The organism is Pseudomonas chaetocerotis, from assembly GCF_015712105.2.
GTDB classification, from domain to species: Bacteria; Pseudomonadota; Gammaproteobacteria; order Pseudomonadales; family Pseudomonadaceae; genus Aquipseudomonas; species Aquipseudomonas chaetocerotis.
In genome coordinates, this window is record NZ_JACFYX020000001.1 from 515042 (window position 1) to 630384 (window position 115343).

The 115343-nt window shown below is 62.8% G+C and carries 94 protein-coding genes, 2 tRNA genes, 1 pseudogene and 1 riboswitch (2 of these 98 running past the window's edge); of the genes and pseudogenes, 44 read left to right on the plus strand and 53 right to left on the minus strand.

What is annotated here, in order from left to right; genetic code table 11:
* Nucleotides 1–1344, plus strand: the 3' portion of a protein-coding gene (locus tag H3221_RS02375; protein ID WP_196473915.1) for a diguanylate cyclase. Its footprint begins 564 nt before the window's first position; 1344 of the gene's 1908 nt are visible here — the last part of the coding sequence; its start codon lies beyond the left edge, outside the window; it ends in the stop codon at nt 1342–1344.
* Nucleotides 1345–1412: 68 nt separating this feature from the next.
* Here H3221_RS02375 and alr read toward each other — a convergent pair whose 3' ends face one another.
* From alr to rnr, 8 genes are all read right to left on the minus strand, one after another.
* The gene (alr, locus tag H3221_RS02380) at nt 1413–2489 is read right to left on the minus strand and encodes an alanine racemase (RefSeq protein WP_196473916.1); all 1077 of its coding nucleotides are present in this window, start codon (nt 2487–2489) and stop codon (nt 1413–1415) included.
* Nucleotides 2490–2670: 181 nt separating this feature from the next.
* Nucleotides 2671–4065: a replicative DNA helicase gene (gene dnaB / locus H3221_RS02385; RefSeq protein WP_160019221.1), complete on the minus strand. Its 1395-nt coding sequence runs from the start codon at nt 4063–4065 to the stop codon at nt 2671–2673.
* Between the two features lie 117 nt (nt 4066–4182).
* Nucleotides 4183–4629, minus strand: coding sequence for a 50S ribosomal protein L9 (gene rplI / locus H3221_RS02390; RefSeq protein WP_017678673.1), 447 nt, complete (start codon nt 4627–4629; stop codon nt 4183–4185).
* A gap of 21 nt (nt 4630–4650) precedes the next feature.
* Nucleotides 4651–5544 carry a YybS family protein gene (locus H3221_RS02395; protein WP_196473917.1) on the minus strand — a complete coding sequence of 298 codons (894 nt, stop codon included), beginning with the start codon at nt 5542–5544 and terminating at the stop codon, nt 4651–4653.
* Nucleotides 5545–5580: 36 nt separating this feature from the next.
* Entirely contained in the window at nt 5581–5811 is a 231-nt protein-coding gene (rpsR, locus tag H3221_RS02400) for a 30S ribosomal protein S18 (RefSeq protein WP_003246847.1), read from the minus strand.
* A 28-nt stretch (nt 5812–5839) separates the two neighbouring features.
* The gene (gene rpsF / locus H3221_RS02405) at nt 5840–6262 is read right to left on the minus strand and encodes a 30S ribosomal protein S6 (protein WP_003246846.1); all 423 of its coding nucleotides are present in this window, start codon (nt 6260–6262) and stop codon (nt 5840–5842) included.
* A gap of 174 nt (nt 6263–6436) precedes the next feature.
* On the minus strand, nt 6437–7189 hold the full coding sequence (gene rlmB / locus H3221_RS02410; RefSeq protein WP_196473918.1) for a 23S rRNA (guanosine(2251)-2'-O)-methyltransferase RlmB: 753 nt from the start codon (nt 7187–7189) through the stop codon (nt 6437–6439).
* Nucleotides 7186–9693 carry a ribonuclease R gene (gene rnr, locus H3221_RS02415; RefSeq protein WP_196473919.1) on the minus strand — a complete coding sequence of 836 codons (2508 nt, stop codon included), beginning with the start codon at nt 9691–9693 and terminating at the stop codon, nt 7186–7188. The genes rlmB and rnr overlap by 4 nt, the downstream gene beginning before the upstream one ends.
* A 207-nt stretch (nt 9694–9900) precedes the next feature.
* Here rnr and H3221_RS02420 point away from each other — a divergent pair.
* Nucleotides 9901–9987 (plus strand) — tRNA-Leu (locus tag H3221_RS02420).
* 84 nt (nt 9988–10071) lie between these two features.
* A tRNA-Leu gene (locus H3221_RS02425) sits at nt 10072–10158 on the plus strand.
* A gap of 125 nt (nt 10159–10283) precedes the next feature.
* Here H3221_RS02425 and H3221_RS25740 read toward each other — a convergent pair.
* The 14 genes and pseudogenes from H3221_RS25740 to H3221_RS02490 form a co-directional block, all read right to left on the minus strand.
* Nucleotides 10284–11168 (minus strand): methyl-accepting chemotaxis protein, encoded by an 885-nt coding sequence (locus H3221_RS25740; RefSeq protein ID WP_397427952.1) that lies wholly within the window; start codon nt 11166–11168, stop codon nt 10284–10286.
* Nucleotides 11142–12200 (minus strand): annotated as a pseudogene (locus tag H3221_RS25745) (HAMP domain-containing protein); the annotation flags it as partial. The pseudogene H3221_RS25745 and the gene H3221_RS25740, both read right to left, overlap by 27 nt.
* Before the next feature lie 179 nt (nt 12201–12379).
* A complete protein-coding gene (locus H3221_RS02435; RefSeq protein WP_196477134.1) occupies nt 12380–13675 on the minus strand; it encodes an adenylosuccinate synthase in 1296 nt (431 codons plus the stop codon).
* Nucleotides 13676–13731: 56 nt separating this feature from the next.
* Nucleotides 13732–14919 (minus strand): ATP phosphoribosyltransferase regulatory subunit, encoded by a 1188-nt coding sequence (locus H3221_RS02440; protein WP_196477135.1) that lies wholly within the window; start codon nt 14917–14919, stop codon nt 13732–13734.
* Between the two features lie 37 nt (nt 14920–14956).
* The gene (locus H3221_RS02445) at nt 14957–15142 is read right to left on the minus strand and encodes a DUF2065 domain-containing protein (RefSeq protein WP_003459207.1); all 186 of its coding nucleotides are present in this window, start codon (nt 15140–15142) and stop codon (nt 14957–14959) included.
* Nucleotides 15143–15247: 105 nt separating this feature from the next.
* Nucleotides 15248–16117: a protease modulator HflC gene (hflC, locus tag H3221_RS02450; RefSeq protein ID WP_017678667.1), complete on the minus strand. Its 870-nt coding sequence runs from the start codon at nt 16115–16117 to the stop codon at nt 15248–15250.
* Nucleotides 16117–17283, minus strand: coding sequence for an FtsH protease activity modulator HflK (gene hflK / locus H3221_RS02455; RefSeq protein ID WP_196477136.1), 1167 nt, complete (start codon nt 17281–17283; stop codon nt 16117–16119). The genes hflC and hflK overlap by 1 nt, the downstream gene beginning before the upstream one ends.
* A 97-nt stretch (nt 17284–17380) precedes the next feature.
* Nucleotides 17381–18682 (minus strand): ribosome rescue GTPase HflX, encoded by a 1302-nt coding sequence (hflX, locus tag H3221_RS02460; protein ID WP_196477137.1) that lies wholly within the window; start codon nt 18680–18682, stop codon nt 17381–17383.
* 12 nt (nt 18683–18694) lie between these two features.
* The gene (gene hfq / locus H3221_RS02465; RefSeq protein WP_003459200.1) at nt 18695–18955 is read right to left on the minus strand and encodes an RNA chaperone Hfq; all 261 of its coding nucleotides are present in this window, start codon (nt 18953–18955) and stop codon (nt 18695–18697) included.
* Between the two features lie 101 nt (nt 18956–19056).
* Nucleotides 19057–20028, minus strand: coding sequence for a tRNA (adenosine(37)-N6)-dimethylallyltransferase MiaA (miaA, locus tag H3221_RS02470; protein WP_196477138.1), 972 nt, complete (start codon nt 20026–20028; stop codon nt 19057–19059).
* Nucleotides 20029–20081: 53 nt separating this feature from the next.
* Nucleotides 20082–21962 carry a DNA mismatch repair endonuclease MutL gene (gene mutL / locus H3221_RS02475; protein ID WP_196477139.1) on the minus strand — a complete coding sequence of 627 codons (1881 nt, stop codon included), beginning with the start codon at nt 21960–21962 and terminating at the stop codon, nt 20082–20084.
* A complete protein-coding gene (locus tag H3221_RS02480) occupies nt 21962–23389 on the minus strand; it encodes an N-acetylmuramoyl-L-alanine amidase (protein ID WP_196477140.1) in 1428 nt (475 codons plus the stop codon). The genes mutL and H3221_RS02480 overlap by 1 nt, the downstream gene beginning before the upstream one ends.
* A 10-nt stretch (nt 23390–23399) precedes the next feature.
* Entirely contained in the window at nt 23400–23867 is a 468-nt protein-coding gene (gene tsaE / locus H3221_RS02485; protein ID WP_196477141.1) for a tRNA (adenosine(37)-N6)-threonylcarbamoyltransferase complex ATPase subunit type 1 TsaE, read from the minus strand.
* Nucleotides 23855–25354 carry an NAD(P)H-hydrate dehydratase gene (locus H3221_RS02490; protein ID WP_196477142.1) on the minus strand — a complete coding sequence of 500 codons (1500 nt, stop codon included), beginning with the start codon at nt 25352–25354 and terminating at the stop codon, nt 23855–23857. Before H3221_RS02490 ends, tsaE begins: the two co-directional genes overlap by 13 nt.
* Before the next feature lie 60 nt (nt 25355–25414).
* On the opposite strand from H3221_RS02490, the gene queG reads away from it, so the two are divergent.
* Nucleotides 25415–26479, plus strand: a complete 1065-nt coding sequence (gene queG, locus H3221_RS02495; RefSeq protein ID WP_196477143.1) for a tRNA epoxyqueuosine(34) reductase QueG — start codon at nt 25415–25417, stop codon at nt 26477–26479.
* Between the two features lie 85 nt (nt 26480–26564).
* Here the strand turns inward: queG and orn are convergent, their stop codons facing one another.
* Together orn and H3221_RS02505 are read right to left on the minus strand one after the other, a co-directional pair.
* Nucleotides 26565–27107, minus strand: coding sequence for an oligoribonuclease (orn, locus tag H3221_RS02500; RefSeq protein ID WP_160019207.1), 543 nt, complete (start codon nt 27105–27107; stop codon nt 26565–26567).
* A 29-nt stretch (nt 27108–27136) separates the two neighbouring features.
* The gene (locus tag H3221_RS02505; RefSeq protein ID WP_196477144.1) at nt 27137–27931 is read right to left on the minus strand and encodes a class I SAM-dependent methyltransferase; all 795 of its coding nucleotides are present in this window, start codon (nt 27929–27931) and stop codon (nt 27137–27139) included.
* A gap of 87 nt (nt 27932–28018) precedes the next feature.
* Here H3221_RS02505 and rsgA point away from each other — a divergent pair, with 87 nt between their 5' ends.
* Nucleotides 28019–29050 (plus strand): small ribosomal subunit biogenesis GTPase RsgA, encoded by a 1032-nt coding sequence (gene rsgA, locus H3221_RS02510; protein ID WP_196477145.1) that lies wholly within the window; start codon nt 28019–28021, stop codon nt 29048–29050.
* On the opposite strand, the gene motB is transcribed toward rsgA, so the two are convergent.
* Both motB and motA read right to left on the minus strand, forming a co-directional pair.
* Entirely contained in the window at nt 29044–30039 is a 996-nt protein-coding gene (motB, locus tag H3221_RS02515) for a flagellar motor protein MotB (RefSeq protein WP_196477146.1), read from the minus strand. The genes rsgA and motB overlap by 7 nt on opposite strands.
* A 3-nt stretch (nt 30040–30042) precedes the next feature.
* Nucleotides 30043–30894, minus strand: a complete 852-nt coding sequence (gene motA / locus H3221_RS02520; protein WP_196477147.1) for a flagellar motor stator protein MotA — start codon at nt 30892–30894, stop codon at nt 30043–30045.
* A gap of 119 nt (nt 30895–31013) precedes the next feature.
* Between motA and H3221_RS02525 the strand changes: the two genes are divergently transcribed.
* The 5 genes from H3221_RS02525 to H3221_RS02545 all read left to right on the plus strand — a co-directional run bounded on the left by H3221_RS02525 (nt 31014) and on the right by H3221_RS02545 (nt 38436).
* Complete coding sequence (locus tag H3221_RS02525) at nt 31014–32537, plus strand: HDOD domain-containing protein (RefSeq protein ID WP_224490456.1); 1524 nt, start codon at nt 31014–31016, stop codon at nt 32535–32537.
* A 50-nt stretch (nt 32538–32587) separates the two neighbouring features.
* Nucleotides 32588–33403, plus strand: coding sequence for a rhodanese-like domain-containing protein (locus tag H3221_RS02530; RefSeq protein WP_196476288.1), 816 nt, complete (start codon nt 32588–32590; stop codon nt 33401–33403).
* 70 nt (nt 33404–33473) lie between these two features.
* A complete protein-coding gene (gene asd / locus H3221_RS02535; protein WP_196476289.1) occupies nt 33474–34334 on the plus strand; it encodes an archaetidylserine decarboxylase in 861 nt (286 codons plus the stop codon).
* Between the two features lie 167 nt (nt 34335–34501).
* Entirely contained in the window at nt 34502–36304 is a 1803-nt protein-coding gene (locus H3221_RS02540; protein WP_196476290.1) for a molecular chaperone, read from the plus strand.
* A gap of 62 nt (nt 36305–36366) precedes the next feature.
* Complete coding sequence (locus H3221_RS02545) at nt 36367–38436, plus strand: EAL domain-containing response regulator (protein ID WP_196476291.1); 2070 nt, start codon at nt 36367–36369, stop codon at nt 38434–38436.
* 65 nt (nt 38437–38501) lie between these two features.
* On the opposite strand, the gene serB is transcribed toward H3221_RS02545, so the two are convergent.
* Nucleotides 38502–39716 (minus strand): phosphoserine phosphatase SerB, encoded by a 1215-nt coding sequence (gene serB / locus H3221_RS02550; RefSeq protein ID WP_196476292.1) that lies wholly within the window; start codon nt 39714–39716, stop codon nt 38502–38504.
* Nucleotides 39717–39890: 174 nt separating this feature from the next.
* On the opposite strand from serB, the gene H3221_RS02555 reads away from it, so the two are divergent.
* The gene (locus H3221_RS02555) at nt 39891–41423 is read left to right on the plus strand and encodes an AhpA/YtjB family protein (protein WP_196476293.1); all 1533 of its coding nucleotides are present in this window, start codon (nt 39891–39893) and stop codon (nt 41421–41423) included.
* Nucleotides 41424–41488: 65 nt separating this feature from the next.
* Here the strand turns inward: H3221_RS02555 and H3221_RS02560 are convergent, their stop codons facing one another.
* From H3221_RS02560 to H3221_RS02575, 4 genes are all read right to left on the minus strand, one after another.
* Complete coding sequence (locus tag H3221_RS02560) at nt 41489–42397, minus strand: metal ABC transporter ATPase (RefSeq protein WP_196476294.1); 909 nt, start codon at nt 42395–42397, stop codon at nt 41489–41491.
* A gap of 145 nt (nt 42398–42542) precedes the next feature.
* Nucleotides 42543–43352 (minus strand): aldo/keto reductase, encoded by an 810-nt coding sequence (locus H3221_RS02565; RefSeq protein ID WP_196476295.1) that lies wholly within the window; start codon nt 43350–43352, stop codon nt 42543–42545.
* Nucleotides 43349–44524 carry an NAD(P)/FAD-dependent oxidoreductase gene (locus H3221_RS02570; RefSeq protein WP_196476296.1) on the minus strand — a complete coding sequence of 392 codons (1176 nt, stop codon included), beginning with the start codon at nt 44522–44524 and terminating at the stop codon, nt 43349–43351. The genes H3221_RS02565 and H3221_RS02570 overlap by 4 nt, the downstream gene beginning before the upstream one ends.
* A gap of 98 nt (nt 44525–44622) precedes the next feature.
* Entirely contained in the window at nt 44623–44955 is a 333-nt protein-coding gene (locus H3221_RS02575; RefSeq protein ID WP_196476297.1) for a DMT family transporter, read from the minus strand.
* An 89-nt stretch (nt 44956–45044) separates the two neighbouring features.
* Here H3221_RS02575 and H3221_RS02580 point away from each other — a divergent pair, with 89 nt between their 5' ends.
* Together H3221_RS02580 and waaA are read left to right on the plus strand one after the other, a co-directional pair.
* Nucleotides 45045–45932 (plus strand): LysR family transcriptional regulator, encoded by an 888-nt coding sequence (locus tag H3221_RS02580; protein ID WP_196476298.1) that lies wholly within the window; start codon nt 45045–45047, stop codon nt 45930–45932.
* Nucleotides 45933–45975: 43 nt separating this feature from the next.
* Nucleotides 45976–47241: a lipid IV(A) 3-deoxy-D-manno-octulosonic acid transferase gene (waaA, locus tag H3221_RS02585; protein WP_196476299.1), complete on the plus strand. Its 1266-nt coding sequence runs from the start codon at nt 45976–45978 to the stop codon at nt 47239–47241.
* A 165-nt stretch (nt 47242–47406) separates the two neighbouring features.
* On the opposite strand, the gene H3221_RS02590 is transcribed toward waaA, so the two are convergent.
* Nucleotides 47407–48849, minus strand: a complete 1443-nt coding sequence (locus tag H3221_RS02590; RefSeq protein ID WP_196476300.1) for a TolC family outer membrane protein — start codon at nt 48847–48849, stop codon at nt 47407–47409.
* 223 nt (nt 48850–49072) lie between these two features.
* Nucleotides 49073–49179, plus strand: a riboswitch (TPP riboswitch).
* A gap of 99 nt (nt 49180–49278) precedes the next feature.
* Between H3221_RS02590 and thiC the strand changes: the two genes are divergently transcribed.
* The 10 genes from thiC (at nt 49279) to H3221_RS02640 (ending at nt 60562) form a co-directional block, all read left to right on the plus strand.
* Nucleotides 49279–51162 carry a phosphomethylpyrimidine synthase ThiC gene (gene thiC / locus H3221_RS02595; protein WP_072423303.1) on the plus strand — a complete coding sequence of 628 codons (1884 nt, stop codon included), beginning with the start codon at nt 49279–49281 and terminating at the stop codon, nt 51160–51162.
* 98 nt (nt 51163–51260) lie between these two features.
* A complete protein-coding gene (locus H3221_RS02600; RefSeq protein WP_196476301.1) occupies nt 51261–51860 on the plus strand; it encodes an NUDIX domain-containing protein in 600 nt (199 codons plus the stop codon).
* On the plus strand, nt 51851–52303 hold the full coding sequence (locus H3221_RS02605) for a DUF1249 domain-containing protein (RefSeq protein ID WP_196476302.1): 453 nt from the start codon (nt 51851–51853) through the stop codon (nt 52301–52303). Before H3221_RS02600 ends, H3221_RS02605 begins: the two co-directional genes overlap by 10 nt.
* Nucleotides 52304–52503: 200 nt before the next feature.
* Complete coding sequence (cpdA, locus tag H3221_RS02610) at nt 52504–53319, plus strand: 3',5'-cyclic-AMP phosphodiesterase (protein ID WP_196476303.1); 816 nt, start codon at nt 52504–52506, stop codon at nt 53317–53319.
* 61 nt (nt 53320–53380) lie between these two features.
* The gene (locus H3221_RS02615) at nt 53381–53992 is read left to right on the plus strand and encodes a YqiA/YcfP family alpha/beta fold hydrolase (protein ID WP_196476304.1); all 612 of its coding nucleotides are present in this window, start codon (nt 53381–53383) and stop codon (nt 53990–53992) included.
* A gap of 15 nt (nt 53993–54007) precedes the next feature.
* On the plus strand, nt 54008–55906 hold the full coding sequence (gene parE, locus H3221_RS02620) for a DNA topoisomerase IV subunit B (RefSeq protein ID WP_192980214.1): 1899 nt from the start codon (nt 54008–54010) through the stop codon (nt 55904–55906).
* Nucleotides 55906–56889: an esterase-like activity of phytase family protein gene (locus H3221_RS02625; protein WP_196476305.1), complete on the plus strand. Its 984-nt coding sequence runs from the start codon at nt 55906–55908 to the stop codon at nt 56887–56889. Before parE ends, H3221_RS02625 begins: the two co-directional genes overlap by 1 nt.
* Before the next feature lie 35 nt (nt 56890–56924).
* The gene (locus tag H3221_RS02630; protein ID WP_263482670.1) at nt 56925–57410 is read left to right on the plus strand and encodes a retropepsin-like aspartic protease family protein; all 486 of its coding nucleotides are present in this window, start codon (nt 56925–56927) and stop codon (nt 57408–57410) included.
* Nucleotides 57411–57417: 7 nt separating this feature from the next.
* On the plus strand, nt 57418–59667 hold the full coding sequence (parC, locus tag H3221_RS02635) for a DNA topoisomerase IV subunit A (RefSeq protein WP_196476307.1): 2250 nt from the start codon (nt 57418–57420) through the stop codon (nt 59665–59667).
* A gap of 175 nt (nt 59668–59842) precedes the next feature.
* Nucleotides 59843–60562, plus strand: coding sequence for a PqiC family protein (locus H3221_RS02640; RefSeq protein ID WP_196476308.1), 720 nt, complete (start codon nt 59843–59845; stop codon nt 60560–60562).
* A 76-nt stretch (nt 60563–60638) separates the two neighbouring features.
* Here the strand turns inward: H3221_RS02640 and H3221_RS02645 are convergent, their stop codons facing one another.
* From H3221_RS02645 to msbA, 4 genes are all read right to left on the minus strand, one after another.
* Nucleotides 60639–61850 carry an acyl-CoA dehydrogenase family protein gene (locus H3221_RS02645; protein WP_196476309.1) on the minus strand — a complete coding sequence of 404 codons (1212 nt, stop codon included), beginning with the start codon at nt 61848–61850 and terminating at the stop codon, nt 60639–60641.
* 15 nt (nt 61851–61865) lie between these two features.
* Complete coding sequence (locus H3221_RS02650) at nt 61866–63137, minus strand: acyl-CoA dehydrogenase family protein (RefSeq protein ID WP_196476310.1); 1272 nt, start codon at nt 63135–63137, stop codon at nt 61866–61868.
* Nucleotides 63138–63279: 142 nt separating this feature from the next.
* Nucleotides 63280–64701 (minus strand): bifunctional D-glycero-beta-D-manno-heptose-7-phosphate kinase/D-glycero-beta-D-manno-heptose 1-phosphate adenylyltransferase HldE, encoded by a 1422-nt coding sequence (gene hldE / locus H3221_RS02655; RefSeq protein WP_160019177.1) that lies wholly within the window; start codon nt 64699–64701, stop codon nt 63280–63282.
* Between the two features lie 40 nt (nt 64702–64741).
* Nucleotides 64742–66550, minus strand: coding sequence for a lipid A export permease/ATP-binding protein MsbA (gene msbA, locus H3221_RS02660; protein WP_196476311.1), 1809 nt, complete (start codon nt 66548–66550; stop codon nt 64742–64744).
* A 186-nt stretch (nt 66551–66736) separates the two neighbouring features.
* Here msbA and H3221_RS02665 point away from each other — a divergent pair, with 186 nt between their 5' ends.
* On the plus strand, nt 66737–67852 hold the full coding sequence (locus H3221_RS02665; protein WP_224490458.1) for an O-antigen ligase family protein: 1116 nt from the start codon (nt 66737–66739) through the stop codon (nt 67850–67852).
* Nucleotides 67849–68514, plus strand: coding sequence for a BUD32 family EKC/KEOPS complex subunit (locus H3221_RS02670; protein WP_196476313.1), 666 nt, complete (start codon nt 67849–67851; stop codon nt 68512–68514). The genes H3221_RS02665 and H3221_RS02670 overlap by 4 nt, the downstream gene beginning before the upstream one ends.
* An 11-nt stretch (nt 68515–68525) precedes the next feature.
* Here the strand turns inward: H3221_RS02670 and H3221_RS02675 are convergent, their stop codons facing one another.
* The 13 genes from H3221_RS02675 to glnE all read right to left on the minus strand — a co-directional run bounded on the left by H3221_RS02675 (nt 68526) and on the right by glnE (nt 84460).
* Complete coding sequence (locus tag H3221_RS02675) at nt 68526–69395, minus strand: glycosyltransferase family 2 protein (RefSeq protein ID WP_196476314.1); 870 nt, start codon at nt 69393–69395, stop codon at nt 68526–68528.
* Nucleotides 69392–70534, minus strand: a complete 1143-nt coding sequence (locus H3221_RS02680; RefSeq protein ID WP_196476315.1) for a glycosyltransferase — start codon at nt 70532–70534, stop codon at nt 69392–69394. Before H3221_RS02680 ends, H3221_RS02675 begins: the two co-directional genes overlap by 4 nt.
* Nucleotides 70531–71466: a glycosyltransferase family 2 protein gene (locus tag H3221_RS02685; protein ID WP_196476316.1), complete on the minus strand. Its 936-nt coding sequence runs from the start codon at nt 71464–71466 to the stop codon at nt 70531–70533. Before H3221_RS02685 ends, H3221_RS02680 begins: the two co-directional genes overlap by 4 nt.
* A gap of 138 nt (nt 71467–71604) precedes the next feature.
* Entirely contained in the window at nt 71605–73335 is a 1731-nt protein-coding gene (locus H3221_RS02690; RefSeq protein WP_196476317.1) for a carbamoyltransferase family protein, read from the minus strand.
* A gap of 99 nt (nt 73336–73434) precedes the next feature.
* Nucleotides 73435–74880, minus strand: a complete 1446-nt coding sequence (locus H3221_RS02695) for a lipopolysaccharide kinase InaA family protein (protein WP_196476318.1) — start codon at nt 74878–74880, stop codon at nt 73435–73437.
* Entirely contained in the window at nt 74877–75626 is a 750-nt protein-coding gene (locus H3221_RS02700; RefSeq protein ID WP_196476319.1) for a lipopolysaccharide kinase InaA family protein, read from the minus strand. The genes H3221_RS02695 and H3221_RS02700 overlap by 4 nt, the downstream gene beginning before the upstream one ends.
* The gene (locus H3221_RS02705) at nt 75623–76360 is read right to left on the minus strand and encodes a protein kinase family protein (protein ID WP_196476320.1); all 738 of its coding nucleotides are present in this window, start codon (nt 76358–76360) and stop codon (nt 75623–75625) included. Before H3221_RS02705 ends, H3221_RS02700 begins: the two co-directional genes overlap by 4 nt.
* Nucleotides 76353–77186 (minus strand): lipopolysaccharide core heptose(I) kinase RfaP, encoded by an 834-nt coding sequence (gene rfaP, locus H3221_RS02710; RefSeq protein WP_196476321.1) that lies wholly within the window; start codon nt 77184–77186, stop codon nt 76353–76355. The genes H3221_RS02705 and rfaP overlap by 8 nt, the downstream gene beginning before the upstream one ends.
* 100 nt (nt 77187–77286) lie before the next feature.
* A complete protein-coding gene (locus H3221_RS02715) occupies nt 77287–78411 on the minus strand; it encodes a glycosyltransferase family 4 protein (protein WP_196476322.1) in 1125 nt (374 codons plus the stop codon).
* A 9-nt stretch (nt 78412–78420) separates the two neighbouring features.
* Nucleotides 78421–79425 carry a lipopolysaccharide heptosyltransferase RfaC gene (gene rfaC, locus H3221_RS02720; RefSeq protein ID WP_196476323.1) on the minus strand — a complete coding sequence of 335 codons (1005 nt, stop codon included), beginning with the start codon at nt 79423–79425 and terminating at the stop codon, nt 78421–78423.
* A gap of 1 nt (nt 79426) precedes the next feature.
* A complete protein-coding gene (waaF, locus tag H3221_RS02725; RefSeq protein WP_196476324.1) occupies nt 79427–80470 on the minus strand; it encodes a lipopolysaccharide heptosyltransferase II in 1044 nt (347 codons plus the stop codon).
* A gap of 60 nt (nt 80471–80530) precedes the next feature.
* Nucleotides 80531–81454 (minus strand): branched-chain amino acid transaminase, encoded by a 924-nt coding sequence (locus tag H3221_RS02730; protein ID WP_196476325.1) that lies wholly within the window; start codon nt 81452–81454, stop codon nt 80531–80533.
* A gap of 63 nt (nt 81455–81517) precedes the next feature.
* Complete coding sequence (gene glnE / locus H3221_RS02735) at nt 81518–84460, minus strand: bifunctional [glutamate--ammonia ligase]-adenylyl-L-tyrosine phosphorylase/[glutamate--ammonia-ligase] adenylyltransferase (protein ID WP_196476326.1); 2943 nt, start codon at nt 84458–84460, stop codon at nt 81518–81520.
* 271 nt (nt 84461–84731) lie between these two features.
* Between glnE and aceE the strand changes: the two genes are divergently transcribed.
* Nucleotides 84732–87377 carry a pyruvate dehydrogenase (acetyl-transferring), homodimeric type gene (gene aceE / locus H3221_RS02740; RefSeq protein ID WP_196476327.1) on the plus strand — a complete coding sequence of 882 codons (2646 nt, stop codon included), beginning with the start codon at nt 84732–84734 and terminating at the stop codon, nt 87375–87377.
* Between the two features lie 11 nt (nt 87378–87388).
* Entirely contained in the window at nt 87389–89359 is a 1971-nt protein-coding gene (gene aceF / locus H3221_RS02745) for a dihydrolipoyllysine-residue acetyltransferase (RefSeq protein WP_196476328.1), read from the plus strand.
* Between the two features lie 88 nt (nt 89360–89447).
* Here the strand turns inward: aceF and H3221_RS02750 are convergent, their stop codons facing one another.
* On the minus strand, nt 89448–89954 hold the full coding sequence (locus H3221_RS02750; protein WP_196476329.1) for a hypothetical protein: 507 nt from the start codon (nt 89952–89954) through the stop codon (nt 89448–89450).
* Nucleotides 89955–90120: 166 nt separating this feature from the next.
* On the opposite strand from H3221_RS02750, the gene H3221_RS02755 reads away from it, so the two are divergent.
* From H3221_RS02755 to H3221_RS02770, 4 genes are all read left to right on the plus strand, one after another.
* Nucleotides 90121–92826: a putative bifunctional diguanylate cyclase/phosphodiesterase gene (locus H3221_RS02755; protein WP_196476330.1), complete on the plus strand. Its 2706-nt coding sequence runs from the start codon at nt 90121–90123 to the stop codon at nt 92824–92826.
* A 50-nt stretch (nt 92827–92876) separates the two neighbouring features.
* Nucleotides 92877–93530 (plus strand): peptide-methionine (S)-S-oxide reductase MsrA, encoded by a 654-nt coding sequence (gene msrA / locus H3221_RS02760; protein WP_196476331.1) that lies wholly within the window; start codon nt 92877–92879, stop codon nt 93528–93530.
* 16 nt (nt 93531–93546) lie between these two features.
* The gene (locus H3221_RS02765; protein WP_017678604.1) at nt 93547–93744 is read left to right on the plus strand and encodes a putative motility protein; all 198 of its coding nucleotides are present in this window, start codon (nt 93547–93549) and stop codon (nt 93742–93744) included.
* 70 nt (nt 93745–93814) lie between these two features.
* Nucleotides 93815–95068 carry an HD-GYP domain-containing protein gene (locus tag H3221_RS02770; RefSeq protein WP_196476332.1) on the plus strand — a complete coding sequence of 418 codons (1254 nt, stop codon included), beginning with the start codon at nt 93815–93817 and terminating at the stop codon, nt 95066–95068.
* 120 nt (nt 95069–95188) lie between these two features.
* On the opposite strand, the gene H3221_RS02775 is transcribed toward H3221_RS02770, so the two are convergent.
* The gene (locus H3221_RS02775; protein ID WP_196476333.1) at nt 95189–96037 is read right to left on the minus strand and encodes a 23S rRNA (adenine(2030)-N(6))-methyltransferase RlmJ; all 849 of its coding nucleotides are present in this window, start codon (nt 96035–96037) and stop codon (nt 95189–95191) included.
* Between the two features lie 44 nt (nt 96038–96081).
* Nucleotides 96082–96951 carry a LysR substrate-binding domain-containing protein gene (locus H3221_RS02780; RefSeq protein ID WP_196476334.1) on the minus strand — a complete coding sequence of 290 codons (870 nt, stop codon included), beginning with the start codon at nt 96949–96951 and terminating at the stop codon, nt 96082–96084.
* A 92-nt stretch (nt 96952–97043) separates the two neighbouring features.
* Between H3221_RS02780 and H3221_RS02785 the strand changes: the two genes are divergently transcribed.
* The 11 genes from H3221_RS02785 (at nt 97044) to H3221_RS02835 (ending at nt 113175) form a co-directional block, all read left to right on the plus strand.
* Nucleotides 97044–98210, plus strand: a complete 1167-nt coding sequence (locus tag H3221_RS02785; RefSeq protein ID WP_196476335.1) for a YbfB/YjiJ family MFS transporter — start codon at nt 97044–97046, stop codon at nt 98208–98210.
* 14 nt (nt 98211–98224) lie between these two features.
* Nucleotides 98225–99265 (plus strand): NAD(P)H-dependent flavin oxidoreductase, encoded by a 1041-nt coding sequence (locus H3221_RS02790; protein ID WP_196476336.1) that lies wholly within the window; start codon nt 98225–98227, stop codon nt 99263–99265.
* A 155-nt stretch (nt 99266–99420) separates the two neighbouring features.
* Nucleotides 99421–101226, plus strand: a complete 1806-nt coding sequence (locus tag H3221_RS02795; protein WP_196476337.1) for an acyl-CoA dehydrogenase — start codon at nt 99421–99423, stop codon at nt 101224–101226.
* A gap of 158 nt (nt 101227–101384) precedes the next feature.
* A complete protein-coding gene (locus H3221_RS02800) occupies nt 101385–103130 on the plus strand; it encodes a potassium/proton antiporter (protein WP_224490484.1) in 1746 nt (581 codons plus the stop codon).
* 127 nt (nt 103131–103257) lie between these two features.
* Entirely contained in the window at nt 103258–106608 is a 3351-nt protein-coding gene (gene mscK, locus H3221_RS02805; RefSeq protein ID WP_196476339.1) for a mechanosensitive channel MscK, read from the plus strand.
* A 17-nt stretch (nt 106609–106625) separates the two neighbouring features.
* Entirely contained in the window at nt 106626–108089 is a 1464-nt protein-coding gene (gene selO, locus H3221_RS02810; RefSeq protein WP_196476340.1) for a protein adenylyltransferase SelO, read from the plus strand.
* A 378-nt stretch (nt 108090–108467) separates the two neighbouring features.
* A complete protein-coding gene (locus H3221_RS02815) occupies nt 108468–110258 on the plus strand; it encodes an SLC13 family permease (protein WP_196476341.1) in 1791 nt (596 codons plus the stop codon).
* Between the two features lie 58 nt (nt 110259–110316).
* Nucleotides 110317–110751, plus strand: coding sequence for a thioredoxin TrxC (gene trxC, locus H3221_RS02820; RefSeq protein ID WP_196476342.1), 435 nt, complete (start codon nt 110317–110319; stop codon nt 110749–110751).
* A 177-nt stretch (nt 110752–110928) separates the two neighbouring features.
* Entirely contained in the window at nt 110929–111372 is a 444-nt protein-coding gene (locus tag H3221_RS02825; protein ID WP_196476343.1) for a YiiD C-terminal domain-containing protein, read from the plus strand.
* Nucleotides 111373–111494: 122 nt separating this feature from the next.
* Nucleotides 111495–112292, plus strand: coding sequence for a universal stress protein (locus H3221_RS02830; RefSeq protein ID WP_196476344.1), 798 nt, complete (start codon nt 111495–111497; stop codon nt 112290–112292).
* 241 nt (nt 112293–112533) lie between these two features.
* Nucleotides 112534–113175, plus strand: coding sequence for a flagellar biosynthesis protein (locus tag H3221_RS02835; RefSeq protein ID WP_160019147.1), 642 nt, complete (start codon nt 112534–112536; stop codon nt 113173–113175).
* Between the two features lie 82 nt (nt 113176–113257).
* On the opposite strand, the gene H3221_RS02840 is transcribed toward H3221_RS02835, so the two are convergent.
* Nucleotides 113258–114031, minus strand: a complete 774-nt coding sequence (locus H3221_RS02840; RefSeq protein WP_160019146.1) for a ParA family protein — start codon at nt 114029–114031, stop codon at nt 113258–113260.
* 249 nt (nt 114032–114280) lie between these two features.
* Here H3221_RS02840 and H3221_RS02845 point away from each other — a divergent pair, with 249 nt between their 5' ends.
* Nucleotides 114281–114997, plus strand: coding sequence for a beta-ketoacyl synthase chain length factor (locus H3221_RS02845; RefSeq protein WP_192980246.1), 717 nt, complete (start codon nt 114281–114283; stop codon nt 114995–114997).
* Nucleotides 114970–115343, plus strand: partial view of a lysophospholipid acyltransferase family protein gene (locus H3221_RS02850; protein ID WP_196476345.1) — the 5' portion only. 436 nt of this gene lie beyond the right edge of the window; 374 of the gene's 810 nt are visible here — the first part of the coding sequence; it begins with the start codon at nt 114970–114972; the stop codon falls past the right edge of the window. Before H3221_RS02845 ends, H3221_RS02850 begins: the two co-directional genes overlap by 28 nt.

Sequence of the window (115343 nt, forward strand, 5' to 3'; positions counted from 1 at the left end):
GGCGCCATCTATGGCGTGGTCTTCGCACTGCTGCTGTACAACCTGTTCATCCTCATCTCGCTGCGCGACAAGGCCTATTTCTGGTACGTGCTGACCACCGCCTTCGCCCTGCTGTTCATCATGAGCATGACTGGTCATGGCGCGCAGTATCTGTGGCCGAACCACCCGGTGCCGGCGTGGCTCGACCGCATCACCTTGCCGTCGTTGTGGGGCCTGTTCGCCAGCCGCTTCACCCAGACGCTGCTGCAGACGCGCGTTTATGTACGCTGGGCGCATCACCTGCTGAACATGGCCTGCGTGATCTACCTCATCGCTATCGCCCTGACCCTGTTCGATCAACGTTACCTCGCGGCCTGGGCCATCGCCCTGCTGTCGCTGACCAGCATCCCTGCAGCACTGGGCAGCGCCGTGATCCGCTGGCGCCAAGGGTTCTTCCCGGCGCAGCTGTATCTCTATGGCTATGGTCTGGTCCTGGGCAGCGTCGCCATCCTGCTGCTGCGCACCACCGGGGTGCTGCAACCGGCCGAATGGAATGCCTACGTATTCCCGCTGGCCGTGGCAGCCGAATCCATCCTGTTCTCCTTCGCCCTGGCTTATCGCATCCAGATACTCAAGCAGGAGCGCGCCGCTGCCCTGCAACAGGCTGATCGTGAGAAAACCGCACGCCTGGCGCAACTGCAGGCCAGCGCTGACGAACTGCAAGTTGCAGTGACCGCACGTACCGCCGAGCTGGCCGCGACCAACGAACAGCTCCGCGACCGCGAACGCGAACTGCAGCACGCCGCCTTCCATGACTCGCTGACCGAATTGCCCAACCGACGCTATCTGGTCGAGCGCTGCGAGTCGGCCCTGGCTCACGCCGAGCGGCACAAGGAGAGCGTGGCGTTGCTGCTGATCGACCTGGATCACTTCAAGCCGATCAATGACCGTTTTGGCCACGCCGCCGGTGACCTTATGCTGCAGGTGATCGCCAAGCGCCTGCGCGAGCACGTTCGCGCCGGTGATGCAGTTGCTCGACTGGGCGGCGATGAGTTCGCCGCGCTGATCTGCGGCAGCGATGCCGAAAGTCAGGCCAGGGAGATCGCCGAACGCCTGCTGGCAGAACTATCCACGCCGGTGCACTACGGTGCCGAGCGCCTGCGCGTGACCATCAGCATCGGCGTAGCGCTCTATCCGCGCCATGCGAAGAATTTCACCGGGCTGTACAAGGCGGCAGACATGGCCCTTTACCGGGTAAAGGAACTGGGTCGCTCCGGTTCACGCGTGCATGGCGACGATGGCGAGCTCAGCGAACAGGCCTGCCTGGAGCTGGATGTACTGAAAGTCCCCAGCGGCCTGGCCTAGTCCCGTAGGGCGGGCGCAACCCGCCAGGCTGCCGATAGCGGGTTGCACCGGCCCTACCCGAAGTCCTGTTAGCCGATATAGCGCCGTGGCACTCGAGCAGTGACTTTGCTCAGCAATTCGTAGCCAATGGTGCCGCAGGCTGACGCTACTTCATCCACCGGAAGATTGCTGCCCCATAGTTCCACCGGCGAATCGATGTCGACCTCAGGCAGATCCGTGATATCCACCGCCAGCATGTCCATCGACACCCTGCCCGCCAGCCCGACACGCTGTCCCTCGACCAGCACCGGCGTGCCGCTGGGCGCATGGCGCGGATAACCATCGGCATAACCGCAGCTGACCGTGGCAATACGCGAAGGTCGCTCGGCGACCCAGGTAGCGCCATAACCAACGCTTTCACCGACTGCCACCTCACGCACGGCGATCACCCGCGCGGCCAGAGTCATGACCGGTTTCAGCCCCAGCTCGCGTGCACTCAGCTCGGCGAACGGCGTAGCCCCGTAGAGCATGATGCCGGGGCGCAGCCAGTCCATATGCGCCGCAGGAATGGTCAGTACGGCAGCCGAGTTGGCCAGTGAGCGATGATTGAAATCCAGATCCAGCAGATCGAGAAAACGCTCGACCTGCTGTTCGGTCAGCGGATGGCCGCGCTCGTCGGCGCAGGCGAAGTGGCTGAGCAGGTTGAGTTCGGCGACCTGGGCGGCGCCCTCCAGCCGCGCATGCCAATGGCGCAGACTGGCGGCGTCGAAACCGAGGCGATGCATGCCGGAGTCGAGTTTGAGCCAGACGTTTAGCGGGTGCGCCAACTCAGCGGCAATCAGCGCCTCTGCCTGCGCCGCGCTCTGCACCACCACATCCAGTCCAAGCTGCGCGGCGATGGCGTATTCACCGGCTTCGAAGCAGCCCTCGAGCAGCAGGATTCGCGCCTTGTCATGCATGGCGCGCACTTCGGCCGCCTCCTCCAGGCAGGCCACGGCAAAGCCGTCGGCAACCTCGCGCAACGCCGTCACCACCTCACGCACGCCATGCCCGTAGGCATTGGCCTTGACCACGGCGAAGGCCTGGCGCCCGGGCGCGCAGCACTTGGCGACGGCGTAGTTATGAGCGATGGCGGAGAGGTCGACGATGGCGGCAAGCGGACGCATGGCAGAAGGCCTGAACGAAAAACGGGCGCCCATCTTAACCGCTGGGCACCCGTTTTCATTGATCTGGAGCGTAGCCCGGATGCAGTCCGGGGGTTTCTGCGCCGAGAGTCCCGGATTTCATCCGGGCTACAGAACTGCGTGATTCGCGAGCCGCGCTCGCTCCTACACTGCTCGCGCGCGGTTATTCATCCTCGAACTGGTAGCTGCCCGGCGCCAGGTTCTCGAAGCGCGAATACTTGCCGAGGAAGGCCAGGCGCGCGGTGCCCAGCGGGCCGTTACGCTGCTTGCCGATGATGATCTCGGCCACCCCCTTGTACTCGGTCTCGGGGTGATACACCTCATCGCGGTATACGAACATGATGATGTCGGCGTCCTGCTCGATTGCACCGGACTCACGCAGGTCGGAGTTGATCGGGCGCTTGTTGGGACGCTGCTCCAGGCCACGGTTGAGCTGTGAAAGGGCGATGACCGGGCAGTTGAACTCCTTGGCCAAGCCCTTGAGCGAGCGCGAGATTTCGGAAATCTCGTTGACCCGGCTGTCGCCGCTGGAGCCGGGAATCTGCATCAGTTGCAGGTAGTCGACCATGATCAGGCCGATTTCGCCGTGCTCGCGCGCCAAGCGGCGAGTACGCGCGCGCATCTCGCTCGGAGAAATACCGGCGGTATCGTCGATGAACAGCTTACGGTCATTGAGCAGGTTGACTGCACTGGTCAGCCGTGGCCAGTCATCGTCGTCGAGCTGACCGGCACGTACCTTGGTCTGGTCGATACGCCCCAGCGAGGCGAGCATACGAATCACGATGGATTCCGACGGCATCTCCAGCGAGTAGACGAGAATCGCCTTGTCGCTACGCATCAGGGCGTTTTCCACCAGGTTCATGGCGAAGGTGGTCTTACCCATCGACGGACGACCAGCGACGATGATCATGTCGGCAGGCTGCAGGCCACTGGTCAGGTTATCCAGGTCATCGAAACCGGTGGACAGACCGGTGATCGCGTCGCCGTTGTTGAACAACGTGTCGATGCGGTCGATGGCCTTGACCAGAATGTCGTTGATGCCCACCGGCCCGCCTGTCTTGGGGCGGTCCTCGGCAATCTGGAAGATCAGACGCTCTGCTTCGTCGAGAATTTCCTCGCCGGTGCGGCCTTCCGGGGCGTAGGCACTGTCGGCAATGTCGTTGCTGATGCTGATCAGTTTGCGCAGCGTGGCGCGCTCACGAATGATCTGCGCATAGGCCTTGATGTTGGCCACCGACGGCGTGTTCTTCGCCAGCTCGGCGAGATAGGCCAGGCCACCGACCTGCGACAGCTGCCCTTCCTTGTCCAACTGCTCGGACAGGGTCACCACATCGAAGGGTTCGTTACGCTCGGCCAACTTGAAGATGGCGCGGAAGATCAGGCGATGGTCATGGCGATAGAAATCGACATCCGACACACCATCGAGCACGCGCTCCCAGGCATTGTTGTCGAGCATCAGGCCGCCAAGCACCGCCTGTTCCGCCTCGATGGAGTGCGGCGGCACTTTCAGGGCGGCAGTCTGCAGGTCGTATTGCTCGGGAATGCTGATGTCGTTCATAGGCTCGGGGAGAAAATGCTGCGATAGAAAAACAAAGGGCACGGATCGCAGAGCGATACCGTGCCCGATTGTCAGCAGACCTACGCTACAGCGCAAGTCCGCTTGGCGGCTACTTGATTAAGCAGCGACCACGACCACCTTGACGGTGGCTTCGACGTCGGTGTGCAGGTGCACAGCTACGTCGTATTCGCCAACCTGGCGAATGGTACCGTTCGGCAGACGAACTTCAGCTTTGGCCACTTCAACGCCGGAGGCGGTCAGGGCGTCAGCGATGTCGTGGGTGCCGATGGAACCGAACAGCTTGCCTTCATCGCCAGCGGTGGCGGTGATGGTGACTTCCAGCTCAGCCAGCTGAGCAGCGCGAGATTCAGCGGAAGCTTTCTTCTCGGCAGCAGCTTTTTCCAGCTCGGCGCGACGTGCTTCGAAAGCAGCAACGTTGGCTTCGGTGGCAGCGGTAGCTTTGCCTTGCGGCAGCAGGAAGTTACGGCCGTAACCGGCTTTAACGTTCACTTTGTCGCCCAGGTTGCCCAGATTGGCGATTTTTTCCAGCAGGATGACTTCCATTTGGGTCTTACCTCTTAACTTTTAACCTTCACCGTTCGCAGAGCCCGGGCCGTTCTTGCGCGCCAGGCGACCGCGAAAATCAAACAGACTGTCGACGATGGCCAAGACCACCAGTAACGGATAGATCAGCTGCATGAACAGCAGGAGCGTGATGTACATGCCCACCAGCCAGAAGCGAGCGAGCCCACCCTTCTCCACCAGGCCGTGCACCAGGGCAATCCCGGCTAACAGCAGCGGCACACTGCACAGCGGCGTGAGCATGGCCAACTGCGGTCCCAGATTGGGACCTAGCATCATGCCCGCCAGCAGAAACAGCGCCTGTGGCAGCGGCAGTCTCAGGGCGCGGAACTCGCGACCAAAACCGCCAGGGTTGTACAACACCGCCTGCCAGTAACGCCCAAGGATCAGGCTCAGCAAGCTCAGAATCTGCAACAAGGCCGCCAGCAATCCAGTCAGCACCGGTGCGATCAAAGCCTCGAGACGCTCGCGTTCACTCACCGACAATTGCTGGTGAGCCCCATCGAACATGGTTGGCAGCAGCTTCTGCAGCTCACCAGCCATGGCCGCGATGGGTTCGCGGAACACTGCCCCAAGGACAAATCCATACACCAGGCCCAGTGCCACACTGCTCAGCAGTATGCGGTTCCAGGTCCAGTTGGCGCGCAACAACAACGCCAACCCCAGCGCGCCGACCAGCACCAGCAAGGTGCGCGGTTCGCCGAAATACCACCAGGCAATAGCCGGTAGCAGGGCCCAGGCCAGGATGCCGAAGGCATCACTGGCTCCACGCCGCAACAGCACCAGGCTGCCAGCGGCTGCACTCAACCAGAACAACAGCGGCATCGCTGCCGATCCCACCACCACAAGGGTGGCCTGCATACGGCCGCGCATGATGTATTCAGCCAGGGCGCGCATGCGATCTATTCCTTAACTCTTGTCGACTGTCCGGTCTCAGCGGCCGTGGCTGTCGGTGTAGGGCAGCAGGGCCAGGAAGCGGGCGCGCTTGATAGCGGTGGCCAGCTGACGCTGATAACGAGCCTTGGTACCGGTGATACGGCTAGGAACGATTTTGCCGGTTTCCGAGATGTAGGCTTTCAGGGTGTTGAGATCTTTGAAATCGATCTCTTTCACGTCTTCAGCGGTGAAGCGGCAGAATTTACGACGACGGAAGAAACGTGCCATGTGATTGGCTCCTCAATAGATCCGTGGATTACTCGTCAGCGTTGTCGCTGTCGTTGCTGTCGCTGTCATCGCCGTCGTTGGACTCGGCGTTTTCAGGACGTTCACGACGCTCGCGGCGCTCACTGCGGTTTTCTTCGGCCTTCAGCATCTCGGACTGGCCAGTGACGGCCTCGTCGCGACGGATGACCAGGTTACGGATCACGGCGTCGTTGTAGCGGAAGTTGTCTTCCAGCTCGGCCAGGGCCTTGCCGGTGCACTCTACGTTGAGCATCACGTAGTGGGCTTTGTGGACGTTGTTGATGGCGTAAGCCAGCTGACGACGGCCCCAATCTTCCAGGCGGTGAATCTTGCCACCGTCTTCTTCGATCAGCTTGGTGTAACGCTCGACCATGCCGCCGACTTGCTCGCTCTGGTCCGGGTGAACCAGAAAGATGATTTCGTAATGACGCATAAATGCTCCTTACGGGTTGTAGCCTGCCAACTAAGGTGGTCAGGCAAGGAGTGGGTTTTCTCGTGATGAGCTTGCCAGGCGGTAGGCGCGAAAAGGCCTGCCGTCACGGCAAGGGGCGCCATTCTAGAGAAGCCCCCTGCCGCACGCAAGACGAATTGGCGATTATTTGAGCAGTCAGCCCTTGCGCTGGACCTGACGCTGGCGCACTGCCTCGAACAGGCAGACACCGGTGGCAACCGAGACGTTGAGACTGCTGACACTGCCACCCATGGGCAGCCTGACCAGGTAATCGCAATGCTCGCGCGTCAAACGGCGCATGCCCTTGCCCTCGGCCCCCATGACCAGCACCGTCGGCCCGGTCATGTCCTGCTGATAGACTTCCAGCTCGGCCTCACCGGCCGTACCGACCACCCACAGGCCGCGCTGCTGCAACTTCTCCAGACTGCGCGCCAGGTTGGTCACCGCCACCAGCGGAATCACCTCGGCAGCACCACAGGCCACTTTGCGTACCGTGGCGTTGAGGGTTGCCGATTTGTCCTTGGGCACGATCACCGCCAGCGCACCGGCAGCATCCGCCGTACGCAGGCAGGCCCCCAGGTTGTGCGGGTCGGTCACGCCATCGAGCACCAGCAGCAACGGCGGGCCTTCGCAGCGATCGAGCAACTCCTCTAGCATCGCCTCGCCCCAGACCTGACTGGGGCTGACATCGGCAACCACACCCTGGTGCACACCCTCGACCCAGGCATCCATCTCACGGCGCTCGCACTGCCCCACTTTTACGCGAGACTGCGCAGCCAGCTCCAGCAAGGGCTGCACCCGAGGATCACTGCGACCATCGGCCAACCAGACCTGCTTCACCCGCTTGGGGTGATGACGCAGCATGGCTTCTACGGCATGTACGCCGTAGATCTTTTCCAGATCACTCATGACTTGGCCTTACGCTTGCGCGGCTTACCGACAGGCGGCGGGGCACTGTCGCCACGTCCGGAGCCTTTGCGCGCACCACCGGCCGGCTTGCTCGCCGATTTGCCGGCAGCACCTTTGCCACTGGCACCCTTGCCGGCCTTGGCGCCAGCCAACAGCGCTTTTTTCACATCCCGGCTTTTCTGCACGTCGGTATTGCCCATGCCGCTCGGTTTGCTGCCGCGATGCGCATCATCACCCTTGCCGGCCTTGTCCTGGCTCAGCTCGAAGTCGATCTTGCGCTCATCCAGATCGACGCGCATCACCTTGACCTCGACGCTGTCGCCGAGGCGGAAGCTGCGGCCGCTGCGCTCGCCGGACAGGCGATGGTGAACCGGATCGAAGTGGTAGTAGTCGGCCGGCAGCGCGGTCACGTGCACCAGGCCATCGACGTAGATGTCGCGCAGCTCGACGAAGATGCCGAAACCGGTTACCGCCGTGATCACACCGGCGAAGGTCTCACCGACACGATCCTGCATGAACTCGCACTTGAGCCAGTTGACCACGTCGCGGGTCGCTTCATCGGCACGGCGCTCGGTCATCGAGCACTGCTCGCCGAGTTTCTCCAGAGTCGCTTCGTCGTACGGATAGATGCGTGCCTTGGGCATGATTGCCGCGCCGGCACGCTCCACGTGCTTGGTGTCGCGCTTGGAACGGATCACGCTGCGAATGGCGCGGTGCACCAGCAGGTCGGGATAACGGCGGATCGGCGAGGTGAAGTGGGTGTAAGCCTCGTAATTGAGACCGAAGTGCCCTTCGTTCTGCGCGCTGTATACCGCCTGGCTCAGCGAGCGCAGCATCACGGTCTGGATCAGGTGATAGTCCGGGCGCTCACGGATGCTTTCCAGCAGGCGCTGATAGTCCTTGGGTGACGGACCATCCTTGGACTTGCCACGCTGCAGCGACAGCCCCAGCTCACCGAGGAAAGCCTTGAGCTTCTCCAGGCGCTCCGGCGGCGGGCCATCGTGCACGCGATACAGCGACGGGACCTCGTGATCCTGCATGAAGCGCGCGGTGGCCACGTTGGCGGCCAGCATGCACTCCTCGATCAGCTTGTGCGCATCGTTGCGCTGGGTCGGGCGGATTTCGTCGATCTTGCGGTCGGTACCGAAGACGATACGGGTTTCCTGCGTCTCGAAGTCGATGGCACCACGCTCGTGACGAGCGGCGATCAGCACCTGATACAGGGCATAGAGCTGATTGAGGTGCGGCAGGACTTCCTTGTATTCGCTGCGCAGGGACTTGCCCTCGCTGCTCTTGGGATCTTCCAGCATCAGGCTGACCTTGTTGTAGGTCAGGCGCGCATGGGAGTGGATCACCGCCTCGTAGAACTTGTAGTCGACCATCTGGCCGCTCTTGGACATGGTCATTTCGCAGACCATGGCCAGGCGATCGACATGCGGGTTGAGCGAGCACAGGCCGTTGGACAATTCCTCCGGGAGCATCGGCACGACGCGCTCGGGGAAGTACACCGAGTTGCCGCGCTCGACCGCCTCGGCGTCCAGCGCCGAGCCAACCCTGACGTAGTGCGAGACGTCGGCGATGGCCACATAGAGTTTCCAGCCACCGGAGAACAACTTCCAGCGGCTGCTGTTCTTCTCGCAGTACACGGCATCGTCGAAGTCGCGGGCGTCTTCGCCGTCGATGGTGACGAAAGGCAGATGGCGCAGGTCGACGCGCTTCTCCTTGTCCTTCTCATCCACTTCGGGCTTGAGCTTGCGCGCTTCCTTGACCACCGCCTCGGGCCAGACGTGCGGGATGTCATAGCTGCGCAGCGCGACGTCGATCTCCATGCCCGGCGCCATGTAGTTGCCGATCACTTCGACGATGTCGCCCTGCGGCTGGAAACGCTGCGTGGGCCAGTGAGTGATCTTGATCTCGACGAACTGACCGATGCGCGCACCGGCAGTGCGCCCCGGGGTGACCAGCACTTCCTGCTGAATCTTGGGATTGTCGGCGACGACGAAACCGATGCCGTTCTCTTCGTAGTACCGGCCAACGATGCTCTCATGAGCGCGTTCGATCACCTCGACGATGCCGCCCTCACGACGGCCGCGCCGATCGAAACCCGCCACCCGCACCAACGCGCGATCTCGGTCGAAAACCAGGCGCATCTGCGCCGGACTGAGGAACAGGTCGTCACTGCCATCGTCCGGCACGAGGAAGCCAAAACCGTCGCGGTGGCCGCTGATGCGACCGCAGATCAGGTCGAGCTTGTCCACCGGGGCGTATGTGCCACGACGGGTATAGATGAGCTGACCGTCACGCTCCATTGCGCGCAGTCGGCGTCGCAGAGCTTCAAGCTGATCGTCGGTATGCAAACCGAACTCTTCGACCAGTTGCTCACGACTGGCAGGCGCGCCGCGCTCGGCCAGATGCGAAAGGATCAGCTCACGGCTGGGGATGGGGTTGTCGTATTTTTCCGCCTCGCGGGCGGCCTCGGGATCGAGGGATTGCCAATCGGCCATGTAAGGAGGATTACCTGTGCTTATCTATAGAGGTGTATGCCATCTGCCTATTGAAGCGCGAAAACGTCATTCAAGGCAGCTTTTCCGGCGACAATAATTTTTTTGGGGTCAGGGGTTTACAAGGTAAATGCCCGCCCGTATAGTTCGCGCCCACAGCGTCGAGCAGACGTTGTAACACGAAGCAGATGATGATTCATCGGTTTCTGTGCCCAGGTGGCGGAATTGGTAGACGCGCTGGTTTCAGGTATCAGTGACTTAACGGTCGTGGAAGTTCGAGTCTTCTCCTGGGCACCAAATTTCGTGAAGTGGCTTGATAACCCACTTTGCAAATAAACGGATGCAACGCTCCGTGTCGGTAACGACGAACATTGCTGTAGTGCCCAGGTGGCGGAATTGGTAGACGCGCTGGTTTCAGGTATCAGTGACTTAACGGTCGTGGAAGTTCGAGTCTTCTCCTGGGCACCAAATTTCAAAAAACCGAGCCAATGGCTCGGTTTTTTATTGTCCACGAAAAAGCGTGCCACCTCGCAGGGTGCACCGCTGCGCGCACCCGCCAAGACCTTAGAGCAGCGAGGCGCGCACAGCGCACCCTACACTTTGAACTGCCCCAGACTGGCCTTGAGCTGCGCAGCCAGCTCGTCCAACGCTCTTGCGTTGCCGGCAATCGCCGCCACCGCCTCGGCCGCACGCTGCGCTTCGGCATGGATGGTCTCGACACGCCCGCGCACCGCTCCCGCCCCTTGCGCCTGATGTGCCGCCGCCTGGGTCGCGGCATTGATGGCGCCATGCACTTCATCCACCGACTGCTGCACCGAATGCTGCAGGCGTGAACTGTCACGCAGCACCTGCAGACCTTCACTGCCTTGCGCGCCGGCCTGGGCGATGGCGTCAACCGCCTCCTGCGCGCCACGCTGCAGGGCAGCGATATGGGTCTGGATATCGCCGGTGGACTGCTGAGTCTTGCTCGCCAACGCACGCACCTCGTCAGCCACCACGGCAAACCCTCGACCACTTTCGCCGGCGCGCGCCGCCTCGATGGCGGCATTGAGCGCGAGCAGGTTGGTCTGCTCGGCAATTGATTGAATCACCGTCAGCACCACCTCGATCTGTTCGCTCTGCTTGGCCAGCCGTTCAATCACCGCCGAACCATCGGCCACCCGCGCCACCAGGCCCTCGATCAACATGGACAGGCGTTGAGCGATAACCGCGTTCTCGTGCGCCGCCTGGCGGATGGTGTCAACGCGCTGCAGCGCGTCCTGCATGGCCTGGCTTTCCGCCTGCGCCTCGTCGGCCATTTGCGCCAGTGCCTGCAGACTGCCAGCCACCTCATCGCGCTGCCGTCCGGCAGCGGCCTCGGCCGCCACGCCGCGCTGAGTCAGGCTGCGAATCTGCTCCCCCGTGCGCAACGCCACCTCGCCCGACTCTCGCACGATGGGCTGCAGCTTGGCGATGAAGCGATTGACGGCATCGGCCATTTCGCCAACCTCGTCCTGACTGTCGATGCTCACACGCCGCGTCAGATCGCCCTCGCCCGCTGCCAGATCATTGAGTGCCGCACTAAGCAGGCGCAAGCGACTCAGCACTCGCCAACCCAACACAAGGGCGACCACCAGCATTGCCAGCGCCCCCACGATCAAAAGTCCGAGGGCGATGTTCCAGCGCAGCGACTCCGCCGCCACGCGCACCGACTCACCACCGTTGCGCGCCATTTCCTGGGTGTAGCGCTCGGCCGACTGCAGACGCTCGCGCAGCGCACCGGTTGCCTCTTCGGAAGCGCCAGCCAGACTGCTATCGACCAACTCACCAGCGCCACTGACCAAAGACGCAAAGCGGCCGTCCAGAGCGGCCAGCTCCTTTTCCACCACATCCAGCGACAGGCCCATCTGCACCTTGCCGATGCGCGAGCCCATTGGATTGATATCAGCCTCGACCACATAAACACGCGGATCGCGCGAAGCCGCATCCACCAGCTTCTCCAGCGGCGAGCCACCCTGCCCGGCAGCGACGAGCTCGCGCACCTGCGCATTACTGCGATTGAAGTTGCGCGTCAGGCGCTGACCATCGGCGTCATAGATGATGGCGAACAACACCGCCGGATCCTGCTGGGCGATTCGGGTAAGCGCAGTGAGCGCAGGAATATCCAGATCCCAGATGGACTTCGGCGCCACCCCGGCCAGCAATTGCGCCAGCGCCTGGCCGGACTGCTTGAGATTACCCTCGAGCACCACACGCAGTTGCGCCTGCTCAGTCTTCAACTGACCAGAAAGCCCTTCACCCAGGCGAGTGCGGGTACTGCTCGCCAACGCCGCAAGACCCTGACTCATCTCGCGCTCGGCCATGTTCAGCTCTTCGCCAAGACGGCGGCTTTCACCCCCCAGGCGCTGCGCCAGATCCTCGACCATTCCGTCGACCGAGGCGCGCATCAGCCAAACAGCCAAACCGACCTGCACCAACATGGCCAGACCAAGCGCGACGAACACCGGGCGCAACAGACGGCTACGCAACATGGAAACGATGGCGAACACAGGGGACACTCCTCAACAACCGTAATAGCTATAACGGCGACTTCCGGGATTTATTGAATATAAGCAAAGCGCATGCCCAGCCCCCATGCAGGAGCGCCCGTACGGACGGACACAAAAAAGCCGCCCGAAGGCGGCTCCTGTGCGACTCGAGAGCATCTCGATCAGGCAAACGGATGACGCAGGACGATGGTCTCGTTGCGATCCGGGCCAGTGGAGATGATGTCGATCGGCGCGCCGACCAGCTCTTCCACACGCTTGATATAGGCGCGCGCAGCAGCTGGCAGGTCTTCCAGAGTCTTGGCACCCAGAGTGGACTCGCTCCAGCCTGGCATTTCCTCGTAGACCGGCTGCAGGCCGATGTAGCTGTCGGCGTCGGTCGGCGCATCGACCAGTACCTGGCCGCTGGCGTCCTTGTAGCCGGTGCAGATACGGATGGTTTCCAGACCGTCGAGCACGTCCAGCTTGGTCAGGCACAGACCAGAAATGCTGTTGATTTCGATGGCGCGACGCAGGATCACTGCATCGAACCAGCCGCAACGACGGGCACGACCGGTGGTCGCGCCGAACTCGTGACCACGCTTGGCGAGGAAGGCGCCAACGTCATCGAACAGCTCGGTCGGGAACGGGCCGGAACCGACACGGGTGGTGTAGGCCTTGGTGATACCGAGGATGTAGTCCAGGTACAACGGACCGAAACCGGAGCCGGTGGCGATACCGCCAGCGGTGGTGTTGGAGCTGGTCACGTAGGGGTAGGTGCCATGGTCGATGTCCAGCAGCGAACCCTGGGCACCTTCGAACATGATGTCCTTGCCTTCACGACGCAGGTCATGCAGCACGGCAGTGACGTCAGCCATCATCGGCTTGAGCAGTTCGGCGTATTCCATGCATTCATCCAGGGTTTTCTGGAAGTCGATGGCCGGCTCTTTGTAGAAATTGACCAGCTGGAAATTGTGGTAATCCAGCAGCTCGCCCAGCTTGGCAGCGAAACGCTCGCGGTGGAACAGGTCACCGACGCGCAGGCCGCGACGCGCGACCTTGTCTTCGTATGCCGGGCCGATACCGCGACCGGTGGTGCCGATCTTGGCATCACCGCGGGCCTTTTCGCGCGCCTGGTCCAGCGCCACGTGATAGGACAGGATCAGCGGGCAAGCCGGGCTGATACGCAGGCGCTCACGCACCGGTACACCCTTCTCTTCCAGCTTGGTGATTTCGCGCATCAGAGCATCGGGAGCGACCACCACACCGTTGCCGATCAGACACTCGACGCCTGCACGCAGGATGCCGGACGGAATCAGGTGCAGGACGGTCTTCTCACCGTTGATCACCAGGGTGTGGCCAGCGTTGTGACCACCCTGATAACGCACGACTGCAGCGGCCTGCTCGGTGAGCAGGTCGACGATCTTGCCCTTGCCCTCATCACCCCATTGGGTGCCCAGGACGACGACATTCTTACCCATAAACTTGTCCTCTTCGCGCAAGCTTCGATGCCGGCCGCGGGCCGGCGAAAATGAATTCAGGACGCCAGGGGCGCCACCTGCCAACGTCCATCGCGCAGCGTCAGCAGGCGATCACAGCCTGCTTCGCGCGCATCCGCCTCGCTCTGCCCGGGCAGCGCCTGAACCACGCGCTCGCCTTCACCACGCAGACGACGAACGACCTGCCACAGGTAGAGATCATGATTGTCCGGCGCCCAGACACCGCTGACAGCCTCATCCACACGCATGTCACCCAGGGTTACCAGGGTCTTCAGGTCTGTGGAGAAGCCAGTAGCTGGGCGCGCACGACCGAATACCGCACCGGTATCGTCATAACGACCACCCTGAGCGATGGCACCGCCCTCACCCGGCACGAAGGCCGCGAACACCACGCCGGTGTGATAGTTGTAGCCGCGCAACTCGCCCAGGTCGAAGTACAGCGGCAGCTCCGGATAACGCAGCTCCAGCGCATCGGCGATGGCCACCAGTTCATCGAGCGCAGCGTGCACCGCATCTGGCGCCTCGACCAGAACAGCCTGGGCCAGATCCAGCACTTCCCGACCGCCACACAGCTCGGCGAGCGAACGCAGCATGCTGCCCAGGCCCGCCGGCAACGCGGAGGTCAGGCCCTCGATCTCATCCATGGCCTTGCGCTGCAGTGCATCGAACAGTTGCTGCTCAGCCTCACCGGACAGGCCAGCGGCACGCGCCAGACCACGGTAGATACCAACATGACCGAGATCCATATGAACGTCCGGCACCGCAGCCAGCTCGAGGGTCTCGACCAGCAGGCTGATCACCTCGATATCGCTGGCCGGACTGGCGTCGCCATAGAGCTCGGCACCCAGCTGGATCGGGCTGCGCGAAGTGGTCAGTGCACGCGGCTGCGCATGCAGCACGCTGCCGGCATAGCACAAGCGGCTCGGCCCTTCGCGGCGCATGGTATGAGCGTCGATGCGCGCCACCTGCGGGGTGATGTCGGCACGAAAACCCATCTGCCGACCGGACAGCGGATCGGTGACCTTGAAGGTACGCAGGTCGAGATCCTGGCCGGCGCCAGTCAACAGGGATTCCAGGTACTCGATATGAGGGGTGACGACGAACTCGTAACCCCAACGTTGGAACAGATCCAGCACCTGGCGGCGTGCCGCCTCGATGCGCGCCGCTTCCGGCGGCAGTACTTCTTCGATGCCATCTGGCAGCAGCCAGCGGTCTACCGTTGCCATTTCGCCATTCCCCTCTCGATCCGGGCGGCACAAGCCTTCAGTGAAGCAGATATAGAAGGGCCGTACCCAGCAGCATGCTGGCCAGCCCCATAAGGCGCAGTCGGCGGTCGGGCAGACGAGCTGCCTGCATGACCGCTCCGCGCCAATGGCGCGGATAGAGGAAGGGCAGGATGCCTTCCAGCACCAATACCAGACACAGTGCGATGCCAAGTTCCTGCCACATGATTCCCACAGACGCAAAAAAGCCGGGATTTTCCCGGCTGCCGCATGATACCACGTTTTACCTCGCGGTCACCCTGGCGACGCATCGCGCCGCCAGGGTTGCCGATCAAGGCCTGGATTTTTCCAGGTAGCGGAAGAAATCGCTGCCCGGGTCCAGCACCAGCACATCACGCTTGTCAGCGAAGCTTTCGCGGTAAGCCTGCAGACTACGGTAGAAGGAGTAGAACTCCTGATCCTGACCGAAGGCGTTGGCGTAGATGGACGCAGCCTGGGCATCACCGTCACCGCGCAGCTCTTCAGCTTCACGATAGGCTTCAGCCAGCAGTACGCGGCGCTGACGATCGGCATCGGCGCGAATACCTTCAGCCAGCTCACGACCCTTGGCGCGGTGCTCGCGGGCCTCACGCTCACGCTCGGTGCTCATCCGCTCGAACACACTGCGGTTCACTTCCCGCGGCAGGTCGATGGCCTTGACCCGAACATCGACCACTTCGATACCCAGCTCACGCTCGGCGGCGCGGTTGAGGGTCGCGGTCACGTCGGCCATCAGCGCATCACGCTCACCGGATACCGATTCGTGCAGGGTGCGCTTACCGAACTGGTCACGTAGCGATGCTTCCAGACGGCGCGCCAGACGCTCATCAGCGACTTGCTTCATACCCGAGGTGGACTGATAGAAGCGCTCGGCATCCTTCACCCGCCACTTGGCATAGGCATCGACCATCAGCGCCTTCTTCTCCAGGGTCAGGAAGCGCGAGGACGTCGAGTCCAGCGTCAGCAGACGACCGTCGAAGATACGCACCTGGTTGACGTAGGGGATCTTCACATGCAGGCCGGGCTGCACATCAGGCTGAACCACTCGCCCGAACTGCAACAGCACCGCACGCTCGGTCTGCGCCACGATATAGAAGCTGTTCCACGCCACCAGGGCCACAACCACGGCCACGATCAGGCCGATCAGGGACTTGTTGTTCATCAACGGCCCTCCCGGGTACGCAGGTTACGCTGGGACATATCGCTGCTCAGCGGCACGGCCGGATCACGCGCTGTCGAATTGCTGCTGTTGGCAGAGCTGGAGGAAGAAGCACCACCACGGCTGTCGATCATCTTGTCCAGCGGCAGATAGAGCAGGTTGTTCTGCCCCTTGTCACCGGTGACCAGAACCTTGCTGGTGTTGCTCATCACTTCCTGCATGGTGTCGATGTACAGACGCTCGCGAGTGATCTCAGGCGCCTTGCGGTACTCCGCTACCAGCTTGGTGAAGCGGTCCGCCTCACCCTGGGCGCGAGCGATGACTTCATCACGGTAACCGTTGGCCTCTTCCAACAGACGCTGAGCCTGACCACGTGCTTCCGGAATCACGCCGTTGGCGTAGGACTCGGCCTGGTTCTTCTCCCGCTGCTCGTCTTCACGGGCACGGATCACGTCATCGAAGGCTTCCTGAACCTCACGCGGCGCAGCAGCACTCTGGATGTTCACCTGAGTGATGGTGATGCCAGTCCGGTAGTTGTCGAGGAAACGCTGCAGGCGCTCACGCACCTCACTGGCCATCAGCTCACGACCCTCGGTCAGCACCTGGTCCATCTCGGTGGAACCCACCACGTGGCGCACGGCGCTGTCGGTGGCGTGCTGCAGGCTGACTTCCGGCTGGTCGACGTTGAGCACGAAGTCCTGCAGGTTGGTCACCCGGTACTGCACGGTCAGCGGCACTTCAATGATGTTCTCGTCTTCGGTCAGCATGGCGCCCTGCTTGGTGTAAGCGCGCTCACGCGTGACGTTTTCCTGGAACTTGCGATCGATTGGCGGGAAATAGATATTCAGGCCCGGACCGACGGTCTCGTGGTACTTGCCGAAGCGCAGCACCACGGCCTGCTCCTGCTCGTCCACCACGTAGATCGCGCTGTACAGCCATACCACCGCCAACAGGCCAAGGCCGACGAACAGCAGGCCGAAGCCACCGCCGCCACTGCGACCAGACTCGTCGTCACCACGTTTCTTGCCACCGCCAAACAGCCCATTGAGGCTTTCTTGCAGCTTGCGGAACGCTTCGTCGAGATCCGGCGGCCCCTGCCGGCCACCGCCTTTGCGGCCGCCCCAGGGGTCTTGATTGTTCGAGTTGCCACCCGGCTCATTCCAAGCCATAGCGTTCTCCGTACTGATAAAGCGAAGGCGCGCCCACGGCACGCCGGCCAATGCTACCCAAAGCCCTATGATGACAGCAAAGCCACCGTCCCAGGCTTTATTGCAAAGTATGTTGCTCGATGAAGGCTTGAGGCTCCAAACCTTCACGACTCACCAGGCGATTGAGCTCGACTCGCGGCAAACGTACCGCCAGCAGGCTGCGCCCCAACTCATCATGTTCTTCGCTCTGCACCGCTCCCAGCGCGAAGAATTGCGCACGCAGTCGCCCCAAACGTTGCGGCAACTGCAGCGTAGCGACGAACAGATCTTCGCCCAGCAGCTCCGCCACTGCTTGACGCAACAGCTCGAGACCACGCCCCTCACGGGCCGACAACCAGACGCGCAGCGGCTTGCCATCAGCATCGCGCTGGATCTGCGGCTCGACACCATCCAACAAATCCAGCTTGTTGTATACCTCAAGCATCGGCAACTCGTGTGCCCCGATCTCCTTGAGCACGTTCTGCACCTGTTCGATCTGCGCCATGCGCTCGGGCTCATGGGCATCGATAACATGCAATAGCAGATCGGAGTTGCTCGACTCCTCCAACGTAGCGCGGAAGGCCTCGACCAGCTTGTGCGGCAGGTGACGAATGAAACCTACGGTATCGGCCAGCACGATCGGCCCCAGGTCGTCGAGCTGCAGACGACGCAAGGTCGGGTCGAGCGTGGCGAACAACTGGTCAGCCGCGTAGACCTCGGAGGTGGTGAGCGCATTGAACAGCGTGGACTTGCCAGCGTTGGTGTAACCCACCAGGGAAACCGAAGGGATATCCGCGCGCCTGCGCCCGCGGCGCGCCTGCTCGCGCTGACTGCGCACCTTCTCGAGCTTCTGCTTGATCTGGCGAATGCGCACACGTAGCAAGCGGCGGTCGGTTTCCAGCTGGGTTTCACCCGGACCACGCAGGCCGATACCACCTTTCTGTCGCTCGAGGTGGGTCCAGCCACGCACCAGGCGCGTGCTCATGTGGTCGAGCTGAGCCAACTCGACCTGCAGCTTGCCTTCGTGGGTACGCGCACGCTGCGCGAAGATATCGAGGATCAACCCGGTGCGATCGAGCACACGACACTCGAAGGCGCGCTCGAGGTTGCGCTCCTGGCTCGGTGTCAGGGTGTGATTGAAGATGACCAGATCGGCCTCGACGGCCTTGACCTGATCGCGCAGCTCCTCGACCTTGCCACTGCCGATAAGGAACTTGGCAGTCAGACGACTGCTGGGCACGCAAAAGAAAGCGACCATGTCAGCGCCTGCCGACATGGCCAATTCCTGGAACTCCTGGGGATCTTCGCTCGCCTCGGAGTCTTGGCCTTCCAGATGAACCAGGATGGCCCGCTCACCGCCCTCATGACGCTCGAAGAACAATGCAGCCCCCTATCAGGCGTTACCCGGCTCGCCATCGGCCTGCTCGGCATCGCCAGCACTTGGCAGGCGCACCGGACGGCTTGGCACAACGGTAGAAATAGCGTGTTTGTAGACCATCTGGCTGACAGTGTTCTTCAGCAGGATGACGAACTGGTCGAAGGATTCGATCTGGCCCTGCAGCTTGATGCCATTGACCAGATAGATGGAAACAGGGACGCGTTCCTTACGCAGGGTATTCAGGTAAGGGTCTTGTAGCGAATGCCCTTTTGACATGTGCCGCACTCCTTTCGAGGATCAATTTTCAATAATTTTAGTAGGTAAACAATGGCTTCAGGCCGTCCCACCCCCAAGGATAGACGACCAGCGGCAAGGTCTCATTTCAATATGGAGACGCTTTCCAGGTATTTCAAGGCGCGAGACAGATTGTCGCAGGCCAGGCTATCGAGCCAATGCAAGTTCTCCCAACCACGTAACCAGGTGAACTGACGCTTGGCCAATTGCCGAGTGGCGATGATGCCACGCTCGACCATATCGTTCCGGGACAGCTCGCCATCAAGGTATTCCCACACCTGGCGATAACCCACCGCCCGTATAGACGGCAATCCCGCGTGCAAGTCACTTCGTCTACGCAAGGCTTCGACCTCTTCCACGAAACCCTGTTCCAGCATCACCCGAAATCGTTGAGCGATGCGGTCATGCAAAACCTGACGCTGCGCTGGTGCGATAGCAAGCTGAGCAACAGTATAGGGTAATTGCCCGGCGCCTGATGTGCCCGCATCCGGATTTCCTGCAGCCTGGCGCAGGCGATGCTCGGTCATGCTCAGGCCACTCACGCGATAGACCTCGAGCGCCCGGGTCAGACGCTGCGGATCGTTGGGATGGATGCGCAAGGCGGACTCCGGATCGACCTCAGCCAGCTCCCGATGCAGCGCCTCCCACCCTTCGACCGCAGCCCTTGCTTCCAGCTCGGCGCGAATGGCCGGGTCAGCGCTGGGCATATCGGCCAGCCCTTCCAGCAAGGCCTTGTAATACAACATGGTGCCGCCCACCAGCAGCGGAATACGCCCGCGCGCGGCGCTCTCAGCCATGGCCGCCAGGGCATCGGCGCGAAACTCGGCCGCCGAATAGCTCTCGGCCGGATCACGGATATCGATCAACGCATGGGGAAACGCGTCCAGAACGACTCGCTCCGGTTTGGCCGTGCCGATATCCATGCCGCGATAGACCAGCGCCGAATCGACGCTGATCAAATCGCACGGCAATACCCGGGCGAGTTCAAGGGCCAAATCGGTCTTGCCGGCGGCAGTCGGGCCCATCAGGAAGATTGCTGGAGGAAGCGAAGACATCGATATGACTCGAAACACGAAGACGGGCGCCCCTGGCTCAGGGCTTCATTCAATTACTGACCACGCATGAACAACTTGTCGAGCTGATCCATACTCAGTTGCGTCCAGGTCGGGCGCCCGTGGTTGCACTGGCCGCTACGCTCGGTCTGCTCCATATCCCGCAGCAGAGCGTTCATCTCGGGAATGGTCAGGCGCCGATTGGCGCGCACCGCGCCATGGCAAGCCATGGTCGCCAGCAGCTCGTTGAGATGCGCCTGGATGCGATCGCTGGTGCCGTACTCGAGCAAATCGGCCAGCACGTCACGCACCAGTTGGGTGGCCTCAGCCTGCTTGAGCAACGCCGGAATCTGGCGAATCGCTACGGTCTCCTCACCCAGGCGCTGCAGCTCGAAGCCCAAGCGCTGGAACCACTCGCCATGCTCCTCGGCGCAATCGGCTTCGCGCTGACTGAGAGCGATGGACTCAGGCACCAGCAGCGGCTGGCCGCGTAAACCTTCACTGGCCATGGCGTGTTTCAAGCGTTCGTAAGTGATGCGCTCGTGCGCGGCGTGCATGTCCACCACCACCAGACCCTGAGCGTTTTCGGCAAGGATGTAGACGCCCTTGAGCTGCGCCACAGCGTAACCGAGCGGTGGAATATCGCCCTGTTCCTGCGACATCGACTGAACCTGAGCGCTCGGCAGCGGCGAGAAGTATTCGCGATACGCAGCCTGGGCTTCGCCAGCGGATACGCCGGGATTACCTGCAGGCTGCTGGTACCCGGCACCACTGCTGCGCCAGGCCGGCTGCACGCTGGGAGCCGGGGCTTCAAGAATGCTGGCAGCGAGGCCCATTTCGCCTTGCGGGCCGAACTCCCCGGCAGCCAGGCCGCTCGGGCGCATCATGGGCGATACGGCCGCCGGAGCCGCCACCTGATCCTCGGGACGTACATCGGCCAGGGCGCGATGCAGGGTGCCATAGAGGAAGTCATGGACCATGCGGCTATCACGGAAACGCACTTCGTGTTTGGTCGGGTGAACATTGACGTCCACCGTCGACGGATCGATTTCCAGAAACAGCACGAAGGTCGGGTGCCTGCCATTGAACAGCACGTCGCGATAGGCCTGGCGCACCGCATGGGCCACCAGCTTATCGCGCACCATGCGCCCATTGACGTAGAAATACTGCAGATCTGCCTGACTGCGGGAGAAGGTCGGCAAGCCGACCCAACCCCACAACCGCAGACCACTGCGCTCGATCTCGATTGGCAGCGCCTGTTCCAGAAAAGCCGGCCCGCATACAGAAGCGACGCGGCGCGCACGGCTGATTTCGTCACCTGCCTCGTGCAGGGCAAACACCGTCTTGCCGTTGTGCCGCAGGTGGAAAGCCACATCGAAGCGCGCCAGCGCCAGGCGCTTGATGACCTCCTGCAGGTGATCGAACTCGGTTTTCTCGGCACGCAGGAACTTGCGCCGCGCCGGGGTATTGAAGAACAGATCTCGCACCTCCACCGAGGTGCCCACTGGGTGCGCGGCAGGTTGCACGCGCGGCTCCATGTCGCGGCCTTCGGTTTCCACCTGCCAGGCCTGGTCAGCGTCGGCGGTACGCGAGGTCAGCGTCAGGCGCGACACCGAGCTGATCGACGCCAGCGCCTCGCCACGAAAGCCCATGCTGAGCACGGCCTCGAGATCTTCCAGCTCACGAATCTTGCTGGTGGCATGGCGCGCCAGCGCCAGGGGCAGGTCGTCCGGGGCAATACCGCCACCGTCGTCGCGCACCTTGAGCAACTTGACGCCACCCTGCTCGACCTCGACATCGATGCGCCGGGCACCAGAGTCCAGGCTGTTTTCCAGCAGTTCCTTGGCGACCGAAGCCGGGCGCTCGACCACTTCGCCCGCGGCAATCTGGTTGGCCAGGCGCGGGCTGAGCAAATGAATACGGGACATGACACTCACTACTGGGCTGCCAGCGCTGTGGCGGGTATCTGCAATGTCTGGCCGACCTTGATCACGTCCCCCCTTAGCTTATTGGCACTACGCAGGGACGCGAGACTGATCTGGTAACGCTGGGCGATCAGCGCCAGGCTCTCGCCCCGCGACACCACATGTTCACGCGGGCCAGCAGCGATTTTGCCTTCGTCACGCAGCCAGGCAACGTAACTGCCAGGCGGTGGGTTTTCATGGAAGAACTGCTTGACCCCGGAGGTGATCGAGCGCGCCAGTGCCTGCTGATGGCTGGCGCTATGCAGTTTCTTGGCTTCGTTGGGATTGGAGATGAAACCGGTTTCCACCAGGATCGAGGGAATATCCGGCGACTTCAGCACCATGAAGCCTGCCTGCTCGACGCGCCGCTTGTGCAGCGGGGTGATGCCCCCCATGTTCGACAGCACCTTCTGGCCGACATTGAGACTGGAGGACAGCGAAGCGGTCATCGACAGATCCAGCAACACACCGGCGAGCATCTTGTCCTTGTCGTCGAGACTGACATTGCCGGCACCACCGATAAGGTCGGATTGATTCTCGGCATCGGCCAGCCAGCGCGCGGTCTCGGACGTAGCGCCACGCTCGGAGAGAGCATAGACCGATGCACCGAATGCCGAGGCTCGCGGCGCCGCGTCAGCATGAATGGACACGAACAGATCGGCACCTTTCTTGCGCGCGATCTCGGTGCGTTTACGCAGCGGAATGAAATAGTCGCCGGTACGCACAAGCTCGGCACGGAAGCCCTTCTCGGCATTGATCTGCCGCTGAAGCTCCTTGGAGATCGCCAGGGTCACGTGCTTCTCATATTGCCCCTTGACCGGCGAAAGCGCGCCGGGATCTTCACCACCATGACCCGCATCGATGGCGACGACGATGTCGCGCTTACCATTGGGCACAGGCATCAGCTTCGGTGGCGGCTGGGTCGGCGTGACCGGTACAGGAGGTGCGCCTGAGGCAATGTTCGGCGTCTGCGTAGCCGGCGGGGCACTGCCCTGATCGAAAAGGTCGACTACCAGCCGATGGCCATATTGCTGATTGGGCGCCAGGGTAAAGCTCTTGGGCGAAACCGGCGCAGACAGGTCGATGACCACACGCAGGTCGTCGGCACTGCGTTGGGCCGAGCGCAGGCCGGTGATCGGGGTGTTGGCGAGCGAAAGTTGCTCGAGACTGGTAGCCAACTTGGCGCCACTGACGTCGATAACGATGCGATCAGGTGCGGCCAGAGTGAACACGCTGTGCTGCACCGGGCCAGACAGATCGAAGACCAGACGGGTGTTGTCCGGGGCACGCCACAGGCGCACGCTCCGAACATCGGAGGCAGCCAGGGCCTCGGCAGCCAGAGCCGCCAACAATACCCCTACAGCGGTAACCAGCGCGCCTATGCGCATAACCAACCCCATCGATTCTTATTCAGTCATTGCTGCTCAGGGCCTTGCACCAGGCCTCCCCTCGAGTCCCATGCCCCTGCAGCAACAGCGAACGGCCGCCCGCTTGTGGGCTAATGGTAATGTCCAGGTCGGGCTTTGGCAAAACGCCCGCGCCACGCTGAGGCCATTCGATCAGGCACAGGGCATCCCCTTCGAAGTAATCACGGATGCCGAGAAACTCCAGCTCCTCAGGATCGACCAGACGATAAAGATCGAAATGAAAGGCACGCACGTCGCCGATTTCATAGGGTTCGACCAGGGTAAAGGTCGGGCTCTTGACCGCGCCCGCATGGCCCAGGCCGCGCAGGATGCCACGTGAGAGGGTGGTCTTGCCGGCGCCCAGATCGCCATGCAGATAGATGATGCCCAGGCCACCACTGACTTCGGCGAGCCGTGCGCCCAAGGCCAGCATCGCCGCTTCATCAGCCGCTTCGAGTTTCACTTCACACACGGACTCAACTCCTCCAATAACTGACGAATGGTGCAGGGCAGATCACCGGCAGCCAGCCCGCGCCCCTGCGCCGCCAGCACCTCTCCAGCCCGCGCGTGCAGCCATACCGCCAGGCAGGCCGCATCATACGCCGCCATGCCTTGCGCCAGCAGCGCACCGATCAACCCTGCCAGGACATCCCCCAACCCCGCACCCGCCATCGCCGGATGGCCGCGATCACACAGCGCCAGACGCCCATCCGGTGCTGCGACCAGACTGCCGGCCCCCTTGAGCACCACCACCAGGCCAAAACGTTGCGCCAGGGCCCGCGCTGCTGCCGGCCGATCAGCCTGCACGCTGGCGGTATCGCTGCCCAGCAAACGCGCCGCTTCGCCAGGATGCGGTGTAAACACGCCCTGACCAGGCCCGGCGACCTGTCCGGCAGCCAGAAGATTGAGCGCATCGGCATCCCAGACCTGAGGCATATCGAGACCACTGACACCAGTCAGCAAACTGCGCGACCAGGCCCCCTGCCCCAGGCCAGGCCCTGCCACGCAGACATCGGCGTGCTCGGTAAGTGCCAAGAGCTGATTGGCCGAAGCCACCGCCGCACACATGATTTCAGGCCGGCGCACCAAGGCAGCCGCGACATGCTCGCCCCGCGTCGCCAGTGACACCAGGCCGGCACCGGCGCGCAGTGCGCTGTCGGCGCAGAGCAGCGCGGCGCCACCCATGCCCAGATCACCACCGACCACCAGCAGGTGACCGAACTGCCCCTTGTGCGCCACCGGCGAGCGCGCCGCAAGGCGCGGCAGATTGGTCGGATCGAGACGCTGCGCCACGCTGGGCGCCTGGGCCAACAGCCGGGCATCGCCTTGCAGATCGTCGAACTGCAGCTCGCCGCACAGCTCCGGGCCAACGCCAGTCAGCAGGCCGAGCTTGAGGGCGATGAAGGTCACGGTCAGATCGGCGCGCACTGCCACACCGAGACGCACACCGCTGTCGGCGTGCAAACCAGAGGGAATATCTACCGCCAGCACCGGCAAACCGCTCTGGTTGAGCATACGGATCGCCTGGGCATATGGCTCACGCACCGCACCAGCCAGGCCCGTACCGAGCAGCGCATCGACCACCACACCGGCCAAAGGTGCACACTCGCTCCAGGGCAGAAGCTCCACACCCGCACGCCCGGCCTCGGCGCAAGCCTGCTCAGCATCGCCACTCAGAGCAGCGGGATCGCCCACCGCCAGCACTCGCACGCGCCAACCGGCACGCTGAGCCAGAGCCGCAATCAGGTAGCCGTCACCGGCATTGTTACCACGCCCGGCCAGTACGGTGATTTCGCCGGCATCCGGCCAGCGCCTGCGCAGGGCACGCCAGGCAGCATGAGCCGCGCGCTGCATCAGTTCGAAGCCTGGGGTGCCGGCGGCGATCAACTGCGCATCCAGCGCGCGCACCTGTTCGGCACTGTGCAGGCTCAACGGCAAAGAGGCGGATGGTAGATGCATGGCTCACTCACGACGGATGTCTGGCAGAATTATACCTACGTCCATCGCCTGCGCCCGCCCATGTCCGATCAAACCCTCGATCTCAACGCCCTGGCCCTGTCCATCAAGAACTGGGGACGCGAGCTGGGCTTCCAGCAGGTCGGCATCACCGATGTCGAGCTGGGCGAACACGAGGCGCACCTGCAACGCTGGCTCGATGCCGGCTACCAGGGCGAGATGGACTACATGGCCGCCCACGGTAGCAAGCGCTCGCACCCGGATGAGCTGGTGCCTGGCACCCTGCGCGTGGTGTCGCTGCGCATGGACTATCTGCCTGGCGATACGCAGATGGCCCAGCGCCTGAAGGAGCCGCAGCAGGCCTACGTGTCGCGCTACGCGCTGGGCCGCGACTATCACAAGCTGATCCGCAAGCGCCTACAACAACTGGCCGAACGTATCCAGCAGCAGATCGGCCCTTTCGGTTACCGCGCCTTTGTCGACAGTGCCCCCGTGCTGGAAAAGGCCATCGCCGAAAAGGCCGGCCTCGGCTGGATCGGCAAGAACACCCTGGTGCTCAACCGCAAGGCAGGCAGCTATTTCTTTCTCGGCGAACTGTTCGTCGACCTGCCACTGCCGGTGGATGCCCCACACAGCAGCGAGCATTGCGGGCGCTGCAGCGCCTGCATGGATATCTGCCCTACAGCGGCCTTCGCCGGCCCCTACATGCTGGATGCGCGGCGCTGCATCTCCTACCTGACCATCGAACTGAAAGGCTCGATCCCGGAGGAGCTGCGTGCGCCCATCGGCAACCGGGTGTTCGGCTGCGACGACTGCCAGATCGTCTGTCCCTGGAATCGCTTCGCGCGCCCCACCGAGCAGGGCGACTTCCAGCCCCGCCACGGCCTGGACAACAGCGGCCTGGCCGAGCTTTTCATGTGGACGGAAGAGGAGTTTCTCAGCCGCACCGAGGGTTCGCCGCTACGCCGTGCCGGCTACGAGCGTTGGCTGCGCAACCTGGCGGTCGGCCTGGGCAATGCACCATCGACCATTCCGGTACTACAGGCTCTGGAGGCCCGCCGCGAACACCCGTCAGCACTGGTGCGCGAGCATGTGGCGTGGGCGCTGGAGCGGCACAACGCCCTGTAGCCCGAATGCAATCCGAGTAACGCCGCCCGTTTCCCCGGATTGCATCCGGGCTACGCGAATTGACGCCTACATAAAGAGTATCGACTCAGACCTTGAGGAAATGCTCGCGGTAGTGGCGCAGCTCGGCGATGGATTCACGAATGTCATCCAGCGCCTGGTGAGTGGCGGTTTTCTGAAAGCTGTCCTTGACCGCTGGCGCCCACATGCCAGCGAGGATCTTAAGCGTCGACACGTCCAGGTAGCGGTAGTGGAAGTAGGCTTCCAGGGCCGGCATGTACTTGTAGAGAAAACGGCGATCCTGGCCAATGCTGTTGCCGCAGATGGGTGACTTGCCCTTGGGCACCCACTGTTCGAGGAAGGCGATGGTCTGTGCTTCGGCCGCCGCCGTGTCGATCTTGCTCTCACGCACTCGCTGGGTCAGACCGCTCTGGCCATGAGTGCGGGTGTTCCATTCATCCATGCCGGCCAGGGCCAGGTCGCTCTGGTGAACGGCGATCACCGGGCCTTCGGCCAGCACGTTCAGCTCGCTGTCGGTGACGATGGTGGCCATCTCGATGATCACATCGCGCTCCGGCTCCAGCCCGGTCATTTCCAGGTCGATCCAGATCAGGTTGTTGGGGTTTTGCATGGTTAGGCTCCTTGGCTCAGGCGCCAAGTCTAGCGGATCTCAGCGCCCCGCATCTGCCAGAGAAACAGCGACGTTTGCCGCCCTTCGTTGATGTCGAGCTCGCGATCAGCCGGTACGCCCGGAATCTCGAAGGTGTTGCTGATCAGCCAGCTACCGGCGTGCATCTCGACTTTCGCCTTGCCCCACAGACGCGGCATCGGCACGGGCGAGAGAAAGCAGTAGACGACATCGAAGTCGCCGAGTTCGACCTGCCACAGACTCCGATAACGAATGCTGCAGTTCTCCTGCAGCAGGCAGCGCAGCCAGGCGAATGCGAAGAGCAGGGGCGCCGTCTCGACACCAACGAACTGCCCGCGCGGAAACCGTCTGGCCAGCTGCAGCACCGTACCGGCGGTACCACAACCCAGGTCGACGAAGCGCAGCGGCAGCTTACGCTCGCTCAAGCACTGCTGCAGACGTTGCTGCGCCTTGCGCCCACTCAGATAGAGCGGCACCTGTTCGCGCAGGCTGTTCCAGTTGACCAGTAGCAACAGCACGAAGCCCAGCAGGAACAGCCAGGCCGGCAAATCGGCGCGCTGCATCACCAGCAGTGCGGGCAGGAACGCCAGATTGATCCACAACCACCAGCGTGATAGGCCCAGGCGCCAGCCGATCCCGGCTGCCGCAACACCCTGCAGCAGCGCCACCGAAAACAACGACATCCGCCAGGGCAGCAACGCCAGCAAATAGACCAGTACCACCACCAGCGCCAAGGCCAGGCCCTGCGCTAAAAGAGCGCGCAATAACGGTAGCCGCAGCACCGCTCTTTCCTCGCCTGTCGTCATTCCCGGCCTCTGTTCCTGACAGCCGAATGGCTGCCGAGCGCTCATGCTAAACTCGCCGCGATCAACACTCCACTACCCGGATGCTCCATGGCCAAACGCCAACTCAACCGCCGCCAGAACTGGCGGATCGAAAAGATTCAAGGCGAACGCGCTACCCGCGCCGCCAAGCGTGAATCGCGGGCAATGGAAGCACTGGAAGGCGGCGACCTCGGCCCGGAACAGACCGGCCTGGTGATCGCTCACTTCGGCGTGCAGGTGGAAATCGAAGGTTTGCAGGGTGAGATGGCTGGCCAGGTATTTCGCTGCCACCTGCGCGCCAACCTGCCGGCGCTGGTCACCGGCGATCAGGTGGTCTGGCGTCCCGGCAATCAGGGTGACGGTGTCATCGTCGCGCAACTGCCGCGAAACAGCGAGCTGTGCCGCCCCGACATGCGCGGCCAACTCAAGCCGGTAGCGGCCAACGTCGACCAGATCGTCATCGTCTTCGCGCCGCTGCCCGAGCCGCACGCCAACCTGATCGACCGCTATCTGGTAGCCGCCGAGCACGCGGGTATTCGCCCGCTGCTGCTGCTGAACAAGGCCGATCTGATCGATGAGCAGAACCAGGTGGCGCTGGACGCGCTGCTCAAGGTCTATCGAGAGCTTGAGTATCCGCTGCTGGAAGTCTCGGCCCATCAGGGCGATGGCATGGAGCAGTTGAAAAGCCGCCTGAACGGAAACGTCAGCGTATTCGTGGGCCAGTCTGGCGTAGGCAAGTCATCGCTGGTCAACAGCCTGCTACCCGGCGTCGATACGCGTGTCGGCGCGCTGTCGGAGTTGACCGGCAAGGGTACGCATACCACCACCACCGCACGGCTTTTCCACTTTCCCGGTGGTGGTCAACTGATCGACTCCCCCGGTATTCGCGAATTCGGCCTCGGCCATGTCAGTCGTGATGACGTGGAAGCGGGCTTCATCGAATTCCACGACCTGCTAGGGCGCTGCCGCTTCCGTGACTGCAAGCATGATCGCGAACCTGGTTGTGCGCTTTTGCAGGCCCTGGAAGACGGCCGCTTACAACCACAGCGCATGGCCAGCTACCGACATATCATCGCCAGCCTGCCGGAAGACGATTACTGATTATTCAGCTGATCGAACTGCAGGGCGCCTTCTTCGAAGATGTTCAGGCGCTGCTGCAGTTGCTCTGGCGCCAGCGGTTCACTCGCCGCGTCCGCCGGAACCTCGCCTGGCGTGGGCGCAGCCCCCTCCTCGACACCTTGTTCGCCCTCGATGGCGCGCTGCGCCTTCTTAGTCAGCACGACGATATCGATGCGCCGATTAACGGGATTGAATGGGTCCTCGCGGTCGAACAGCGCCGACGAGGCATAACCGACCACCCGCGCCACCTGCTCGTCCGGATAGCCGCCCGCCACCAGCGTGCGCCTCGCAGCGTTGGCACGACTGGATGACAGCTCCCAGTTACCGAAATCGCCGCGCCCTACGAAAGGCTTGGCATCGGTGTGACCGCTGATACTGATCTTGTTCGGCACTGCGCGAATGGTGTCGGCCATGGCCAGCAGGATGTCCTCGAAATAGGGCTGAAGGTCGGCACTGCCGAGGGCAAACATCGGCCGGTTCTCGGCGTCCATGATCTGGATGCGCAAGCCATCCTGAGTGATTTCGAACAGTATCTGGTCCTTGAAGCGCTGCAGCTCGGGATTCTCCTCGACCTTGTTCTGCAACTCCTGCAACAGCAGCTCCAGACGCTCCTGCTCCATCTTTTCAGCCAGGGTTTCGATCTGGTCGGTGCTGACGCCGGTCTCATCCGGCTGACTCTCCGGCGTCTCGGAGATGTCCGGATTGAGAGTGCGCTCGGGCGCTGGCGTAGGCGTACCGCCCAGGTCGATGGCATATGGACTGGCACTCTCGGTGAAACCGATCGGGTCCTGGAAATAGCCGGAAATGGCTTTCTTCTGCTCTGGAGTGGCCGACGTCATCAGCCACATGACCAGAAAGAACGCCATCATGGCGGTTGCGAAGTCGGCAAAAGCGATCTTCCAGGCACCGCCATGATGGCCGCCAGCGGTCTTCTTGACCCGCTTGACGATGATGGGTTGGTTATTCTCCATGGCTTAGCTGCCGCGCATGGCCTGTTCGAGCTCGCTGAAGCTCGGACGATGTGCCGGATACAGCACCTTGCGCCCGAACTCTACGGCCAGGGTCGGCGGCATGCCCGAGGCAGAAGCGACCAGGGTCGCCTTGATCGCTTCGTAAAGGTTCAGTTCTTCCTTGGCATCATGCTCCAGGGCGTTCGACAACGGACCGAAGAAACCATACGAAGCGAGAATGCCGAGGAAGGTGCCGACCAGAGCAGTACCCACCTTTTCACCGATCTGCGCGTTATCCGCTTCTGCCAGGATCGACATGGTGATCACGATACCCAGCACGGCCGCGACGATACCCATGGCCGGCATGCCGTCGGCGACCTTGGCCACGGCGTGAGCCGGGTGCTCCACTTCTTCCTTGAGGCTGGCCAGTTCCATATCGAACAGACCTTCCAGTTCGTGCGGAGCCATGTTGCCGGAAGACATGATGCGCAGGTAATCGCAGATGAACGCGGTCATCCGCGCGTCCTTGAGCACACCGGGATACTTGCTGAAGATCGGGCTGGCGCCGGGATCTTCGATGTCTGCCTCGATGGCCATCATGCCCTCGCGGCGACTCTTGTTGAGGATCTCGTACAGCAGCCTGAGCACTTCGAGGTAATAAGCGTGGGTGAAGCGACTGCCGAACATGCTCAGCGATTTCTTGAACACCGTCATGAACATGCTGCCCGGGTTGGCCTGCAGAAATGCCCCCAGCGCCGCGCCACCAATGATCAGAACCTCGAAGGGGTGGATCAATGCCATGAACTTCCCGCCCGAGAGTATGAACCCGCCGAGCACACAGCCAAAGACGACAATGATGCCTAAGATTTTTACCATGGAATAAATGCTTGCAGAGCCTAGTGGATGGGTTATTGAAAACAACCCTTCTAATTATCGGAACTTATACGCCAGACTATAGCCAGTTATGGTCAAAAGCCAGTTCGACTCGAGCCAATATGTCGACGTCAAAGTCTCTGCCGCGCACTCTGGACGCCTGGGTACAACACCTGGGCAAGTTGCCACTGCCTATCGAGCAGCAGCAGCATGTGCGCCTGCGTCGCATCCTGGGAGACAGCCGCCGAACCTGGCGTGAAATTGCCGAGGCGATAGAATCCAGCCCCTCTTTCGCCCTGCAGGTGCTGCGCGAGGCAAACCAATCGAGCAACAGCCTCAGCGATCCAGCCGAGAGCATCGAAACCGCGCTGTCGCGCCTGGGTCTGAGCCGCTGCGAGGCCCTTCTCAACCAGGCACCCGCCCTGCCAGAGAACGACATCCCTCTGGCATTCAAGCAGATTTTGCTGATCAGTCAGCATGCCAGCCAACAGGCTCGCGGCCTGTTCGGTGCGCGCCTGGCGCGCCTGTGGAATGAATTGCACGGCTGCAGCCTGCTGTTTCTGGCGCCGATCTGGCCATTGCTGTGCGCCCATCCGCAGCTGTTCGAGGCCTGGGAGCAACGTGTATTGCTCAAGGGTGAGCGACCGGCTGCAGTAGAGAAAGAGTTGCTCGGCGTCACCTTGATCCAGCTGTGCGTCAAACTCGCCGAGCGCTGGCGACTGCCGGAGTGGATCGTGCGCGGCTACCGCCTGCTCGAGCGTGATCGGCGCCAGCTGGTCCGGGCGCTGCACATCGCACGCGACAACGAACACCCGCTGCATCAGCAGCAGATGCTCGACGCCGACATCCCCCTGCGCCACTGGCTCACCCATCCGAGCAACTGCGTGCTGCTGGCCAACGGCCTGGCAGTATCCGCTCACCATTCCTGGGATACCGCGCACAGCCTGCGCTGGCAGCGTCTTACCGGACTTTACCTGCAGATTCCTCTGAGCGAGCTGCAACAGCAAGTGCACCAGCACGCCGTGAGCAGCGCACGCCTGATTCACGATCACGCACTGTGGCACCCGGCCCAGGCCCTGATCTGGCCGTGGGACACCCGTCGTCTGAAACCAGCCGTTAGCGCCGCAGCACCACCCAAGCGCGATGACCTTGCCACCTGGCGTCAGCACTGTGCACGGCTGCTCGCCGAACCCAGCACGTTTGCCAACGTGCCGCAGCTGACTGCCTGCGCCCGCGACGCCTTGCAGGCCTGCGGCATGAAGCGCGTCCTGCTGCTTCTTGCCGACCGTCAGCACACCCGCCTGCAAACCCAGCAACAGGCGGGGCTCGATGTCAGCGCGGCCACCCTCAGCCTCGACCCGGCACAAAGCCAGGTGTTGAAACGCCTGCTCAGCACGCCGGGTCAACTGCGCCTGATGCCCAGCAACGTGGCGCAGTTTTCGGCACTGCTGCCGGGCAACCTCAAGGCCCTGTTTCCCAGCGAGCATCTGCTGCTGCGTTCCGTGGCCAACAACGGTCGGGTGGTGATGCTGATCGTGGCCGATCAGGGCGGCCAACCGCTCAATAACGTCTGCCTGCAGGCGTTCGGCAAGACCGTGCAGTGCATCGAGCGCGCGCTGGGCAGCTTTTCCAGGCGCGGGCGCTGAAGCGCTCTGTTTCCGCTACAATCGACCTCTTTTCATTCAAGGAGGCCGTCATGTCCGCCTTCGACAACTTGCCACTGGTGATCGAGCCAACCCAACTGGCCGAACACCTGGATGCAGCCGACCTGATCCTGCTCGATCTGAGCAGCGCAGCGCGCTACGCCGCCGGCCACATCCCAGGCGCGCGCTGGGTGGATACCAAGCGCACGCAACTGGGCGCGCCGCCCGCTCCCGGCCTGCTGCCCGAGCGAGCGCAGCTCGAAGCGCTGTTCGCCGATATCGGTCATCACACGGATGCCGTTTATGTGGTCTACGACGATGAGGGCGGGCCTTGGGCCGGTCGTTTCATCTGGCTACTCGACGTGATCGGCCATCAGCGTTACCACTTCCTCAATGGCGGCCTGCAGGCCTGGATCAGCGATGGCCTCGAACTGAGCCAGGAACAGCCCGCAGTGACCCGCACCGAGGTGGCACTGACGCTGAGCGATGCCCCCACCGCCACCCGCGAGTACCTGCAATCGCGCCTGGATGCTACCGACCTGGCCATCTGGGACGTGCGCGGAGCGGACGAATACCGTGGCGAAAAACTGAGCTCCGCGCGTGGCGGACATATCCCCGGCGCCACCCATTTCGAATGGACTGCCGGCATGGACCCGCAACGCGGCATGCGCATCCGCACGGATATCGCCGACGTCCTGCAAGGCCTGGGCATCACGCCCGACAAGGAAGTGATCACTCACTGCCAGACGCACCGCCGCTCCGGCTTCAGCTACGTGGTCGCCAAGGCGCTCGGCTATCCACGCGTTAAGGCCTATGCCGGCTCCTGGTCCGAGTGGGGCAACCTGCCCGACACACCCATCGAACGCTGAGTCCGTCGACCATTCAGTTGCACCCGGTCTGGTCACGCCAGTGCCGGTTCAGAACCTTCAAGGAAACACGATGAAACAACGTCTTTTTATCCTCAGCCAGTACCTGCTGCCCCATCACCTGCTGTCGCGCCTGATCGGCTGCGTTGCCGAATGCCGTATCGGCTGGCTGAAGAATCCGCTGATCTCGTGGTTCGCCAAGCAGTACCAGGTCAACATGAGCGAAGCGCAAATCGAGGACCTGCGTGCTTACGAACATTTCAACGCGTTCTTCACCCGCGCTCTGAAAGACGGCGCGCGCCCGCTGGATGAAACTCCCGGCGCCATTCTCAGCCCGGCCGACGGGGCAATCAGCCAACTCGGCGCCATCGAGCACGGTCGCATCTTCCAGGCCAAGGGCCACAGCTTCAGCGCTGTCGAACTCCTTGGCGGCGACGCCGAACGCGCCGCGCCGTTCATGGGCGGCCAGTTCGCCACCGTGTACCTCTCGCCGAAGGATTATCACCGCGTCCATATGCCGCTGGGCGGCACGCTGAAAGAGATGGTCTACGTGCCGGGCCGCCTGTTCTCGGTCAACCAGACCACCGCGGAAAATGTGCCGGAACTGTTTGCCCGCAACGAGCGCGTGGTTTGCCTGTTCGACACCGAGCGCGGGCCGATGGCCGTGGTACTGGTGGGCGCGATGATCGTCGCCAGCGTGGAAACCGTATGGGCCGGTCTGGTCACCCCACCCAAGCGCGAGCTCAAGAGCACCCGCTATGACGCGCAAGCGCGCGGGCCGATCGAACTGGCCAAGGGCGCAGAAATGGGCCGTTTCAAACTGGGCTCCACGGCCATCGTCCTGTTCGGCCCGAACCAGGTGCAATGGGCCCAGGAGCTGGACGCTGGCAGCCCGGTGCGCATGGGCCAGCTGATGGGCACCGCTCAGAACTGAGCCGCTGAGAAAAGGAACCCGCATCTCGACCGTTCGGTCATAGATCCGTACTCTGGCGAGGTAACCCGTCCACCCGGACGGGCTGCCAGCGCAGGCAGATACTGCTAGAGTTCGAAAGACTATTACTAGAGCCGCTTGGCATTGCGTGGCCGGAGTATCCGAGTTTGATGGATAGACAGAGTACCCACCTTCACCTGTTGCGCGTTCCCACGCCGAGCAAGCAGAGTCTGAGCTTCTGCGACGGCAGTCCCCGCGATCTGAAACGCTGGATCGCAGGCCTGCCCAAGGCGAACATCGGTGAAACTGCACGTCAGTTGTATCAGAGCCTGGTGGAACTCAACCAATTCCTCACCCCCTCGGAAAACCGCCTGCAGTTGCTGGAGTTGCTGCGCCCGGAAGTCAGCTTCGTCTGCCAACACCTGGAGCGTCATTTTCTCAACCAGGCCATCGTCCTCGACGAGCGCCCGCGCAAGGTGGCCAACCTGTGCCAGGCGCTGCAAAACCACCTGGCAGTCGGCTACAAGCTGATCATCTCCCGCGTGATCACTCGCAGCGGCAAGGATCGCGACCAACTGCTCGCCGTTTCCCTGCAGCGCGCCAGCCACAGCCTGTGCAGCCCGCTGATTCGTGCCAGTCAGCTTTACTGCCCGGTTCCGGAAGGGCTGTGGCTGGAGCTGCACCAGCTCTACCAGATTGCCTGCGAGCAGCGCCTGCAACGCCAGGTCATTCGTGACCCGCTGGCCCGTCACACCCTGGGTTTGAGCCCCGAACAGTCCTACGTGACCGCGCTGCTGCTGGGCTGTGCGCGCACCAACCAGATGCGTCAGAGCGGCATCGCACGTCTGGCAGAAGCGCTGGAACCCTGGAGCGCGCTGGTCAAGCTTCAGCCAGGCGACCATGCTGACAGCCTGTTCGTGCTGGCGCCGCAGGTCGATGGCCCGCCGCGCTATAAGTCGCTGTATCAGAGCAGCGAATTGCACCACCTGCTGGGTATCGACACGCAGCCGCTGGTCGATGCCATCAAGGAATACCTGGAACTCCCCGAAGACGAGCGCAACAAATCGCGCCTGATGGTTCCAGAGGGCATCACCCTCGACTTGCTGCAGCATGTTGCCGCAGCCTGGGGCGACATCGCCGAGCGCACCTTCCAGCGAACACCTGGGCAAGGCAGCCTGACCCTGTGCATCGGCATGACCGCGTTGCATTTCTTCCTCTCCGGATGCTGCTCGTTCGCCGAAGTACTCAAACGTCCGGTCGAGCTGGGCGCTGCGGTATTCAAGCCGTCCACGGGCGAGCCTGATGTCTGGTCGAACGCCTTCGATGCCCAGCGCAATGCGGCTGAGGAAATCCACTTCGAAGAGATTCAGTACACCAAGGTAACCCCTGGTGAACAGGCGCAGCCTGAGAACAATGGCGAGAGTTACCCGACCTTCCCCCTGCCCATCGTCAATCACAGCCCCGGCGGCTATTGCCTGTCCTGGCCCAAGGACGTCCCCAGCCAACTGCAGGCGGGCGAGTTGCTGGGTGTACAAGACAACCCCAGCCAGGGCTGGAGCGTGGCCATCGTGCGCTGGATTCGCCAGGTTCGTGGCGGCGGCACACAGATGGGTATCGAGCTGATAGCACCACACGCGCGCCCCTGTGGCCTGCAGTTGTTGCGCAAGGCCGAGCAGAACAGCCAGTACCTGCGCGCCCTGCTGCTACCGGAAATCAGCGCCATTTCTCGCCCCGCCAGCCTGATCACCCCGCGCCTGCCATTCCAGGAGGGCAGCAAGGTACTGATCAACGACCACGGTGAAGAACACCGCGCCCTGCTCACCCGCAGGCAGGTCAGCACCGGCAGCTTCAGCCAGTTCGAGTATCGCCGCGTGGGCGAAGAAGAAGGTGCGGCCGGGACACCGGTCACAGCCTCGCAAAGCCAGAAGCCTGTAGGGGAGGAAGATTTTGACTCGCTCTGGAAGTCGCTGTAGGCTCCGGCGAACTCACCATTTGTCGCCTTTTCGCGTCCGTTCGGCGCGGTAATGACCCCTCTATGGCCATCGAAAAAAAAACCATCCGCCTGCTGATTCTCGAAGACTCGCAGAACGAAGCTGAGCGCCTAGTCAGTCTGTTCCGCAACGCCGGGCATGCTACTCGCGTGCATCGTCTGACTTCCAGCGATGACCTGACGGAGACACTGCAACAGACCTGGGACCTGCTGATCTGCGCAGCGAGCAGCGAGCATCTCGACCCAAGCGAGGCGATCAGTGCCATCCGCCGCCAGGCCAAGGACATCCCCGTCATCCAGCTGGTCGAGGAAAACGATTCCGAGATCATCACCGAAGCCCTGTTGTTCGGCGCGCAAGACGCCCTGCCGCAAGGCGAAGACGAACGCCTGGTGTTGGTAGCCAAGCGCGAGCTGGCGAACCTCGAGGAACGTCGCGCACGTCGTGCCGCCGAAGTGGCATTGCGCGAAGCGGAGAAACGCTGTCAGCTGTTGCTGGAAAGCTCGGTAGACGCCATCACCTACGTCCACGACGGCATGCACATCTATGCCAACCGGGCCTATCTCGAGCTGTTCAGCTACGAGGATGGTGAAGAGCTGGAAGGCATGCCGATGATCGACCTGATCGCCAGTGCCGATCACGCTGCGTTCAAGGATTTCCTGAAGAACTACCAGAGCGCCGAAGGCAATGCCGAGCTCAATTGCCAGGGCGTACGTGCCGATGGCAGCAGCTTCGCCGCGCAAATGACCTTCTCCCCCGCCACCTATGATGGCGAGCCGTGCATTCAGGTGGTGATCCGCGCGGAAACCTCCAATGCCGAACTGGAAGAGAAACTGCGCGAGATCAGCAGCCAGGATCTGGTCACCGGCCTGTTCAACCGCAACCACTTCCTCGAGCTGATGGACAATGCTGCCGAGCGCGCCGTCAACACCGGTCAGCCTTCGACTCTGGCGTATATCCGTGTCGATCGTTACGCCAGCATGCAGGGCGAGATCGGCCTGGCCGGCACCGACCTGCTGCTGACCGATCTGGCCGGCCTGCTGCGCGCACATTTCCCGGCGGAGACCCAGCTGGCCCGCTTCGGCGACGACGTGTTCGCTGCCTTGCTCCCGGGCCAGTCGCCCGAGCAGTGCCAAGCCAGCCTGGTGCCCCTGCTGAAGAGGGTCGAAGCCCACCTGTTCGATGTCAGCGGCCGCACCGCCCAGACCACGCTGTCGATCGGTGTCGCCGGCCTTAGCGAGAAAACCGCCAAGGCGCAGGAAGTCATCGATCGCGCGCACCGCTGTGCCGACGAGCTCAGTGACGGCAATGCCATCAAAGTATTCAACCCGGCCGATGAACTCGCCGCAGCGGCCAACCGCGGCAGCCTGCTGGCGATGGTACAGCAGGCGCTGGAGAACAACAGCTTCCGGCTGCTGTTCCAGCCGATCATCAGCCTGCGTGGCGATGCCCACGAACATTACGAAGTGCTGCTGCGCCTGCTCAATCCTCAGGGTACGGAGGTGCCGCCGCTCGATTTCCTCGCCGCCGCCAAGGATGCCGGTCTGGGCGAGAAGATCGACCGCTGGGTGATCCTCAACTCGATCAAGCTACTGGCAGACCACCGCTCCAGAGGCCATAACACGCGACTGTTCGTGCACCTGTCCAGCGCCAGCCTGCAGGACCAGACGCTGCTACCCTGGCTCAGCGTGGCACTCAAGGCAGCACGCCTGCCATCGGACTCGCTGGTGTTCCAGTTCAGCGAGCCCGATGCCATCGCCTACCTGAAACAGGCCAAGGCGCTGACGCAAGGCCTGGCTGAGCTGCATTGCAAGGTGGCCTTGAGCCAGTTCGGCTGCGCGCTGAACCCGTTCAACACGCTCAAGCACCTGCAAGTGGACTTCGTCAAAGTCGATGGCTCGTTCTCCCAGGATCTGAGCAATGCAGAGAATCAGGAAGCGCTGAAAACCCTGCTCAGCAGCTTGCATGCACAGGCCAAGCTGACCATCGTACCCTTCGTTGAAAGTGCCAGCGTACTGGCCACGCTGTGGCAGGCCGGAGTCAACTTCATTCAAGGTTACTACCTGCAGGGTCCGAGCCAGTCGATGGACTACGACTTCTCGGCCGGCGACGAATGAATCACGCCGACAAAAAAGCCGCCTGAACAGGCGGCTTTTTTTTATACCCGACGCAACGCCGGTGTTTATTCCTGCCCCTCACGATCACGAAAGCCGAGCAGATAAAGAATGCCGTCCAGGCCCAGGGTGGAAATCGCCTGCTTGGCCGATTGCTTGACCAGCGGCTTGGCACGGAAGGCCACACCGAGACCAGCCAGGCCGAGCATTGGCAGATCGTTGGCGCCATCGCCGACGGCGATGGTCTGCTCCAGCTGCAAACCTTCCTTCTGCGCCAGTTCGCGCAGCAGATCCGCCTTGCGCTGCGCATCGACGATGGGCTCGACGGCCACACCGGTGACCTTGCCGTTCTCGATCTGCAGTTCGTTGGCGAACACGTAGTCGATGCCCAGCTTGGCCTGCAGTTGCTTGGCAAAGTAAGTGAAGCCGCCAGAGAGAATCGCGGTCTTGTAGCCCAGACGCTTGAGTTCGGCGAACAGCACTTCGGCGCCCTCGGTCAGACGCAGAGACGCACCGATCTCCTCCAGCACATCTTCCGACAACCCCTGCAACAAGCCCAGACGCTCCTTGAAGCTGGCGCGGAAATCCAGCTCGCCACGCATGGCGCGCTCAGTGATCTCGGCCACCTGCTCGCCAACACCGGCGGCCTTGGCCAGCTCGTCGATCACCTCGGCTTCGATCAGCGTCGAGTCCATGTCGAATACGGCCAGGCGGCGATTACGGCGGAACACCGAGTCACGCTGGAAGGCGATGTCGACGTTGAGTTCCTGCGCCACGCTGAGGAACTCGGCGCGCAGGGCCACGGGATCGGCCGGCTCGCCGCGCACGGAAAACTCGATGCAGCCCTTGCCCTGTTCGGCCGGCATGTCCAGCGGCATGCGCCCGGAAAGACGATCGATGTGATCGATGTTCAAGCCGTACTTGGCAGTGATCGCGCTGACCCGCTGCAATTGCTCGGCGCTGACCCTGCGCGTCAACAGCGTCACGATATGGCGGGCCTTGCCCTGGCCACCGACCCACTGGCGGTAGTCGTCTTCGGAGACCGGGGTGAAACGTACCTGCTGATCGAGCTCGTAGGCGGTGAACAGCAGATCCTTGAGCACCGACTGGGAGCGGCCGTTGTCAGGAATCTCGATGAGGATGCCGAACGACAGGGTGTCGTGGATCACCGCCTGGCCGATATCGAGGATGTTCACCCCGCCCTGAGCCAGCACGCCGGTGATGGCTGCGGTAAGTCCGGGGCGATCCTCGCCGGTGATATTGATCAGGACGATTTCGCGCAAGACGCACCCTCCAAGGCAAACGATTGAGGCAGGCAAGCGGCGAATTGGCCACTGACCGACGAAAAGGCGCACATTCTACCCAGTTTCCCGTCGATCCGGGCAGCCGCGCGCTTTGCCCGCCCCAGACCGCTCGCTATACTGCGCGGCAACTTCAGTCGACAAGAGCCGTGCTCTGTGAACCGGCCCGCGCCCGTCAAACCCGATAACTTCTTCATCCTCATCTTCCACGCGCTGCGTCAGCGGCGGGTGCCTCTGGTGCTGCGCATCGCCAGCCACAGCCTGTTGCTGGTGGCCTTGGCGATGGTCATCTATGCCTGGGTCATGGGCATGCAGTTCAAGCAGGCCATGCAGCAGCAGGCCGATGCACTGGGCCAGGCGCTGATCACTCAGACGGCGGCCTCGGCCACCGAACTGCTGGTGTCCAACGACATCCTCAGCCTCAACGTTCTGCTGAACAACCTGGCGAAAAACCCGCTGGTGGCTCATGCAGCCATCTACAGCGTGGACAGTCGCATCCTGGCCGAAGCAGGCGCGCGCCCGACACGTAGCGTGCTGGGTGAAAGCGAAGGTTTGTACTCCACCTCCATCACCTTCCAGGAAGTGATGGCCGGACAGTTGCGCATCAGCCTGGACATGAGCCAGTTCCAGCAGCCGATGACCATCAGTCTGCAGAGCATGGGCATCCTCAGCCTGATCCTGCTGGCCCTCACCCTGTCGCTGAGCATGCGTCTCGGCCGGCATATTTCCACGCCACTGCTGCAGATGCGCCTATGGCTGCGCGACCCGGACGATCCTGCGCCGGGCGCCGGGCGCAACGACGAGATCGGTGATCTGGCGCGCCAACTGCAAGCGCGCCTGGTACCTGAAAAACCGGAGCCCGAACAGGAACTGGATGACGAACAACTGCTTGATGACGGCGAGAACTATCTGCACGGAGAAGACGACGAGCGCTTCGACGAGCAGGATGAGATCGCGACCGAGCATGCTGCCTTCGATGAAGCGGACATCAGCGATGAGCATGGCGATGACGAGCAGCTCAAGCCATGGCCCGACACGGTAGAGCCGGATGATCCCTTCGCCGATCTGCGTGACGAATCCGACGCACCTGCACCGGTCGCCAAGACTCCGCGCCGATCGCAAGCCAGCGCCGTACTGGCCATTCAGCTCGGCGCCCAGGAACAGCTTCGTCGCCTGCCACGTACGCGCCTGCTGGACCTGCTGGATCGTTATCGGGGCTGCCTGGAACAGGCTGCCGCGCTGTATCAGGGACAACTGCACACGCTAAAGGATGGCAGCAGCCTGATGCTGTTCCATGAGCGTGAATGCGGTGAGGACTATCTGACCCACGCCATCTGCTGTGGCGAGCTGATGCGCGCACTGGGCCACGCCCTGCAGATCGAGGTCGCCGACAGCGGCATCACGCTGCAGCTGCAGTTGGGGCTGACCCTGGGCAGTGATCTGGAAGAGCTGGGCCAGGCCGACCTGCTGCTCAGCGACAGCGCCCTGGACGCGCTTGCCTTGTCGCAACACAGCCGCAATCTGCTGCTGGTCGAGCAACGCGTCGCGCAAGATGCCCTGGCCCGCCAGCGCGCCCGCATCCGCCCGATTGCCAGCCCGGAAGGGGCCAGCTGCGTGGAGCGCCTGCTCGATCCTTATCCGGCCCTGCTGGAGCGGCAACTGACGCGCATGCGCGAGAGCCGAGTGTGAAAGCGGCGAAGCCCATGTAGGGCGGGTGCAACCCGCCAGACGGCCAACGGCGGGTTGCACCCGCCCTATGCAATGCCCAATGCGCGCCGCTGCGGCGTCTTTACACCGTAGCGCTGCAACCAGTCCTTCCAGCGAATCCGCTCATCTCGTACCAGCCAGCCATCCTGTTCGGCAAAACTCTCCGACAGCCAGAGCCCTCGGGTACTGGCGGGCAGCAGCTCCCCCTTGCGCAGGGTGAACAACCCACCACTGGGCGCACCGCGCTGCAATGCCAGCAAATAGATATCCGGCCGGCGACGCTCCAGACGCGCCACCAGGCGGCCGTCTTCCAGGCATTCGTCGACATGGAACAGGCTCAGTTGCCGAGCATCGCGCGGTAGCTCCAGGCTCAGGTCATAGACCAGCTGCAAGGATGCGGTCGGCAGATGCACGTAGGCACGCGGGCGCTCGAGCAAGGTCAGGTTGCCGCACTGTACCGGCCGGGCGGCGCCGGACAACGGGCTGAGGCGAAAATGGCTCGACTCGCGATAACGTAGCGCGCCCTGATAGGGCGTAGGCAACCAGGTATCGGCGAAACGCCCGCTCAGCCAGCCATCGGCGCTCTCCAGCAGGCACTCCTCGGCGACCTCCTGAATGGCAGTGAGCAACGGGAGGTTGAGTTCATGCGCTGGCACATAGCCGGAAATCAGCTTGAGCACGGTGTCGCCGCGATCCGGACGGCGCTGACGCACCAGCAGCCAGTAGTCGCGTCCATGCAGACGCAGGGTCAGGCGCACCGATACGCCGAGGTTGGCCAGTTCGACGGAAAACCGCGAGTTGTCCGCCACCTTGATCGGGCGGCGACGCTCGAGCATCTGTTGGAAATTCAGTGGCTGTCCCAGGCTCTGGTAGCTCAGGCCATCAGGGCTGGCTTCGACGAACAGCGGCAGGGTCTTGAAGTTACTCGGGTCCTTGCGGATCAGCGTACGCGGCATCTCGACTCCTTGTTCCGGCTGGGCGTGAGGCGGCTCGGCAGCCAGCGCTCACGCGAGGATCAGGTTGAAGCGAAAACCGCTCAAGGCTGCCCCAAGCCGACTATCCAGCACAACCCGAGGCTGTAAGAGGACGTGACCGGGGACCTCAGCGGACGCCCTGCAAAACCGCCGCGACTGTCGCGACATTGGCCGCCAGGTGCGCGGGCGTGATGGTGCCGACGATGGCGCTGCTGACGCCCGGATGAGCGAAGATCAGTTCGAAGCTGGCGCGTACCGGATCGACACCTTCGGCCAGGCAGGCATGGCCGCTGGCCAGCGCCTTCTTGATCAGAATGCCCTTGGCGTGACTGGCAGCGTAGTCCAGTACAGGCTTCTCGCCCTGTTCGCTCAGGTTATAAGTGACCATGGCGCAGTCGCCTCGTTCCAGCGCCAGCAGCCCGCCCTCGACGGTCTTGCCGGAAATGCCATAGCCGAGGATCTTGCCCTCGCGCTTGAGCGCGGCCAGCGTCTCGTACACACCTGTCTCGCGTAGCACGGCGAGATCGTTGCCGTCGGAATGTACCAGCAGCAGATCGATACGGTCGGTCTCCAGGCGTTTGAGGCTGCGCTCGACCGAGAGGCGCGTATGCGCGGGGGAGAAATCGAAGTGCGACAGCCCTTGCTCGAACTCTTCGCCGGTCTTGCTGACGATCACCCACTCATCACGCTGACCACGCAGCAGCGGGCCCAGGCGTTGTTCGCTGACGCCGTAAGCCGGCGCGGTATCGATCAGATTGATGCCCAGATCGCGCGCCTGCCGCAGCAAGCCCCGCGCCTGCGCATCGTCAGGAATGGTAAAGCCGTTGGGGTACTTCACGCCCTGATCACGGCCGAGCTTGACCGTGCCGAGTCCCAGCGGCGAAACCCGCAAGCCGGTGGAGCCGAGTGGGCGATGCAGATCGTGCAGAGTGCTCATGGCAGCAGTGCCTCCCACACCGGCTGGCCCAGCGCTGGGCGCGGCAATTCGGGCAATGCCGCATGGTCAGATGGCTGCAGGTTATCGCGCTGCAGAGCAGCGAGAACGCGGTCAGCGAAGTCCGGCGCCAGCGCCAGCTTGGTCGGCCAGCCCACCAGCAGGCGCTGGTGCTCGGCGAGAAAGGCGTTATCCGGGCGCACCAGGCCCGACTGCGCGGGCTCGGCGCGATCCACACGCAACGTGGCCCAGCGGGTCTGGCTCTGATCGACCCAGGGCAGCAGCGCCGCCATTTCCTTTTGCGCGGCCTGAATTTGAGCGACCTCGTCGCGAGCGACGCCATCAGCTTCAGCCAGGTCGCCACCGAGGTACCAGACCCACTGCCCATCGGCCGCCGGATGGGTGGTCACGGTGACCCGAGGCTTGGGCCCACCACCGAGGCAATGTGCATACAACGGTTTCAGCGCCGGCCCCTTGGCCAGCACCATATGCAGGGGGCGCAACTGCTGTGCGGGCTGTTCGATGCCCAGAGCAGCGAGCAACTCGGCATTGCCGGCCCCCGCGCTGAGCACCACGCGCTGCGCACGAATCTCGCGACCGTCGACGGCCAGCCCACACAGCTCGCCATTGACCTGCAGCGGTTCGATACGCTCGCCGGCCAGCAGGCTGTCGCCGGCCAGTTCAGCCAGGCGTGCGATCAGGCTCGGCACATCGAGCACCAGCTCGGCGAGGCGATAGACCTTGCCCTTGAACTTCGGGTGCTGCAGCGCCGGCGGCAATTGCTCGCCCTTGACCTGATCGACACGGCCGCGAACGGCCTTGCTGGCGAAGAAACTGGTGAGGTTGCCGGCCAGAGTGCCAGGCGACCACAGGTAATGCGCGTCGGAAAGAATGCGCACACCGGACAGATCCAGCTCGCCATTGCCCGCCAGCGCTTCGCGCCAACGTCGCGGCATATCGGCGATGGCCTCGGAGGCACCGGTCAGCGCGCCATGCAGGGCGTATTTGGCGCCGCCATGGATGATGCCCTGTGACTTCAGGCTCTGCCCGCCCCCGAGGCTGCCACGCTCAACCAGAACAGTGGCGAAGCCCTTCTGACGCAAGCGCGCATTGAGCCAGAGGCCGGCGATACCGCCGCCGACGATCAGGACATCGGTGCTGAGAGACTGGGACATGAACGGGCCTCGGCGAAAAACAGGCGCGCAGTATAACGGCTTCAGGCAGTACCCGTAGGGTGTGCCATGCGCACCAAGGCCCTCAGGTACGCACGGCCTCAGTGCCCGGTGGAGCTGGAGAACAACTGGATCACCACCACGCCACTGACAATCAGCCCCATGCCGAGCACAGCCGCCAGATCGAGTTTCTGCTGATAGATGAACATCGCCGCAATGCTGACCAAGACGATGCCCAACCCCGCCCAGATGGCGTAGGCGATGCCCACCGGGATGGTACGCACCACCAGAATCAGCATCCAGAAGGCGATCGCATAACCGCCGATAACCAGCAACAGCGGCAAGGGTTTGTTGAAACCATCGATAGCCTTCATCGAGGTGGTGGCGACCACTTCGGCCGCGATGGCAATGGCGAGATAGAGATATCCGGGCATGATGGCGACTCCTGAAAGATGAGCGCAATTCTAAGTTCTGCCGTGATGGGATAAAGTCATTACCTATCTGCTTTTGAGATAGCTTGGCCATGAACTGGAATCTCGATCAGCTTCAACTGTTCGTCCGTACCGCCGAGAGCCGATCCTTTTCTGCTGCAGCTCGGCAAACCGGACGCGCGCAATCGGCGGTCAGCACCGCCATCGCCCTGCTCGAAAGCGATCTCGGCGTCACCCTCTTCGAACGCAGCAGTGGGCGCCAGCCGCGCCTGACCGAGGCGGGAATCGCGCTGCTGGAGCAGGCCCGCAGCGTGTTGCAGCAGTGCGAGCGACTCGATGGCCGCGCGCTGGGCCTGGCGCGTGGCGAGGAGGCGCGCCTGCGCCTCGCGCAGGACGAAGCCATGCCCTACCAGCCAGTGCTGGCCAGCCTTGAAGCCCTGGCCGAGGCCTTTCCGCTGCTAGAAGTGCAGCTTTCCAGCGGCGCCCAGGGCGACGTGGCGCGCAAGCTGCTGCAACGTCAGGCCGATCTGGGCCTGCTGTTTCATCATGAGCAGATGCCAAGGGAGCTGGAGAGCCAGCGCCTGGGCACCATCGAGATGGTCACGGTATGCAGCCCGCAACACCCGCTGGCCGAGCTCGACAGCGTCGAACGCCGTGATCTGGCCGAACACCGTCAACTGCTTATGACGCCGCAGGACAGCCACTACCCAGGCGGCGAACAGATCAGTCCGCTGGTATGGCGTGCCGACAGCTTCTACGTCATGGCCGAGCTGGTGATACGCAACCTTGGCTGGGCCTGGCTGCCGCGCCATGTGGCGCAGTACCCGACCTATCAGGGCCACCTGCAGGAGCTGCGCAGCGACTGGGCACCGCTGCCGCTGGTGGTGGAACTGATCTGCCGTCGCGACGGTGCGCTCGACCCCGCCGCCAACTGGCTGGCCGACTGCCTGGCGCGCGAACTGCTGCGCCCGCAGGCATGATGACGCTTCCAGCCGATGGCGGGCGGCGATAAGCTGCGCCCCCATGAACAGACTCCTCTACACCCTGCTGCTGCACCTGGCCCTGCCCCTGATTGCCCTGCGCCTGGCCCTGCGTGCGCGCAAGGCGCCGGCTTACGCTCGGCGTATCAACGAGCGTTTCTCCCTCGGCCTGCCGGCGATGACACCGGGCGGCATCTGGGTGCACGCGGTATCGGTCGGTGAAAGCATCGCCGCCGCGCCGATGATTCGCGCGCTGCAAGCGCGTTATCCCGAGCTGCCGATCACCGTGACCTGCATGACGCCGACCGGCTCCGAGCGCATCCAGGCGCTGTTCGGTGAAAACGTGCAGCACTGCTACCTGCCCTATGATCTGCCCTGGGCTGCCGCGCGTTTTCTCGACCGCGCACGGCCGCGTCTGGCCGTGGTGATGGAAACCGAGCTGTGGCCGAACCACATCCATCAGTGCGCCAAGCGCAACATTCCCGTAGCCCTGGCCAACGCGCGCCTGTCCGAGCGCTCGGCACGCGGCTATGCGCGCTTTGGCAAACTCACCGCGCCAATGCTTGCCGAACTGTCGCTGATCGCCGTGCAGACCCAGGCCGAGGCGCAGCGTTTTCTCGATCTGGGCGCTCGCCCTGGCTGTGTGGAAGTCACCGGTTCGATCAAGTTCGACCTGAAGATCGATGCCGAACTGCTGCAACGCGCAGATGCGTTGCGCCAGCAATGGCAAGCAACGACTCGACCTGTCTGGATCGCAGCGAGCACCCATGCTGGAGAGGACGAAATCATTCTCGCCGCCCATCGCCAGTTGCTCAGCAATCACCCTGATGCGCTACTGATCCTGGTGCCGCGCCACCCCGAGCGGTTCAACTCGGTCAATGAACTCTGTCTGAGCCAGGGCCTGTCGACGCGCAGGCGCTCCGCGGGTGAAGCCGTGCAAACCGGAGACCAGGTGCTGCTAGGCGACACCATGGGTGAGCTGCTGTTTCTCTACGCGCTGGCGGATATCGCCTTCGTCGGCGGCAGCCTGGTGGCCAATGGCGGCCACAACCTGCTGGAGCCAGCCGCACTGGGGAAGCCAGTGCTGAGCGGCCCACACTTGTTCAACTTCCTGGAAATCGCCGCGCAATTGCGTGAAGCCGGCGCCCTGAGCGAAGTGGAGAGCGCCGTGCAGTTGGCGGACAAAGTGGCGACGTTGCTGAACGAACCAAGTGAGATACAGCGCATGAGCCAGGCCGGCCTGAGCGTACTCAAGGCCAACCAGGGCGCGCTGGAGCGCCTACTGGAGGGGTTGCAGCGTCTTCTGTAGCCCGGATGCAACCCGGGGAAACGTCATGCTGCTTGATACTCCCCGGATTGCATCCGGGCTACGACTGATTTGGCTCGGCTCAAACACGGGTAGCGCACCCTACGTGGTGCATCGCCGAAATGAAAAGCCCGACGCGAGTCGGGCTTTTTGTTTGCTGCGAAGGAATCAGAAATCCGGATTACCTTGCAGGCGCGACTCGGCGGCAGAAGCCAGATCTGGCGGCAGGAAGTCCTTGTCCGGGTTGTAGTCCGGCTTGAGGAAGCTGCCCAGCGCTTCCAGGTCGGCCGGGCTGAGGGTGCCGGCCGCCTGCTTCAGGCGCAGGTTGTTGAGGATGTAGTCGTAACGCGCGTCGTTGTAATTACGCACAGCGCTGTACAGCTGACGCTGAGCGTCGAGCACGTCAACGATGTTGCGGGTACCTACCTGATAACCGATCTCGGTGGCTTCCAGCGCACTCTGGTTGGAGATGATCGACTGGCGGCGCGCTTGTACGGTTTCCACGTCGGTGTTCACCGCACGGAACAGGTTGCGCGTGTTCTGCACCACCTGGCGACGCAGGCTCTCGCGCAGTTGCTCGGTCTGACCCAGGCGCTGATAAGCCTCACGCACCTGCGAGCTGGTCAGGCCGCCGCTGTACAGCGGGATGTTCAATTGCAAGCCGATGGAGCGCTGTGAGACGTCGCCGCTATAACGTGGCGCACCAAAGGATCCGGAGTTGGTGAAACCCAGGCTGTCGTTATCGCCCTGCTGATAGCTGGCCACGGCATCCAGGGTCGGCGCATGACCGGCCTTGCGCTGGCGCAGATTCTCTTCGGCGGCCGTCACGGCATACAGGCTGGCCTGCAGGTTGAGGTTCTGTGCCGCGGCGGTATCGACCCAGGCCTTGGCATCGTTCGGCGTCGGCGCCAGCACCGGCAGGGTGTGGACGATCCCTTCGACGGCCAGATAATCGCGGTTGGTCAGGGTCACCAGGGCTTCGAAGGCGTCATCCACTGCACGCTCGGCGAGCAGGCGGTTGGCACGGGCCGTATCGAAACCGGCCTGTGCTTCGAGCACATCAGTCTTGTCGGACAGACCGACATCGAAACGTTCATTGGCCTGATCCAGCTGACGCTTGAATGCCGCTTCCTCGGCCTTGGTCGAGGCCAGGGTGTCCTGCGCACGCAACACGGCGAAATAGGTTTCGGCGCTCTGCAGAATCAGATTCTGCTCGGTGGCGGACAACTCCAGCGAAGCCTGTTCGCTGGTGGCCTCGGCAGCTTGCAGTTGGAACCAGCGGTCGGCACGGAACAGCGGCTGACTGAGGTTGGCCTGATAGACCAGGCCGCTGCGCGAGAGGGTCACGCTGGGCGAATCGACTTCCGTACGCGTGTCGCCGTAATTGGCGCCAGCGGACAGGTTGGGCAGCAAGCCGGCACGCGCCTGTGGCACCACTTCGCGGCGAGCCTGATAGTCGGCGCGCGCAGCGGCGATATCGGCATTGTTCTTTGCCGCTTCCTGATACACGGTGACCAGGTCGGTCTTGCTCGACAGCGGGGCCTCTTCGGCCTGAGCCAGGCCCACCGAAGCGGCGGCCACGGCGATTGCCAGGGATAGTCTGCGCAACATGATGGTTGTCGATCCTTGAGTAGGCGGTAATCGGCAAGGCTACGGGTCGCCACGGGCGGGGGTCAAGCGCGCCTTGGACGGCATCAGTCTAGCTGGCGGCAAGCTATGTTGCTCACCGGGAACAATCCGCCATCAGCAGCGCAAGCAGTCGCTTTCCGACGTGCGGGTCGATATTTATTGACCGCCGAGTTGGTTTTATCCCACCAGCTTGTTTAGACTGCCAGAGTTCTTGTCGGGGTGCCCCAAATGCGGGGCTGAGATTGGCAGCTGCCGGATCCCGTTGAACCTGATCAGGTTAAGGCCTGCGTAGGGAACAAGATGTCCTCGCCAGCGTACCGGCGAGTCCTCTCGGCACCGCCCCATGGTGCATCTCGCGCCCTTCGTCCGCTCAGGTTCCAACTCCGACAACCTTCCCCGGAGAGAGCCTTGATGAGCGCACAACAACAAAAGAATTTGAGTGAGTCGGCGCAAGTCGACCAACAGTCGGTACAACCCTTCCCCCGTTCGCAGAAAGTCTACGTGCAAGGCTCGCGCCCGGACATTCGCGTGCCAATGCGCGAGATCAGCCTGGACGTGACGCCCACCGACTTCGGCGGCGAGATCAACGCCCCGGTCACCGTCTACGACACCTCCGGCCCCTACACCGACCCAAACGTCACCATCGACGTGCGCAAGGGCCTGGCCGACGTGCGCAGCGCCTGGATCGAAGATCGCGGTGACACCGAGAAGCTGCCGGGTCTGTCCTCCGAGTTCGGCCAGCGCCGCCTCAACGATGCCGAGCTGTCGGCCATGCGCTTCGCCCACGTACGCAACCCGCGCCGGGCCAAGGCCGGACACAACGTCAGCCAGATGCATTACGCCAAGAAGGGCATCATCACGCCCGAGATGGAATACATCGCCATCCGCGAGAACATGAAGCTGGCCGAGGCGCGTGAAGCCGGCCTGCTGAAAGAACAACACGCTGGCCACAGCTTTGGCGCCGCCATCCCGAAAGAGATCACCCCTGAGTTCGTGCGCAGCGAAGTCGCGCGTGGCCGCGCCATCATCCCGGCCAACATCAACCACGTGGAGCTGGAGCCGATGATCATCGGCCGCAACTTCCTGGTGAAGATCAACGGCAACATTGGCAACTCGGCGCTCGGCTCTTCAATTGAAGAAGAAGTGGCCAAGCTGACCTGGGGCATCCGCTGGGGTTCGGACACGGTGATGGATCTGTCCACTGGCAAGCATATCCACGAAACCCGCGAGTGGATCATCCGCAACTCGCCGGTGCCGATTGGCACCGTGCCGATCTACCAGGCGCTGGAAAAGGTCGGCGGCATCGCCGAAGACCTGACCTGGGAGCTGTTCCGCGACACCCTGATCGAGCAGGCCGAACAGGGCGTGGACTACTTCACCATCCACGCCGGCGTACTGCTGCGCTACGTGCCGCTGACCGCCAAGCGCGTGACCGGCATCGTTTCGCGCGGCGGCTCGATCATGGCCAAGTGGTGCCTGGCGCATCACAAGGAAAACTTCCTCTACACCCACTTCGAAGACATCTGCGAAATCATGAAGGCCTACGACGTCAGCTTCTCGCTGGGCGACGGCCTGCGTCCGGGCTCGATTGCCGACGCCAACGACGAAGCGCAGTTCGGTGAACTGGAAACCCTCGGCGAACTGACCAAGATCGCCTGGAAGCACGACGTGCAGTGCATGATCGAAGGCCCTGGCCACGTGCCGATGCAACTGATCAAGGAGAACATGGACAAGCAGCTGGAATGCTGCGACGAGGCGCCGTTCTACACCCTCGGCCCGCTGACCACCGACATCGCGCCGGGCTATGACCACATCACCAGCGGCATCGGCGCGGCGATGATCGGCTGGTTCGGCTGCGCCATGCTCTGCTACGTCACACCCAAAGAGCACCTGGGCCTGCCGAACAAGGATGACGTGAAGACCGGCATCATCACCTACAAGATCGCTGCCCATGCCGCTGACCTGGCCAAGGGCCATCCGGGCGCGCAGATCCGTGACAACGCCTTGTCCAAGGCGCGCTTCGAGTTCCGTTGGGAGGACCAGTTCAACCTCGGCCTGGACCCGGACACCGCCCGTGCCTTCCATGACGAGACGCTGCCGAAGGACTCGGCCAAGGTGGCACACTTCTGCTCCATGTGTGGACCGAAGTTCTGCTCGATGAAGATCACCCAGGAAGTGCGCGAGTACGCCAAGGAGCAGCGCATCGACGCCGTCGATCTGGATGCCGAGCAAGGCATGCAAGCCAAGGCCGAGGAATTCAAGGCGCAAGGCAGCCAACTCTACCAACGCGTATAACAGGCCGTCATGGAAGCTTGATCTGGCAGCGCTATGCTCGCTAGTGTGACGGGTAACGGGCCGCTGTTTGGCCCGTTACGACTATCTGGGGAGCTTCCATGGGCAAAGACGACATCGACATCATCGAGCGCGAGAACTGCTTTCGCGGCTTCTACCGCCTTGACCGCATCAAGCTGCGCCATCGCCAGTTCGCCGGCAACATGGGCCCGCAGCTGACCCGCGAGCTGTTCGTGCGTCACGACGCAGTGTGCGTGCTGCCATACGATCCGCTGCGCGACGAAGTGGTGCTGATCGAGCAGTTTCGCGTCGGTGCCATGGACAAGAGCGCCAACCCCTGGCTGCTGGAGCTGGTCGCAGGCCTGATCGACAAGGACGAGGAGCCCGAGGAGGTCGCGCGTCGCGAGGCCATCGAGGAAGCTGACCTGCCCCTGACTTCACTCTGGCCGATCACCCAGTACTACCCTTCGCCGGGTGGCTCGGACGAGCGCGTACATCTGTTCGTCGGTCGCTGCAGCAGTGAGGATGCCGGCGGTGTGCACGGCCTGCCCGAGGAAGGCGAGGACATCCGGGTACAGGTGATGCCGCTGGCGGACGCCCTGGCCGCCGTGCGCGACGGGCGTATCGACAACGCAGCCAGCATCATCGCCCTGCAATGGCTGGCGCTGAACCGTGAAGAAGTGCGGGGAATGTGGTCGTGAATCTGCTGCGCGAGCGCTATCGGGTCGACCTGGTCGAGCTGCAAGCGGCTTGCGAGGCCAACTATGCGCGCCTGATGCGTCTGCTGCCGAACATGCGCGAACACTCGGAGAGCCGCCGCGTAGCGCTGAGCCAGGGCGAACACCTGCTCGGTGTACTGGCGCTGGAGGTGCTGGAAAGTTGCCCTTACACCACCACTCTGTGCGTGCGCCAGGAACACAGCCTGCCCTGGCTACCGGTACCGCAACTGGAAGTGCGGGTCTATCACGATGCGCGTATGGCCGAGGTCGTCGGTGCCGAGAACGCGCGCCGCCTGCATATTCGCTACCCTTATCCCAACGCGGCGATGCATCAACCGGACGAAAAGAGTCAGCTCAACCTGTTCCTCGGTGAATGGCTGAGTCATTGCCTGGCCTGTGGGCATGAGCCGCAGCCAGTGATGTAGGCCGACGATCAAGCTTTTTGATGCCTGGCCGATAGCGCGGCGTTGCACTCTGTGAGTGGCCCGCCCAGCCTGACCACTGTCGCGAACAACGGCAAAAAGCGCTCCTGGCGTTTTTTTCTGTGACCTGCGTCCGCTTCCCGGGTTTTCCCTTTACCGCGGCAACCACCATAATTCACCCGATTGTGCCCTAGGAGACGGTCTTGCCGAGCCTGCCCACCCCATCCCCTGATTCCTCGGTACTGCTGGTGCAGTTGTCCGACAGCCATCTGTTCGCCGAAGCGGACGGCAAGCTGCTGGGCATGGATACTTGCGACAGTCTGCAGCGGGTGATCGAACGGGTACAGCAGGAACAGCCGCAGATCGATCTGATTCTGGCTACAGGTGATCTTTCGCAGGACGGCAGCGAAGCGTCGTATCAGCGCTTTCGCCAACTCACCTCAGCCATCGACGCACCAACCCGCTGGCTGGCCGGCAACCATGACGAAATCCCTCCCATGCAGGCCGCCTGCCAGGGCAGCGAGCTGCTGGAGCCGGTGATCGACCTTGGCGCCTGGCGCATCGTCATGCTCGATTCATCGATCCCCGGCGCTGTGCCCGGCTTTCTTGCCGACAGCCAACTCGAACTGCTCGAACGCGCCCTCAGCGAAGCGCCGCAACGTCATCACCTGATCTGCCTGCACCACCATCCGGTCTCCATCGGCTGCAGGTGGATGGAGCCCATCGGCCTGCGTAACCCCGGTGCCCTGTTCGCCGTGCTCGACCACCACCCACAGGTACGCGCCGTGCTCTGGGGACACATCCATCAGGAGTTCGACCAGCAGCGCGGCAATCTGCGCCTGCTCGCCTCACCTTCAACCTGCGTACAATTCGCGCCGGGCAGCGAGGAATTTCAGGTGGACAGTGAAGCCCCCGGCTACCGCTGGCTGCGCCTGCATGCCGATGGCAGGCTGGACACCGGCGTATCGCGCGTCACCGGCATCCATTTCGAAGTGGACTACAGCGTCAAGGGTTACTGATATCTCCCCAATCAGCTTGAAGCTTGCAGCTTGAGGCCCCGGACGAGTAGCCTCCCGCTCCATGACTGCATCCATCCTCTATATACATGGTCTCAACAGCTCGCCAGCCTCGCACAAGGCCAGCCAGTTGAGCCGCGCCATGGCCTATCTGGGTCTGGAAAACCAGTTGCGCGTACCGGCCCTGCATCATCATCCGCGTCAGGCTATGGCGCAGTTGCAGGCGCTGATCAGCGAACTCGGCGCCCCGCTGCTGGTGGGCAGCTCGCTGGGCGGCTATTACGCCACTTACCTGGCCGAACAGCATGGGCTCAAGGCGCTGCTGATCAACCCCGCCGTGCAGCCGCACCTGCGTTTCGAGGGCTACCTGGGCCCGCAGAAGAACTACTACAGCGACGAGACCTGGGACCTTACCGAAGATCACGTCCAGGCCTTGGCCGAACTCGACGTTGCGCCGCCGAACGACCCGACGCGTTACCAGATCTGGCTGCAAACCGGCGACGAAACACTCGACTACCGTGACGCCGAGCGTTACTACCGTGCCTGCGCCCTGCGCATCCAGGCCGGTGGTGATCATGGATTCCAGGGCTTCGCCGAACGCCTGCCGGCAATCTTCGCATTCGCCGGCATTAGCGCCACACTCTGGCGCGATACCGACTTTTCCGCATTCAATTGACGATCAAGAGACCCTATGGCCCAGCAGAACGCCTATAACGCCGATGCCATCGAAGTCCTTTCCGGCCTCGACCCGGTGCGCAAGCGCCCGGGCATGTACACCGACACCACGCGCCCCAACCACCTGGCCCAGGAAGTCATCGACAACAGCGTCGACGAAGCCCTGGCCGGGCACGCCAAGTCGATCCAGGTGATCCTCCACGAGGACAATTCGCTGGAAGTGCTCGACGACGGCCGTGGCATGCCCGTGGACATCCACCCGGAAGAAGGCGTGCCAGGCGTCGAGCTGATCCTCACCAAGCTGCACGCTGGCGGCAAGTTCAGCAACAAGAACTATCAGTTCTCCGGCGGTCTGCATGGCGTCGGCATCAGCGTGGTCAACGCGCTGTCGACTCGCGTGGTGGTCACCGTCAAGCGTGACGGCAATGAATACCAGATGAGCTTCGCCGACGGCTTCAAGGCCAGCGAGCTGGAAGTCATCGGTACGGTCGGCAAGCGCAACACCGGCACCAGCGTGCACTTCTGGCCGGACGCCAAGTACTTCGACTCCTTCAAGTTCTCCATCAGCCGTCTCAAACATGTGCTCAAGGCCAAGGCCGTACTCTGCCCGGGCCTGAACGTCAGCTTCGAAGACAAGGCCTCGGGAGAGAAGGTCGAGTGGCACTACGAGGACGGCCTGCGCTCCTATCTGGTCGATGCCGTCAGCGAGTTCGAGCGCCTGCCGGCCGAGCCCTTCGTCGGCAGCCTGGCTGGCAACAAGGAGGCCGTGGACTGGGCCCTGCTGTGGCTGCCCGAAGGCGGCGACGCGGTGCAGGAAAGCTACGTCAACCTGATCCCCACCGCGCAGGGCGGTACCCACGTCAACGGCCTGCGCCAGGGCCTGCTCGATGCCATGCGCGAATTCTGCGAGTTCCGCAACCTGCTGCCGCGTGGCGTCAAACTCGCCCCGGAAGACGTCTGGGAGCGCATTGCCTTCGTCCTCTCGATGAAGATGCAGGACGCACAGTTCTCCGGCCAGACCAAGGAGCGCCTGTCATCGCGTGAAGCGGCGGCTTTCGTCTCCGGCGTCGTTAAAGATGCCTTCAGCCTGTGGCTCAACGCCCACCCGGAAACCGGCCTGGCGCTAGCCGAGCTGGCCATCAGCAATGCCGGACGCCGCCTCAAGGCCGGCAAGAAGGTCGAGCGCAAGAAGATCACTCAAGGCCCGGCGCTGCCCGGCAAGCTGGCCGACTGCGCAGGGCAGAACCCGCTGCGCTGCGAGCTGTTCCTGGTCGAGGGTGACTCGGCCGGCGGCAGCGCCAAGCAGGCACGCGACAAGGAGTTCCAGGCCATCATGCCGCTGCGCGGCAAGATCCTGAACACCTGGGAAGTGGACGGCAGCGAAGTCCTGGCCAGCCAGGAGGTTCACGATATCGCCGTGGCCGTCGGTATCGATCCCGGCTCCAGCGACCTGAGCGGGCTGCGCTACGGCAAGATCTGCATCCTTGCCGACGCCGACTCCGACGGCCTGCACATCGCCACCCTGCTCTGCGCCCTGTTCGTCCGTCACTTCCGGCCGCTGGTGGATGCAGGCCATGTCTACGTAGCGATGCCGCCGCTGTACCGCATCGACCTGGGCAAAGAGATCTTCTATGCCCTGGACGACGCCGAGCGCGACGGCATCCTCGATCGCCTGGTGGCCGAGAAACGTCGCGGCAAGCCACAGGTCACCCGCTTCAAGGGCCTCGGCGAGATGAACCCGCCACAGCTGCGCGAAACCACCATGGACCCCAACACCCGGCGCCTGGTGCAACTGACCCTGGATGATTTCGAAGGTACCCGCGAAGTGATGGACATGCTGCTGGCGAAAAAGCGCGCCGGTGATCGCAAGAGCTGGTTGGAAAGCAAGGGCAACCTGGCCGAGGTACTGGCCTGATGCGCAATCACCTCCTTGCACTGGGTCTGTTGGCCGGCGTCGCGAACGCCGAGCCGGTGGTGCTGGAAGAGCTGAAGCTGGAAGCCGAATACCCGGTGACGGAAATGCCAGGCGGCAACCTCTCCGGCCTGGCCCTGTGCGGCGAAACGCTGTGGGCGGTTTCCGACCGTGATGACGACCGCCTCTATCAACTGCATCGCGAGGACGGCCTGCTGCGCGCCGAAGCAGAAACCTTCGTCGCCCCCGAACCACCCGAGAACGCTCTGCCCTGGGGCCTGCGCATGCGCAACTGGGCCGCCGGCCTGGCGCGTGGCGGCAAGCTGGATTTCGAGGGAATGTCCTGCGATGCGCAGGGTAACCGCTACCTGGTCAGCGAAACCCGCGCCGCCGTACTGCAGATCAGCAGCAATGGCAATGCGCAGTGGCTCAACCTGCCGACCGGTCTGGTACGCCAGGCGCGCGCCAGCGGCATGCTGCTGCATTTCAACCAGGGCTTCGAAGGCATCGCCATCGACCCGGCGGGCGAACGCCTGTGGCTGGCAGCAGAACAACGTCGCCGCGGCCTGGCCGTGTTGCATCGAAACGGCAGCAGCTGGCGCTGCACGGGCGGCTGCGTACTGACCAGCGAGAGCGGTGACGAGGTATCACCTGAAGCGCTGGGTGGCCAGTTGGCACCCCGTGATTTCTCCGGGCTGGCTTACTTCGAGGAAAAACTATTCACCCTTGAGCGTCAGGCTCATCGGATTTGCCGACGCACGCTGAGCGATGGCGCCGTGGATATTTGCTGGTCATTTGCAGTCGAGGCCTTGAGCGAGCCGCGCCGCTACGCGTCGAACTACGGCATGGCCGAAGCGCTGTGGATTGACAAGGACGGTGCCTGGATCGGCGTCGACAATGGTAGTCAGACCCGCGCCGACGGCGAAGAGCGTCCTATCGTCTGGCGTTTTGCCGCGCCCAAGGGCGGCTGGAGCCGACGTCCGTGAGTGAACAGACACCGGGCCGCCGCGCCGGACGAGTGATGCTGATACTCGCCTGGGGCGCCGGCCTGCTGCTGGCCACGCACTTCTTCGGTAACTGGGAAGATCGCCAACGCAACCCGAACCAGACACCGCAGTCGGTGCATGGCGAGGGTTTCGTCGAGGTGAGCCTGGCCAGTAGTCGCCAGGGGCACTACCTGGTCAATGGCCAGATCGATGGGCATGACGTGACCTTTCTGCTCGACACCGGCGCCACCCAGGTGGCGATACCCAGCGCGGTGGCCGAGCGTCTCGGCCTGCAACGCGGCGCCCCGATCATCATCAGCACGGCCAACGGCCGCGCTACCGGGCACCGTACACGCCTGGACAGCCTGCGCCTGGGCGCTATCGAACTGCGTGACGTCGCCGCATTGATTGCCCCAGGCATGGACGGCGACGACGTGCTGCTGGGCATGAGTGCCCTGAAACAACTCGAATTCAGTCAGAAGGGCGGCACCCTGGTGCTGCGCCAATCAACCTTGCAATGAGGCCCGCATGAGCGAATCCCTCGATTTGAGCCTGGAAGGCGTTGAACGCCGTTCACTCGCCGATTTCACCGAGCAGGCTTATCTCAACTACTCCATGTACGTGATCATGGACCGCGCCCTGCCGCATATCGGCGACGGCCTGAAACCCGTGCAACGGCGCATCATCTATGCCATGAGCGAACTGGGCCTGGATGCCGACTCCAAGCACAAGAAGTCCGCGCGCACCGTCGGTGACGTACTCGGCAAGTTTCACCCACACGGCGACAGCGCCTGCTACGAAGCCATGGTGCTGATGGCGCAACCGTTCAGCTACCGCTACACCCTGGTCGACGGCCAGGGCAACTGGGGTGCCCCGGACGATCCCAAGTCCTTCGCCGCCATGCGTTACACCGAGGCGCGCCTGTCGCGCTATTCGGAAGTGCTGCTCTCCGAGCTCGGCCAGGGCACTGTCGACTGGGTGCCCAACTTCGACGGCACCCTGAACGAGCCGGCGACCCTGCCAGCGCGCTTGCCCAACCTGCTGCTCAACGGCACCACCGGCATCGCCGTGGGCATGGCCACCGACGTGCCGCCGCACAACCTGCGCGAAGTCGCGGCGGCCTGCGTGCGCTTGCTGGATGAGCCCAGCGCCACGGTCGAGCAGCTCTGCGAGCATATCCAGGGCCCGGACTTCCCCACCGAAGCCGAAGTCATCACGCCCAAGGCCGATCTGCAAAAGATCTACGAGACCGGCCGCGGCTCGGTGCGCATGCGCGCCGTCTATCGCCTCGAGGACGGCGACATCGTCGTCACCGCTCTGCCGCATCAGGTCTCCGGGGCCAAGGTGCTGGAGCAGATCGCCGCGCAGATGCAGGCCAAGAAGCTGCCGATGGTCGCCGACCTGCGTGACGAGTCGGATCATGAGAACCCGACCCGCATCGTCATCATCCCGCGCTCCAACCGCGTCGATGCCGACGAACTGATGACCCACCTGTTCGCCACCACCGATCTGGAGTCCAGCTACCGGGTCAACACCAACGTCATCGGCCTCGACGGCAAGCCACAGGTCAAGGACCTGCGCACCCTGCTCAGCGAGTGGCTGGTGTACCGCGTCGGCACCGTGCGCCGCCGCCTGCAGTTCCGCCTGGACAAGGTGGAGCGTCGCCTGCACCTGTTGGAAGGCTTGCTGATCGCCTTCCTCAACCTCGATGAAGTCATTCGCATCATCCGCACCGAGGATTCGCCCAAGCCGGTGCTGATGGAGCGTTTCGGCCTGACCGATGTACAGGCCGACTACATCCTCGACACCCGCCTGCGCCAACTGGCGCGCCTGGAAGAGATGAAGATCCGCGGCGAGCAGGACGAACTGGCCAAGGAACGCGAGAAACTGCTGGCCCTGCTGGGCAGCGAAGCCAAGCTGAAGAAGCTGGTACGCAAGGAAATCATCGAGGACGCCGAGAAGTACGGCGACGACCGCCGCTCGCCGATCGTCGCGCGCGCCGAGGCCAAGGCCCTGTCGGAAACCGAGCTGATGCCGACCGAGCCGGTCACCGTGGTGCTATCGGAGAAAGGCTGGGTGCGCTGCGCCAAGGGTCACGACATCGATGCCACCGGTCTCTCCTACAAGGCCGGTGACGGCTTCAAGGCTGCAGCGCCAGGCCGTTCCAACCAGTACGCGGTCTTTATCGACTCGACAGGCAGGAGTTATTCGCTCGCCGCCCACAGCCTGCCGTCGGCGCGTGGCCAGGGTGAACCGCTGACCGGTCGCCTGACACCACCTCCGGGGGCGACCTTCGAATGCGTGATGCTGCCGGAGGACAGTGCGCTGTACGTGATCGCCTCTGATGCCGGTTACGGTTTCGTGGTCAAGGGCGAGGATCTGCAGGCCAAGAACAAGGCGGGCAAGGCGCTGCTGACCCTACCCAACGGCGCCAAGGTGGTCACCCCGAAGCCAGTCAGCAATCTGGAAGACAGCTGGTTGGCCGCGGTGACGACAGAGGGTCGCCTGCTGCTGTTCAAGGTCACCGATCTGCCGCAACTGGGTAAAGGCAAGGGCAACAAGATCATCGGCATTCCCGGCGAGCGCGTAGCCTCGCGTGAGGAATATCTGACCGATCTGGCCGTGCTGCCCAGCGGCGCCAGTTTGGTTTTGCAGGCTGGGAAGCGTACCCTGACACTCAAAGCCGACGACCTCGAGCACTACAAGGGCGAGCGCGGCCGCCGCGGCAACAAGCTGCCGCGAGGCTTCCAGCGCATCGACCAGCTGCTGGTGGAATAGCGTCGGCAACACGCCCCGTACGTCCGGGATATCCGCGCTACCAGCCAGCAGGCAAGGCTGGAGTCGTAGCGCGGTTTGACGGATGATACGCGCCCCGGGTCATGCGCAAATGACCCCACAGCATGATATGGGATCGATATGCAGCTGCCCCAGAAGCGGTTGCCTGGAATTAATGATGACAGTAGTACGCCCTGTGGCCCTGCTTATGACCGCGCTGCTCGTATTGAGTGGTTGCAGTCTGCTGCAGCAGAAGCCGGTGCCTCTTTACCAACTCGATAGCGGCAGCGCCGTAACACCGACCCAGGACAACGGCGTGACCGTACTGGTCGGCCCGATCAGCGTGGCCGATTACCTGCGCCAGCAAAATCTGCTGCAACGTCAGGCCGATGGCAGCCTGGTGGCCGCGCATGATGCCCGCTGGGCCAGCGGCCTGGCCAACGATATCGACCAGCAGATGCTACGCCAGCTGGCCTGGCGCCTGGATAGCCAGCGCCTGGTTCTAGCCCCGGCGGCACCTGGCTTCAGTGCCGACGCTCAAGTCATGCTGACCATCACCCGCCTGGATTCCGGCCCGGCCCAACCTGCCGTACTGGAAGCTCAGTGGCGCCTGCTCGACCGGCGTGGACAACTGCGCGACAGCCGCCTGATTCGCCTTGAGGAGGCGCACGGAGGTCCCATGGCCGAACAGGTCAAGGCGCAGAGTGTCTTGCTGCAACGTCTGGCGGCTGAATTGGCAGTGGCCATTCAGCCCATCGCTGCGGCCGAGCCTACCCCCGAGCCGCCGCGCAAGAAGCCTCCGGTGGCCAAAGCCCAACCGCAGGAACCCGCCGCTGCCGAGCCGAAGATCCCGGTGGCAGAACCGATCAAGATCGATACGGAAGTCTTCCGCTTCTAAGAATAAGCCCGCAAATGCGGGCTTTTTTCTTGTATGGTGCGCCGCGCGCACCAGCCCTCGGCTGTGGCGCGCGGGCTTACTTGAGCTCGCTGGAACTCTTGCCCAGCAGGCGCCGGGCGATGATCAGCAACTGAATCTGCTGGGTGCCTTCGAAGATATCGAGAATCTTCGAGTCGCGCGCCCACTTTTCCAGCAACTCATCCTCACCGTAGCCCAGCGCACCGGCCAGCTCCACGCACTTGAGCGTCACCTCGCTGGCCACACGCCCGGCCTTGGCCTTGGCGATCGAGGCCTCTTTCGAGTTAGGCAACTTGTTGTCAGCCATCCAGGCGGCCTTCAGCGTCAACAGACGCGCCGCCTCCCATTCCGCTTCCAGACGATACAGTGTGGCCTCGGCATGAGTGACGGTCAGCAGCGGCTTGGCGTAATCAAAGCGGCAGCCCGCACAGATCAGCAACTCACGCGTGCGCTCCAGCGCAGCACGAGCGACACCGACCGCCATACCTGCAACCAGCGGCCGGGTGTTGTCGAAGGTCTCCATGACCCCGGCAAAGCCCTTCTGCACGTCGATCTCGGCGTTTCCCAGCAGGTTGGCCGCTGGCACCCGGCAATCGCTCAGGCTGATCGAGGCCGTATCGGATGCCTTGATCCCCAGCTTCTTCTCCAGGCGCGTAACCGTCATTCCCGCTGTGCCCTTCTCCACCACGAAGGACTTGATCGCCGCACGCCCAAGGTTTTTATCCAGCGTGGCCCAGATCACCACGGCATCGGCACGCTCACCGGAAGTGACGAAGATCTTCTCGCCGTTGAGGATGTAGTGATCACCGTCGCGCACCGCCGTGGTGCGGATCGCCGCTGAATCAGAGCCGCAACCGGGCTCGGTAATGGCCATGGCCGCCCAGGCCCCGGCGAAACGCGCCAGTTGCTCGTCATTGGCCACCGCCGCGATAGCTGCGTTGCCCAGCCCCTGGCGTGGCATGGCCAGAAGCAGGCCGACATCACCCCAGCACAGCTCCATCACGCCAAGCAGCGCTGCCATGTTGCCAGCATTCTTGTTGCCCGCCTGCTGCTCGCGTGCAGCCCCGCGCTTGCTGGCCGAGCCGGCGCCGACTGCGTCGGGTGAGCCTTCGTTCATACCATCGAGCAACGCAGCGAGCAGATCCAGCTCCTTGGGATAGGCGTGCTCGACCTTGTCATACTTGCGCGAGATCGGCCGAAAGTAGTGCTTGGCCACCTGCTGCGCCTGCTGTTGCAAGCCGTGGAATTTACGTGGGGTTTCCAGGTTCATGGTTGTTCTGCCTGTTCAGAGATGAAGGCCGCCAGCGAGCACCGCCAAGCTGCGCAGGTCGCGATACCAGCGCTCGACCGGGTGCTCCTGAGTAAAACCATGACCACCGAGCAGTTGCACCGCATCGGAACCGATCTTCATCGCCTTATCCACGCAGAGCAGACGCGCCAGATAGGCCTCACGGCGCAGCGGCAAACCGGCCTCGGCACGTGTGCAGGCACGCCAGAGCAACATGCGCATGGCGTCCAGTTCGATGGCGATATCAGCCACCATGAAGGCCACGCCCTGGCGATGACTGATCGGCTCGCCGAACGCTTGGCGCTCGTTGCAGTACCTCGTCACGTAGTCCAGTGACGCCTGCGCCGTACCGACTGCAAGGGCGCAAAATGCCAAGGAAGAGTAATCGAGGAAGGCCAGAAAATCGAAGCCATCGCCTGCCAGGCGGCACTCGCTCGACACCTTGACGCCTTTCAGTTGAATACGCGTCAACCCACAAGCCTTGAGCCCCATTCCCGGTTCGGTACGGCGACTGACGCCTTTGCTCGCCGCATCGACGACAAATAGCGCCGGGCCATCAGTTGCCTGGGCGCTTACGATCAATCGACTGGCAGCCAGACCAGCGATGACCAACGCCTTCTCTCCATCAAGCAGATAGTGTTTGCCATGCTTGCGCGCCCGCGTCGCAGGCTGACCAGCATCGGTCAATACGCCAGGCTCAGTTACCGCCAAGGCGAAGGCTGGCGCGCCTTGCTCACTGATGAATGCCGGCAACCAGGCAGCCTGCTGCGCCGAGTTTCCCCAGCGACGAATGCAATTGGCTGCAGACAGCGGCACTAGCAAGGCTGCGGCCAGAGAAAAGTCGCCCTGCGCCAGGCTCTCGGCGATCAGCGCGTTGCTCAGCACGGTGCGCTCCCCGGCAAGACCACCTTGTGCCTCGGCAACACCATAGTGCGCCAGGCCCAGTTCATGTGCCTGATTGAGCAGTGCTGCAGGCACGTGAGCCCGTGCATCGGCCTCGTGCGCGGCCGGACGCAGAACCTCCAGCGCGAATCCCTGGAGCATATCCACCAGCATCTGCTGCTCTTCGGTCAGTGACAGGTCAAACAGGTCATCGGTTGCCGCGCGCGGCGTTTTTCTGCTGCCGCCGGCGGCCAGGCGAAAGCTGACACGGCTACCGCTGTAGACGAGTTTCTCGAAAGATTTGCGCATCTTGAGGCGGTCTGGCCAGTCAGCCTGGGCCAGCTTGCTCAGTACGCTCAGGGCCTGGCCCTGCGTATCGACGATCATGGCATCTCGCTCCACGAGAGGGATGCCATCGATGATGCGCTGCCGACTGGCGCACGCCTATGACCCTCAAGACGCGGCGCGGCGGCAATCGGGTCAAGCCACGGACAAGCTGAGCAAGGTCTGCGCCTTGCTCAGCCCGGTGTCACTTGCTGCGAATCTTCTCGACGATAGCGGTGGTGGAGCTGTTTTCCACCAGCCCCAGCACACGTACTTCGCCGCCATGGGCCTGGACGATATCGGCACCTACCACCTGATCAATGCCGTAGTCGCCGCCCTTGACCAGCACATCCGGCAGTACCTGTGCGAGCAGGCGCTCGGGCGTGTCCTCACCGAAGCTCACCACCCAATCCACCGCACCGAGACCGGCGAGCACGGCCATGCGTCGGTCGACGGCATTGATCGGACGTCCAGGACCTTTCAGACGGCTGACAGAGGCATCGTCGTTGATCGCCACGATCAGGCGGTCACCCTGCGCACGAGCCTGTTCCAGATAGGTCACGTGGCCAGCGTGAAGAATGTCGAAGCAGCCATTGGTGAAAACGATCTTCTCGCCATGGGCGCGAGCGTCCTCGATGGCGATCAGCAACTGATCCAGGCTCAGTACGCCACGCTCGGAGCCTTCTTCGCGCTGCACGGCGCGGCGCAGTTCGGGTGCGCTGATCGCTGCAGTGCCCAACTTGCCGACGACGATGCCGGCAGCCAGGTTGGCCAGAGCCACCGCCAGCGGCAACTCCTCACCAGCAGCGATGGATGCTGCAAGGGTGGAAATGACCGTATCGCCTGCACCGGTAACGTCGAATACTTCACGGGCACGAGCCGGCAGATGCAACGGTGCATGTTCCGGACGCAGCAGGGTCATGCCGTGCTCGCCGCGGGTCACCAGCAGCGCGCCCAGCTCCAGTTCGCGCATCAGCGTGGCCCCCTTGCTGACCAGCTCGGCTTCATCGGCGCAACCACCCACGATGAGTTCGAACTCGTGCAGATTGGGAGTGATCAGGCTGGCTCCACGGTAGATGGAGAAATCCTTGCCCTTGGGATCGGCCAGCACCGCAATACCCTTCTTTCGCGCCGACTGGATCAGCACCTGATGATTCTGCAACGCACCCTTGCCATAGTCCGACAGCACCAACACCTTGATCCCATCGAGTAACGTGTCCACCTCACGCGCCAGGGCTGCGGTATCGGTGTTGAAAGGCTCTTCGAAATCCATGCGCAGCAGTTGCTGGTGACGGCTCATCACCCGCAACTTGACGATGGTCGGCTGGCTGTCATGACGCTGAAAATGTGCATCCACACCTGCACCACGCAGGCTGTCGCTCAGGCTTTCTGCGGCTTCATCATTACCGGTCACGCCAACCAGCAAGGCTCGCGCGCCGAGCGCGGCGATATTCAGAGCCACGTTGGCAGCACCACCGGGACGATCCTCGATCTGGTCGACACGCACCACCGGCACCGGCGCCTCCGGAGAAATCCGCGAGGTGCCGCCATGCCAATAGCGATCGAGCATCACGTCGCCCACCACCAGGACGGCGGCTTGATCGTAACGGGGCATGGTCAACTTCATGTGAACTCCGGGGCCTTAGTCTTGGCGGGCTCGTAGTTTATCAGGCGATATCCAAGGGCGCGCCTTCATCGAGCCCCATGGAATGCAAACGTGCATAGAAACCGTTTTGGGCCAGCAACTGGTCGTGAGTACCGCGCTCGACGATGCGCCCCTGATCCATCACCAGAATCAAATCGGCCTTCTCGATGGTCGACAGACGATGTGCAATCACCAACGTGGTTCGGCCCTCCATGACCCGATCCAGAGCGGCCTGGATATGCCGCTCGGACTCAGTGTCAAGGGCCGAGGTCGCTTCGTCCAGCACCAGGATCGGTGCGTCCTTGAGCAACGCCCGCGCAATTGCCAAGCGCTGGCGCTGGCCACCAGACAGCAGCACGCCGTTTTCGCCAACCTCGGTATCCAGCCCCTGCGGCAGCTTGTCGATGAACTCCTTGGCGTAGGCCGCTTCGACCGCCTGCTCAATCGCTTCACGCGGAGCATCGGCCAGGTCGCCATAAGCAATATTGCTGGCCACACTGTCGTTGAACAGGGTGACCTGCTGCGTAACCAGGGCAATATGACGCCGCAGATTACGCAATTTGTATTGCTCGACGTCTACCCCATCCAACAGGATCTGACCCGTTTCGTGATGGTAGAAACGAGGAATCAGGTTGGCCAGGGTCGATTTTCCGCTACCGGAACGCCCGACCAATGCCACCATCTGCCCAGGCTCGGCCGTGAAATTGATATCACTGAGCACAGGCTTTTCCGTGTCCGGATACTGGAAGCTCAGGTTGCGTACTTCCAAACGACCGCTGACGCGCTCGCGCTCTACCGTTCCCTGATCGACTTCGGGCACCTCATCCAGCTGCTCGAAGATGCTCTCGGCACCGGCAATACCCTTTTGAATCGTCGAGCTGACCTCGGACAACTGGCGAATGGGTTTGGGCAGGAGCCCCGCAGCGGTGATATAGGCCACCAAGTCACCTGCCGTAGCATCGCCACGCAGCAGCAAAACGAGGAACATCAACACGGCCATCGCGCTGTAGATCACCAGTTGCAGCATCGGCGTGTACACCGCTCCGGTCTTGGTCATGCGCAGCTGTTTCTCGGTATTGTCCTGGCTGGCAGCGGCAAAGCGCCGGGATTCGTAAGTCTCCCCGCCAAAACTGCGCACCACTCGGTAACCCTGGATCGTTTCCGACGCAACGTGGGTAACATCGCCCATCGCCACCTGAATCTTCTTGCTCTGCTTGCGAAATTTCTTGCTGGCACTGCTCACCATCAATGCGATTAGCGGCAGGATTGCCAGCATTACCAGAGTCAGTTGCCAGTTCATCCACAGCAGGTAGGCGAACAGGAAGATGACTGTCAGCCCTTCACGGATAACCACCTTGATTGCATCCGTCGCAGCACCGGTGACCATCGTCACGTTGAAGGTGATGCGCGAGATCAGGTGACCGGAGTTGTGGCTATCGAAATAGCGATTTGGCAACACCATGAGGCTGTTGAACAGTGCGATACGCAAGTCGTGAACCAGGCCCAGCGAGACCCTGGCCAGGAAATAGTTACCCAGGAAGGAACCGACACCCTGCCAGGCGGCGATCAGGACGATGAGCAGGGGCACCGTCTGCAGTAGTTGCAGATCGCGCAGGTAGGGCACCGTGGGAAACAGCACGACATCAGGGTTGGACAGGCCATCCACGAAGTACTTGAGGATGCCCGCCAGCATTGGTTGGGTGGAAGCAAAAATGACGTAACCCAGGATGCTGATCAGGAACATGCCTATATAGGGCCTGACATATCCGAGTAGCCGAAGGTAGATTTTCAGGCTGCTAGATGGGCTTGCAGTGGTGTGCTTGTCGGTCATGCGCTCACACTTCGACTTGGCCGAAAAAGCGCGAATTCTAGCACAGGTGCAGCCTACCCCCCCGAGGATGCATTAAGATGCCGCCCATTCGAAAATCAGCCACCGGTTTCAAACGTGCAGACATCACTCCCTCCCACACGCCCCATGCCCTTGCGTATCAGCAACTTCATTTCCAGCTACTGGCTGGTGGCGGGCTACCTGGTGTTGTTGAGCGGCCTATTCTGGTCCGCGAACGGTAGCCAGTACACGAAGTTGTTCTACGCACTGCTCGCCGCCCCCGCCCTGATCGCACTGCTGCTCTCACCAAAAGTCTTCATGCAGTTGCTCAAGGAACCCATCACGCTGGCCTATTTGGCATTCGCGACCTGGTTGCTGCTGAGCCTTTCGTGGACCCAGGCAGACACCAGCCTGAGCGGCCTGGCCAAGCGGCCACTGTACGTATTCATGATCTTTGCGGCCTGCACCCTGATCGCCTGCAAGGATCAGCGTCTGCTGCTCTCCGTACTGAGAGTCGGGGCGCTATTGGCCGTAGGCGCGGCCGTCATCAACCTGTGCATCTATGCCAACGCCTATCCATCCGAACAACGACTGATTGGAACCGGAGCACTCAGCAACCCGCTGCTGACGTCCCATGTGCTGGGCTTCTTCTGCACCTACTGGCTGGCTGCCTGGCTCGCGCAGAGCGAGCGCCGTGACTGGCTGCCGATTCTCTGTACCACTCCATTGCTGGTTGCACTTATTGCCACCGGCTCCCGCACCCCGCTCCTGGCGCTGACCTTGACCAGCCTTTGGATGCTGGTGATGACGCCTCGCCGAGGGGTCTACCTGATAGGTGCACTGATCGCCCTGGCCATCGCGACCTTTGTAGCGATGCCGGAGATATTCCTGGAGCGCGGACTTTCCTTCCGGCCTCAACTCTGGGCCGACGCCGTTTCCCAGGCGGCCGCGAAGCCGTGGTTCGGATATGGCTACGACAGTAAGTTCATCTTCGATATCCCGGAAATCGGTCGCCTTCTGAGTGACCCGCATAATGTAGAGCTGGCCGTGTTACTGGAACTCGGCGCCATCGGACTCATCCTGTGGCTGGTGATGTACGGAGCCGCCTTGTTCCGTTGCCTGCAACAGAGAAGACATGCCGGTTTTCAGATCGCATCGGCACTGCTCGTCTACGGTATCGCTGCCGGCCTTACCGAGGGCAGCTCCTACCTCTCCAGGCCCAACGAAAGCTGGTTCCTGATCTGGATTCCACTGTCACTGGTAGCAGCACTTTCCATCCAGCAGCGCCAACTGGACAACCGATGAGAACAATCAGCACCTTGCAGCTCGATGCGCTCCTGCAGAACTCCACCCCGATAGAAAGCGATGGCTTCGGGCTGAAGGTCGCACGCTTGTCGGACGGCAATTTCCTGAAGTTCTACCGGCGCAAGCGCCTGCTGTCGTCGGCGCTCTGGATCCTGCCGAGCGAGCGCTTCGCCAGCAACGTGCAGCGCCTGAAAGAGCTGGGCGTCGCCTGCCCGGATGTCGTGGAGCTGCTGCTCATTCCTGACAGGCGATTGAATGCGGTGCTGTATCGGCCACTGCCAGGGGACACGCTGCGCAACCACTGGCGACGAATCGATGCTGAACAGCGCTCAATCGAAGTTCGTCAATTCGGAGCGTTTCTCGCCCATCTGCACCAGTCAGGCGTCTACTTCCGCTCCCTGCACCTGGGCAATGTCCTGCGCTTGCCAGACGGCACACTAGGGCTGATCGACCTGTCGGACATGAAAGTTGGAAGCCGCCCGCTCAATGCCGGCAAGCGCAAGCGCAATATTCAGCACATTCTGCGCTACCCGGAAGACACCGCGTGGCTCACACAGCAGCATCGGCAGGATTGGGTAGCGGGTTATGCCCAGAATTGCAGCAGCAGGCACGCGATGAGCTTCGAACGCGCGCTGAACAAGACCTACCCACCTCTCCCCTGATTCGCCCGACCTCAGGGCATCATCAGGCGAAAAATCGCGCGAGCCGTCTTCAGATTGCGGTACTTCATCGGCAGTTGCGCCAACAGCTCACGAGCCAACGGCTTGTCATCGCGCGCACACTTGAGCAGCATCGAATTGATGAAGGCCGCGCACACCTTCGGATAGTCCGGGTGATCGGCAAAATGCCCATAGGTGCTCAGCACCGCGTCCACCATCATGCGCCGGTTCTTGTAGGTATTGGTTTCATGCACCCGATACTGCGCCAGCACATCGGGGAGCACGTCGATGAAGTATCCGGCCCGGGTAATCTTCAACTCGATCAACAAGTCCTCCAGGCGGATACTCGGATCGAAGCCCCCGACAGCCTCCAACGCCTCACGTCGAAACAGCAGGGTCGGGGCGGGAGCGCCGGCCTTTTTATCGTTGAACAGATCCTCAAAATCCAGGCGACGAAACCCAAGCTCGCGCTTACGCCGACACTGCGCCTTCCCCTCTGCATCGATGTACTGGATTTCCCCGGCACAGATGCCGACCTCAGGCTTGTCCTGCATATAGGCGACCTGAATGGCGATACGCTCGGGGCACATAATGTCGTCGGAACCAAAAGGCGCGACCAGGCTTCCCCGTGAACGAGCGATGCAAGCATTCAGGGTACGGGTCAGCCCCTGATTCTCCTGGGCGACGAAATCGAATGCGTGGCGCGCCTGCAACGCCTGGATCCGTACGACACTGTCATCGCTGGAACCGTCATCGACGACCAGCAACTCGATATTAGGATAGGTTTGCGCCAATACGCTTTCGATACAGCGTTCGATATAGGGCGCATGGTTGTAGGACGAAATGACAACACTGACAAGCGGCTGCCGGTTCGATTCACTCATGAAAAACGCCCTTCATTGCCAACACCTTCTTCTACCAGCTTGCGGTAGTGTCGGCGAAAATCCTCGATGTCGTGAGCTCGACGCAGGTAAGCATACGACCGAGCCCCTTCCTCATCCCGCTCTTGCTCCGTCATGGCCAGCAGATCCATCATCATCGCGGCCAGCACATCCGGCTGTCCACTCGGAAACAGGCGCCCTCCACAATCCTCAAGGATGGGCTTCAAACTCGGAATATCCGAGCCGATGACAGGCAGGTGCCCGCTCATACCCTCCAGCAGGGCCAGCGGCAGACCTTCGCTCAGAGACGGCATGACGAAAGCGTCGAATGCCCTGACATACTGCAGGGCATCTTCACGCGCCCCCAACAGGAACACCACATCGGTCAGACCAAGGCGCGCGACCAGCGCCTCAAGCTCCTGACGCATGCGCCCTTCGCCAATGATTGCCAACTGAGCTTGAGGGTATCGGGCACGCACCTGGGCAAACGCCTCGATCAAGTGGACATGCCCCTTGACCGGTACCAGCCGACCGATAGCCCCGAAGACAAAAGGCTCCTGCGAAAGGCCAAGCAACTCGCGGGCGTAGGCTTTGGGATGCTGCAATGTTTCGGCACGATCAATATCGATCGCGTTGTTGATCTGCACCGTGTTGGAGGCATTAAAACCGGCACCGCATCCAACCAAGTAATCACGCACCGCCCGGGAGACGCCTACGATACGCCAGTTATCCTTCAGCAACTGACGAGCTTCCCAGCGGCGGTATGGGCGATCGAAATCGCCAATCCCATGCTGCACGCCGATGCAGAGCGGAATACGCAATGCCCGGTTGAGCAGCATCAGCATGTTCATCGGTTTGAAGCGATGGGCGATCACCACATCGAAACGCTCAGCCCGGATCAGACGATAAAGGCGCCACAACGCTCGCAGCCGTACCCCTTTGAGATCCGACTGGCTGAAGCCCAGATACAGGGAGCGCGCAGCACGACTTTCCGGCTCACCCTCATCTGGCCGCCCGCGCAGAAACAGCGTGGTGACTTCGAAGTTGTCTGTGGGCAACCCCTGAATGATCTGCTCGGCGAGATCAGACGCATTGACGTTGTAACGGTTCTGCATCTGCAGAACCCTTATCTTGCGACTCATACACCGATCCCGAGCCACAGGCGCACAGCCTTGCGCATATACGATCCTTTCAACAGCACCCGCCAGTCACAGTGATAGGCGCAGCGGAAATAACTTTTTGCAGCAGCCACATCGCCGGCCAGATAAGCACTACGGAAAAGCGACAGGCTACGCTGCACATAGAACTCTGGCTTCAGCGCCTGGAAGCGCTCGTCAAGCCGACGGGGGGAGAACACCTCATCCACCAGAGCCAACCCACCCGCGTTGGCGTGGCTGAACTGGTGCCGCAAGCTGTCATCGTGCTTGTGTATCAACGCCAATGGTCGTGCAATCAACGAGCAGGCGTAATTGGCCACCGCCTGCGCAAATACGGGGATATCTTCGGCACTGCGGAACTGCTCGGGGTAGCCGCCTCGCTCGAACACGTCGCGGTGCATGACACAGGCACCGTTGGACAATGCCAGGCGCTTGTCCAGCAGATAAGCTCGAAGACGTTCCAGGGGTTCTGCCGGCAGATCCGTCGGCACGTGTTCACGGTGCTTGCCATCAGGCCATACGGCAATGTGCCCGCCGATAATCAGATGGGTCCGTGGGTTTGCCATCAGATGCTCATTTAGAATAGCCAAAGCGTCCGGAGCCAATTCATCGTCGGCATCAAGGAACAATAAAAAGTCCCCTGTGGCCTCCTGAATGCCTCGGTTGCGCGCTGAAGACGCTCCGCCATTGCTTTTCAGAACCACCCGGAAACGCCCTGGGTACTGCGCCAGAAGTTGCTCCAGCACCGCATGCGTGTCATCGGTCGAACCATCATCGACGACGATCAGCTCAGCGTTACCCGTACTCTCAAGCTGAGCAAGGACGGACTCGACCGCACGCGGTAGAACAGCCGCATAGTTGTACGCAGGGATGACAATTGAAACCCTGGTACCTTGGCTATCGCCGGCAGTGCCCATCAAACCTCTACCTCACTCTGTCTCTTCAACCCGCAAACGCTCAACATTACATAGCCTTGGAGTCATGACAGTCGAAGCGACCACCATTGGCCCACTCCCGCAACATCCCTTGATGCGCGTCGACAACCGCCATGGCTATTACTGTTTCACGACAAGAATATCTTCCATGATCAGGTACTGCAGGTCAGAGCCGTAGAACATGTTCAGCGCGTCGGTCGGCGAGCAGATCATCGGTTCACCGCGACGGTTGAGCGAGGTATTCAACGACACACCGTTGCCGGTAAGTTTCTCCAGTTCCAGCATCAGGTCATACCAACGTGGGTTGTATTCACGTTCTAGCACCTGGGCGCGGGAGGTACCGTCTTCGTGGACGACTTCGCTGACGCGCTCCTTCCACTCCTCGTTGACCTCGAAGGTGAAGGTCATGAACGGGCTCGGATGATCGACCTTGAGCATCTGCGCAGCAACGGTATCGAGCATGGACGGGCAGAACGGTCTCCAGCGCTCGCGGAACTTGATTTGCTCGTTGATGCGATCGGCCACGCCAGGGATGCTCGGGCAGCCAATGATGGAACGACCACCGAGTGCGCGCGGGCCGAACTCCATACGGCCCTGGAACCAGGCCACCGGGTTGCCATCGACCATGATCTTGGCGATGCGCTGCGGCATGTCGTCGATCTTCTGCCACTTCGGTGCGTTCGGGTGGCGAGCGCAGGCGGCAATGATGTCTTCGTTGCTGTAGGCAGGGCCGAGATAGACGTGCTCCATCTTCTCCACCGGCACGCCACGCTGGTGCGAGACATAGGCAGCAGCGCCGACCGAAGTACCAGCGTCGCCAGAAGCCGGTTGCACGAACAGTTCCTTCACCTCGGGACGGGCGATGATCTTCTGGTTGAGCTTGACGTTCAGCGCACAGCCACCGGCAAAGGCGATCTTGCCGGTCTCGCGGATAATGTCGCCCAGGTAGTAATCCATCATCTCCAGCGCCAGCTTCTCGAACAGCGCCTGCATGCTGGCGGCGTAGTGGATGTAGGGGTCGTCGGCGATATCGCCTTCGCGCTTCGGGCCGAGCCACTCGATCAGTTTGGGCGAGAAGTAGAACCCCTTGCCCTTTTCCTTGTAGCGACGCAGGCCAATGACGTTGGCGTAATCGGTGTTGATGATCAGCTCGCCGTTCTCGAACGTGGCCAGGCGCGAGAAATCGTACTTGCTGGCATCGCCATAAGGTGCCATGCCCATGACCTTGAACTCGCCATCGAGCATCTCGAAACCGAGGAATTCTGTGATAGCACCGTACAGACCGCCGAGCGAGTCCGGGTCGAAGAACTCCTTGATCTTGTGGATCTTGCCGTTCTCGCCATAGCCGAAGAAGGTGGTGGCGTACTCACCTTTGCCGTCGATGCCGAGGATCGCGGTCTTCTCCTTGAAGCCCGAGCAATGGTAAGCGCTGGCGGCGTGGGCAAGGTGGTGTTCGACCGGTTCGATCTTGACCTTCTTGGCATCGAAACCCAGCTGCTCCAGGCACCAGACGATCTTCTTGCGGTAACGCTTGTAACGGCGGTTACCCATGAGAAGCGCGTCAAGCGCACGATCCGGCGCATACCAGTAACGCTTGGCGTAATGCCAACGCGCCTTGCCGAACAGACTGATGGGCGCAAAGGGAATAGCGACCACATCGACGTCGGACGGCTTGATGCCGGCCTGCTCCAGACAGAACTTGGCGGACTCGTAGGGCATGCGGTTCTTCGCATGCTTGTCACGCACGAAGCGCTCTTCTTCGGCGGCAGCGATAAGCTTGCCGTCGATGTATAGCGCGGCGGATGGATCATGGCTCAGGGCGCCGGAAAGGCCGAGGATCGTCAATGCCAAGGATAAAGCCTCTTAAAAAAGCGGCTGAAGGCTTCAAGCGGCAAGCTTCAAGCAACAGCGTTCGTTATTCAGTCGCCCCGGTCGGGCACATTTACTGCCTTAACTGTTCGGTTTTGCCACCACCGACGGAAGGCGCTCGTCCAGAACCTGGTATAGCGTACTGTCCTGCGGCCAGTTACGCAGGAAACGCGCCCGATCCTTCGCATAGGCGGGTGCGAAGCTACCGGCTCGACGGTGCTGCTGCATGGCGTCCAGGTCGATCAACATCCAGCGCCCATCCTGCCACAGGATATTGCTGCCTTTGAGATCCCCATGACTGATGCGCTCACGCAGCAGCGCCGCAAACAGGTCATCCAGTGCCCGCAGTTCCGCTTCGGCTGGTAACTCGCCAGGCGCGCAAGACGCGAAACGAGTAATTATATCCACACCCGATGCGTGTTCGGTAACAAGATAGGACCGGCGCCTGAGCCACAGGGTACGGCACTCGAGCACGGCAAGCGGTTTGGGCGTTGCGATGCCGAGAAAAACCAGGCGATTGCCCTCGCACCAGCTGTGCCAGGCGCGGCTCGGACGCCAGAAGCGTTTGAGCCAATGCAGCATGCCCTTGATGTTGTAGCGTTTGATGACCAATTGCCTGGCACCCTGATCGACTCGCGCGACGGTAGACGAACCACCCCGTTTGAGGGACTGCCCAGCCGCGATAGCGGCGTCAGGGTCAGCCAGTAATCGCGCCAGCAAGGCCTCTTCCTCGCGCCGGACCACCTGCAAACGCGAGGCGCCGCGCCATGCGCAAAACGCCGAACAATCGCGACCGAGCTTGCCCATGAAGTGATGCAGACGCGAACCACGGGCCTTGGCTACTGCCTTGAGCAGAGCCTCGAGCGGCAGCGCGTGCTCGCCATTGACCAGCAGATAATGCACCAGCAGCTCCTCGATGAATGGATCGAGAGCACTCGGGAATTGAGCGAAGAACACACCCAGATTGGCCAGCACCCTGTCTCGCGACAAAGGTTGGCCCGGCGTCTCGGCACGCACGCCGCCACCGTCGATCAGATACAGGCTGCCCTGGTGACGCAGCAGGTTGTCCAGATGCAGGTCCTCTTGCCACAGACCTTGCCGGTGTAGCCCGGCAATGGCTGCCAGCGCCTCACCCAGCACCTGCAGCCGAGCGTCGTCCGGCCACGCCAGATGGGCCAACGCCTGCCAGGCATCTCCCAGGCTGCTGGCATCGTCGAGGAACTCGAACAGCAGCCAACCGCCCTCTCCAGGCGTCGAACCGTGGACAAGCAACTCGGGCGTCTTCAGCCCCCGCTCAGCCAGTAGCTGAACGCCGCGCAGCTCGCGGGCGAAATGCCGTTCGGCCTTATCGCCGACCAGCAGCTTGGCCAGCACCTCACGCCCCTGCCACTGCGCTCGACCGACATAGCGTTGGCCTGGCAGCACCCGCAACAGGCTGAGCAACTGGATAGATCCCGCGCCCTCCAGCTCGATCAGCAGCGGTAGCGCAGGGGTACGTCCGACATCGACCAGGGAAGCAAGCCTCATGAGCGCCCCGCCTTGTCCTTGAACCGTGCCGTGAGACGTTGCAACCAGTACCCCAACTGGCGAGCATCACCGAGATAGGCGGTCAGGAAACAGGCTACATCGTCCTCGCTCCAGGCACTGGCGCGACGCAGCAGGGGTTCCAGATCCTTGACCCGATCACGCTCGCCAAATAACAGGGGCCGGGTCTTTTCCAGGTCGATCAGCTGCGCGACGAAACCATCGCCGCTGGGCTGGAGGAAAACATGTTTGGGATAGAAGCAACCATGGACCTGGCCCTGGCGATGTACGCACCGGGCCAGCACCCCGCAGGCACTGGCGATGGCATGGCGTTGCACGGCGGCCAGTTGCGACCAGTTCGGCAGGTAGCTGTCCAGATCCCGCCAACCATCCAGGGCTCGGGTCAGCAGGACGGCGCGGCGCTCGCCGCCAATGCGTCGTTCGGCATAGAACGCCGAACGCAGCGCCGGAATGCCCAGGCGCCGATAGCGGCAGGTATTGCGAAACTCTCGCGCCAGGGTCGGTTCACCCAACGGACGATGCAAGCTACGGGTCAGGTAATTGCTCTGGCGCTTGAGGTAGTAGCCGGTGCCATCGAGGTCGAGCCGGTACACCGTGCTCCAACCACCGCGAGAAGCGGTGTTGGGCTCGTCCACGGCAAACAGTTGCAGTGCCCACAATGCCTCGAAACTGTCCAGGCCGTGACGCTCGAGCAGCGTTTTATCCTCGCCCTCGATGAAGTCCTTCATTCTCGTCCCTCGAAGTAGCGCACGATCTGCACGATCCGTCGTTTGTCACTGTCGTTGAGACGATCGCGACGCCGATACTGCAGATAGAAACGCAGGCGCTGAGTGCGCGACAGGTGGTACTTGGCGACCTTGTCCAGGCAAGCGAGATCCTTGACGATCCGGTGGCGCAGGAACGGCCCCCACCAGAAGGTTCCGGCAGGGCAGTCGATGAGGAACAGTCGGCGCTGCTCGTCCACCAGAAGGTTGCGCCACTTGAGGTCGTTGTGGACGAAGTGATGGTCATGCAGCGTGCGCGTGGCCTTGGCCAACTGGCGGCTGACATCGTCGACCCAGGCCCGGTCATGCAGACGTGCATCGTCCGTGGCCGCCAGGCGTGACATGTCCAACGTATCGACGATCTCCTGGGTGATCAGCGCGCCTCGGGCGAAGGCGCCAAGCTTGCGCTCCAGCCCGTAGGCGGCGATGGGCGCAGTGGGAATGCCCCAGGCGGCGAAGTGCTTGAGATTCTGCCATTCGGCCTTGACCCGCGGCCGGCCGATGAAACGCCGAACACCCTTGCCGGCGCCGTGATAGCGCTTGACGTAATAACGCAGCCCATCGAATTCGACGCGGATCACGTCCGACAGCGGATCATGGGTGATTGCTTCGCCCTGCAGGGAAAATACCGCATCCAGACTGGCGAAGGCTCTTGCCGCCTGCGGCGTGGCCAGGGAGGTGACGCGCCATTCACTCATGGTTCGCTCCAGGCGCGTACTTGCGTGCATAGCGAACCAGCAGGCGATCGGCTTTGCGTTGCAGCCAGAGCAGCAGCGCCGCCTCCTCCCGCAGGATCTGCCGCAACCGCCGCTCATTGCCTGCCGCTGCGAAATAACTGTTGAGAAAACGCAGCTTGTCACGCCGGGTCAGGCCGATATGCAGCGCCGAAAAATACAGGGCGGCCAGATCCTTGTCGCGCCAGCGCCGTGGCGTGGCACTGCGCACCTGGGCGCGGTGCAGGTCGATCACTGACAGGCGCAGGTCACTGGCCTGGATCGGCTGGTCAGTGTGCAGCAGGAAGTGGCAGATATAACAGTCGCGGTGGTTGACCCCGGCACGGTGCATGTTGCCGGTCATCTGCGCCACTTCGCGGATCAGCGCCCACTTGAGCGCAGGTTTCGGCGGTTGCTTCGCCCAGTTGAGGCTGAGCTGCTCCAGGTCGACAGTCGGCGCCAGCTCTTCAGTGACGATGAACGAGTGCTGGCGCGCCGGATTGCTGCCACGCTCACCGTAGGCCACGGCGGTCATGGTCGGCACACCGGCCTCGGTCAGACGCTGAATGGCGTGCCACTCTTGCGCGGCTCCCAACACAGGCGCCTTGGCCGTGAGCAGGTTCTTGGCGATCTCACCCCAGCCGATGCCACGGTGGATCTTGACGAAGTAACCGCGCCCGTCGACCTCGGTCCGCAGGGTGCGACGCCCTTCCAGTTCGCGGTAGACCTGGCCCTCGAGCTTCTCGACGGCCTCGAAGGCATCGCGGCCCGCCCACAGGCTCTTGAAGGGTTCGGCGAGAATCAGGCGCATGCAAGCCTCCCCGGCCGGGTATCCGCAGGGTAGATGCTGCGCACCGATGACACCGCGCTGTCGACCTTGTGGTGCGCACGGCGCACCCTACCCGAGCGGCTCATGCGTGCTTCTCCGCGAGGATCACGTCAGCGGCCTTCTTCGGCATCGAATACAGGTCGGCGCTATCGGCATAGACCAGGCCATTGCGGCTCCAGAAAGCGCGGCGCTCGGGATCAGCCAGCATATCGGCCAACGTGCGGTTGAGCGCGTCCTGCTCGAAGGGGCTGGGCAGTACGCGGCCGCAGTCGGCGTCGGCGATGTAATGGGCATAGCCGCAAACATTGGTGACCAGTACCGGCAAGCCGGATACCAGAGCCTCCAGCAGCACGGTACCGGTGTTCTCGTTATAGGCTGGATGGATCAGCAGATCGGCACCAAGCAGGAAGCGCGGAATGTCGCTGCGCCCCTTGAGGATCCGCACCTGATCGGACAGACCCAGCGCCTTGATCTGCAGCAGGAAGGGCTTGGGATCGTCCTGGCCGATGGCGATCAGACGGGTGCGCTTGCGCAGCTCGCGCGGCAACGCGGCCAGCGCCTTGAGGCTGCGATCCAGCCCCTTGGTCTTGAAGCCGGAGCCGATCTGCACCAACAGCAGATCATCGTCACTCAGTTTGAACTCGCGGCGAAACTCGGCGCGAATGTCGGCAGCATTGGCGGGTGCCCGGCGGTCAAAGGCGATACCCGGCGGCAGCAGGTGGAAGCGCTGCAGCGGGGTCTTGTAGTGTTTGATGAATAGCGGCTGCTGCACCTCGGAGATCATCAGAATCTCGGTCTTCGACTCCGGCGCGAATACCGCGCGCTCGTAATCGGCGAAGTGCTTGTAGCGGCCCCAGCGACGGTAGATCGGGTTGCGCAGGGTCTGCGCCTTGTCCTCGAAACAGCCGTCGGCAGCGTAATAAACATCCAGGCCCGGCATCTTGTTGAAACCGATCACCCGGTCGACCGGGTCGCGTTTCAAATCGGCCTGCAGCCAGGCACTGAATTTCTCGTTGCGGCGATGATTGAACAGCGCACGCACCGGCGCCACGCGCACATCGAAGCCACCGGGGTTTTCGCCTTCCCAGATAGGCGTGTAAACGCGAATGGCATGGCCACGCGCCTGGCATTCGAGGGCGATGCGCATGAAGTCGCGCTGCAGCCCGCCGAAGGGGAAGTATTTGTAGAGAACGAAGGCCAGTTGCATAGCCGCTCCTTAAAGGGTGCCGGGAGGCGCGAGCAGCAGCGCCTCCAGTTCCAGGCCGACGCGCTCGGCACCGAGGCCGTCGAAACAGGGCTTGTCACGATCACCGCTGCCAGCGCCCGGACCACTGGCGCACAGGTGAATCTGACTATGACCGTAAGCGCCCACCTTGCCGGGCAGCGTCGGGCCATAAAGAGAAATATTGGGTACGTCCAGCGCAGCGGCCAGATGACCGAGCCCGGTGTCGACGGAGACGCAGGCGCTGGCCCCGGCAATCACCTTGGCCACGCCGGCCAGGTTCAGCTTCGGCAGCACAGCGGCATGACTGAGTCCGGCGGCAATGCGTTCGGCACGCGCCTTTTCCGTCTCGTTGCCCCAAGGTAGGCGCACGGCCCAGCCCAGCTCGTCCATGCGCTCTGCCAGCGCACGCCAGTCGGCTTCCGGCCAGTGCTTACTGGCCCAGGTGGTGCCATGCAGGAACACCAGATACGGCTGCGCAGCGGAATCCATCATCGCTGCGCGGCTGAGGCCATAGTCCCCAGTGCCGGACGGAAGCGCATAACCCAGCGCCTTGGCGAAGAGTTGGCGTACGCGCTCCAGAGCATGCTGATCCTTGGCCACTGCGTAGCGACGGTCGTAGAAACGACTGGCCAGCGGCTCACGCGCCGAATCACGATCCAGCCCGGCCACCGGCGCCGACACGTAGCGCGTCAGCCAGGCGCTCTTGAGCAGGCCCTGGGCGTCGATCACCAGATCGTAGCGGGTTTCCCGCAGACGCTGCTTGAAGCGCGCCCACTCACCACTACGCCAGGTGCGCAACGGGTGCTTGCGCCAGCGGCGGATGGCCACCGGGATCACCTGGGAAACTGCCGGATGCCAGGCGGGAATCTCGGCGAAGCCTTCTTCCACCACCCAATCGAAACGAATGCCGGGAATGGCACGGGCCGCATCGGTCAACGCCGGCAGGGTATGCACCACGTCGCCCAGCGACGAAGTCTTGATGATCAGTACCCGCAAATCAGTCGCCCTCGACCAGGGTCAAGGTTTCGCCGACCAGCCGATCCAGCGCCTCGATCACAGGCCGCGGTTTGAGCTCACGCAGGCAGTTGTAGTGACCAAAACGGCAAGTCCGATCAAAGCAGGGACTGCACTCCAGGCCCAGGCGAACGATCTCGACGCGATCAGCCAGCGGCGGAGTGAACGCTGGCGAGGTGGAACCATAGACCGCCACCAGCGGACGGTTCAGCGCCGCCGCCACGTGCATCAAACCGGAGTCGTTGGACACCACGGCAGTGGCCGCCGACATCAGGTCGATGGCCTCGGCCAGGCTGGTCTGCCCGGACAGGTTGCTGACTTCCTCACGCAACCCCGGAATCAGGCGCATGCGAATGTCCTCGCCGCCGGCATGATCGTTCTTCGAGCCGAACAGCCAGACCTGCCAACCTTCGCGAATCTTGATCTCGGCCACCTTGGCGTAGTGCTCGGCCGGCCAGCGCTTGGCCTCGCCGAACTCTGCACCGGGACACAGCGCCAGCACCGGGCGATCCAGTTGCAGCTCGAACTTGACCAGCGCGGCATCACGACTGGTTTCATCGATCACCAGACGTGGCTGCGGATAGGGCTGCGGCAAGGCAGCGCCAGGTTCATAGGCCAGCGCCATGAAGCGCTCGATCATCAGCGGATAGCGGTCTTTGTCCAGCGTACGAATATCGTTGAGCAATCCATAGCGCATCTCGCCCTTCCAGCCGGTGCGCTTGGAGATGCCGGCGAACCAGGGCACCAGCGCGGACTTGAGCGAGTTGGGCAGCAGGATCGCCTGGTCGTACTGGCCAGCCAGCGATTTGCCAATGCGCCGGCGCGTGGCCAGATCGAGCACACCATGACCCAGTGGCAGACTCAGCGCGGCGCGCACCTCGGGCATGCGCTCGAGAATCGGCCGACTCCAGTCTGGCGCCAGCACGTCGATCTCGCATGCAGGGTGGCGTTGCTTCAGGCACTGGAACAGCGTCTGCGCCATCACCATGTCGCCTACCCAGCTTGGCCCAACGATCAGTATCTTCATATTCTTTCCAGAAACGACCGGGGAGGCTTTCGCCTCCCCGTCGAGCCTTCGAGCAATCGCTTATTTAACCAGCGTACGCCATTCGGCGTGGCCACTGGTTTTGCCGGTGACCAGGTCGAAGTAGGCCTTCTGCAGCTTCTCGGTGACCGGGCCGCGACGACCGGCGCCAATCTTGCGACCATCCACTTCACGAATCGGGGTGACTTCAGCGGCGGTGCCGGTGAAGAAAGCCTCGTCGGCGATGTACACCTCATCGCGGGTGATGCGCTTCTCGACCACCTTGATGCCGTGCTCGTCGGCCAGGGTCAGGATGGTGCTGCGGGTAATGCCGTTGAGGCAAGAGGTCACTTCCGGGGTGTACACCACGCCGTCCTTGACCAGGAAGATGTTCTCGCCCGAGCCTTCGGCCACGTAGCCTTCCGGATCCAGCAGCATGGCCTCGTCGGCGCCGCCGGAGATGGCTTCCTGCAGGGCCAGCATCGAGTTGATGTAGTTGCCGTTGGCCTTGGCGCGGGTCATGGCGATGTTGACGTGATGGCGGGTATAGGAGCTGGTACGCACCTTGATGCCGGCTTCCAGCGCCTCTTCGCCCATGTAGGCGCCCCAGTGCCAGGCTGCGACGATCACGTGCACCTTCAGGCCCGCAGCGCGCAGGCCCATGCCCTCGCTGCCGAAGAACACCATCGGCCGCAGGTAGGCGCTTTCCAGACCATTTTCACGCACGGCGGCGCGCTGGGCTTCGTTGATCTCTTCCTTGCTGAAAGGGATCTGCATATTGAAGATGTGCGCCGAATCGAACAGGCGGTCGGTGTGCGCTTGCAGGCGGAAGATCGCGGTGCCGTCCGGGGTGTTATAGGCACGCACGCCTTCGAACACGCCCATGCCGTAGTGCAGGGTATGGGTCAGCACATGGGTGTTGGCTTCGCGCCACGGCACCAGTTCGCCGTCGTACCAGATCACGCCATCACGGTCGGACATCGACATCTTGCCTGCTCCTCAAATTCGCTTCACGGTTCGATCAGTAGGTGGGGCCTCAAACCCCGTCGTTCAACTCAGCCCCAGCTCACGCCACAGGCGCATCACGGCGCGACGCTCATCCTGGAACTGATCCCCCGGCACCACCCCAGGCTGCTTCTGCAGCGCCTGGCGATGGGCAGCCGAGCGATAGATCTTGTAGACCTCACGCAGCAATGCGGCATCCTCGGCGCTCATCAGATCGACCCGCTCCAGGCCTTCCAGAATACGGATGTTATCGGTGAACTCGAGTAGCTGCGGGTGTTGCCACGACCAGGCCAGAGCCGCGTATTGCACCATAAATTCGATATCGACGATACCACCGGCATCCTGCTTCAGATCGAAGGAGGACGTGGCCTCGAAGGCATTCGCTGCCGTTCCGGCCGCAGTATTCCTGGTGCCAAGGTTGTCACGCATCTTCGCGCGCATCTCGCTGACCTCGACGCGCAGCGCCTCGGTATCGCGCCGGCGACCCAGCACTTCGGCGCGCACGCGAGCGAACTCGCCGGCCAGGCGCGGGCATCCCACCAGTACCCGCGCCCGCACCAGCGCCTGATGCTCCCAGGTCCAGGCCTCGGTCTCCTGATAGCGCTGGAAGGCACCCAGCGAGCTGACCAGAAGGCCCGCTGCGCCAGATGGTCGCAGGCGCATATCCACCTCATAGAGCGCACCGGAGGTGGTCTGGGTAGTCAACAGGTGAATGATGCGCTGCCCCAGGCGGGTGAAGAACTGCGCACCGTCGATGGGTTTGGCGCCATCGGTCTCGGCCTGCGGATCGCCGTCATGGATGAACACCAGGTCCAGATCCGAGCCATGGCCGAACTCCAGACCACCGACCTTGCCATAGCCAATGATGATGAAGTCCGGGTCGCAGGGCGTGCCATCGGCACGATGCGGCCGGCCGTGCCGCTGCACCGTATGCTGCCAGGCCAGCGCCAGCACCTGATCGAGAATCGCCTCGGCCAGCCAGGTCAGGTAGTCCGATACCTTCATCAAGGGCAGCGTGCCGGCAATTTCCGAAGCGGCCACGCGCAGGCTGTGGGCCAACTTGAAGTGGCGCAGCGCCTCCATCTGCTGCTCCAGATCCTCCTCGGGAATACGGATCAGCCGTTCGCGCAACTCGGCAGCCAGCTCCGGGGCCAGCGGCGGATGGTACAGCCGCCCCTCGTTGAGCAGTTCGTCGAGCAACAGTGGATAGCGAGCGATCTGCTCGGCGATCCATGGGCTACCCGCACAAAGGCTGATCAGGCGCTCCAGCGCGCCTGGGTTTTCGCTCAGCAACACCAGGTAGGCCGAGCGCCGTGCGACCTTTTCCACCAGCGGCAACACCCGCTCCAACACCAGATCCGGCTTGTCGTGCTCAACAGTCTGCGTCAGCAGACGCGGAATGAACGCATCCAGACGCTCACGACCGAGGCGCTGCATGGCGCGCACCTGCGGGCCGTTACGCAGATCCCCCAGGCGCCGACAGGCTGCACCAGGCTCGATGAAACCCGCCTCCTGCAACTGCAGCGCGGCAGCCTCATCGTCCAGCGCCCCCTGCCACAACGGCAGCCACTCGGCGCCAACGCAGGCCTCGCCAGCATCCGACTCATCTTCGTCAGGATCGGCGATCACCTGCTGGAAGTGCCATTCGATGCGACCGCGCCAGTGCATCAGGCGCTCATGAAAACTCGCCCAGTCAGCAAAGCCCATGATCGCCGCCACCCGCGCCTGATCCTGCGGGTCGGCCGGCAGCATCTGGGTCTGCCGATCACCGATGCCCTGCAAGGCGTGCTCGGCATAACGCAGGAACTCGTAACCCTCCTTCATTTCCGCGACCACCGCCGGCGGCAGATAGCCCTGCCCTTCCAGCGTGGTCAGCACCTTGAGCAATGGCCGCTGCTGCAGACTGAGATCACGCCCACCATGTATCAGCTGGAAGGCCTGAGCGATGAACTCGACCTCGCGAATGCCGCCGGCGCCGAGCTTGATGTTCTCGCTCATACCCTTGCGCCGCACTTCCTGCTGGATCAGCAGCTTCATCGCACGCAGCGCCTCGATGGCGGAAAAATCCAGGTAGCGCCGGTAGACGAAGGGCCGCAGCATCTCCAGCAACTCGGCACCCGCGGCCTGATCACCACCGACCACGCGCGCCTTGATCATCGCGTAGCGCTCCCAGTCACGACCCTGATCCTGGTAGTACTGCTCCAACGCATTGAAGCTGAACACCAGCGCACCGCTGGAACCGTAGGGACGCAGGCGCATGTCGGTACGGAATACGAAGCCGTCGACGGTGATCGCATCCAGCGCCTTGATCAGGCGCTGCCCGAGACGGATGAAGAACTCCTGATTATCCAGCGGGCGCTTCACACCCTCGGTCTCGCCACCCTCCGGATAGCCGAAGATCAGGTCGATGTCCGAAGACAGGTTCAGCTCGTGCGCGCCGAGCTTGCCCATGCCGAGGATGACCATGTGTTGCGGCTGGCCACTGCGCCGCCCGATCGGCGTACCGAACTGCGCGCAATGACGCGGGTACAGCCAGTGATAGGCCAGATCGATGCAGGCATCGGCGAGATCGGACAGATCGCGGCAGGTTTCACCAAGCGCCGCCTGGCGGCTGAAATCGCGCCAGATGATGCGCAGCTGCTGACGATTGCGAAAACGCCGCAGGCAGCGCCCCAGGGCATCCTCATCGGCACACTCGGCCAGCTGTGCCTCCAGCTGCTGGCGCAACTCACCCGGCGCCAGGCTGCGCTCCAGCTCACCGGACTCGGCCAGGGCAACGAACATCTGCGGATCACGCTGCGCCTGCTCGGCGACGAAATCGCTCAGCGCCGACACCTGCCGCCAGGCAACGCGGCGTTCTTGCGGCCATGCGGCAACAGGTTCAGCCAGCGCCTCATGCTCTGCCAAAGCGGCTTGCAACGACTGTTCGGCGCGTTCGGCCAGGGAGACAAGGGAAGGGGGCAACTCGACCAGCAACGGCAGGCTCATGGTCTATCCTTTTGGCGGACTGCCGGACGCACGGTGCAATCGCCCGCAGCCCCGCACCAGCGGGGCACGCGCGGCCGGCGGTGCCGCGGATTGTAGTTTTACTACGAAAGAATTGTATCCAGAGGGCTGAATCCGTCGTCGAAATGTAGTAAAACTACAAGCGGCCGGTCCTACCCCCGGTAAATCCAAGAATTTCAACTCGCCCGCCCAAAAAGCCGGTGAGACCCAACTGGCCTCCGATTCTGGAAGCCTTTCCGCCCTGGAGCAAGCCATGCAAGACCTCGATCCGATCGAAACCCAGGAATGGCTGGACGCCCTTGAATCCGTCCTCGACCGTGAGGGTGAAGACCGTGCCCATTACCTGATGACCCGTCTGGGCGAGCTGGCCACCCGTAGCGGTGCGCAACTGCCCTACGCGATCACCACGCCTTACCGCAACAGCATCCCGGTAACCCATGAAGCTCGCATGCCCGGCGACCTGTTCATGGAGCGCCGCATCCGCTCGCTGGTGCGCTGGAACGCCCTGGCCATGGTGATGCGCACCAACCTGGACGACCCGGATCTGGGCGGCCACATTTCCAGCTTCGCCTCCTCCGCGACGCTGTATGACATCGGTTTCAACTACTTCTTCCAGGCCCCGACCGACGAACACGGCGGCGACCTGGTGTTCTATCAGGGCCACGCCAGCCCTGGCGTCTACGCCCGCGCCTTCATGGAAGGCCGCATCAGCGAAGACCAGATGAAGAACTTCCGCCGCGAAGTGGATGGCAAAGGTCTGTCGTCCTACCCGCACCCCTGGCTGATGCCGGACTTCTGGCAGTTCCCGACCGTGTCCATGGGCCTCGGCCCGATCCAGGCGATCTACCAGGCCCGCTTCATGAAGTACCTGGAAGCGCGCGGCTTCATTCCGGCTGGCAAGCAGAAGGTCTGGTGCTTCATGGGCGACGGCGAGTGCGACGAGCCGGAATCCCTTGGCGCCATTTCCCTGGCCGGCCGCGAGAAGCTGGACAACCTGATCTTCGTCATCAACTGCAACCTGCAGCGCCTCGACGGCCCGGTGCGTGGTAACGGCAAGATCATCCAGGAACTCGAAGGCGTGTTCCGCGGTGCCCAGTGGAACGTCAACAAGGTGGTCTGGGGTCGCTTCTGGGATCCGCTGTTCGCCAAGGACAAGGACGGCGCCCTGCAGCGTCGCATGGACGAAGTGGTCGACGGTGAATACCAGAACTACAAGGCCAAAGACGGCGCCTACGTTCGTGAAAACTTCTTCAATAGCCCGGAGCTCAAGGAGATGGTCAAGGACCTCTCCGACGACGAGATCTGGAAGCTCAACCGTGGCGGCCACGACCCGTACAAGGTCTACGCAGCCTATCACCAGGCCGTGAACCACAGCGGCCAGCCGACCGTGATCCTGGCCAAGACCATCAAGGGCTACGGTACCGGCGCCGGTGAAGCGAAGAACACCGCGCACAACACCAAGAAGGTCGATGTCGACAGCCTGCGTCAGTTCCGCGACCGCTTCGACATCCCGGTCAAGGATGAAGAGCTGGAAAACCTGCCCTTCGTCAAGCCGGAGCCAGGCAGCCCCGAGTACAAGTACCTGCACGAGCGCCGCAACGCGTTGGGTGGCTTCGTACCGCAGCGTCGCCAGCAGAGTTTCAGCATCCCGACACCACCACTGGATACCCTCAAGGCCATCCTCGACGGCTCGGGCGACCGCGAAATCTCCACCACCATGGCTTTCGTGCGCATCCTCGCGCAGTTGGTCAAGGACAAGGAACTCGGCCAGCGCATCGTCCCGATCATCCCGGACGAAGCCCGTACCTTCGGTATGGAAGGCATGTTCCGCCAGCTCGGCATCTACTCCTCGGTCGGCCAGCTGTACGAGCCGGTCGATAAAGACCAGGTGATGTTCTACAAAGAGGACAAGAAAGGTCAGATCCTCGAGGAAGGCATCAACGAAGCCGGCGCCATGAGTTCCTTCATCGCCGCCGGTACGTCGTACTCCTGCCACAACCAGCCGATGCTGCCGTTCTACATCTTCTACTCGATGTTCGGCTTCCAGCGCATCGGCGACCTGGCCTGGGCCGCTGGCGACAGCCGCACCCGTGGTTTCCTGATCGGCGGTACCGCCGGCCGTACCACCCTCAACGGTGAAGGCCTGCAGCACGAAGACGGTCACAGCCACATGCTGGCAGCGACCATCCCCAACTGCCGCACCTACGACCCGACCTACGGCTACGAGCTCGCCGTGATCATCCGCGAAGGCATTCGCCAGATGACCGAAGAGCAGCAGGACATCTTCTACTACATCACCGTGATGAACGAGTCGTACCAGCAGCCGGCCATGCCGCAGGGCGTGGAAGACGGCATCATCAAGGGCATGTACCTGCTCGAGGAAGACAAGAAGGAAGCCGCGCACCACGTGCAGCTGCTGGGTTCCGGCACCATCCTGCGTGAAGTCGTCGAAGCCGCGAAGATCCTGCGTGACGAGTTCAACATCGGCGCCGATGTGTGGAGCGTCACCAGCTTCAACGAACTGCGCCGCGACGGCCTGGCCGTGGAGCGCAGCAACCGCCTGCACCCGGGGCAGAAGCCCAAGCAGACCTACATCGAGCAGTGCCTGAGCGGTCGCAAGGGTCCGGTCATCGCCTCCACCGACTACATGAAGCTGTTCGCCGAGCAGGTTCGTCAGTGGGTTCCGAGCAAGGAATACAAGGTCCTGGGCACCGACGGCTTCGGCCGCAGCGACAGCCGCAAGCAGCTGCGTCACTTCTTCGAAGTGGATCGCAACTGGGTCGTGCTGGCCGCCCTGGAAGCCCTGGTCGACCGTGGCGAGATCGAAGCCAAGGTGCTGGCTGACGCCATCGCCAAGTTCGGTATCGACGCCGACAAAGCCAATCCCCTGGACTGCTAAGGAGCGTAGCGATGAGTGAATTGATTCGCGTACCCGACCTCGGCGGTGAAGGCGAGGTGATTGAACTGCTGGTGAAGGTCGGCGACCGTATCGAAGCCGACCAGAGCGTACTGACTCTGGAGTCCGACAAGGCCTCAATGGAAGTGCCCTCGCCCAAGGCCGGCGTGATCAAGGAAATCAAGGTCAAGATCGGCGACCGTCTCAAGGAAGGCGACGAGCTGCTGGTGCTGGAAGTCGAAGGTGCCGCGCAAGCGGCGCCTGCGCCGAAAGCCGAAGCTGCGCCTGCCGAAGCGCCGAAAGCAGCCGCTGCGGCGGCCGCTCCTGCCGCTGCTGCGACCAGCAGCAGCGTGCAGGACGTGCACGTGCCGGATATCGGCACCGACGGCAAGGTCAAGGTCATCGAAGTCATGGTCAAGGTCGGTGACAGCATCGAAGCCGACCAGTCACTGATCACCCTGGAATCCGACAAGGCCTCCATGGAAATCCCCTCGCCGGCTGCCGGCGTGGTGGAAGAAGTGCTGGTCAAGCTGGACGCCGAAGTCGGCACCGGCGACCTGATCCTCAAGCTGCGCACCGCTGGTGGCACAACCGCCAGTGCTGCGCCGGCTCAAGCCGCAGCACCGGCTGCCGCACCAGCAGCCGCTCCCGCTGCCGCCGCTCCGGCTGCTGCTTCGGTGCAGGACGTGCATGTGCCGGACATTGGCACCGACGGCAAGGTCAAGGTCATCGAAGTCATGGTCAAGGCCGGTGACAGCATCGAAGCCGACCAGTCACTGATCACCCTGGAATCCGACAAGGCCTCCATGGAAATCCCTTCGCCGGCTGCCGGCGTGGTGGAAGAAGTGCTGGTCAAGCTGGACGCCGAAGTCGGTACTGGCGACCTGATTCTCAAGCTCAGGGTGGCAGGCGCCGCTCCGGCCGCTGCGCCGGCGCAAGCCAGCCAGGAAGTGCACCGCGTGCCGGAAGGTGCCGCACCGGAAGTGGCCGCAGAAGTACGCGCCATTGCCTCGTTGTCGGCTGCTGCTGCCGAGGTTGCCAACGCGCCCAAACGCGATGGTGCCAAGGTGCACGCAGGCCCCGCCGTGCGTCAGCTGGCTCGTGATTTCGGCGTGGAACTGGCGGATATCGCCGGCACCGGTCCGAAAGGCCGCATCCTCAAGGAAGACGTGCAGGTGTACGTCAAGGCGATGATGCACAAGGCCAAGGCCGCACCGCAGGCGACTGCCGCTGCTGCCACCGGCGGCGCCGGCATTCCGCCGATCCCGACCGTGGACTTCAGCAAGTTCGGTGAAATCGAAGAAGTGGCGATGACCCGCCTGATGCAGGTCGGCGCCGCCAACCTGCATCGCAGCTGGCTCAACGTGCCGCACGTGACTCAGTTCGACTCGGCCGACATCACCGACCTGGAAGCCTTCCGCGTCGCGCAGAAGGCCGTGGCCGAGAAGGCTGGCGTCAAGCTGACCGTGCTGCCGCTGCTGCTCAAGGCCTGCGCCCACCTGCTCAAGGAACTGCCGGACTTCAACAGTTCGCTGGCCCCGAGCGGCAAGGCGATCATCCGCAAGAAGTACGTGCATATCGGCTTCGCCGTCGATACGCCGGACGGCCTGCTGGTGCCGGTGATCAAGAACGTCGATCAGAAGAGCCTGCTGCAGCTTGCGGCTGAGGCCGCCGCACTGGCGGAAAAAGCGCGCACCAAGAAGCTCTCGGCTGATGACATGCAGGGCGCCTGCTTCACCATCTCCAGCCTCGGCCACATTGGCGGCACCGGCTTCACGCCGATCGTCAACGCGCCGGAAGTGGCGATCCTGGGTGTCAGCAAGGCCACCATGCAGCCAGTGTGGGATGGCAAGGCCTTCCAGCCCAAGCTGATGCTGCCGCTGTCGCTGTCCTACGACCACCGGGTGATCAACGGCGCTGCCGCCGCACGCTTCACTCAGCGTCTGTCGCAGCTGCTGGCCGATATCCGCACCATCCTGCTGTAAACCGTTTCGAGCACGCCACGCTCGCATCCTCAACCCCGCCCATTCAGGCGGGGTTTTTTTGCATTCTTTCGGAGCGGTGTGAGGCCTATCAGCCCTTCTGCACGTTGCGAATCAGAAAGCTCAGCGCCTTGGCCAATTCACCCGCGCCCTGGTGATCACGCACGATGCTCAGCAGCGGACTGCCATCAGCCGGGTTGAACAGCACACAGCGGATACCGCCGGTCGGACACTCATAACGGATGAACGGATCGACACCGAACACCGGAACACGCTGATTGCGCACCGAGATGGCGGTGCCCTGCGCGTCACGACTCTCCTCACGCAGGATAAGCTCGCCGGCATTGCCGACATTGAAGCGATACAGCAGGTCCTGCCGCTGCGCCTGGCCAACCTGATAACCCGCGCGCAGGGCGTAGGTTTCCAGCAATGCATTGCTGTGCGCGAGCAATGCATTGCGCTCGTTGTCGGCCAGATAAAGACGCTTGAGCCCGTCCAGATAAGCAGCCTGCTCGGCCCCCTGCAGCGTCGCCGCGTCATCGGCGCTAGCAACCGCGGGTATGGCCGTAAAAAGTGCTCCGCCAAGCACCATGGCCATGAGTTTTCTTGTCAGTCTCGCTTGCATGATGCACCCTTGCCGAACGCTATAGTGAAGTAGGCCTGAGCCCTAGCCTCCGTCCGTGCCGCTGCGCCTTCTGGCAGCAACGGCCCTGTACTGAGAACGGATGCCTCGCCTGGTCAGCATACTGGAAGCCCGCCGCCCAATGAAAAGCCATCCCGATGCCAGCGCCCGCTCGGCAGCCGAGGTTGTGACGCAGTTGCCAGTGCCCTCGCGGCTCGGCATGCTGCGTTTCGAGCGCTTGAACGAGCCAAGCTGGGCATTGCTGTTTCTCGACCCGGCCTGCGAACGCCAGTTGGGTATCAGCGCCAGCGATCTCTGCGCGCTGGTGGATGCCCCCTACGCCAGTCTGATGGAGCCCGAGGCGCGCTATCGCTTGCATGACGCCATCCAGCAGCAACTGCTGCAAGGCCCGCATTACCTGGTGCGCTATACCCTGCATACACCGCAAGGTGCTCTGACCCTGCTGGAGATGGGCGAACCCTTCAAACAGCGCAACCGCCAGTTGCTGCGCGGCTATCTGCTGGTAGCGGACGAAAGCCTTGATCAGTACGCCCCTGCCGAACAGGAGCTGCACACGCAGAATCAGCAACTGCGCAGCTCGCTGCAGCAATATCAACGCACCCAGAATGACCACCTGCAACACCTCGCCCGTTCACGCACCCAGCAGCAACTGATCGTGCGCCTGGCGCGCCAGCGCTACACCTCCAGCGACCCACAGCAGGAAGCGGCCGAACTGATCACCCAGGCCGCCTGCGAGGTCTACGGTGTCGCTCGCGCCGGTATCTGGAAGCTTGGCAGCCATCATCTGGACTCCGTGTCGCTTTATCGCCGCGACCTGGACCGCCACGAACAACTACCGTCGATAAACGCGCGGAATTTCCCGCAGTATCTGGAGGCATTGCACAGCGGCAGAGCCATCGACGCGCACGATGCGCAGCGCGACCCGCGCACCTGCGAGCTGGCCGCCAACTACCTGCAGCCGCTGAACATCTGCTCGATGCTCGACGCCAGCATACGCGTCGAGGGCGAAGTGGTCGGCGTACTCTGCCTGGAACATATCGGCGGCATACGCACCTGGCAGGCTGATGAAATCGCCTTCGCCGGCGAATTGGCCGATCAGTTCGCTCAGGTATTGATCAACCAGCAGAAACGCAGCGCCACCAGCGCCCTGCATCTGTTCCAGCGCGCCGTCGAACAGAGCGCCAGCGCCTTTCTGCTGGTCGACCGCGACGGCCGGGTGGAGTACGTCAACCCCAGCTTCACCGCCATCACCCTGTACAGCAGCGACGAGGTCTGCGGCCATCGTCTCTCCGAACTGCCCGCTCTGACCAACCTCAGCGACCTGCTGTTCGATGCCAGCTCCAGTCTCGCCGAGCACAGCAGCTGGCAAGGCGAGTTCCGCAGCCGACGCAAGAATCTGGAGCCCTACTGGGGACATCTATCGATATCCAAGGTGTATGGCGACGACGGCGAGCTGACCCACTACATCGGCATCTACGAAGACATCACCGAAGCCAAGCTGGCGCAGCAGCGCATCGAACGCCTGGCCTATACCGACAACCTGACCAACCTGGGCAATCGCCCCTCGTTCATCCGCAGCCTCGAACAACGCTTCGCTCAGCATACGCAGCAGCCGCTGGTGCTGCTGCTGGTGGACATCGACAACTTCAAGCGGATCAACGACAGCCTCGGCCACCAGACCGGCGACAAGCTGCTCTCGGCCCTGGCCCGACGCCTGCGCAACAGCCTCGGCGCCAAGGGCACACTGGCACGCTTCGCCAGCAACGAATTCGCCATCCTGCTCGATGGTTGCGACCAGGACAGCGGCCTGCGCGTCGCTCATCAGGTGCTGCAGACCCTGGACAAGCCGCTGTTCGTCGATAACCAGTTGATCAGCATCACCGGCTCGCTCGGCCTGGCCCTGGCCCCGGAGCATGGCGACGACCCGCAGACGCTGATGAAGCACGCCGGCCTGGCGCTGCACAAGGCCAAGGCCAACGGCAAGCATCAGGTGCAGCTGTTCACCGAGGAGCTCAACGCCGAGGCCAACTACAAGCTGTTCGTCGAGAACAACCTGCGTAGGGCCTTGACCCAGAGTGAACTGGAGGTCTTCTACCAGCCCAAGCTGTGTCTGAAGAACGGCCAGTTGCTGGGTTTGGAGGCGCTGCTGCGCTGGCACCATCCGGAGAAGGGCATGATCCGCCCTGACCAGTTCATCAGCGTCGCCGAGGAAACCGGCCTGATCATTCCCATTGGCAAATGGGTCGTACGCCAGGCCTGCCGCATGAGCAAGCAAATCGCCGCCATCGGCATGGGCGAACTGCAGGTGGCGATCAATCTGTCGCCCAAGCAGTTCTCCGATCCTGATCTGGTCGGCTCCATCGCCGCCATCCTGCATGAAGAACAGCTCGACCCGCGCCTGCTGGAACTGGAACTGACCGAGAGCCTGCTACTGGAGGCCACCGAGGACACCCGCCACCAGCTCGGCCGCCTCAAGAGCCTGGGCCTGACCCTGGCCATGGACGACTTCGGCACCGGTTATTCCTCGCTCAGCTACCTGAAGAAATTCCCCATCGACGTGATCAAGATCGATCGCAGCTTCATCAAGGATATTCCCGACAACCAGGACGACATGGAGATCACCTCAGCGGTGATTGCCATGGCCCACAACCTCAAGCTCAAGGTGGTCGCAGAAGGTATCGAGACTGGCGCCCAGCTCGGTTTCCTGCGCCGCCAGCAATGCGACGTAGGCCAAGGCTACCTGTTCGACAAGCCGATTCCTGGCCGCGAACTGATCGAAAGCCTGCGCCGCTACCCCTGCCGGCCACAGGCTGACCAACGGACGTAATACGCCATACTGCGCGTAGTCCACTACCCACCCACTTTCAGGAGACCGTCATGGTTCTGCGTTCCCAGATTCTCGTCAACAAGGATGTCCTGCCCACTGCCGAGCAGGCCTTGCCCGGCCGCCCAGAGGCAATGCCGGTGGCGGAGACTCACTATGTCAACGGCAACCCGATCAAAGCGCCCTTCCCCGCCGGCCTGCAACAGGCGGTATTCGGTCTCGGCTGCTTCTGGGGCGCCGAACGACGTTTCTGGCAACAGCCTGGCGTGTTCAGCACAGCGGTCGGCTATGCCGGTGGCCTCACGCCCAACCCCACCTATGAGGAAGTCTGCTCGGGTCTGACCGGGCACACCGAAGTGGTACTGGTCGTGTTCGATCCGCAGCAGACCAGCTTCGAAGCACTGCTCAAAGTGTTCTGGGAAGTGCATAACCCGACGCAGGGCATGCGCCAGGGCAACGACCAGGGCACCCAGTACCGCTCGGCAATCTACTGCCAGGACGACGCTCAACTGAGCGCCGCCAAAGCCAGCCAGGCGCGCTTCCAGGATGAGCTGGACAAGGCCGGAGTGGGCCGCATCACCACTGAAATCGCCGAGGCACCGACCTTCTACTACGCCGAAACCTATCACCAGCAATACCTGGCGAAGAATCCAGGCGGCTATTGCGGCCTGGGCGGAACAGGCGTATGTCTACCCCCTGAACAGTGAGCATGGGTAACGGGTCGTGGAGCTGAGCAGCATTTCCAGCCAGGTATCGAGTCAGGCATCGGCGCAGATTTCTGCGCAGATGTCGCTTCTGCTTCTGCGCAAGACACTGGAGCTGCAGGCCGCCAACATCACCGGGCTGGTGCAGTCAGCTGCACCGGTCAGCGCCCCCAGCAACCCACCCAACCTGGGCAACAGCATCGACGTGATGGCCTGAATAACTAATGTCTTCAGGCCATCAGCCGGACTAAACTGCGGGCCATCAGCCATCGTTCGACGAGCCCGGCATGCCCGCCACTCTCCCCACCATCACCCCCGATCAGCTGTGCATCGGCCTCTACGTCCATCTGGACCTGAGCTGGTGGGAGCATGATTTCGCCTTCAGCAATTTCAAGATCAAGGATGAAGCACAGCTTCGCGCCTTGCGCGCACTCGACCTGAAGCAGCTGCGCTATGACCCTGCGCGCAGCGACTGCCTGCCCGCGCCTCTCGTCGACAGCGTCCCGCCCCCTCCTGTTGAAGAACCGCCGGTCGATCCGGAACGTCAGGCACGCCAGGAACGCGTGGAGAAGCTGCATCATCTGCGCAGCCGCCTGGCCGAGGTGGATCGCCGCTTCATCGAGGCCAGCCAACGCATCAAGACGCTCAACCAGACCCTGCGCAGCCGCCCGGAAGACGCCATGCGCCAGGCAGGTGCAATCGTCGCCGAGATGGTCGAGACGCTGCTCGGCGCCCCTGGCGTGGTGCTGCATGGCATCACGGGCAAGGCGGCCGAGGACAGTTACTTCCACGCCCTCAACGTCACCGTGTTGTCCCTGCTGCTCGGGCGCCAGCTCGGACTCGACAGCGAGGCCTGTCATAGCCTCGGCCTCGGCGCCCTGTTGCACGACATCGGCAAGCTGGAAGTGCCGAGCAAGGTGCTACTCAAGCCCGCCCCCCTGAGCCGCCCGGAGCAGCAACTGCTGCAGATGCACACCGACTTCGGCCTGCGCATGGGGCAGAAACTGATGCTCGATGACGAGGTGCTGCGCATCATCCATGAACATCACGAGCACTGTGACGGCAGTGGCTATCCACGCGGGCTGCGCGAGGCTGGCATCGGTCGCCTGAGTCGTCTGGTGGTCATCACCAACCATTTCGACGGGCTGTGCAACCCGCCCGACCCGCGCCAGGCACTAAGCCCACACGAAGCCCTGGCGCTGATGTTCAAGCAGCAGCGTGAGCGCTTCGACGAAGTGGCGCTGAAGGTCTTCGTTCGCGTCATGGGCATCTACCCGCCGGGCAGCCTGGTGCAACTGGAGGATGAGCGCTATGCGCTGGTGCTGGGCATGAACCCGACTCAGGCACTCAAACCGACGCTGATTCTCTACGACGCCGACACGCCCAAGCAGGAAGCCCTGATCGTCGATCTCGCCCAGGAACCGAAGCTCGCCATTGCCCGCAGCCTGCGCCCCTCACAGCTACCGCTGGAGGTACTGGAATACCTCAGCCCGCGGCGCAACCTGAGCTATCACATCGAGCCCAACCACAAGCCCGCTTGAGCCCCTTGTAGCCCGGATGCAATCCGGGGATCGGGGCCACGGCTCCCGGATTTCATCCGGGCTACGCGCTAAGTTGGCCGCATCCCGCGTAGGGTGCGCCATGCGCACCGCCCCGCTCGCTCAACCGGCCGACTTTTCCTCGATCAGCCAGTCCAGGCGCCAACCGCCCTGGCTCTGGCCAAGCACATCAGCCAACCAGGGCAGGAGCTGCTTGAGCTCATCTTCCAGGCCCCATGGCGGGTTACTGATCACCAGGCCCGAACCGCTCAGCCGCGTGGCATCGTCCGGCGCGTGCACGTACAGCTCTGCGCGCAGCAGCTTGGGCGCGGCGCTCTTGCTCAGATCACGATAGAAGCGCGCCAACTGGCGCTCATCCTTGATCGGATACCAGATCGCCACGATGGCCTGGCGCATGCGCCCGTGCGCTTCGTTCAAAGCCTCGACGCAGCGCTGCAATTCATCGGTCTTCTCGAACGGCGGATCGATCAGCAGCAACACGCGCTTCTCGCGCGTCGGCATCAGCGCACGCGGCACGTGCCAGCCTTCGCCCAGGTGCACAGCGACGCGGCGATCACCGCGCATGTTGTCCTTGAGCAGGCGGCCGTCCTCGGGGTGCTTCTCGTTGAGCTGCAGAGCGTCCTGCTCGCGACTGAGCAGCCGCGCCAGCTCGGGCGAGCCGGGGTAATAGCGCAGTTCACCATTCGGGTTCATCGCCCGCACCACCTCCAGGTAGGCTTCCACCGCATCCGGCAGTTGCGTGGCCTGCCACAGACGCGCGATGCCCTCCTGGTATTCGCCGGTGCGGCTGGCTGCATCGCCGTGCAGGTCGTACAAGCCAATACCGGCATGACTGTCGAGGTAGGCGAAAGGTGCCTCCTTCTTCGACAGCAGACCGATCAGGCGAGTCAACACCAGATGCTTGAGTACGTCGGCGTGGTTGCCGGCATGGAAGGCGTGGCGGTAGTTCATGTAGGTCTCCGAAGCGGTCGCCAAGTTTACCCGTTGAAAGGGCTTTACGCGCGCATCAGCTCCAGCAACAAGGCCAGCGGCGGGTGCTCACCGGCGTCGCGACGGCGCGCCAACAATGTAGTCGTCGCGCCAAGCTCAGGGGCGATGGCCTGGTATTGCACCAGATGCACACGCGGGTGACTGTCGAGCAGGCTGCGTGGCAACAGGCCGATACCCATACCGGCAGCAATGCCGGCAAAGATGGCGTCGATGGAGCCATAACTCTGCCGCGCCGCCACCTGCAAACCACGACTGACCGCCCAACGTTCCAGGCGTTCGCGGTAATGGCAACCCTCGGGGAACCCCAGCAGCGTCTGCGGCCGGCTCTCCAGGTTGGTGCCAGCCTGCTCGGGCGGCAGCACCAGCATCAACTCCTCCTGCCAGATGGGCAGGCAGTCGAGCTGGGGATGCTCGAACGGCCCACCAATCAATCCACCGTCCAGTTCCCCGGATAACACACCCTCGACCAGTCGCCGGCTCGGACCGGTGCTGAGTTGCAGGTTCACCCGCGGAGCTCGCTGATGGAAAGCCGCCAGCAGCTCCGGCAGGCGCACTGCCGCAGTAGTTTCCATCGACCCCAGGCGCAGATCGCCGCTCCAGATATCTTCTTGCACGCTGCGCCAGGCCATCTGGCAAAGCTGCTCCAGGTTTTCGGCGTGTGGCAACAGGCGCTCACCCGCTGGCGTCAGCCGCAAGCGCTGGCCGCGACGCAGGAACAGTCGTGTGTCGAGCTGTTGCTCCAGTTGACGCAGGCGCGCCGAGACGTTCGACGGTACGCAACTCAGGCGCAGGCCTGCGGCGCTCAACGAACCTTCGCGCGCCACAGCGAGGAAGTAGCGGAATAATTGAGGATTGAGCCGCTGCCAGGCACCCATGACTTCACCAAAAGTGAAAATTGACAACAGTATTTTTCACTAACGATTAGCTAGCGACAACGACTAAGGTGCGCGGCACGACCGGAGGCCAAATGCCCAGATTCGACCGCACCCACTTCACCGCCCTGCTCGCCGCTGCCCTGGCGCTGGTTGTCGTGCATGCGCTCGGTCGCTTTGCCTTTACTCCGCTTTTACCGCTGCTGCTCGATGACGGTTTGTTCGATCTGGCTGAAGGCGCCCAGTTGGCGACCTGGAACTATCTCGGCTATCTGCTCGGCGCCCTGCTCGCACTGCCCATGGCCAGTCCACGCGGTTTGCGCCTGGGCCTGCCAACGGCGCTGCTGATCAATGCCGGCCTGACCCTGGGACAGGTTTTCGTCCATGACTTCGCCGGACTCGCGGCACTGCGCCTGGCAAATGGCATCAGCAACGGCATTGTCTTCGTGCTCGCACCAGCGCTGGTACTGGAATGGCTGGCCTTGCGCCAAGCGACGGCACTGAGCGGCCTGGTGTACCTGGGCCTGGGCGGCGGCATGCTGTTGTGCGGCCTGCTAGTGGCCATAACGCCCTGGCAAGGGCCGATGCGCTGGTTGCCCATGGCCCTCTGCGCCCTGCCTTTGGCCCTGCTATGCGCACCCATGCTGCGACGCCTGGCACAACAGCTACCCGAAAAGCCTCACGCGACCACTCAAGCACCACTCTTCGACAGGCGAACTCGACCACTGTTGATGGCCTACCTCGGTGCTGGTCTGGGTTACATACTGCCACTGACCTTCCTGCCGGCACTGGCTCGGGAGCAGTTGCCCGCCGACCATCCGCTGCTGATCGGCAACTGGTGGTGGACCGCGCTTGCCTGTCTGGTATCGGCGACCCTATGGAACCACGCAGGCACCTGGCTGGGTGATCGCCGCGCCCTGCTGGCCAACTACCTGCTGCAACTGTTCGGCGTGGTCATGCCCATTCTGCTGCCTGGACCTATCGGCGTGATGACCTGCGCCCTGCTGGTAGGCGGCACCTTTCTCGGCACCGTGCTGCTGACCCAGCGCCTTGCACGCGCCCTCAACCCAGGCCAGGGCTTGCGCCTGGCGGCGCTGCTGATCAGTCTCTATGGCGGCAGCCAGTTGCTCGGCCCCTGGCTGGTGGAACATTGGACTGCCGCCGGGCATAGCCTCACAAGCAGTTTTTCCATTGGTGCGGCTGCACTGCTCTGGGCTCTGTTCTGGGCCTGGCGCGTGGCCGAACCGCAACCCGACCGCTGAAACGGAGCCATCCCATGCACCTACCCGCCCTGCTTGGCAGCGAACTTCCCCTGATCCAGGCACCAATGGCCGGCTCGCAGGATTACCGCCTGGCCGCCGCCGTGAGCCAGGCCGGTGGCCTGGGCTCGATTCCCTGCGCGATGCTCGCCCCTGCGGCCCTGCGCCAGGCGCTGCAAACGATGCGCGGCCTGACCGAGCGGCCGTTCAACCTCAATTTTTTCAGCCACGTCCCGCCACAGCCAGACGCGGTCCGCGAGGCTGGCTGGCGCGAAGCGCTGGCGCCCTACTATGACGAGCTGGGCGTGGACCCGGCCAACATCGCCAGCGGACCTGGGCGCCTGCCATTCAACGACGAAGCGGCTGAACTGGTGGAAGAGTTCCGCCCTGCGGTGGTCAGCTTCCACTTCGGCCTACCGAAAGAGGCCTTGCTAAAGCGAGTCCGTGACAGCGGGGCGAAGATCCTCTCCAGCGCCACCACCCTGGATGAAGCGCTGTGGCTACAGGAACGCGGCGTCGATGCCGTGATCGCCCAGGGTCTGGAGGCTGGCGGCCATCGCGGGCACTTTCTGGATTTCGACCTGAGCCGTCAGCTCGGCACCTTCGCTCTGTTACCACAGCTGGTGGATGCGCTGTCTGTGCCGGTGATTGCCGCAGGCGGCATCAGCGATGCCCGTGGCGTGGCGGCGGCCATGGCCCTCGGCGCAGCCGGCGTGCAGGTTGGTAGTGCGTACTTGCTGTGCCCGGAAGCCACGACCAGCGTCCTGCACCGCGCTGCACTGCAAAGCCCGGCGGCGCGCCACACGGCGCTGACCAACCTGTTCAGCGGACGCCCGGCGCGCGGCATCGTCAATCGCCTGATGCGCGAGCTGGGGCCGCTGAGCACGCAGGCACCCGCTTTCCCCCTGGCCACTGCAGCCATTGCGCCGTTGCGCGCAGCGGCCGAGGCGCAGGGCAGCGGCGACTTTTCACCGCTGTGGGCCGGGCAGAACGTCGCGAGTTGCCGCCCCATGCCCGCAGCCGAGCTGACGCGCGAGCTGGCGCGGGGCTTCGCCTGACAGCCAGGAGCAGCCTCGTAGGGCGGGTGTAACCCGCCATTGCCGAGGCGGCGGGTTGCACCCCCGCCAACGAGCAATTATCACCGCCACTGATGATGCTGTGCAGGCGGACGGCCCACTGCCTAGACTCGGTCGATCATCTGGAGGCCCGTTCCATGTCCGAGACCCTGCTCAGCTCCCGCAACCTGGCGTTCGAACTCTACGAGGTGCTCGACGCCGAAGCCCTGACCCAGCGTCCGCGCTTCGCCGATCACAACCGCGAGACCTTCGATGCGGCGATCGGCACCGCACGCAACATCGCCGAGGCGCTGTTCGCCCCGCACAATCGCAAGAACGACGAACACGAGCCGCAGTACGTCGAGGGTGGCGCGGTGCTGATCCCGGAGGTCGAGCCGGCCTTGCGCGCCTTCCACGAAGCCGGTTTTCTCAACGCCACCCGCGACTTCGAACACGGCGGCATGCAACTGCCCAACCTGCTGTCGCAGGCCTGCTTCGCGCATTTCCAGTCGGCCAACATCGCCACCAGCTCCTACTCGATGCTGACCATGGGCGTGGCCAATCTGATCGAGGCCTTCGGCAGCCAGCAGCAGAAATCACGCTACCTGCAGCCGATCATCGACGGCCGCTTTTTCGGCACCATGGCGCTGACCGAGCCGCATGCCGGCTCCTCGCTGTCGGACATCAGAACCCGCGCCGAGCCGCATGACGATGGCAGCTACCGGATCAAGGGCAACAAGATCTTCATCTCCGGCGGTGATCAGCCGATCTCCGAGAACATCGTGCATATGGTACTGGCCAAGCTGCCGGACGCACCGCCCGGGGTGAAGGGCATCAGCCTGTTCCTGGTGCCCAAGTTTCACGTCAATGACGACGGCAGCCTGGGTGCGCGCAACGATGTGACCCTGGCCGGCCTGTTCCACAAGATGGGCTGGCGCGGCACCACGTCCACCGCGCTGAATTTCGGTGACAACGGCGAATGCGTCGGCTACTTGGTAGGCAAGCCACATGCCGGGCTCTCCTACATGTTCCAGATGATGAACGAGGCGCGCATCGGCGTCGGCATGGGCGCGATCATGCTGGGCTACGCCGGCTACCTCTATTCGCTGGACTACGCGCGTAATCGCCCACAGGGCCGCCAACCCGATGGCAAGGACCCGAGCAGTCCGCAGATTTCCATCGTCGAGCACGCCGACGTACGGCGCATGCTGCTGACGCAGAAGGCCTACGTCGAAGGCGCCTTCGACCTCGGCCTGTACGCTGCACGTCTGTTCGACGACACCCAGACACTGGAAACCGCCGAAGAGCGCACCCGCGCTCTGGAACTGCTCGACCTACTCACGCCCATCGTCAAGTCCTGGCCTTCGGAGTTCTGCCTCAAGGCCAACGAGCTGGCCATTCAGATTCTCGGTGGCCATGGCTACACCCGCGATTACCCGGTGGAGCAGTACTACCGCGACAACCGCCTCAACCCGATCCATGAGGGTACCCATGGCATTCAGTCGCTCGACCTGCTCGGGCGCAAGGTCTCGCAGAATGGCGGCGCCGCCCTCAAGCAACTGCTCAAGCTGATCAACGATTGCTGCCAGCACGCCAGCGCGCATGAAACGCTCGATGCCCTGCGCCAGCCACTGGAACAACTGCTGGCGCGCCTGCAGGTGGTGACCCTGGCGCTACTGGGCGATCTGATGAGCGGCAAGGTCAACCAGGGCCTGGCCAACTCGGCGTTGTACCTGAAGGTGTTCGGTCACACGGTAATCGGCTGGCGTTGGCTGGAGCAGGCGATTCGCGCTGAAGAAGGCCTCGCCCGCACGGATAATGCCGAGGAGCAGGCCTTCTATCGTGGCAAGCTGCAGGCGGCGCGCTACTTTCTGACCTGGGAGGTGCCGAGCTGCCACCACGACCTGGCCATTCTCGAAGCACGCGACGACACCTGCCTGAGCATGCAGGACGCCTGGTTCTGAAACTGAGCCAAACGCCCCAGCGCCCGATCATGGGCGCGTTGGGGCAATCTGGAAAAATGTAATAACCTTTTTGACAGCAGCACGAAGGCTGCGGTTAGAATCCCTGGCACGCGCCATGCATAACGGCGCACCCAATGACCCAGCCAGGAGTAGCGCCGTTGGATGCCAGCGCCATCAACAATCTGTTCTTGATCGGCGCCTTGCTGGTGGCGGCCAGTATTCTGGTCAGCGCGTTCGGCACACGTTTCGGCATCCCCATCCTGGTGATCTTCCTCGCCGTCGGTATGCTCGCCGGCACCGACGGCCCTGGCGGCATCATCTTCAACAACTATCCCCTGGCCTACCTGGTCGGCAACCTGGCGTTGGCGGTGATCCTGCTCGACGGCGGCATGCGCACACGAGTCTCCAGCTTCCGTGTGGCCTTGTGGCCGTCGCTGTCACTGGCGACGGTGGGCGTGGTGATAACCGCTGGCCTGACCGGCCTGGCTGCCACCTGGCTGTTCAATCTGACCCTGCTGGAAGGCTTGCTGATCGGCGCCATCGTCGGCTCCACCGATGCGGCGGCGGTGTTCTCTCTGCTCGGCGGACGCGGCCTCAACGAGCGGGTCAGTTCCACACTGGAAATCGAGTCCGGTAGCAACGACCCGATGGCGGTGTTCCTCACCGTCACCCTGATCGCCATGCTCGCCAGCGGCCAGACCGGCTTCAGCTGGGATCTGCCGATTCAGCTGGTACAGCAATTCGGCCTTGGTGCCCTGCTGGGTCTCGGCGGCGGCTGGCTGCTGCTCAAGCTGATCAATCGCATGGAACTGGCCACTGGCCTTTACCCGCTGCTGGTCGTCAGCGGCGGCCTGATCATCTTCGCCATCACCACCGCCGTCGGCGGCAGCGGCATCCTCGCCATCTACCTGTGCGGTCTGTTGCTGGGTAACCGGCCGATACGTTCGCGTCACGGCATCCTGCACATGCTCGACGGCCTCACCTGGCTGGCGCAGATCAGCATGTTCCTGGTGCTCGGCCTGCTGATCACGCCGCACGAACTGCTACCCATCGCCCTGCCGGCGCTGGCCTTGGCGCTGTGGATGATTCTCTTCGCGCGGCCGCTGTCGATCTTCCTCGGCCTGTTGCCTTTCCGCGCCTTCCACGATCGCGAGCGGATCTTCATCGCCTGGGTCGGCCTGCGCGGCGCCGTGCCCATCATCCTCGCCGTGTTCCCGCTGATGGCCGGCCTGCCCAATGCACAGCTGTTCTTCAACGTGGCGTTCTTCATCGTGATGATCTCCCTGCTGCTGCAGGGCACCAGCCTGCCGCTGGCCGCCAAGCTGATGCGCGTCACCGTGCCGCCAGAGCCTGCCCCCGTATCACGCGCTGGGCTGGAAGTGCATCCGACCAGCCAGTGGGAGTTGTTCGTCTACCGCCTGGGCGCAGAAAAGTGGTGCATCGGCGCCGCCCTGCGCGAGCTGAACATGCCCGAGGGCACTCGTATCGCCGCGCTGTTCCGTGGTCGCGATCTGCTTCACCCCTCGGGCAGTACGCGCCTGGAGGCTGGAGATCTGCTCTGCGTGATCGGCCACGAACAGGATCTGCCTGCCCTCGGCAAGCTGTTCAGCCAGGCGCCCAAGCGTGGCCAGGACCTGCGTTTCTTCGGCGATTTCGTGCTGGAAGGCGACGCCGAACTTAGCGCGGTTGCTGCACTCTATGGTCTGAAGCTGGATGACGTGGAAGGCAATCAGCCACTGGGGCGCTTCATCGCCCACGAAATCGGTGGCGAGCCCGTAGTTGGCGACCAGGTCGAATGGCAGGGTCTGACTTGGACGGTGGCGGCCATGGAAGGGAACAAGGTACGCAAGGTTGGCGTCAGATTCCCCGAAGGCACACGCCCCGGGCCAGGGCTGCACTTCTAGCAAGCGGGTGAATTGTCCCTGCCAGGACTCTGCTAGCATCAGCATCAAGCGCGGGCCACCAGGCCCGCGCCTTCGTTGTGCCGCGGATAACTCAATCGTCATCGCTCACTCAGTAGATCAATCGACCATGCCTCTCTCGCGCCTCTCCCTAGTAGCCATCCTGCTTGCCCTGTGTCTCGGCATCCCGCAGGTGTTCGCCGAGGAACCACCCCAAGCCGAGAGTGTGCAGCAGAGCCTGGACAGCCTGGCTGACCGCAAGCTGCCAGAGGCCGAGCAACTGGCGCTCAAGCAAACGCTGGAGCAGACGCTGCGCATGCTCAATGACCGGCAGGCTGCCGATCAGCGCCTCAGTGATCTCCGCAAACAGCTGGACGAGGCACCGCGCCTGATCAGCGAAGCCCAACGCGACCTTGCTCGCCTCAAGGCCAGTCCCGATCAGCCTGTGGCCGAACGCCATGCACGGACATCGCTGGCGCAGCTGGAACAACTACTCAACGAGCGCGCCAATCAGCTTAGCGAATGGAACAAGGCGATCATCGAAGCCAACAGCATGGTGATCACCGCGCAGACCCGACCGGAACGTGCCCAATCAGAGATCAGTCAGAACCAGACACGCAGCCAGCTGATCAACGATGCACTCAAGAGCGGCCGCTATGACGGCAAAACGCTGACCCCGGAACGCCGCGACCAGCTCAATGCAGAACTGGCGTTGCTCGCAGCGCAGACGCAGCTGCGCCGCCAGGAGCTGGCAGGCAACAGCCTGCTGCAGGATCTGGGCGGTGCCCAGCGCGCCCTGCTCGAAGAACGCATCAACCGCGCCGAACAGGAACGTCAGGCACTGCAGAGCCTGATCAACGACCGCCGCCGCGCCGAATCGGAGCAGACCGTCGCCGAGCAGTCGCTGGAGGCCGAACGCGCCAGTTCGGACAAGCTGCTGGCCAAGGAAAGCACGCTCAACCTCAAGCTGTCCGACTACCTGCTACGCGCGACCGACCGTCTGAACAGCCTGACCGAGCAGAACCTCCAGACCCGCCAGCAGCTGGACAACCTGGCGCAGGCCGATCAGGCTCTGGACGAGCAGATTCGCGTGCTGCAGGGCAGCCTGCTGCTGTCGAAGATTCTCTACCAGCAAAAGCAGGCTCTGCCAAAGCTGAAGCTCGAAGACGGCGCGCTCGCCGATGATATCGCCGATATTCGTCTCTACCAGTTCGAGCTGAACAAACAGCGCGACGAGATCAGCGATCCAGGTCGCTATGTAGACGATCTGCTGGCCTATCAGCCAGACGAGGAAATCACCAAGGAACTGCGCACTGCTCTGCTGGAGCAGCTCGACACGCGCCGTGAGTTACTCGACCGCCTGAATCGCTCACTGAATGCGCTGCTCAACGAGTCGATCACCCTGCAACTCAATCAGAAGGAGCTGCAGAGCACTGCCAGCAGCCTGCGCGCGACCATCGATGAGCAGATGTTCTGGATTCCCAGCAATAAACCGCTCGACCTCGAATGGCTGAAGTCAGCGCCACGTTACCTTCAGCAGCAATTGGCAGACATGCCCTGGGGCATGGCCATCAGCGAACTCGGCGCCGGTTTGTTCGAGCGCCCACTGGTGTTCCTGCCGCTTATTCTGCTCTGCGCCCTGATCCTCTGGCGACGCCAGTACCTGTTCAGCAAGCTCAGCGCACTGCATGGCGACATCGGCCACTACAAGCACGACAGCCAGCTGCATACACCGATGGCACTGGGTCTGAACATCATCCTCGCACTGCCGGTCACATTGTTCCTGGCGCTCTGCGGCTATGCCCTGCTGCATGATGCGCGCGGGCAGAACCTCTATCTGGGCGCCGCGCTCTATGAAATGGCAGAAGCCTGGCTGGTGTTCTATACCCTGCATCGGATTCTTTCCCCAGACGGCGTAGCCATACTGCACTTCCACTGGCCACCCGCCAACGTGGCGTTCTTCCGTCAGCACCTGCGCCGCCTGGGCCTGGTGGTAATGGCGCTGGTGGCCGTGGTGAGCATTGCCGAACACCAGCCGGCGAGCCTGGCCAACGACGTCATCGGCATCGCCGTGGTCCTGAGCTGCTACGCCCTGATGGCCTGGCTGCTGTTCCATCTGCTGTTCAGCGCACCGCTGCGCGAGAACACCTCCGCCTTGCGCACCAGCGTCGGCGTGCTGTTCAACCTGCTGCCGCTGGCGCTGATCGGTGCGGTTGCCTTCGGCTATTACTACACGGCGCTCAAGCTCACCGACCGATTGATCGACACCCTCTATCTGCTGATCATCCTGCTCATCGTCGAGGCCACTCTGGTGCGCGGGCTGAACGTGGCGGCACGGCGTCTTGCCTATCAGCGTGCCCTGGCCAAACGCCAGGCCCAGAGCAAGGAGGGCGCCGAAGGCGAAGCGGTGATCGAAGAGCCGACGCTCGATATCGAGCAGGTCAACCAGCAATCGCTGCGCCTTATCCGTCTGGCTCTGCTGGGCGGCTTCCTGGTCTGCCTGTACTGGGTCTGGGCCGACCTGATCGGTGTTTTCACCTACCTCGATACGATCAATCTCTACGAGTACAGCAGCGGTACCGGGAACAATGCGACGCTGGTGCCCATCAGCCTGATGGACGTGATCGGTGCGTTGATCATCGTCGCCATCACCGTGGCCCTGGCGCGCAACCTGCCGGGTCTGCTCGAGGTGCTGGTACTGTCGCGCATGCGCCTGGCGCAGGGCAGCGCCTATGCCACCACCACCCTGCTGTCCTACGTACTGGTAGGTATCGGTATCGTCACCACCCTGTCCACCCTGGGGGTGAGCTGGGACAAGTTGCAATGGCTGGTGGCAGCGCTCTCAGTGGGCCTGGGCTTCGGCCTGCAGGAAATCTTCGCCAACTTCATCTCCGGCCTGATCATCCTGTTCGAGCGCCCGGTGCGTATTGGCGACGTGGTGACCATCGGCAACCTGTCCGGCACTGTCAGCAAGATCCGCATCCGCGCCACCACCATCACCGATTTCGACCACAAGGAAATCATCGTTCCGAACAAGACCTTCATCACCGGCCAGTTGATCAACTGGTCGCTGAGCGACACGGTGACCCGCGTCACCCTCAAGGTCGGTGTCGGCTATGGCTCGGACCTCGATCTGGTACGCAAGCTGCTACTGCAGGCCGCGCAGGAAAACCAGCGCGTGCTCAAGGATCCGGCGCCGCTGGTGTACTTCCTCAACTTTGGTGAAAGCACGCTGGATCACGAACTGCGCATCCACGTGCGCGACCTCGGCGACCGCAACCCAGCCACCGACGAGATCAACCGCTTCATCGACCGCGAGTTCCCGAAGAACGGCATCAACATAGCCTTCCGCCAGGTCGAGGTGTATGTGAAGAATCTGGAGCATGGTGAGCAAAAGCTCGACCAGAAGGACCTGGCCAAAGTCGCTGCAGCCGGCGCTGCCAGCGTACAGCAGCCGCCAACACCACCCGTAGCGCCCTAAGATCGATAGGAATCCAGGTGAAAAGTCTCGATACGCTGACCTTCGACAACCGCTTCGCCCGCCTCGGTGACACCTTCTCCACCGAGGTACTGCCCGAACCCATCGAGCAGCCGCGGTTGGTGGTAGCGAGCGAGTCGGCGCTCGCTCTTCTCGATCTCGCTGCCAGCGAAGCGCAACGCCCCGAGTTCGCCGAACTGTTCGCCGGGCACAAACTCTGGGAGGAAGCCGAGCCGCGCGCCATGGTCTATTCCGGCCACCAGTTCGGCGGCTACACACCGCGACTGGGCGATGGTCGCGGGCTGCTACTGGGCGAAGTGGTCAACGAGGCCGGTGAGCACTGGGATCTGCACCTCAAGGGCGCCGGCATGACGCCTTACTCGCGCATGGGCGATGGCCGCGCAGTGCTGCGCAGCTCGATCCGCGAATTTCTCGCCAGCGAACACCTGCACGCCCTCGGCATCCCCAGCTCGCGAGCACTGTGCGTGACAGGATCGAGCACGCCGGTCTGGCGCGAGAAGCAGGAAAGCGCGGCCATGGTGCTGCGCCTGGCGCAGAGCCACGTACGCTTCGGCCACTTCGAATACTTCTACTACACGCGCCAGCACGAGCACCTGAAGACGCTGGGCGAGCATGTCATGGCCTGCCACTTCCCGCATTGCCTGGAACAGAAAGAGCCCTGGCTGGCGCTGCTGCGCGAAGTGATCGAACGCACCGCCGCGATGATCGCCAACTGGCAGGCCTATGGCTTCTGCCATGGGGTGATGAACACCGACAACATGTCGATCCTGGGTATCACCTTCGACTACGGCCCTTACGCCTTCCTCGACGATTTCGACGCCAACCACATCTGCAACCATTCCGACGACACCGGTCGCTACAGCTTCAGCAATCAGGTGCCCATCGCTCACTGGAACCTCGCAGCTCTGGCCCAGGCGCTGACGCCCTTCGCCACGGTCGAACACTTGCGCGAGGCCCTGGAGTTGTTCCTGCCGCTTTACCAGGCGCACTACCTCGACCTCATGCGCAAGCGCCTGGGTTTCACCAGCGCCGAGGCCGAGGACGAAGCGCTGATCCAGCGCCTGCTGCAACTGATGCAACAGGGCAAGGCCACTGACTACAGCCTGTTCTTCCGTCGCCTGGGCGAACAGGCGCCTGTCGAGGCGCTGAAAATCGTGCGCGACGACTTCGTCGACCTGGCTGGCTTCGACGCCTGGAGCCGCGACTACCTGGCCCGTTGCGAACGTGAAGGTGGCGAACAGGCCGAACGCCAGCTGCGCATGCATTCGATCAACCCCAGGTACATCCTGCGCAACTACCTGGCGCAGCAGGCCATTGAGGCCGCCGAACAGGGCGACTATGGCCCGGTGCGGGAGCTGCACGCGGTGCTGTCACGACCGTTCGACGAACAGCCGGACATGCAGCGCTATGCCGAGCGACCACCGGAGTGGGGCAAGCACCTGGAGATCAGCTGTTCGTCGTGAATATGGCGTGCCCCTGGCCGTAGGGTGCGCCGTGCGCACCAACCGTCCGCTGATCACGCAGAATAGAACCCACCACAGCTGCCAGCAGGTTGCACCCGCCCTGCTCAGGCAGTCAGCTCAGGTTGGTGGAGAACGCGCCAGCCACCCAGGCTGGACGTCTTATCCATTAAATCGAAAAGGCATATCAATCTGCCCAAACATTCTTAGACTATCTAAGAGAACCCCTCTATCTTGGCGCCCTGCCAGGCCGCCCAGTGCGTGCCCGATACCTCACACGAGATTCGACGCAAAGAATCTGCGCCCGATCCCGCTGGCCAGGACCTGCTGCCCAAACAGCCAGGCCACCTAGCGGACCAGAGGCCGGTTCTAAGGATTTTCATGCTCTGGGACTCCCTGCCGCTGCTGTTCGTCGGCGCCCTGCTGATCTGGGTGCTCTATGCCTTCGTCCGCGAAAAATGGAGCCCGGATATAGTCGCCGCCATCGCCGTGGCCGCCTTGCTGGTCAGCCAGTTGCTGACGCCAGGCGAGGTGCTCAGTGTGCTGTCCAACTCGGCCCCCGTGACCATCGCCTGCATGTTCGTGCTCTCCGCCGCGCTGGAGCGTACCGGCTGCATCGACGCCCTCGGCAATTGGCTGGGCAATCTGGTCGGTACCAGCCCGATTCGCGTACTCACCGGCCTCACCGTCACCGCGCTGGTGGTGTCCGCCTGCCTGAACAACACGCCGGTGGTGGCCATCCTCACTCCTGTAGCCATCGCACTGGCGCGCCGCGCCGGCACCCTGCCCTCAAAACTGCTGATCCCACTGTCCTACGCCACCATTCTCGGCGGCACCCTGACCATGATCGGTACCTCGACCAACATCCTGGTCGACGGCGTCGCGCGCAAGGCCGGTATGGCGCCGTTCGGCATTTTCGAGATTACCGGCGTCGGTCTGGTGATGGCGGCCTTCGGCATGCTCTATCTGCTGACCGTAGGCCACCGCCTGCTGCCGGAACGCGAGACCCTGTCGCGCCAGCTGCGCCCGGACCTGTCGCGCACCTTCATGACCGAACTGCTGGTGCCACAGGGCTCACCGATGATCGGCAAGACCCTGCACGAAGCCAACCTCAATGGCGGCAGCGGCCTGCAGGTGCTCAAGTTGTTCCGTGAAGAGCAGGAGCTGACCGAACCCGGCGCCGAAACCCTGCTGGCCAGCGGCGACCGACTGGTGCTGCATGGCCAGGTCAAGGATGTCGTGGAACTGCGCGAAAGCGGCCACCTGAGCTTCAACCGGAGCGACGCCTTCGAGACCATCAGCAGCCACGACGTGATCCTCGCCGAGGCCATCGTCGGGCGTAACTCGCGCTACAGCCACCGGCCGATGCGCGATCTGGACCTCACCGCGCGCTACGGCATCGCGGTGCTCGCCGTGCATCGCCAGGACGAGAACGTGCAGGGCAACCTCGATGATTTCGAGCTGCAATTCGGCGACGTGATGCTGGTCGAGGGCACACCTGCGCAGATCAAACGCTTCGCCGACAACGGCGAGCTGATCAGCCTCAACGCCGTGCAAGAGCGCGCCTTCCGCCGCGACAAGGCGCCCATCGCGATTCTCTCGACCCTGGCAGTCATGCTGCTGGCCGCCTTTGGCGTGATGCCCATCGAAGGCCTGGCGATCATCGGCGCAGTCACCGTGCTGGCGACCCGTTGCCTGGATGTGGAAGACGCCTACAAGGCCGTCGACTGGAAGATCCTCAGCCTGATCTTCGGCATGCTGGCCATCAGCATTGCCATGGACAAGGTCGGCCTGGTCAAGCTGCTGGTGGAAAATGTCATGGGCTGGCTGCCCTGGGCCGGGCCGCTGCTGATGCTGAGTTTCATCTACCTGTTCACGTCCATCCTGACCGAGATGCTGTCGAACAATGCCGTGGCCGTGCTGGTGACGCCCATCGCCATCGGCATGGCCCAACATCTGGGCGTCGACCCACGCGCCTTCGTGGTCGCGGTGATGTTCGCCGCCAGCGCCAGCTTCGCCACGCCCATCGGCTACCAGACCAACACCTTCGTCTACAACGCTGGTGGCTACCGCTTCACCGACTTCATGAAGATCGGCATTCCCCTGAATCTGCTGCTGTGGGGCGTCGCCACGCTGGTCATCCCCTGGTTCTTCCCGCTGACCCCGCTCTGACTTGATATCCGCTGGCGCTGGCTCCATGTAAGGCGCATGACCTACGGAGCCTCGCCTCATGTCCGATCCACTGCTGATTCCCTGCCCACACTGCAACGGGCTCAACCGCATTCCCGCCGAGCGTCTGCACGACGCCCCGCGTTGCGGCCGCTGCAAGAGTGACGTGCTGCCCGCGGCGCCCATCACGCTCACCCAAGCCAACTTCGCCAGTCAGTTGAAGGGCGACCTGCCACTACTGGTGGATGTCTGGGCCAGTTGGTGCGGTCCCTGCCAGGCCTTCGCTCCGACCTTCCAGCAGGCAGCCGCCCAACTGCAAGGCCACTGCCGTCTGGGCAAGCTCGACAGCGAGGCCAATCCGAACCTGGCCGGGCAACTCGGCATTCGCTCCATTCCCAGCCTGATCCTGTTCAAGGACGGCGTCGAAATCGCCCGCCAGAGCGGCGCCATGCCTCTCCCCCAACTGCAGGCCTGGCTGCGCCAGCAGGGCATATAGGATGCCCCTGTAGCCCGGATGCAATCCGGGAAACGTGCCGGCTATCCTCGGATTGCATCCGGGCTGCAGGCTTGGGGCGATTGAGCGCTTCGGTCAGTCAGCACGGGCGCTGCGGTCAATTGCAGCGCCCCCCCCTGCCCCTTAGTCTGGCAAACCGTCCACTCAGGGAGTTTTGCCATGCCGCTGCCCGTTGAAATCGCTCGCCAGCTCACCGAGGAACAGATCGCCTTCGTCAAACGCAGCGGCCTCAGGGCCGAGGTGCTGGAGCCAGGCTTTGTGCGCCTGCGCATGCCCCTGCAAGGCAACCAGAACCATATCGGCAGCATGTACGCGGGCGCCCTCTTCACCCTCGCCGAAATACCCGGCGGCGCGCTGTTTCTGACCAGCTTCGACGCCGAGCGCTTCTACCCCATCATCAAGGAAATGAACCTGCGCTTTCGCCGCCCGGCCACGGGCGACATTCAGGTTGAGGCGCGCCTCTCGGCCGAGGCAATCGTCCACCTGGAAGAACAAGCCAGCCTGCAGGGCAAGGCCGACTATCTGCTGGAGCTGCAACTGACCGACGGCAGCGGCGAAGTGGTCGCAGAAAGTCGCGGCCACTACCAATTGCGTTTACGCTGAATCACGCCGCTGCCTGCATTCGCAATCGGTAACAGTCCCCGACCTTGCCATAGGTCAAAAGAGCGGCTATCTGAACAGGCACAATAAAATTGCCGAGGGGTATCGGCAGGAGAGCCGTCACCATGTTCAACCATATTCTTATCGCCCATGACCTGCGCGACACCGCTGACATGGCGTTGTGCCGTGCCACGCAGTTGGCTCAGCAGCACAAGGCCCGCCTGAGCATCCTGCATGTACTCGACCCCAGCCAGAGTAGCGAACAGCACGAAAAGGCGCGCCAGGCGCTGGATCGCAGCCTGACCCGATACGCTCCACCCGGCACCGAACTGCGCATGCTCAGCGGCAAACCTTCCGAGGTCGTCCTGCAACAGGTTCAGGACAGCGGCTGCGACCTGCTGGTGCTGGGCGGGCACCACCAGCGCCATGACTTTTTCTCCGGCACCAGCCTCGATCGCATTGCCCGCCGCTGCACGGTGCCGCTGCTGCTGGTAGCGCGCAACGACGCCCAGCCTTACCAGCGGGCGCTGGCCGCCATCGACTTCTCCCTGTGCGCCTGCAGTGCCCTCGGCCAGGCCTATCGCCTGTTGCCCGGCGATGCCGAGCTGCACGCCCTGCATGTATTCGAACCGGACAAGGGCACGCCGCAGCAGGTCGAACTGCAACTGCAGACCCAGCGCGGCCTGATCGATCAGCTGTTGCAGGACGAAGCGCAAAGCCTGCCACCTGGGGGGCCGAAGCTGAGCCACGACGTGCTGCAGGGCGGCATCCTGCGCAGCCTGCAGGAGCAGATCAAGGCGCGTCGAGCAGAACTGCTGGTGCTCGGCAGCCACGGCCGCAGCGCCTTCTCCCAGGCACTGCTGGGTAGCCTGGCGCAGCATTTCCTGCACAAGGCACCGTGCGACGTGTTCGTGGTGCGCTAGCCCGCGCGGTCAGATCGCCGCCAAGCCCCGCCCCCCATCACCCTCACTCAGGGCGGCCGATCTGCCGCCCTTTGCACTGCGGCAACACGCGCGCCTTCCGAGCAGAGGCGTCGTAAACCCATGGTCGGCACCCCGACTCCCCCTCGATGCCTGGACACAGCAGCACGGATGCCAATTAGCCATCATCTTTGTAGAATCGCCCCGCCTAATGGCCAAACCGATGCATACAAGGAGTAGTTTCATGAGTATGGAAAAGACCTTCAGACTGGTCGCCGTTACCTTCCTGCTGGCGCTTTGCGTTGGCTGCGCAACGAGTCGTTCCGAGATCGACGTGAAGGTTCCTTCACTGGAGCTGGCCGCTAACCCCGAAGCCGGCAACGGCAAGAAGGTGTACATCAGCGCAGTCGATGAACGCGTTTTCGAAATCAAGCCGAGTCAGGCCGACATCCCGTCACTGAAGAATGCGGAAACTGCTGATCGCTCGATCACCGAGCGGGCCGTTGGTCGCAAGAGAAATGGCTACGGCAAAGCGCTTGGCGACGTTCTGCTGCCATCTGGCCGCACCGTTTCCGCCCTGGTCGAAGAGTCTGTGGCCTCTGCCTATCGGCAAGCCGGCTATGACGTGGTGACAGAGCCCAACGCCGCAGGCGCTACCGAGGTGAAGGTTCGCGTCAAGGAGTTCTGGTCATGGTTTTCGCCTGGCTTCTTCTACGTGACGGTCAACAACAAGTCGCGCCTGAACATCGAAGCCGCAGGCCAACCGAACATGGAGATCGTCACGCTGAAAAGCGACGGCATGCAAGCCGTTACCGACAGCGACTGGAAGGCCATCACCGAAGCTGGCCTCCGGGAAATCGCCCAGGAAACCGCCAACAAACTCTGATGCATCAAGCTGAAACAGGAACGCCCCGATAACCTTGGGGCGTTCTTGTTGAAATCTATTACTCAAGCCGTCTTGGACAGCGTCAATCTGCCGCGTTCAGCAGATCGTGCAACTCGACGAACTGCTGGGTCAGCTTGTGCCGTGCATCCAGATAGATCAGTGGCGTGCACACCTGGTGCGATTCGCGCATCTTCACCGAGCTCATCAGGTTCACCGGCAACACCGGCAAGCCCTCGGCGACCAACTCATCCAGCAGTTGCTGCGGCAATGTGGCACGCGGCTGAAACTGGTTGACCACGATACCCTCCACCTCCAGATCCTCGTTATGGTCCTCCTTCAACTCGTCGATCTCGGCCAGCAGGCCGTACAGGGCGTTGCGCGAGAAGCTGTCGCAGTCGAAGGGAATCAACACGCGGTCTGCCGCGATCAAGGCTGAAACCGTATAGAAATTCAGTGCTGGCGGCGTGTCCAGGTAGATGTGGTCGTAATCTTCGGCCAGCTCGTCGAGCAGTTTGCGCAGTTTGTTGATCTTGTGCTTCTGCTCCAGCTTCGGCTGCAGCTCGGCCAGCTCTGCCGTGGCGGTGACCACATGCAGGTTGTCGAACGGCGTCTCGTAGATATCCACCTTGCCCTTCTTGGCGAAAGGCCCGGAAGACAGGGTCTGTTTGAAGAAGTCGGCAATGCCCATGGGGATTTCCTCACCAGTGAGCCCGGTGAGGTACTGGGTCGAGTTGGCCTGGGCATCCAGGTCTATCAGCAGCGTACGGTAGCCCTGCGCCGCACTTACCGCCGCGAGATTACAGGCGATGCTGGACTTGCCCACGCCCCCCTTCTGGTTGAACACCACACGTCGCATCGCCGCTCTCCCTGATCTGGAATGTTCCGAATACTATGCAAAGCCCATGACAAGCACGAGACGTAGGCCACATCGCCATCATCCGCCCATCAGAAGAAGCTGCGCAACATTTGCACAGCGCTGCGTGCATCTAGATAATGCCCGCCCGAACAAGTACCGGCACTATGCCATGGCACTGACTGACACTGTCTCTTTCAGGCGTCTCGTCGTGCCGACCAGTATGCCCGGAGTGGCGAAAAGCCTCGTGCTATGAATTTCCAGATCGAAGGATTGCGCGCCTGGGCCCCCGGCCTGGAGTCAGAGGATGATTGGCGAGCCTGGTGCAACGCCCCCGTGGTCGTGCCCGACGACCAGCAGCAGCCGGACGTGAGTTTCCTACCCGCCATGCAGCGCCGCCGCCTCAGCCGGCTGGCGCGGATGCTGTTCCATGTCGCCTGGCCGCTGGCAGAGGGTCAAGGCCCTCTGCCACTGGTGTTCGCCTCGCGTCATGGCGAGACGCCGCGCACGCTGGCGATCCTCAGCGAACTGGCGAAGGACGAACCGCTGTCGCCCACCCAATTCAGCCTCTCGGTGCATAACGCCATCATCGGCCTGTGGTCGATCCTGCGCGAAGACACCAGCGAGATGACCGCCATGGCTGCTGCCGGGGACGGTCTGGAACAGGCCATGCTCGAAGCCAGTGGCCTGCTTGCCGAAGGTGCTCCTGCAGTATTACTGGTTATTGCAGAAGAATTACCGCCTGACCTCTACACGCCCTATATAGATGACGTACCCTTCTCCTACGCGCTGGCTCTGCTGCTGAAACCGGGCAAAACCTGGACATTGAGCCTCGCCCCCGCCGAATCCGGCTTACCCGCCGCCTGGCCACACCCCCTGAACCTGCTGCGCGCCTTGTATGGTGGGCAGCCAACGCTGATTCACTACTGGAAAGACCGCCAATGGATCTGGTCACGCAACGAGGCCTGAGCCCTTACAGCCCGCCTTATGCATGGAGGCTTGTCGCCACCGCACTGAGCTTCGCCCTATTCGGCGTCGGCGGGGTGTTGCTGCGCGTGCTTGTCTTCCCGCTGCTCAGCCTGCTGCCCGGCGACACCCTGCGCCGGCGAACCCGAGCGCGTGCAGTGGTCAGCCGGACGTTTCGCATATTCGTCGAGTTCATGTTCCGCACCGGTGTTCTCACCTATGAGGTCGAGGGCGCAGAACGCCTGGGCCGTCCAGGACAAATGGTCATTGCCAATCATCCCTCGCTGATCGATGTGGTCGTGCTGATTGCCTTCATCCGCGATGCCAACTGCGTGGTCAAACAGAGCCT

Bases quoted from the DNA above. Each gene is read 5' to 3' on its own strand.
- rpsR (WP_003246847.1), bottom strand. From the start codon at position 5,811: ATGGCACGTTTCTTCCGTCGTCGTAAATTCTGCCGCTTCACCGCTGAA.
- trxC (WP_196476342.1), top strand. From the start codon at position 110,317: ATGTCCGATCCACTGCTGATTCCCTGCCCACACTGCAACGGGCTCAAC.
- H3221_RS02755 (WP_196476330.1), top strand. From the start codon at position 90,121: ATGAAAAGCCATCCCGATGCCAGCGCCCGCTCGGCAGCCGAGGTTGTG.
- H3221_RS02790 (WP_196476336.1), top strand. From the start codon at position 98,225: ATGCACCTACCCGCCCTGCTTGGCAGCGAACTTCCCCTGATCCAGGCA.
- H3221_RS02680 (WP_196476315.1), bottom strand. From the start codon at position 70,534: ATGAGTCGCAAGATAAGGGTTCTGCAGATGCAGAACCGTTACAACGTC.
- H3221_RS02775 (WP_196476333.1), bottom strand. From the start codon at position 96,037: ATGAACTACCGCCACGCCTTCCATGCCGGCAACCACGCCGACGTACTC.
- H3221_RS02770 (WP_196476332.1), top strand. From the start codon at position 93,815: ATGCCCGCCACTCTCCCCACCATCACCCCCGATCAGCTGTGCATCGGC.
- hflK (WP_196477136.1), bottom strand. From the start codon at position 17,283: ATGGCTTGGAATGAGCCGGGTGGCAACTCGAACAATCAAGACCCCTGG.
- rfaP (WP_196476321.1), bottom strand. From the start codon at position 77,186: ATGCGCCTGATTCTCGCCGAACCCTTCAAGAGCCTGTGGGCGGGCCGC.
- H3221_RS02560 (WP_196476294.1), bottom strand. From the start codon at position 42,397: ATGCCGCGTACGCTGATCCGCAAGGACCCGAGTAACTTCAAGACCCTG.
- H3221_RS02600 (WP_196476301.1), top strand. From the start codon at position 51,261: ATGGGCAAAGACGACATCGACATCATCGAGCGCGAGAACTGCTTTCGC.
- H3221_RS02840 (WP_160019146.1), bottom strand. From the start codon at position 114,031: ATGCGACGTGTGGTGTTCAACCAGAAGGGGGGCGTGGGCAAGTCCAGC.
- H3221_RS02630 (WP_263482670.1), top strand. From the start codon at position 56,925: ATGCTGATACTCGCCTGGGGCGCCGGCCTGCTGCTGGCCACGCACTTC.
- msbA (WP_196476311.1), bottom strand. From the start codon at position 66,550: ATGACCGACAAGCACACCACTGCAAGCCCATCTAGCAGCCTGAAAATC.
- aceE (WP_196476327.1), top strand. From the start codon at position 84,732: ATGCAAGACCTCGATCCGATCGAAACCCAGGAATGGCTGGACGCCCTT.
- H3221_RS25740 (WP_397427952.1), bottom strand. From the start codon at position 11,168: ATGGCCGATGCCGTCAATCGCTTCATCGCCAAGCTGCAGCCCATCGTG.
- H3221_RS02580 (WP_196476298.1), top strand. From the start codon at position 45,045: ATGAACTGGAATCTCGATCAGCTTCAACTGTTCGTCCGTACCGCCGAG.
- H3221_RS02530 (WP_196476288.1), top strand. From the start codon at position 32,588: ATGTCCGCCTTCGACAACTTGCCACTGGTGATCGAGCCAACCCAACTG.
- rlmB (WP_196473918.1), bottom strand. From the start codon at position 7,189: ATGAGTGATCTGGAAAAGATCTACGGCGTACATGCCGTAGAAGCCATG.
- H3221_RS02525 (WP_224490456.1), top strand. From the start codon at position 31,014: ATGTCGACGTCAAAGTCTCTGCCGCGCACTCTGGACGCCTGGGTACAA.
- H3221_RS02685 (WP_196476316.1), bottom strand. From the start codon at position 71,466: ATGGGCACTGCCGGCGATAGCCAAGGTACCAGGGTTTCAATTGTCATC.
- H3221_RS02505 (WP_196477144.1), bottom strand. From the start codon at position 27,931: ATGACGACAGGCGAGGAAAGAGCGGTGCTGCGGCTACCGTTATTGCGC.
- H3221_RS02640 (WP_196476308.1), top strand. From the start codon at position 59,843: ATGACAGTAGTACGCCCTGTGGCCCTGCTTATGACCGCGCTGCTCGTA.
- H3221_RS02750 (WP_196476329.1), bottom strand. From the start codon at position 89,954: ATGGCCATGGTGCTTGGCGGAGCACTTTTTACGGCCATACCCGCGGTT.
- thiC (WP_072423303.1), top strand. From the start codon at position 49,279: ATGAGCGCACAACAACAAAAGAATTTGAGTGAGTCGGCGCAAGTCGAC.
- msrA (WP_196476331.1), top strand. From the start codon at position 92,877: ATGGTTCTGCGTTCCCAGATTCTCGTCAACAAGGATGTCCTGCCCACT.
- H3221_RS02645 (WP_196476309.1), bottom strand. From the start codon at position 61,850: ATGAACCTGGAAACCCCACGTAAATTCCACGGCTTGCAACAGCAGGCG.
- H3221_RS02845 (WP_192980246.1), top strand. From the start codon at position 114,281: ATGAATTTCCAGATCGAAGGATTGCGCGCCTGGGCCCCCGGCCTGGAG.
- H3221_RS02675 (WP_196476314.1), bottom strand. From the start codon at position 69,395: ATGAGTGAATCGAACCGGCAGCCGCTTGTCAGTGTTGTCATTTCGTCC.
- H3221_RS02670 (WP_196476313.1), top strand. From the start codon at position 67,849: ATGAGAACAATCAGCACCTTGCAGCTCGATGCGCTCCTGCAGAACTCC.
- H3221_RS02835 (WP_160019147.1), top strand. From the start codon at position 112,534: ATGAGTATGGAAAAGACCTTCAGACTGGTCGCCGTTACCTTCCTGCTG.
- rplI (WP_017678673.1), bottom strand. From the start codon at position 4,629: ATGGAAGTCATCCTGCTGGAAAAAATCGCCAATCTGGGCAACCTGGGC.
- waaA (WP_196476299.1), top strand. From the start codon at position 45,976: ATGAACAGACTCCTCTACACCCTGCTGCTGCACCTGGCCCTGCCCCTG.
- H3221_RS02780 (WP_196476334.1), bottom strand. From the start codon at position 96,951: ATGGGTGCCTGGCAGCGGCTCAATCCTCAATTATTCCGCTACTTCCTC.
- H3221_RS02480 (WP_196477140.1), bottom strand. From the start codon at position 23,389: ATGGGGTTGGTTATGCGCATAGGCGCGCTGGTTACCGCTGTAGGGGTA.
- H3221_RS02590 (WP_196476300.1), bottom strand. From the start codon at position 48,849: ATGTTGCGCAGACTATCCCTGGCAATCGCCGTGGCCGCCGCTTCGGTG.
- queG (WP_196477143.1), top strand. From the start codon at position 25,415: ATGTCCGATCAAACCCTCGATCTCAACGCCCTGGCCCTGTCCATCAAG.
- H3221_RS02700 (WP_196476319.1), bottom strand. From the start codon at position 75,626: ATGAAGGACTTCATCGAGGGCGAGGATAAAACGCTGCTCGAGCGTCAC.
- rpsF (WP_003246846.1), bottom strand. From the start codon at position 6,262: ATGCGTCATTACGAAATCATCTTTCTGGTTCACCCGGACCAGAGCGAG.
- H3221_RS02445 (WP_003459207.1), bottom strand. From the start codon at position 15,142: ATGTGGCAGGAACTTGGCATCGCACTGTGTCTGGTATTGGTGCTGGAA.
- H3221_RS02825 (WP_196476343.1), top strand. From the start codon at position 110,929: ATGCCGCTGCCCGTTGAAATCGCTCGCCAGCTCACCGAGGAACAGATC.
- waaF (WP_196476324.1), bottom strand. From the start codon at position 80,470: ATGAAGATACTGATCGTTGGGCCAAGCTGGGTAGGCGACATGGTGATG.
- motB (WP_196477146.1), bottom strand. From the start codon at position 30,039: ATGGAGAATAACCAACCCATCATCGTCAAGCGGGTCAAGAAGACCGCT.
- H3221_RS02795 (WP_196476337.1), top strand. From the start codon at position 99,421: ATGTCCGAGACCCTGCTCAGCTCCCGCAACCTGGCGTTCGAACTCTAC.
- rsgA (WP_196477145.1), top strand. From the start codon at position 28,019: ATGGCCAAACGCCAACTCAACCGCCGCCAGAACTGGCGGATCGAAAAG.
- H3221_RS02830 (WP_196476344.1), top strand. From the start codon at position 111,495: ATGTTCAACCATATTCTTATCGCCCATGACCTGCGCGACACCGCTGAC.
- H3221_RS02435 (WP_196477134.1), bottom strand. From the start codon at position 13,675: ATGGGTAAGAATGTCGTCGTCCTGGGCACCCAATGGGGTGATGAGGGC.
- hfq (WP_003459200.1), bottom strand. From the start codon at position 18,955: ATGTCAAAAGGGCATTCGCTACAAGACCCTTACCTGAATACCCTGCGT.
- H3221_RS02540 (WP_196476290.1), top strand. From the start codon at position 34,502: ATGGATAGACAGAGTACCCACCTTCACCTGTTGCGCGTTCCCACGCCG.
- alr (WP_196473916.1), bottom strand. From the start codon at position 2,489: ATGCGTCCGCTTGCCGCCATCGTCGACCTCTCCGCCATCGCTCATAAC.
- H3221_RS02565 (WP_196476295.1), bottom strand. From the start codon at position 43,352: ATGAGCACTCTGCACGATCTGCATCGCCCACTCGGCTCCACCGGCTTG.
- parE (WP_192980214.1), top strand. From the start codon at position 54,008: ATGGCCCAGCAGAACGCCTATAACGCCGATGCCATCGAAGTCCTTTCC.
- H3221_RS02785 (WP_196476335.1), top strand. From the start codon at position 97,044: ATGCCCAGATTCGACCGCACCCACTTCACCGCCCTGCTCGCCGCTGCC.
- H3221_RS02625 (WP_196476305.1), top strand. From the start codon at position 55,906: ATGCGCAATCACCTCCTTGCACTGGGTCTGTTGGCCGGCGTCGCGAAC.
- rnr (WP_196473919.1), bottom strand. From the start codon at position 9,693: ATGGCCGATTGGCAATCCCTCGATCCCGAGGCCGCCCGCGAGGCGGAA.
- H3221_RS02715 (WP_196476322.1), bottom strand. From the start codon at position 78,411: ATGCAACTGGCCTTCGTTCTCTACAAATACTTCCCCTTCGGCGGGCTG.
- H3221_RS02570 (WP_196476296.1), bottom strand. From the start codon at position 44,524: ATGTCCCAGTCTCTCAGCACCGATGTCCTGATCGTCGGCGGCGGTATC.
- H3221_RS02440 (WP_196477135.1), bottom strand. From the start codon at position 14,919: ATGGCAACGGTAGACCGCTGGCTGCTGCCAGATGGCATCGAAGAAGTA.
- H3221_RS02650 (WP_196476310.1), bottom strand. From the start codon at position 63,137: ATGATCGTCGATACGCAGGGCCAGGCCCTGAGCGTACTGAGCAAGCTG.
- hldE (WP_160019177.1), bottom strand. From the start codon at position 64,701: ATGAAGTTGACCATGCCCCGTTACGATCAAGCCGCCGTCCTGGTGGTG.
- glnE (WP_196476326.1), bottom strand. From the start codon at position 84,460: ATGAGCCTGCCGTTGCTGGTCGAGTTGCCCCCTTCCCTTGTCTCCCTG.
- aceF (WP_196476328.1), top strand. From the start codon at position 87,389: ATGAGTGAATTGATTCGCGTACCCGACCTCGGCGGTGAAGGCGAGGTG.
- H3221_RS02490 (WP_196477142.1), bottom strand. From the start codon at position 25,354: ATGCATCTACCATCCGCCTCTTTGCCGTTGAGCCTGCACAGTGCCGAA.
- H3221_RS02615 (WP_196476304.1), top strand. From the start codon at position 53,381: ATGACTGCATCCATCCTCTATATACATGGTCTCAACAGCTCGCCAGCC.
- H3221_RS02730 (WP_196476325.1), bottom strand. From the start codon at position 81,454: ATGTCGATGTCCGACCGTGATGGCGTGATCTGGTACGACGGCGAACTG.
- H3221_RS02705 (WP_196476320.1), bottom strand. From the start codon at position 76,360: ATGAGTGAATGGCGCGTCACCTCCCTGGCCACGCCGCAGGCGGCAAGA.
- orn (WP_160019207.1), bottom strand. From the start codon at position 27,107: ATGCAAAACCCCAACAACCTGATCTGGATCGACCTGGAAATGACCGGG.
- H3221_RS02545 (WP_196476291.1), top strand. From the start codon at position 36,367: ATGGCCATCGAAAAAAAAACCATCCGCCTGCTGATTCTCGAAGACTCG.
- mscK (WP_196476339.1), top strand. From the start codon at position 103,258: ATGCCTCTCTCGCGCCTCTCCCTAGTAGCCATCCTGCTTGCCCTGTGT.
- H3221_RS02575 (WP_196476297.1), bottom strand. From the start codon at position 44,955: ATGCCCGGATATCTCTATCTCGCCATTGCCATCGCGGCCGAAGTGGTC.
- miaA (WP_196477138.1), bottom strand. From the start codon at position 20,028: ATGTCTTCGCTTCCTCCAGCAATCTTCCTGATGGGCCCGACTGCCGCC.
- asd (WP_196476289.1), top strand. From the start codon at position 33,474: ATGAAACAACGTCTTTTTATCCTCAGCCAGTACCTGCTGCCCCATCAC.
- motA (WP_196477147.1), bottom strand. From the start codon at position 30,894: ATGGTAAAAATCTTAGGCATCATTGTCGTCTTTGGCTGTGTGCTCGGC.
- dnaB (WP_160019221.1), bottom strand. From the start codon at position 4,065: ATGAACGACATCAGCATTCCCGAGCAATACGACCTGCAGACTGCCGCC.
- H3221_RS02695 (WP_196476318.1), bottom strand. From the start codon at position 74,880: ATGAGGCTTGCTTCCCTGGTCGATGTCGGACGTACCCCTGCGCTACCG.
- H3221_RS02395 (WP_196473917.1), bottom strand. From the start codon at position 5,544: ATGCGCGCCCTGGCTGAATACATCATGCGCGGCCGTATGCAGGCCACC.
- parC (WP_196476307.1), top strand. From the start codon at position 57,418: ATGAGCGAATCCCTCGATTTGAGCCTGGAAGGCGTTGAACGCCGTTCA.
- hflC (WP_017678667.1), bottom strand. From the start codon at position 16,117: ATGAACAACAAGTCCCTGATCGGCCTGATCGTGGCCGTGGTTGTGGCC.
- H3221_RS02815 (WP_196476341.1), top strand. From the start codon at position 108,468: ATGCTCTGGGACTCCCTGCCGCTGCTGTTCGTCGGCGCCCTGCTGATC.